This window comes from Pseudomonas sp. CFBP 8772 (assembly GCF_014841665.1).
Classification (GTDB): Bacteria; Pseudomonadota; Gammaproteobacteria; order Pseudomonadales; family Pseudomonadaceae; genus Aquipseudomonas; species Aquipseudomonas graminis_B.
In genome coordinates, this window is sequence record NZ_JACYUI010000017.1 from 1 (window position 1) to 89,882 (window position 89,882).

The window sequence follows — 89,882 nt, forward strand, 5'->3', positions numbered from 1 at the left end:
GACGAAGTCGGGCCAAACCGAGAGCAAGCACCCTTGGTTACTTGGGGTGCTTTTCCAAGTAACTCGCCGAAGGCGAAATGTCTGCCGTTAGGCAGACGCCCTTGATCTAAACACAAACAATCAGGCCATCTCCGCCTTTGCCATGGCGATCCTGGTCTTCACCTCCCGCTCAGCGACCTGCTGATCCGTCTTCTGCTTCTGCAGCTCAGTCACCTGCTTGTCCACCGCCGCCTGCTCCTGCGGCGTCATGGCGTCGTATTCCGCCTTGCTGACGCCCGTCAACCGCTGCCGCACCTTCTCCGCGTCGGTCTGGTTCATGTAGGACAGAAACTGATCCTTCACCGAACCCACGTCATCAGAACCCGCCGCGCCATCACTGGCCGCCAGATCATCAGAGACCGTCTTGCTGACACTGTCAGACGACGCGACCTGCTTGTCAGCGCTGGACACAAACGCCGCAGCGGCGGCTGCCTTGTCATCGTCCGTCACCGACGACGCCGTGTTGGCCCCCGCTGCCTTCAGGTTCACCATCATCTTGGCAAACGACTCGTCGTAGCCCTGCTTGCCCTCGTTGCTGCTTTGCGCCGCGCCTTCGCCATTGCTCGCAATCGCCGCCACGGGTGTGGCGGCGCCGGCCATGGCGCTGGTGTAGGCGTCCGTGTCCGTCGTGGCGTAATGGGTGTGGCTCACGGCTTTTGACACGAACTGCTGGATAGCACTGTTGCCGATCAACATCTTTCACCTCCTGTTCAGGTTGTCCGATGTACCCCGACAGCAGCAAAACCGATGCCATCCAGCCTGTCCTCCCTGAAAGACCCGTCAACACGGGCCTGCGGACCCAGCGTCAAGCCATGAAGGGCCGCCATGATCGACAATGCTTGCCGTCTGCGGCAGATCCTCGCCGCCGGCTTGCCGTATCGGCCAGCGCGCTGCTGACAACCCGAGGCCGCCGCCCTATTTGAGAAACGCCTTCACCGCCTCATTCACCTGGCCCGCCTCACACGCCGGCGCCATGTGTCCGCAATCGCTGTTGAGTACCAGCAACTGCGCGCGCTTTTGGGCGGCCAGCGCCTTGGAAGGCGCCGGGTCGACCATGCGGTCCTGCTCGGAGGTGATGATCAACAGCCGCGCTTTGATTTTCCCGGCCAGTGCGGCCATGTCGCCGTGACGCAACAGATCGAACGACGTCATCGCCTGCAATTGCCGGTACCAGTCGACCGTGCTGAAGGACTGATTGCTCGCGGTGGCGGGCAACGTGCCGGCAGGTGAGGGACCGGTGCCGACGGTCTTGGCCGCCCTGTGTCCCGGCGTCCACAGATAACCGTTGTGTATCGCCGCGAGCTGTTTGAAAGCCGTGCCCGGCGCATAGTTGCCGTCGTTCCAGCCGGGCGCGCGTTCGATGGCGGCCAGTTCTGCATTCCAGGCCTGCAGGTCGCGTTCGGTCGGGTGAGGCGTGCCGACGATGGTCACCACCTTGCTGGCGAAGTCCGGGTACATCACCGCCCACTGCAACGCCTGCATGCCTCCCATGGAAATGCCGACGATGGCGTGGGCGTGATCGATGCCCAAGTACATGGCCAGCAACCGATGCTGCGCCTTGACCATATCGCGGATGCCGAACTGCGGAAACTTCAGGCGCGGCGCAATCGGGCTGTTGGACGGCGAGCACGACACGCCATTGCCGATGGCGTCCATCGCCACCACGTACCAGCGATTGGTGTCGACCAACTTGCCGGGGCCGATCATGTCGGCCTGGTCGGACGTCCGCCCGGCCAGCCAGGTAGTCACCAGCACGACGTTATTGCGATCTTCTGCCAGCGTGCCGTAGGTGCGATAAGCCAAGTCGCAACGCGAGATCTTGCCGCCGGTCATGTTCAACGAGCCAATGTTCACCCGTTGCTGCTCTGCCGCCTGGCAGATGCCCACACTCATCATGACCAGCAACGCACACAGCGTCCGGTCAGCGTAATGACGCAGTTTCATGGAATTCCTTAGTGATAAAGCCGGGCGTGATAGCGCCTGAAAGATTTGCGGCTCCGGAAAACCATGTACATCAACACCATGCCGTCGCGCTGCGCCATCAGCGTAGACGGTTATGCCGTATGAGCGAGGCCGCTTCACGACTATTTTTTCAGGCCATTCAATAGCCTGAGTCATTTACGGTTGTGCGCCGCTTTCACCCGTCAAGGCGACAGATATCAGCATGAGGACTCCCCCTGCTCCACCGGCGATGGTAGCGTGCGGTGGTTTCTGATCGAAGGATCAGACCTTTCTCTCAACATGCCTGCCAAGGAATGCCCCACCCAATGGACTTTTCGCTCAAGCACCTCACCGCCGCTACATTGATGTTCGCCGGCGTCTGCGCCTTCACACCCGCTGCCTTTGCCAACCTCACCGCGCAACAGAGCAGCACGATTGTCACCACCTTCAAGGAAAACGCCGTCACTGATTTCCGCCAGTTCCTCAAGACCGTCAGCACCACCGACGTGGTCAAGGCGGCGGGCATCGAGCCGGCGATCAGCGCCTTCCTCGCCAATAAAAAACTGTCCGCCGATGAGCAGAACGATATCCATCGCCTGTTGGGGGTTTATGCGCGGGTGAAATACGGCAGCGCCGCCACCGAAACCCTGCGCGAACTGGTCGCCATTCCCACGTTCCAGACCGCTGGCGTCGCGCAACACGACAACCCCGCGTTCATCAAGATTGCCGAGAAAATCAAAACCCTCGCCCAGTCGTTCAACCTGACCTTCCGCAATATCGACAACCGCGTGTACGAGGTTTCCCTTGAGGGTTCAAGCCCTGAAGTGGTGGGGATTCATGCCCACGCCGACGTCGTTCCGGTCACCCTGGAAAACTGGGTGCTGGCTGACGGCACCCGCCTCGATCCGTTCAAAGTGACCCTGATCGGCGACCGCATGTACGGGCGCGGCACCGAGGATGACAAGAACGGTATCGTCGTCGCGCTGTACGCCATGAAGGTGATCAAGGAAGAGAAGCTGCCCCTGGCGCGCAATTTCAAGCTGCTGATCGACACCACCGAAGAAACCTCCGGCGACGCCATTCCCTACTACTTCGAGCGCAACCCGACGCCGGCCTACAACCTGGCACTCGATGGCAGCTACCCGGTGGTGATCGCGGAAAAGGGCTACGGCACGGTCATGGCCAGCTTCCCCCGTCGCACCGCCGAAGGCGCGGGCGCGGAAATCACTTCGATGACCGGCGGCATGGCGACCAACCAGATCCCGTCAAAATCAGTCGTCACGCTGGTGAGCGAGCAGCCCGCTGAACTCGCCGCCGAGCTGCAGAAAGCCGGCGCTGAGTACGCCCAGCGCAACGGCGGCAACTTCAAGGTCGACGCAGAAGTCGCCGGCAAGGAGGTCAAGCTGACGGTCACCGGCGTCTCGGCGCACTCCTCCGAGCCCGAATCGGGGGTCAACCCGGTGGCGCGGATGCTCGATTTCATCAACGGTCTGGATGGCAAGGTCGCGCTCAAGCACAACGCGATCACCGACGCCGCGCGCTATGCCGCTGACAACTGGGGCCTTGATTACTTGGGCAGCAAACTGGGCGTCGGCTTCAGCGACGAGTTCATGGGCCCGCTGACGGCCTCACTGACCTACGTGGCGATGGACGACAAGGCCTTCAAGCTGGCGGTCAATCTGCGCGTGCCAAGGGGCAAATCGCCGGAAGCACTGAAAGCGGAAATCGCCCAGAAGCTGACCGCCTGGACCCAGCAGAGCCACATCACGCCGGGCTTCGATTACTCGATCGCCGAGCCGATGTACCGCAACCCTGAGGGCGAGTGGGTCAAGGCGCTGTTGGCCGTGGCCACCGAGAATCTGGGCATGGAGCACAAGTTCGGCACGTCCGCCGGCGCCACGTCAGTGCATGAGCTGCCCAACGGCGTGCAGTTCGGCCTGGCCAAACCCGACGTCAAATACACCGGTCACACCGACGCCGAGTTCAAGACCACCGAGCAGTTCCTGCTGGACTTGCAGATCGTCACCGAGATGATGGGCCGCATCGGTCAACTGCCGAAACTCTGACCACCCTGCCCCGGGGCCCGCTGCGGTGGCGGGCCTGATTCGCGCGACTGAAGATACGTACATCAGGGGCTCAGTGCTGAAGTTTCGAGCCAGTCCGACGCACGATCTTGATCGAGTGTTTGAGGTTGGGCTTGCGGGTCACGCTGATCGCCCGTTGGGTGACCGTGTCCAGGGTGATGTTCCAGAAGCCGGTGCTGGGCACCACGATTTTCGCCGGGAAGCGGTCGAAGGCGCCGCCGTGATAGGTGTGCCGACCGCCGTTCTTGAAACTGCGGAAGTTGGCATCACTCATGAGGCGGATATTGCAGGCGTTCGAGGACTCGATCACCACAATGTCGCCTTCATTCAGGTGTTCGCGTTGGTGGATGAATTTCACGGGGATCCCACGGCAGAGTTGAAAACGGCCGCGAGAATATCACGCAGGCCTGGCCCGGAAGGCGGTGCACACATGACCGCCTGAGCTACAGCCCAAAAAAAACCTCATGATCGCTCATGAGGTTTTTTTTCTGGCCCTTGGTTCAGAGGTATGGCAACCGACGCCTTCCCGGCTGAAGCCGGTCCTACGACACCGCATGAGCCAGCAGGACCAGTTTTAGCGAGGTATCACGCCGGGGCGCTGGTGCGGATCAGGTGGTCGAAGGCGCTGAGGGAGGCTTTGGCGCCCTCGCCGACCGCGATCACGATCTGCTTGTACGGCACGGTGGTCACGTCACCGGCAGCGAAGATGCCCGGGATCGACGTCTCACCGCGTGGGTCGATGATGATCTCGCCCCGTGGCGACAGCTCGATGGTGCCCTTCAGCCATTCGGTGTTCGGGAGCAGGCCGATCTGCACAAAGATACCTTCCAGCTCGATGGTGATGTCTTCACCGGTAAGGCGGTTCTTGTAGCGCAGGCCGTTGACCTTCTGGCCGTCGCCGGTGACTTCGCTGGTCAACGCGCTGGTCAGCACCGTCACGTTGGGCAGGCTGTGCAGCTTGCGTTGCAGGACCGCATCGGCGCGCAGATTGGCGTCGAATTCCAGCAAGGTGACGTGGGACACGATACCCGCCAGGTCGATGGCCGCTTCCACACCGGAGTTGCCGCCGCCAATCACCGCCACGCGCTTGCCCTTGAACAACGGACCGTCGCAGTGCGGGCAGTACGCCACGCCTTTGTTGCGGTACTGCTGCTCACCCGGCACATTCATTTCGCGCCAGCGTGCGCCGGTCGCCAGGATCACGGTCTTGCTTTTGAGCACGCCGCCGCTGGCGAACTTCACCTGATGCAGCTCACCGTTCTTGCCCGGAATCAGTTGCTCGCCGCGCTGCAGGTTGATGACGTCGACTTCGTACTGTTTGACGTGTTCTTCGAGGGCGACCACCAGCTTCGGCCCTTCGGTGTGCTGCATCGAGATGAAGTTCTCGATCGCCATGGTGTCCAGCACCTGGCCGCCGAAACGCTCGGCCGCCACAGCGGTGCGGATGCCTTTACGGGCAGCGTAGATCGCTGCGGAGGAACCGGCCGGGCCACCGCCGACGACGAGCACGTCGAACGCTTCTTTGCCATTGAGCTTGTCGGCCTGACGATCGCCGGCGCTGGTGTCGATCTTCGCCAGAATCTCTTCCAGGTTCATGCGGCCCTGACCAAACAGCGCGCCGTTCAGGTAGATGCTTGGGACGGACATGATCTGGCGGTCGGTGACTTCCTGCTGAAACAGGCTGCCTTCGATGGCGACGTGTTCCACGTTAGGGTTAAGAACAGCCAGCAGGTTCAGCGCCTGGACCACGTCCGGGCAGTTCTGGCAGGTCAGCGAGAAGTAGGTTTCAAACTTGAACTCACCGGTCAGGCCGCGGGCCTGTTCAATGGTGTCCTCGGAGGATTTGGACGGGTAGCCGCCGACTTGCAGCAGCGCCAGCACCAGCGAGGTGAATTCGTGACCCATTGGCAGACCGGCGAAACGCAGCTTGATGTCCTGGCCCGGGCTGTTCAGGGCGAAGGACGGCGTGCGTGCATCGCTGCCATTGGTGTCCAGGGTGATCTTGTCGGAGCTGCTGACGATGTCATTGAGCAGGGCCAGCATTTCCTGGGATTTTGCGCCGTCATCAAGGGACGCAACGATCTCGATCGGGCGAGTGATCCGCTCCAGGTAAGATTTCAACTGAGCTTTAAGATTGGCGTCCAACATGGTTCGGCTTCCTTCTTCACTTTCAGGTCTGGATACGTTCAAGATCTAGCGGGTTCTACAAAAAAAAACGCCCAGGCGATGACCGCCCGGGCGTTTTTTGGGGGCGATGCGGTTTACGTGCTCATGGGCTCATCGCCCCCGATCCGGTCATGACGACTTAGATCTTGCCAACCAGGTCCAGCGAAGGAGCCAGGGTGGCCTCGCCTTCTTTCCACTTGGCTGGGCAGACTTCGCCCGGGTGAGCAGCAACATACTGAGCCGCCTTGATTTTGCGCAGCAGCTCGGAAGCGTCACGGCCAACACCGCCGTCGTTCAATTCGACGATTTTGATTTCGCCTTCCGGGTTGATCACGAAAGTACCGCGGTCAGCCAGACCTGCTTCTTCGATCAGGACGTCGAAGTTGCGGGAGATTTTCAGGGTCGGGTCACCGATCATGGTGTACTGGATTTTGCCGATGGCTGGCGAAGTGTTGTGCCAGGCAGCGTGGGCAAAATGGGTATCGGTGGAAACGCTGTAGATTTCGACGCCCAGTTTCTGGAACTCGGCGTAGTTGTCCGCCAGGTCTTCCAGCTCGGTTGGGCAAACGAAGGTGAAGTCAGCCGGGTAGAAGAACACCACAGACCATTTGCCTTTCAGGTCGGCGTCCGACACTTCTACGAAGTTGCCGTTCTTGAAAGCAGTTGCCGTGAACGGTTTGACTTGGCTGTTGATGATAGGCATCAGTGAATCTCCTGAGGGTTGTGAAAATGGGGTGTTACAAATTCGATGGGGAGGATACTACGCAAAATCGTCAGCAGGGACTCATTGGCAAAGCTCATGCTTATGATTGGTTTTGACTATAAGGATGCTTTATTAATAGAAGACGTTGTTGGGCGGGTGCGGTTGGGTCACCCGCACTGTCGACCGGAAAGCTTCCCGGCTAAAGCCGGTCCTACGGATCCAGCCAGTCCTGGTGATCCAGCCAGTCCTAGGCTGCTGATTCGATCAGGCTTCGCACCCGCACGGCAAGTTCGTCGATGCTGAAGGGTTTGGTGAGTAAATCCATGCCATCGTCGAGGAAGTCACCACGCACTTCGGCCTCCCGCGCATAACCGGTCATGAACAAAACCTTCAGCCCCGGGCGATGCTGGCGTGCCACTTCTGCCAACTGGCGACCATTCAGCCCCGGCAGTCCCACATCCGTGACCAGCAGATCAACGGGCTCGGCTCCCTGCAAAGCCACCAGTGCCTCATGGCTGTCGCAGGCGACGTTCACGCGATAACCCAGCTCCTTCAACACATCCACCACCAGCATGCGCACCTCAGCCTCGTCCTCCACCACCAGCACGCGCTCGCCCAGGCCGGCGCGAGGCGGCTCGAAGCTGCGAGGGACGGCGGGGGGAAGCTCGGCAACCTCGTGGTGACACGGCAACAACAAGTCGATGCGCGTACCACGCCCTTCTTCGCTGGAAATGCTGACCCGGCCGCCGGTCTGGTTGATGAAGCCGTAGACCATCGACAGGCCCAGGCCAGTGCCCTGCCCGATCGGCTTGGTGGTGAAGAACGGATCAAAGGCCCGTGCGATAACCTCGCTGGACATGCCCAGCCCGGTGTCCTGCACACGAAGGCGCACGTAGTCGCCCGGCGCCAGCGCGTCCTGCAGCAGGGCAATGTGGGTCAGTTCGGTCTGGATCAATAACCGACCGCCATCGGGCATCGCGTCGCGGGCGTTGATGACCAGATTAAGCAACGCATTCTCGAGCTGATGCTCATCGGTGTTGGTCAGGCACGAGATCGTGTGCAGGTCGACTTCCAGCTCGATGCTTTCACCAATGGTCCGGCGCAGCAGTTCTTCCATCGACGTCACCATGTGGTTGACGTCCACCGGCCGCTGGTTCAGTGACTGGCGACGGGCGAACGCAAGCAGGCGATGGGTGAGCGACGCAGCGCGGTTGGCCGAGCCCATGGCGGCCTCGATGTAACGATCGATCTCCGACACGCGTCCTGCGGCGACCCGACGCTGAATCAGGTCCAGTGCGCCGAGCACGCCGGTGAGCATGTTGTTGAAGTCGTGGGCGATGCCGCCAGTCAGCTGGCCGATGGCGTCCATTTTCTGCGCGTGGCGCAAGGCCTCTTCAGCCTGGGCACGCTCACTGATTTCGACCTGCAGGCGCTCGTTGCTTTCGGCCAGTTCGCGGGTGCGCTCGGCGACGCGCTGTTCGAGGCTCTCGTTCAGCTCGCGCAGCGCGTCTTCGGCACTGACTTGGGCGGTGATGTCCGTGCTCGTGCTCAACCAGTGGATGATGCTGCCGCGCTCATCGCGGATCGGCAATGCGCGGGAGAGGAACCAGCGGTACTGGCCGTCCTTGCCGCGCAGCGGGAAGGTGTCCTCCCACAACGAGCCGGTGGCGAAGCAGCGCTGCAGACGTGATTCGACCCGCTGCCCATGGTCAGGGTGATGCAACGATCGCCAGCCCAGCGCCATCATCGCTTCGTATGAGGTGCCGGTGTAGCTGTACCAGCGTTCGTTGTACCAATGGATGTGACCGGCGGGGTCAGCGATCCAGGCCAACTGACTCATGTTGTCGGCGAGGCTGCGAAACTGCCGCTCACTCTCATCAAGCGCTTCGGTTCTGGAAAGCGCCTGGTCATCAGGTCCTGCTGGATTCAAGGGCATGGCTGCCGAAAAACTCGTGCTGGTCAAAGAGTGGGTCCGTCCCTAAAAACAATGGCTGGCCCGGCTCCCTCCATGGAGGCCGGACCGTTCACGTGTGCCGCGCGAGGCTTAACAACACGTGCCGGGTGATGCTTAGCGTGTCGGTGTGCGCATGGTGACGAATTCTTCCGCCGCCGTCGGGTGCACACCGATGGTGTCGTCGAAAATCTGCTTGGTGGCGCCGGCCTTGAGGGCGATCGCCAGGCTCTGAATGATCTCGCCGGCGTCCGGGCCGACCATGTGGCAACCCAGCACGCGATCGGTTTTGGCATCGACCACCAGTTTCATCAGGGTGCGCTCCTGATTATCGGTCAGCGACAGCTTCATCGGCCGGAACGTGCTTTCGAACACCTGCACCTCATACCCGTCCTTCATGGCTTCGGCCTCGGTGAGACCGACCGTGCCGATGTTCGGCAGGCTGAACACGGCAGTGGGAATGTGGCGGTAATCCACAGGGCGGTACTGCTCGGGCTTGAACAGGCGCCGCGCGACGGCCATGCCCTCGGCCAGCGCCACCGGCGTCAACTGCACGCGGCCGATGATGTCGCCGACGGCGATGATCGACGGCTCGGTGGTCTGGTAGTCACCGTTGACCTTGATGAAGCCCTTGTCATCCAGCTCGACGTTGACGGTGTCCATGCCCAGGTTGTCCAGCATCGGGCGGCGCCCGGTGGCGTAGAACACGCAGTCGGTGTTGAAACGGCTGCCGTCGTTCAGGCTCAGTTGCAAGGTGCCGTCGGCCAGCTTCTCGATGCTGTTGATCTCGGTTTTGAAACGAATGTCCATCTCGCGCTTGGCGAGTTCTTCGTGCAGATGGGTGCGCACGCTCTCATCGAAGCCGCGCAGGAACAACTCGCCGCGGTACATCAGCGAAACGTCAGCGCCCAGGCCGTTGAAGATCGAGGCGAACTCCACCGCGATGTAGCCGCCGCCGACCACGACGACGCGCTTGGGCATCTGCTCGAGGAAGAACACTTCGTTGGAGGTGATGGCGTGCTCGCGGCCCGGAATGTCCGGCACCTGTGGCCAGCCACCGGTGGCAATCATGATGTGCTCGGCCGTGTGAACCTGGCCGTTGATTTCGACTTCGTGGGGGCCGCGCAGGCGTGCATGACCTTCCATCAGTGACACGCCGCTGCTGTCCAGCAGCTTGCGGTAAACGCCATTGAGGCGGCTGATCTCGCGGTTCTTGTTGGCGATCAGGGTGGGCCAGTCGAAATGCGCCTCGCCACTGCTCCAGCCATAGCCTTTCGCCTGTTCGAAGTCTTCGGAATAGTGCGCGCCATAGACCATCAGCTTCTTCGGTACGCAACCGACGTTGACGCACGTGCCGCCCAGATAACGGCTCTCGGCCACGGCCACGCGCGCACCGAAGCCGGCGGAAAACCGCGCCGCCCGGACGCCCGCCGAGCCTGCGCCGATTACAAAAAGGTCAAAGTCGTAGCTCATCTGTCTCTCCTAAGCGATGCGCTAGCATAACCGCTTGAGCGCGCTCGGCAAGTTCCGCAGGGCAGAAACGACAAAGCCACCCGAAGGTGGCTTTGTCATACATACAGCGGCGTGGCAAAAGCCAGTACAACTGCTGTCATGTGCAGATTACAGTTCTTTGTAGAAATGCTCGAAGCAGAAGTTGGTGGCTTCGACGTAGCCGGCCGCACCACCACAATCGAAACGCGTGCCTTTGAATTTGTAGGCCAGTACGTTGCCTTCAGCAGCTTGCTTCATCAAAGCGTCAGTGATCTGAATTTCACCGCCTTTGCCCGGCTCGGTCTGCTCGATTTTCTCGAAAATGTCCGGGGTGAGGATGTAACGACCAATGATCGCCAGATTCGAAGGCGCATCTTCAGGCTTTGGCTTCTCGACCATGTCGGTCACGCGGAACAGGCCAGGCTTGATCTCTTCACCCGCGATCACGCCGTATTTGTGAGTCTGATCGGCAGGCACTTCCTGAATGGCGACGATCGAGCATTTGTACTGCTTGTGCAGCTTGACCATCTGCTCCAGGACACCGTCACCGCCGGGATTGACACACAAGTCATCTGCCAGAACCACGGCAAATGCTTCGTTGCCAATCAGAGGCCGGCCGCTGAGAATTGCGTGGCCCAGACCTTTCATTTCGGTTTGACGGGTGTAGGAGAAGCTGCATTCGTCGATCAGTTTGCGGATGCCGACCAGGTATTTCTCTTTGTCGGTGCCTTTGATCTGGTGTTCGAGCTCGTAGCTGATGTCGAAGTGGTCTTCCAGCGCGCGCTTGCCGCGGCCAGTAACGATGGAGATTTCGGTCAAACCGGCCTCCAAGGCCTCTTCTACGCCGTATTGGATCAGTGGCTTGTTAACAACTGCCAGCATCTCTTTGGGCATGGCCTTGGTCGCTGGCAAAAAGCGAGTGCCGTATCCGGCTGCAGGGAACAAGCATTTCTTGATCATATAAATCCTTGATGAGCTGGGGGTGTTGCGGCGCAGTCTAATGAGGCGGCGATAACCTTACAATGCCGCTACTGGCCGTTCGCTGCCTAGGTAGAGGAACGCTGACGCAGATAGTTCCGCAAATAGCTCAGCAACCCGCTGCCTCGCCACGCTTCACCCACTGATTATTGGAATTCCATGCTGTCCGTCATACGAGGGCATCCAGCGCCGCGTAACCGCCGTTCGGTGACCTTCGCAAGCGTAGCCCTGTTGGCCATCGCCCGTGGGAAATTGTGCGATTGCCCTTTGGCATTTGCCGATTATCATGGGCGCCTGAATCACTAATCGAGACAAGTCGATGTCTGAAGTCAAAAGCGTGAACGGGTACCAGATCAAGAAGCTCCAGGACGGCCAATGGTGGCTGGTCGGCCACGACGGTGAAGCCGTGGCAGGCCCGTTCTCCAGCGAAAGCAGCGCCATTGAAGTCGCCGCCGTATTCGAAGACACGCCAGCCCCGCGTCGTCGGGCTGACAAGAAAGACTGATCCCCTGGCCCGGCCAGCCCCGCAATGGGGCATGGCCCGGGCGCAGGTCGGGTCCAGCGGTGCTCATGCTCGGTTAACTCAGCGCGCGCACCCTGCAAAAAATGTCGGGTGATGCCGGAACGATGGCACCCACCCCAAGTCTGAGACTAGCAATCCCAAAGCAGCACACCCCACACCGGCCCTCACCGCGAAGCATTCCACCATGATCAAGATCTTATCCGTCATTGCTGTACTGGCCTTGACCGGTTGCGCGACTGCGCAGAACACCTACCTCAAAGACGGCAAACAGGCGTTGAGCATCGACTGCTCCGGCGAAGCCATGTCCTGGGCCGCTTGCTACGAAAAGGCTGACGCTTCCTGCGCGGGCACCGGTTATAACATCGTCAGCACCAACGGCACGCCGCAACCCAAGGAAGATGACAAGACCCTGGGTGTCGATGTCGGCAACTATAAAAACCGCACGGTGCTGGTGGTCTGCAAATAACGTTGCTGGCCGTTTACCGCTGTACCCACGTCACTTCCTGATGCTGTCTCAACCGCGTCATTCGCCCGAGATACAGGCCGTCACGGCGTGCTGCACGTCTTTGGGTCGCAGCGGGTTGTTCGACATGCGCTCGAACAGCTTGATCGAGCTGCCGCCGGAGCGGGTCTCGATGTCGACGATGGCAGCAGGATCACTGCTCAGCAGCTTCTGTGGAACGATGATGCGCAGGCCCTCCTTGTGCGGCTCAATCTGCGGCGGCTTGCGGCTGTCGGAGATGCGTCCGACAAAACACGCGGCATAATCCTTCGGCGACTTGCCGGACATCACACTCATGGTCGCCGGGGTGTGTTCAATGTCTGTGACTGTGGCGCAGCCGGTCATCGCCAGGGCCAGAATAACAACCGCCAATTTCATACAATCCCTCCAGTAAAGGTCCTTACGACAAGCCTGACCCGGATTAAATCCCGCACGCCTGCTTTTTTAACTGCCAGCGTTGGTGTCAGCGCTGCGCTGATTCGGGCTGAGGGCAGCGCAATAAAACCCGCCGGGATGATCAATGCCCAGGCTCGCCGTGCTATCGTTTCGGGTTTTCGAGAACGCTGTCTCCGGAGACACCCATGAAATTCGTTCACCAGCGCGAGCACCTTAACGAAGACGACATGGTCGTCATCGAGTGCTCCCAGCTTTGCAACATACGCCTGATGAGTGATGCCAACTTCCGCAGCTTCAAGAACGGCGGCCGTCACACCTACCACGGCGGCGCATTCGACCGTTTCCCTGCCAAGATCGCGGTGCCCAGCACCGGCTTCTGGAACATCACCATCGACACCGCTGGCCGCAAACTGGACAGCCATGGCGGGCGCAAAACCGCTTTCACCCATTCCATCAAGATCGTCCGCCGCTCGTCCTCGCGTCTGAGCTGATGGGCCATTGAACACCGGACGACGTGAAATCTTTGTGGTTTTTTTGCGAACATCCGGTCAGCGTTTCCAAGGAGTCAAATGTGAGCACCCCTGCCCCCGTCGTCAAATACGCGATCAGCTACAAGCTCAACGGCGAGCGTCGTTTCGAGTTTGCCCTGTTGCAGTCGCCTTCCGCCGATGAGGCCATGGCCGCCCTGCAGAAGATGCACGGCGACAGCACCGATGTCATCAGCGATGTGAAGGTCAGCAAAGCCCTGTAGCCGAAATCTGGATCGGGGAAAGCCCATGGTGATGCAGCGCAAAGGCACGACGCCGGCGACGTTTGATCTGTTCGCGGAGGATACGCCGCAGTTGCCTTCCCGGGAGCAGATCGGGCCGGAGTCGTTTGTGTTCCGTGGCTTCGCCCTGCCCTTTATCGAGCCATTGCTGCATGCGCTGGAGTCGGTTCTTGCGCAGGCGCCGTTCCGCAACATGGTCACGCCCGGTGGTTACACGATGTCGGTGGCGCTGAGCAGTTGCGGGGAGTTCGGCTGGACGACAGACCGAAGTGGCTATGCCTATTCTCCGGTCGATCCCATGACGGGTCAGCCGTGGCCGGCGATGCCCGAGGTTCTGATGGAGCTGGCGGTGGCGGCGGCCTCGGCGGCGGGGTTTGAGGGGTTTGTGCCGGATGCGTGCCTGATCAATCGTTATATTCCCGGGGCGAAGATGTCGCTTCATCAGGATAAGGATGAGCGCGGTTTGGAGTGGCCGGTGGTGTCGGTGTCGCTGGGGTTGCCGGCGATGTTTTTGTTCGGTGGTCATGGGCGCGGTGATCCGACTCAGCGGGTGCCGTTGTTTCATGGGGATGTGGTGGTGTGGGGCGGGGTTGATCGGTTGCGCTTTCATGGGGTGCTGCCGATTCGGCAGGCGGAGCATCCGGAGCTGGGGGAGCAGCGGATCAATTTTACGTTCCGTAAGGCGCGGTGAGGGGACTGGTGAGGGGACTGATTTATTTACAGCGCTTCATCGTAAATTAATCTGTCCCCGAGTGCGCTTGTCCCCGAGTGCGCGGTGCGGCTGAGAGGGGTCTGCCTAACGGCAGACATTTCGCCTCCGGCGAGTTACTTGATAAAGCCCCAAGTAACCGGGGGTGTCAGAAATTTTGTGTTCGGGCATAACATGAGTAAGAGGTGCATGTATGCCAACCAAAAAGAAACCTGCGTTACGCGAGCTACCAAAAATCCCTAAAGAGCTGCTCGAGCAGTTCGGCGGCGGATTGATGACCGCTGAAGCCATCGAGGACGCCTCCGCGGCGTTCAAGAAGGCGTTGATCGAGCGAGCCCTGAGTGCCGAACTCGGCCATCACCTGGGCTATCCGTCGGGCGCGCAGCGCCCGGAGGATGAAACTAACCAGCGTAACGGCAAAAGCGGCAAGACGGTTCTGACCGGGGATGGCCCGATCCGGCTGGATATTCCTCGCGACCGAGACGGTAGCTTTTCGCCCATTTTGATCCCCAAGCACGAGCGCCGTTACACCGGTTTTGACGACAAAATAATCGCCATGTACGCCCGAGGAATGACGGTCAGGGAAATCCGCGCTTTCCTCTCCGAGCAGTACGGTACGGACGTTTCGCCTGACTTCATCAGCTCTGTCACCGACGAGGTCATGGCTGAGATCGGTGCGTGGCAACAGCGGCCTCTGGAGCCGATGTATCCGGTTATTTTCTTCGATGCCCTGCGTGTCAAAATTCGCGAAGAAGGACTGGTGCGCAACAAGGCGATCTACTTGGCGCTTGGTGTTTTGCCTGGCGGCACACGCGACATCCTGGGCATCTGGATCGAAAATACCGAGGGCGCGAAGTTCTGGATGAAAGTATTCAACGACCTCAAAACACGCGGCGTTGAAGATGTGCTGATCGCCGTAACTGATGGGCTCAAAGGCATGCCAGAGGCCCTTGGCGCTGTCTTTCCAGCTACAACACTGCAAACCTGCATCGTCCATTTGATCCGTAATAGCCTTGATTACGTGGCTTGGGATAAGCGCCGCGAATTGGCCAAGGCGCTCAAGCCGATCTACCAGGCGGTCACCGCAGAAGCGGCCGAACAGGCGCTGGATGCGTTCGAAGCCGGGCCATGGGGCAAACAATATCCAACGGTAGTAGCTTCATGGCGGCGTGCGTGGGATCGCGTCATTCCATTTTTCGTTTTCCCGCCAGCAATCCGAAAGGTGATCTACACCACCAATGCCATCGAGAGCATCAACGCTCAGCTACGAAAGATCATCAAGACTCGCGGCCACTTCCCGACCGACGATGCAGCAACCAAACTGATCTGGCTGGGGCTGCGCAATATCACTGCAAACTGGGGCTCTGCGGCCCATGACTGGAAGAGTGCAATGAATCAATTTGCGATTCTGTACGGAGATCGATTTATCAGGCCGGCCTGGTAAGAGCACGGCCTGCCTAACGGCAGGCCGTAACCGGCCCGCACACAAAAAATCTGACAGTCCCATTTACGGTGAAGCGCTGTAAATAAATCAGTCCCCTACAGCTTGCCGGCCAACTCACACGCCTCCCGATCCGCCTTCGCATTCAACCCAAACTCCTCCGCCAGCAAATCCACCAACCCCCGCACCGACGGCAACAACCCCCGGCGAGACGGAAACACCGCATGAATCAACCCGCTTGGCGGCCGAAACCCCGGCAACAACTCAACCAGCCGCCCCTCATGCAACGAATGCCGAACCATAATCTCCGGCATCTGCACCACCCCCACCCCCTCCACCGCCGCCCGGTGCAACGCATCCAGATCCGACGACACAAAGCGTGGCTGATGAGCAACCTCAATCCGCTCACCACCCGGCCCGATCAACGCCCAACGGTGCTCACGGTTTGCCGGCGCCAGATCCATACTCGGCAGCCCCACCAACTCCTGCGGCGTTCGAACCACCTTACCCTCCAGCAGCGACGGACGAACCACCAACCGCTGATGGCTTTCGCCCAACACCTTCATCACCAGATTCTCGTCCTCCAGCGGCGGAAAACGCACCCTCAGCGCGATGTCATAGCCCTCCCCCAACACATCCACCCGTCGGTTCGTGCTCTCCACCTGAACCTGCACTTTCGGGTGCAGCACCATAAACTTGACGATCGTGTCGCTCACCCCCATCGCACCCAGCGCCGGTGGGCAACTGATGCGCACGATGCCCTGGGGTTCGGACCTCGACTGCTCGACCACCTTCTCCGCCGCATCGGCCTCCACCAGCATCGCCACGCAATGACGGTAGTAATCCAGCCCCACCTCGGTCACCGTGAACTTGCGCGTGGTGCGCTGGATCAGACGTACCCCGAGCCGATCTTCCAGTTGAGCGATGCGGCGGCTGAGCTTGGTCTTCGGTACGTCGATCTTGCGCGCGGCGGCGGCGAACCCCTTGTTCTCGACCACCTGCACGAAGTAGTACAAATCGTTGAAGTCGTACACGGTATGCCGCTCGCCTGGCCGAAAGGGTCCGCGATTGTCGCAGGTTGCAAATGGGCTGTCCTGCGCGGCGGCGGACAAACGATCCGGCCAGAAAAACATCCGTTACGCACCTTGACCTTGCCAGAAGGGCAAGGTTGATCCTTACTGGCAATCGACTTACCGGAGTGTCCACGATGCCCAGTCCCGCAACATTCGATCTGCCTATCGCCGGCATGACCTGCGCCAGTTGCGCAGGCCGGGTCGAGCGCGCGTTGCGCAAAGTGCCCGGCGTCCAGGTCGCCACGGTCAACCTCGCCAACGAACGCGCCTACGTCGAAGTCAGCGGGCAGATCGACCCCGCCGTGCTGGTGGCGGCCGTCGACAAGGCTGGCTACAGCGCCAGCCTCGAACAGGATTCAGCCGTTCAGCAGGCCGACCAGCGCCAACGCCACAACACCGAGCGCTGGCAACTGATACTCGCCATTGTCCTGGCGCTGCCGCTGGTGGTGCCAATGCTGCTGCAGCCGTTCGGCGGCCACGGGATGCTGCCGGCGTGGTTGCAGTTTGCCCTGGCCACCCCCGTACAATTCCTCCTCGGCGCGCGCTTTTACGTCGCCGCCTGGAAAGCCGTGCGCGCCGGTTCCGGCAACATGGACTTGCTGGTCGCGCTGGGCACCAGTGCCGGATATGGGCTGAGCATCTACCAATGGCTGAGCGCTGCGCCCGGGACGATGCCGCACCTGTATTTCGAGGCGTCGGCGGTGGTGATCGCACTGGTCCTCCTCGGCAAATACCTCGAAAGCAGCGCCAAGCGCCAGACCGCCAGCGCAATTCGGGCGCTGGAGGGGTTACGCCCTGAACGCGCGATCAAGCGGGTGGACGGCCAGGAAATGGAGGTCGCCATCAGCACACTGAGCATCGGCGATCAGGTGGTAGTAAAACCCGGCGAGCGCTTCCCGGTGGATGGCGAGGTGATCGAAGGCCAGAGCCACGCCGACGAAGCCCTGATCAGCGGCGAGAGCCTGCCGGTCCCCAAGCAACCCGGCGACAGGGTCACCGGTGGCGCGATCAATGGCGAGGGCCGCCTGCTGATCAGCACTCAGGCGCTGGGCGCAGAAACCGTGCTGGCGCGCATCATCCGTCTGGTGGAAGACGCGCAGTCAGCCAAGGCGCCGATCCAGAAACTGGTCGACAAGGTCAGCCAGGTGTTCGTGCCGGTGGTCCTGCTGATTGCCCTGGCGACGCTGGTCGGCTGGCTGATGGCCAGCGCGTCGCTGGAGGCCGCGGTGATCAACGCCGCCACCGTGCTGGTCATCGCCTGCCCCTGTGCCCTCGGGCTGGCCACGCCGACTGCGATCATGGCCGGCACCGGCGTGGCCGCCCGCCACGGCATTTTGATCAAGGACGCCGAAGCCCTTGAACGCGCCCATGAAGTCACCACGGTGGTCTTCGACAAGACCGGCACGCTGACCTCCGGCGCGCCGCGCATTGCCCACATGGCCGCCCTCGACGGTGATGAAAACGGCCTGCTGCAACTGGCCGGTGCGCTGCAGCGTGGCAGCGAACACCCGTTGGCCAAAGCGGTGCTGGACGTGACCACAGAACGCGGCCTGAACCTGGGGGACGTCAGCAACAGCCGCGCGCTGGCCGGACGCGGTATCGCCGGCACCCTGGACAGCCGCGAACTGGCGCTGGGCAATCAGCGCCTGCTGCAAGAAAGCGGCTTGCTGCAAGAAAGCAACTTGACCGGGGTCGACCTGTACGGGCGGGCTCAGGCCTGGGAAGCCGAAGGCCGCACGCTGTCCTGGCTGATCGAACTGAGCCCGCAGCGTCAGGTGCTCGGCTTGTTTGCCTTCGGCGACACGCTCAAGACCGGCGCCGTTGAGGCCATCGCGCAACTGACCGCCCGGCACATCAGCAGTCACCTGCTGACGGGAGACAATCTTGGCAGCGCCAGGGTCGTCGCGCAGGCGCTGGGCATCAACGACGTGCACGCCGAAATACTGCCCGCCGACAAAGCCGCCACCGTCGTGGCCCTGAAAAAAACCGGCGTGGTGGCGATGGTCGGTGACGGCATCAACGACGCCCCTGCCCTGGCCGCTGCCGACATCGGCATCGCCATGGGCGGCGGCACGGACGTGGCCATGCACGCCGCCGGCATCACCCTGATGCGCGGCGACCCGCGGTTGATCCCGGCCGCGCTGGACATCAGCCGCAAGACCTACGCAAAGATCCGGCAAAACCTCTTCTGGGCCTTCGTCTATAACCTGATCGGCATTCCGCTGGCCGCGTTCGGTCTACTCAATCCGGTCCTGGCAGGTGCAGCCATGGCCTTGTCCAGCGTCAGCGTGGTGAGCAACGCCCTGCTGTTGAAAACCTGGACACCCAAAGACCAAGCCAACGACGAACCTATAGACGCCCCCAACTACAAGCCCAACGACACGGGAGACGCTTCATGAACATCGGACAAGCCGCCAAACGCAGCGGCCTCAGCGCCAAGATGATTCGCTACTACGAATCCATCGGCCTGCTCCCTGCCGCTGCCCGCACCGACAGCGGCTATCGCTTGTACGGCCCGGACGAGCTGCACACCCTGGCGTTCATCAAACGCTCGCGGGATCTGGGGTTTTCCCTGGAAGCGGTCGGCAAACTGCTGACCCTGTGGCAAGACCGCGGCCGTGCCAGTGCCGACGTCAAGGCGCTGGCCCACCAGCACATCGCCGAACTCAATCAGAAAATCGAGGAATTGGCCGGGCTGCGTGACACCCTGCAGAACCTGGTCAGCCACTGCCAGGGCGATCGCCGCCCGGACTGTCCGATTCTGGCGGACCTGGCGTCGAATGGAGGTCGCGCCCATGGGTAACCCACGCACTCGTATACCCCTAACCGCCCTTCAGGAACATGCCGATGCAGATTGAAGACGTCGCCGCGTTCTGCCTGAATCTTCCCGGCGCGCGGGAGGATTACAAATGGGGCGGCGTCAGGGTCTTCTCCATCGCCGACACCAAGATGTTCGCGGTGATGGGCCTGGCCGGGAACGACCTGTCGTTCAAGGTCGGCGCCGAGCTGTTCCTCGGCTACGTCGACCGTCCGGGCGTGCGCCCTGCGCCTTACCTGGCCCGCGCCCACTGGATCACCCTGACCTACCCGTTCGCCATGGGCGAAGACGAGCTAAAGGAAGCGCTGATCCGCTCCCACCAGTTAGTAGTCGGCAAGCTGTCGAAGCGCCGCCAGGTGGCGTTGAAACTGTAAACGGGTCCATCCAGCGTTTCTGCAAGCCATTCAATACAAGTGGCGCGAAATCAGGCGACCGCCGAACAGCAGCCGGTCGATCCAGAACAATTCGTGCAGCAGCACAATCAACCAGAACACCAGCTGGTACGAAAACTTGCGGGTCTTGTGGCGGAACACTTGCTGGGCCAGCAGCGCACCCGGCCACCCGCCCAGCAGTTCGCTCACGTGCAGCAGCTTTTCCGGCGTCCGCTGGCTGCCGCGCTGGGCCTGCTTCTTGTCCCAGCCGTAAAACCCAAAGGCGACAACGCTCATCAGCCCGTAGATCGCCGCCGGCAGCCAGCTGCCACCGCGGGTCCAGTAGGTGACGACGCCGTAGACCGGCAAGCCGCACAGCAACAGCATCGCCAGCAGCTTGAGTTTCAGAAAGCGCACGGCGACAGGCTTCGCTGCGGCCGAGCGCCCCGGGTGTTGCGATTCGGAACGTTGAGTCATCGGAAGATCAGCCCTGCACACTGGACCAGTCGACCCAGCCGAATTGCCAGGTCGCGAGAATCAGCAGACCGAAGGCGATGCGGTACCAGGCGAACACGTCGTAGCTGTGGGTGGCAATGAACTTGAGCAGGCCGCGAACGGCGATCATGGCGAAGATGAACGCGGCGATGAAGCCAATGGCGAACACCGGCAGATCATCGGGCTGGAACAGGTGGCGGTATTTGTACCCCGAGTACACCGAAGCCGCGATCATGGTTGGCATCGCCAGAAAGAACGAAAACTCGGTGGCGGTCTTGCGTGACAGGCCGAACAGCAGCCCGCCGATGATGGTCGAGCCCGATCGCGAAGTACCCGGAATCATCGCCAGGCATTGCGCGAAGCCGACCTTCAACGCATCCACCCAGGTCATCTCATCCACGGTTTCGGCGTGAATCACATGCCCGCGGCGCTCGGCCCAGAGCATGATGAAGCCGCCGACCACCAGTGCAACGGCCACTGTGATCGGGTTGAACAGGTATTCGTGGATCAGATCGGAAAACAGCACCCCTAGGACCATGGCCGGCAGCACGCCGACGATGAGGTTGGCGGTGAAACGCCGGGCTTCGGGCCGGGTCGGCAGCCCGGTGACCACGTCGAGAATCTTGCGACGAAACTCCCACATCACCGCCAGGATTGCCCCCAACTGAATAATGATATTGAACGCCATCGCCCGCTCGCCGCCAAAACGGATCAGGTCCGCAACGATGATCTGATGACCCGTGCTGGAAATCGGCAAAAACTCCGTCAGCCCTTCTACAACCCCAAGTATCAGCGCCTGTGCAGCGGTCCAAAGATCCATCATTCCCCCGGCTGGAACCTGCTCATGGCACGGCTCTCTTGATATGTATTACAAACTGTTGCGCGAACGATAAACGGTCAAACGTAAAAAAAGCATGAACGTTACAGCGCTCTGCCTCGGGCATGAGCGCGGCGATGCTAGCAGACCTTTCTGACGAACGCGCTAGCATGAATACTGGCGCGAAGGCTTTGACGTTTACCCCATCGTCGTTACATTGCCTCTATGAACCCGACGTGCTGCCCGGGCTGTTTTTCTACTGCCTTTTCAGACGCTTCCGACGCATCATCGCGTCCCACCTCGGGCGATAAAGCGCCTACAATCGCCGACCCGTTTTTCCACCGTATTTTCAGGAGTTGCCATGTCAGGGCTTGAGCTGTTCGCCGCTGCACTCGGTGTCATTGCCGTCTGGCTGACAGTCAAACAGAACCCGTTGTGCTGGCCGATCGGTCTGGTCATGGTGTTGCTCTACACCTGGATCTTCTTCGACGTGAAGCTCTACTCCGACATGCTGTTGCAGGTGGTGTACGCCGTGCTGCAGCTGTATGGCTGGTGGCAGTGGACCCGCCGTGGCGCGGCGGACAACGGCCGCATCGTCACCTCGCTGGGCAGCGGCAGCCTGTTGCTCAGCCTGGTCGCCGGCGCCGTGGTCAGCGTTGTCCTTGGCGCGGCCATGGCCCATTTCACCGACGCCGCGCAACCCTGGCTCGACGCCACACTGACCGGTTACAGCCTGGTCGCGCAGGTCTGGATGGCGCAAAAGCGGGTGCAGTGCTGGCCGCTGTGGATCCTGCTCGACGTGATCTTCGTGGGCCTGTTTCTCTATAAAGCGCTGTACCTCACCGCGGGTCTGTACGCGCTGTTCACCCTGCTCGCCGTGCAGGGCTGGCGCGACTGGCGCGCCGACCCCGCGCTGGCGCGTTGACCGGGATGAAAGTGCTGGTACTCACAGGGCCCGAATCCAGCGGCAAGAGCTGGCTGGCGGAAGAGATTCAGCGGCAGTTCGGCGGCGTACGGGTGGGCGAATACGTGCGGCAGTTCATTGATGAGGTACAGCGGGACACCTGCTACGCCGACATCGACGTCATTGCCCGGGAACAACTGGCCCGTGAGGACGCCGCGCGGTCGCTTAAACCGTCACTGCTGATCCTCGACACCCATTTGCTCAGCAACGTCCTCTGGAGCCGTGCGCTGTTCAACGACTGCCCGGCGTGGATCGAAACCGCCCTCGCCGAGCGCCACTACGATCTGCACCTGCTGCTGTCCCCGGAGGGGGTCGAATGGGTCGGCGACGGTCAGCGTTGCCAGCCAGACCTGGCCGAGCGCCAGGCATTCTTCGAGGCCAGCCGGCAATGGCTGGTGGCCCACGGGCAGCCTTTCGAGGTGATTGGCGAGAGCTGGAGCCACCGCAGTGAGCAAGCACTGCAGCGGGTCAGCCAACTGATCAATGACTGAGAGCCTGCACGCCGGAGGTGAACGCCGGCGGCTGCATCGCGCAAGGCCTGATCAACGAATCTGATGCTTGTGCAGCAGGCGATAGAACGTTGGCCGAGAAATACCGAGCACTTTGGCGGCCACGCTGAGGTTGTCGCTGTGACGGGTCAACACATCACACAGCGCTTGCCGTTCCGCCCGGGACTTGTACTCATCCAGAGTGGCCATGCTGGTGCTGATCTCTTCTTCGCCCAGCAGCCCCAGGTCGAACGCTTCGATCTGCCGCCCTTCCGCCAGCACCAGCCCGCGACGCACCCGGTTCTCCAACTCCCGCACGTTGCCGGGCCAGTCGTGCTTGCCCATGGCAACCAGCGCGTCCTGACTGAAGTTGCGTGCCCGCCGGCCGGTTTCCCGGCTGTAGAACTGGGCGAAGTGATTGGCCAGCAACGCCAGATCACCGTGCCGCTCGCGCAACGGCGCAGTGCCGACCTGCAACACGTTGAGCCGGTAATACAGGTCTTCGCGAAACCGCTTCATGCGAATCGCCGCTTCCAGATCGACATGGGTCGCCGCCAGCACGCGCACATCCACCGGGACACGCTCCCCCGCCACTTCAATGTGCCGATCCTGCAGGAACCGCAGCACATTCGCCTGGACCTCCAGGGGCAAATCGCCGACCTCGTCGAGAAACAGGGTGCCGCCATTGGCCTCTTCAATGCGCCCCGTCCTGCGCTGGCGTGTTGCGTCTCCCGCGTCAGCGGTGCCGAACAACTCTTCCTGCAGCCATTGCTCCGACATCGCCCCGCAGTTGACCGAAATGAAGGGTTGATCGCGGCGCTGGGACTGAGCATGCAGCGTGCGTGCGATCAACTCCTTGCCCGTCCCGCCTTCGCCACGGATCAGCACCGGTGATTCGGTGGGCGCCAGCTTGCTCAGCAATCGGCGCAACTCGCGCATCGGCCGGCTTTCCCCCAGCAATTGCTGGCCAGGGTTCTCTCCAAAGGGGGCGCCTTTGCCATAACCGCCACCGCCGGCAACGCTGGCGCCTTTGGCACGCAGCCGCGCCATGCCGTAGGCGCGCCCCAGCGTGATCTGCACGCGGGCGACGTCGAAGGGCAAGGTATGGAAATCGAAGAACCACTCACAGACAAAATCACCGATGTGCTCGCGGCGCAGGTCCTCGCTGGTCAGCACGGCGATCCATTCGGTGTTGCTTCGAGAGATAAGGGACTTGACCACTTCAGGGTGTTCGAAATGCTCGGGCAGCAGGCGGATGAGGCCAACGTCACAGGGACGCAACGCGGCCTCTTCAAGGGTGCAGCTGTCAACATCCCACCCGGCAATGCGCAGGCCGGGGACCAGTTGCAGACATTCCTCGCACGGTTCGACGATCAGCAGGCGGCGTATGGAGGCCAGATCATGCATGTGAGTTTCCTTGGCGCCGGGGTCGCGTAGTGATCCATGGAGAAAACATTCTTATAAACAGTGCCTTGTGAAGGCCGATTGACACCATAGCAAGGTTTCTGACGCCCCCTTGGATCGATTCTGTATAAGCCTAAGATCGAAACGTGCTTAGCGTTTACGTACACCATCAAGCGCGCTTGGCAGTGAAGAACCTGGCCTCGCAGGAGTTTGGCTCAGGCGCGGCAAGGAAGCGCGGCAAAAGTGCCGCTTAAAATAAATCAAGAAATTTCAAAATGGGTGTGACTCAGCCCTGGGGGACGGTCATCAGTACAAGTAGCAACACCAGACGCCACCGAGCGAAACGCCCGCCGCCGGTGCACAACGTACACGGGCACTTTGAGGACAGTCCATGAACGCCCCCTTGCGCTTCAACGATGCTTTGCTGATTGCCGGTCACGCCTTTGAACCCTTCCAGTGCGTGGCCTGGGCCCCACAGGATGGCAACGGCGAACTGAGCCTCACCGTCATCGATCGCACCAGCACCCGCATTGGCCGCAAGCAGATCCCCAGCAGCGCCTATTCCGATCCGAAGCAACTGGCGCAGTTTCTCGAACAGGCCCGGGCTGAAATCAGCGGCGAAGGCTACAGCCTCGAGCCGTGGACCATGCCCGCCTGAGACCCGAACGACGACGTGCGCTCAGCACTCGTCGATGTGGCGGTAGTCAGCGTTGAGTTGCACGGCGATGTCCCGGGCGCGGCCCAGCCGTATGGGCCCACGCTCGATGTCGATCAGCAGCACGGGGCCGCTGAACACGGGAAGCGGCTGCGCCGGTCGTGTTGATAGCGCCGGTATGTCCTTGACCCGCCCGTCCGTGAGAATCAGCACCCGTTGCTGTTCCGCCGGGCAGCGCTTGTGCCGTTTTGCGGACCAGTCAGCCGCCTGATTGATCGCATCCCACAGCGGCGTGCCGCCTCCAGCGCCCAATGCATCGAGCCACGGCTGCAACCCGGCGCTGGCTTTCAGGCCCTGATGCTGCCAGCGCGCGCCGGTGCCGCTGGCGGTGAGCAAGGCCAGTCTGGCGCGCTGCCGATACGCATCATCGAACAACCCCGCCAACAAACCCTTTGCCTGACTCAACGCGTGATTGCGCCGGGTCGATGCCGACGCGTCGACGATCACCAGCCAGAGCTGCTCCGGCCGGCGACTGCGGGGCTGATGCACCAGATCGCTGCGAACCCGGGGGCGCCCACGGAGCAAGGTGGGCAGCCAGGCAATCGCGCCTTCTGCACCCGCGCGGGCCGCGCCGTTTCGGCCGCCGCCCAGTGCACCCGGTCGAGGGCTGGCATTCGCCCCCTTCGACAACCGGGGGCGAATGCCTAGGGCTTTTTTGGCCAGTGGGGCACTTCTTTGCGGTGACCCGTCTGCACGGTGCGGGCAGGCAACTCACCCCAACTGCCCTCGCCTGTTTCCGGCGATTCAGGTTGCCGCGGAGCACCGTCATCGGGTTTCGGCGGGGTTTGTTGTGATGGCGCAGGCGGCTGGGATTGCGGTTGTTGGGGCGGTTGCGGTTCGCGACGACGGTGACGCAGTGCAAAGTCGGCGACGGCGTCGATGTCCGCCTCGGCGATATGCGCAGCGCCACGCCAGGCAGCATGGGCACGGGCCGCGCGCAACCAGACCAGGTCCGCCCGCATACCGTCGACCCCGGCGGCAAAGCAGCGCTCGGTGATCAGGCCCAGACTGGCATCATCCAGTTCAATGCTCGGCAACAGCCCCCGCGCGCTTTCACAACGGGTCTGCAACGCCAGCTGTTGCGGGGCCCATTGCTGACAGAAGGCTTCGGGCGCGGCGTCGAAATCCAGCCGACGGCGAATGATCTGCCCGCGCTGTTGCGGCATTGTCTGCCCGCTCAACGCCACGTTCAGGCCGAAACGGTCAAGCAACTGCGGGCGCAGTTCGCCTTCTTCCGGGTTCATGGTGCCGATCAGCACAAAGCGCGCCGCGTGGCGATGGGAAATGCCATCGCGCTCCACCAGATTGACCCCGCTGGCGGCGACGTCCAGCAGCAAGTCGACCAAGTGGTCCGGAAGCAGGTTGACTTCATCGACGTACAGCACGCCGCCGTCCGCCTTGGCCAGGACCCCCGGGGAGAACGCCGCGCGGCCCTCGCCCAACGCGGCGTCAAGGTCCAGCGTGCCGACCAGGCGTTCTTCCGTAGCGCCCAGGGGCAGTGTGACGAACTGACCGCTGGCCAGTAAATCCGCGAGCCCTCGGGCCAGGGTCGATTTGGCCATGCCCCGCGGGCCCTCGATCAGCACGCCACCGATTTTCGGGTCGATGGCGGTCAGGCACAGGGCGAGCTTCAGGTCATCGGCACCGACGACGGCGGCCAGGGGGAAATGAGGGGTGTCGGTCATGTTCGATTCTCGTCAAGCCGCGGGGCAGTCATGTGGTTCAAGCCGGTCACGCGCCTTTGCAGACTGCCCGGCAGGCGCTCTTCCAGGGTCATGACTCTTCGATGTCCAGCAACAGGTTCTCCAGCGCTTCGCGGTACTCGCCCGGTTCCTGCCACAAGCCGCGCTGCTGCGCTTCGAGCATGCGCTCGGTCATGTCCCGCAACGCGTCAGGGTTGTGCTGCTGGATGAAATCGCGGGTCGAGGCGTCCAGCAGATAGGCATCGGCCAGCAGCGCATATTGGTGATCGTCGATCAGCTCGGTGGTGGCGTCGAAGGCGAACAGGAAATCCACCGTCGCCGCCATCTCGAACGCGCCCTTGTAGCCGTGGCGTTTGACCCCTTCGATCCACTTTGGATTGGCCGCCCGCGAGCGCACCACCCGGTTGAGTTCTTCCTTGAGCGTGCGGATCTTCGGCAGATCGGGCTGGCTGTGGTCGCCGTGGTAACTGGCGACTTTTGCGCCGGACAGGCTTTCCACCGCCGCCAGCATGCCACCCTGGAACTGGTAGTAATCGTTGGAATCGAGCAGGTCGTGTTCGCGGTTGTCCTGATTCTGCAGCACCGCCTGGACCTGGCTGAGCCGCTTGGCAAAACCGTCACGGGCGGGCGTGCCTTCGTCGCTGCCGCCGTAGGCGTAGCCGCCCCAGTTCAGGTAAACCTCGGCAAGGTCTTCGCGGCTCTGCCACAAGCGTCCGTCGATAGCGTTCTGCACCCCCGCGCCATACGCTCCCGGCTTGGCGCCGAAGACGCGCCAGCCGGCCTGCTTCGCCGCTTGCTCGGCATCCAGGCCGTCGCGCAGCAATTGCTCGCGCTCCTGGCGCACGCGGGCGGCCAGCGGGTTCATGTCATCGGGCTCGTCCAGTGCTGCAACGGCCTGCACCGCCGCATCGAACAAGCGGATGAGGTTGGCGAACGCATCACGAAAGAACCCGGAAACCCGCAGGGTCACGTCAACCCGAGGCCGATCAAGCAGGCTCAGGGGCAGGATTTCGAAATCATCGACGCGCTGACTGCCCGTCGCCCACACCGGCCGCACGCCCATCAGGGCCATGGCCTGGGCGATGTCGTCACCGCCAGTGCGCATGGTTGCCGTGCCCCAGACCGACAGCCCAAGCTGACGTAAATAATCACCATGGTCCTGTAAGTGCCTCTCCAGCAACAGATTGGCTGACTGGAAGCCAATGCGCCAGGCGGTCATGGTCGGCAGGTTACGGACGTCGACAGAGAAGAAATTGCGCCCGGTGGGCAGCACGTCCAGCCGGCCACGACTGGGGGCGCCGCTCGGGCCGGCGGGGACAAAGCGTCCGCTCAGCGCGCCAAGGAGGTTGGCCATCTCGGCCGGACCGCACGCGTCAAGGCGCGGAATCACTACCTCATGCAAAGACTCAACAACCTGCGACAAGCCTTTGTTTTCAAAGCTATTGATCACCTCGACTCCAGCGGCAACCTGCTCAATCATCTGCGCAGCCAGCAGCTCCAGTCGCTCGCGGGTGTCACCCGTGGTACGCCAGGGTTCAGCGCTGACCTCATGTAATACCTGAGGTTTATCGCCGGTCCACGGCGCGCCGAGGTCACAGTCCAGCGGGTCGAAATCCAGCCCCAGCGCCTGACTCAAGGCGCGCAACAGGCTCGCCTGACCGCCGCGACCATCACCGCGAGGCACGCGCACCATCGCCAGCAGCGTGTCGATGCGCAGCCGGCCCGTGGGCGACTCGCCAAACACGTGCAGCCCATCGCGGATCTGCGATTCCTTCAGGTCACACAGATAGGTGTCCAGACGCGGCAGCCACACGGCGGCGTCTTCGTCGCTATTGGCATCCCCGTCCATCGACAGTTCGCGGTCGATATGGGTCTCGCGCACCAGCCTGAGAATATCTTTCTGCAGCTCACGGGCACGGCGCGGATCGAGCAGTTGCGCTTCGTAATATTCGTCTGCCAGCAGTTCAAGGTCGCGCAACGGACCGTAGGTTTCGGCGCGGGTCAGCGGCGGCATCAAGTGATCGATGATCACCGCCTGGGTGCGGCGCTTGGCCTGGGCGCCCTCGCCCGGATCGTTGACGATGAACGGGTAGATATTTGGCATCGGGCCGAGGATCGCATCCGGCCAGCAGTGCTCGGACAGACCGACGCCTTTGCCCGGCAGCCACTCCAGATTGCCGTGCTTGCCGACATGGATGACGGCGTGGGCGCCATAGCGTTTGCGCAGCCAGAAGTAGAACGCCAGGTAACCGTGGGGCGGCACCAGGTCGGGGTCGTGATACACCGCGCTGTGGTCCACGTTGTAGCCCCGCGCCGGTTGAATCCCGACGAAGGTCATGCCGAAACGCAAGCCGGCAATCATCATCCGCCCGTCGCGGCACATGGGATCGGTGTCAGGAGCGCCCCATCGCGCGATGACCGCATCGCGATTGGCCTCGGGCAATGCCTGAAACGCGGCCAGGTACTCGTCCATGGCCATGCTCTGGTGGCAAGGCCGCTGATCGAGGCTGTCCGGGTCATTGGTGACGCCGCCGAGCAAGGCATGAATCAGCGCTGTGCCCGATTCAGGCAGACCCTCGACCGGGTAACCCTCGGCCTGCATGGCGTTGAGGATGTTCAGCGCGGCGGCCGGCGTGTCGAGGCCGACGCCATTGCCAATGCGCCCGTCGCGTGTCGGGTAGTTGGCGAGAATCAGCGCCACACGCTTGTCAGTGTTGGCCGTACGGGCCAGCAGCACCCAGCGCCGGGCCAGTTCGGCGACGAAATCCATGCGTCCCGGCTGGGCGCGGTAGCAAACCACGTCGGACTGGCTGCGCTCGCTGTGCCAGGCCAGGTCCTTGAAGCTGATCGGCCGGCTGATGATGCGCCCGTCCAGTTCCGGCAACGCGATGTGCATGGCCAGATCCCGGGAGCCCAAGCCCTGTGCGCTGGCCTGCCAGGTCGGTTCGTTGTCCTGGGCGCAAATGGCCTGAATGACCGGGATATCCCGGCGAAACGGCCGCACGTCCGGCGCTTCCGGACTGGATTGAGCAAAGCCGGTGGTGTTGAGAATGACCTCGCAATCCACCTCATCGAGCCAGTCCTGCAGCGCGGTCATGCAACCGGCTTCCTTGAGGCTGGCGACCGCAATCGGCAACGGGTTCAAGCCCTGGGCCGACAAGCGCTCGCAGAACACATCAATGAAACCGGTGTTCGCCGCTTGCAGGTGGGAGCGATAGAACAGCACCGCAGCCACCGGCTGATCCGCGCGCCAGTCGGCCTGCCAGCGGGCCAGGTCGGCGTTGGGGTTCTGCGGGTGATAAATCACGGTGCGCGGCAGGGTTTGCGGCTCGGCCCAGGGATAGTCACCGCCCAGCCAGCGCGTGGCGATGAAGCTGAACAGCGATAGAGCGTTGTGCTTGCCGCCCTGGCGCAGGTAGTGCCAGAGCCGCTCGCGGTCTTCGGCGGATTCGGTGCTCAGGCCGCTCAGCTCGGGGTCCGGCCGATCACAGCCGGGCACCAGAATCAGCTTGACGCCTTTGGCCGCCAGTTCCACCAGCCGCTCGACGCCGTAACGCCAATAGCCGATGCCGCCGTGCAGGGAAATCAGGATGACTTTGGCGTGGCGAAGCACTTCGTCGACGTACAAATCCACCGAGGCATGGTTCTGCACCTGCATCGGATTGGCCAGGCGCAGGCTCGGGTAATCGTCCGGCAGTTGCTGCGCGACTTCAGCCAGCAACGCCAGGTTTGAGTCGGCGCTGCACAGGATCACCAGCTCGGCGGGCGTCTGGCCCAGGTCAGCGATGCTGTCGTCGGGAACGAAGCCGCCGGGCTGTGTACGCAGCAGGTGCATGGTTAGCCTTTGATCGCGGAAACGGCAGCGCGCAATTGCGCTTCAAGAACGCCCGCGTCCAGTTCCTGGCCGATCAGCACCAAGTGGGTTTCGCGGGTTTCGTCTGACTTCCAGGCGCGGTCGAAATGCTTGTCGAACCGGGTGCCGACGCCTTGCACCAGCAGGCGCATGGGTTTGCCGGGAATGGCGGCGAAGCCTTTGACCCGCAAGATGCCGTGCTGGACGACGGCCTGGGTCAGCGCGTCGAGCAACAGCGATTCATCGGCCTGGGGCAGCGTGATGGAGATCGAGTCGAAGGCGTCGTGGTCGTGATCATCCGGATCGTCGCCTTCGTGGTGATCGTGGTGGGTCTTGCGGCCATCGATGTGCAGCTCGGACTCAGCGCCCAGGCCCAGCAGCACACTGATCGGCAGCTGGCCCCGGTTCGCTTCGACGATCTTCACCGCTGGCGGCAGTTCTTCGGCGACTTCAGCGCGGACGGCGGCCAGTGCGTCCGCGTCGAGCATGTCGGCCTTGTTCAGCACGACGAGGTCGGCGCTTGCCAGTTGGTCGGCGAACAGCTCATGCAACGGCGATTCGTGGTCCAGGTTCGGGTCGAGTTTGCGCTGGGCGTCGACCTGATCCGGGAACGCAGCAAAGGTGCCGGCGACCACGGCTGGGCTGTCGACCACGGTGATCACGGCGTCGACGGTGCAGGCGTTGCGGATTTCCGGCCACTGGAAGGCTTGCACCAGCGGCTTCGGCAGGGCCAGGCCCGAGGTTTCGATGAGGATGTGATCGAGGTCGCCGCGACGGGCGACCAGTTCCTGCATCACCGGGAAGAACTCTTCTTGAACGGTGCAGCACAGGCAGCCGTTGGCCAGTTCGTACACGCGACCGACGGCTTCTTCTTCCGAGCAGCCGATGGTGCATTGCTTGAGGATGTCGCCGTCGATGCCCAGCTCGCCGAACTCATTGACGATGACGGCAATGCGTCGGCCTTCGGCGTTGTCGAGCATGTGCCGCAGCAAGGTGGTTTTGCCCGAGCCGAGAAAGCCGGTGACGATGGTGACGGGGAGTTTGGCCAGTGTTTTCATCGGTTGCCCTCAGGCATGCGGCGGGGCAACGAGGACGAAAACAGCGCAGGCCGGCAGAAACAGGCGCGCGGTTCGATTCGCCACCGGATCACCCCGCCCGGTTGTAGTGGAATTCCTCGGCCGCTCGCAGGCGGTCCGATTCGAGGCAGGTCTCCTGGCTCACGGCGGCCGGTCGCTGACAGGCATCGTCAGGCGACTGGCATTCATTGCGCCTTCCCGCTCGCGCAGTGGCTGTGCAATGAAGCGGTCCGTTTACAGTTGCGGGGGCAGCTGCGGCGTGAAACCGCATTCCCTTCTTAGCGCCGGTGGCTTTCATAAAAGCGGCCAGCGAACCTCAAGTGCGCAAGGCTACGCAGTGACCGCAGGCCGGTCAATCGCGCCGTTGCAATGATTGCCGCGCCAATTGACGCACCGATCACTGCATCGATTGACTTGCCGACTGACGGGTCGATTGACGCGCCAAACAGCCCGTGGTCTCCTACACACCTTGTTACGGGTGCCCTTCACAGGGTGAAACGGGAAACCGGTGCGTGCAGACCTTCGGGTGTGCATCAGTCCGGTGCTGCCCCCGCAACGGTAAGCGAGTGAAGAGTCAGATCCACTGTGTCCACAGCGATATGGGAAGGCGATTCTTGAAGGCGCGACGGCTGTGAAGGCTGTTACATGTGCCCCTCGTGAGCCCGGAGACCGGCCCGACAACGTTACATAACAACCCGCGGTGGGCGGGCGCTGTTGAGCACTGCCGGAATTGGCCTGCGGTGTCTTCGCGCCTTTCCGTCCGCTGAATCCACATCAGAGGGAAGCGCCATGTCCACCAGCACACCCCGCCAGACGTCCGGCACCACCACACACACCACGACGGCCGTTGCGAGCACGCAAAGCCAGCGCCTTGTCGCCGCCGTCAGCGCGATGTTTCTCGGTGTGTTTCTGGTGTACTTCGCCGGCTTCTCCCACATCGATGCGGTGCATAACGCGGCACACGACACCCGTCACAGCTCCGCCTTCCCTTGCCATTGAGACCCGCCGCCATGTTCAAGCGAATCGCGCAAACGGCCGGGTTCACCGGACTGCTGGCCGCCCTGTTGTTGACGTTGCTGCAGAGCTTCTCGGTGGCGCCGCTTATTCTGCAGGCGGAGACCTACGAGAAGGCGCCCGCCGTCGAGATGCATGAGCACGCCGACGACGCCATGGCGGCTCATGTCCATAACGAAGAAGCCTGGGAGCCGGAAGATGGCTGGCAGCGCGTGCTGTCCACCACCGGCGGCAATCTGGTGGTCGCGGTCGGTTTCGCCTTGATGCTGGCGGCGCTGTACACCCTGCGCACGCCGGCAAGTACGCGCGAAGGGGTGCTGTGGGGATTGGCCGGTTATGCGGTGTTTGTGCTGGCGCCGACCCTCGGTCTGCCGCCCGAGCTGCCCGGCACCGTCGCGGCGGACCTGACCCAACGACAGATCTGGTGGGTCGGCACCGCTGCGTCCACGGCTGCGGGCCTGGCGCTGATGGTATTTGCCAGACACTGGCTGCTGAAGGTCATGGGCGCGGTGATTCTGGTGGTGCCGCACATGGTCGGCGCGCCGCAACCGGCGGTCCATTCGGCACTGGCGCCGGAAGCCCTTGAAGCGCAGTTCAAGATTGCGTCGCTGCTGACCAATGCCGCGTTCTGGATCGCCCTGGGCTGGATCAGCGCCTGGCTGTTTCGTCGCAGTGAAACGCCTGCGGCGCACACGGGTTTGAACCCCGCGCTTTGACCGTGAATGACTCGTGCGACCGACCGCTGTGGGTGGTCGGCCTGGGCTGCCAGCGCGGATGCTCGGCGCTGGAGCTTCGGCAACTGATAGAGGATGGTTTGCGGGAGTGTCAGCTGGCCCCGGCGGACATTGCTGCCCTGGCGTCGATTGATGGCAAAGCCGATGAAGCGGGGTTGCTGGAACTGGGTCATGGGCTGGGCCTGACGGTCGGGTTCTTCAGCGCAGGTGACCTGGCGGCTTACGAGGATCAGCTCAGCCATCGATCCGAGATCGCTTTTGAACGCACGGGCTGCTACGGCGTGGCGGAAAGCGCCGCGTTGGCCATGGTGACGCGGTTGACCGGCTCGCCAGCGACATTGGTCATCCCCCGCCGAAAAAGCCCCCACGCGACATTTGCATTGGCAACCGCAACCGGCAGGGCGAGCGCAACCTCTTAGGACCGGCTCAAATTGTAGGACCGGCTTCAGCCGAGAAAGCGTCAAGCGTCACACTGCAAATATGAGGGTGTACATGCAGGCCCCTTTCCGGCTGAAGCCGGTCCCACGGACACACCGCGTACCCTCGTAGGACCGGCTTCAGCCGGGAAAGCGTCAAGCGTCACACTGCAAATATGAGGGTGTACATGCAGGCCCCTTCCCGGCTAAAGCCGGTCCCACGGACACACCGCGTACCCTCGTAGGACCGGCTTCAGCCGGGAAAGCGTCAAGCGTCACACTGCAAATATGAGGGTGTACATGCAGGCCCCTTCCCGGCTAAAGCCGGTCCCACGGACACACCGCGGACCCTCGTAGGACCGGCTTCAGCCGGGAAAGCGTCAAGCGTCACGCTGCAAATATGAGGGTGTACATGCAGGCCCCTTACCGGCTAAAGCCGGTCCTACAGAAGTAGGCCGCGTGCATTCAGCGACAAGCATCCGGCGAACCATCGTTCAAATGAATTCCAATCAGGACACCCCATGACCGTTTTTTTCATCGGCGCCGGCCCCGGCGATCCAGACCTGATCACTGTCAAAGGCCAGCGGCTGATCCGCTCCTGCCCGGTTATTATCTACGCCGGCTCGCTGGTGCCTGAGGCGGTGCTGGAGGGGCATCAGGCGATTCAGGTGACCAACAGCGCTTCACTGCACCTGGAGCAGATCATCGAGCTGATGAAATCCGCTCATGCACAAGGCCATGACGTAGCGCGGGTTCATTCCGGCGATCCGAGTCTCTATGGCGCGATCGGCGAGCAAATCCGTTGCCTGCGCGCGCTGCAGATCCCCTTCGAAATCATCCCCGGCGTCACCGCCACCGCTGCGTGCGCCGCGCTGTTGGGCACCGAGCTGACGCTGCCGGACATTTCCCAGAGCGTGATCCTGACCCGCTACGCCGACAAAACCGACATGCCCGAAGGCGAAAGTCTCGGCGATCTGGCGCGGCATCAAGCGACCATGGCGATTCATCTGGGGGTCAATAACCTGGGCAAGATCGTCGCCGAGCTGACACCGCACTATGGCGCGGACTGCCCCATTGCCGTGGTGCATCGCGCCAGTTGGCCGGACCAGGACTGGGTCACTGGCACACTGGCGAACATCGAGGAAAAGGTGCGGATCAAGGGATTCCGCCGCACCGCGCTGATTCTGGTAGGCAGAGTGCTGGGCAACGACGTGTTCAGCGAATCCTCGCTGTATCGCGCCGGCCACGCCCATGTGTTCAGGCCTTAGCCTGCGCCCGTCACGCTTACCGAGCGCCCATAAAAAAGCCCCGAACGCGTCGGGGCCTTGCCTGCAACACAATCACTTCTCAGTAATACGCGTTTTCTTTCTGGGTGTGGTCGGTCACGTCACGCACACCGGTCAGCTCGGGGATGCGCTCCAGCAGCGTGCGCTCGATGCCTTCCTTCAGCGTCACGTCCGCCTGACCACAACCCTGGCAACCACCGCCGAACTGAAGAATGGCGACGTTCGCCTCCTCCTCTTCAACAACCTCGATCAAGGTGACCTGCCCACCATGACTGGCGAGACCCGGGTTGATCTCGGTTTGCAGGTAGTAATTGATGCGTTCGTTGATCGGGCTGTCGGCGTTGACCATCGGCACTTTGGCGTTAGGCGCCTTGATGGTCAGCTGGCCGCCCATGCGATCGGTGGCGTAATCGACAACGGCGTCGTCCAGAAACGCTTCGCTGAACGCGTCGATCCAGGCGGTGAAGCTTTTCAGGCCGATGGCCGTGTCTTCGGGTTTTTCTTCGCCTGGCTTGCAGTAGGCAATGCAGGTTTCAGCGTATTGGGTGCCAGGCTGGGTAATAAACACGCGGATGCCGATGCCGGGCGTGTTCTGCTTTTCCAGCAGATCGGCCAGGTAATCGTGGGCGGCATCGGTAATCGTAATAGCGGTCATGAAAATTCCTCGCAGACGTGGGGCGCAGTTTACGCCAATCAACTGCGCCTGACAAAGCCCTAGTGTTTTAGTCGGGTAAGTGACCCGACCGCTACCCAGTGTCTGTCAGGACAGCGCCGCCTCCTTGCTTGCCCGTCTCTGGTCCAGCCAGCCTTTCATGCGGCGGTACAAGCCCTTCTCGATCCATTCATAACTGAGCCACGCGCCGAGCGCGATGACCGGTACGCACACCGCAAACACCAGATACGGGTTCAGGCCGTAACGCTCACTGACCAGCCATCCCGCATACAGCACCAGCACGTGGAGCAAGTACACCGAATACGAGCAGTCGCCCATGGTCTTGAGCAGGCGATAGTTGCGCAGATAGGGTTCGAGGGAGATGCAGGCGACCACGATCACCGCGCTCGGCAGACCCCAGTTGATGATGCGCGGCGCCGGTTGCAGATGGTCGATGGTGAACAGCGCAGCGCCAATGGCCAGCAACGGCAGCCACAACCGCTCACTGATCCAGCCCCGGCGATACATCACACCCACGAAAATGCCGAGCAGGAACTCATAGACGATGTCATTGGCGTAGAACCGGCTGACCAGCCCCGAACGACCCAGCACGTCGGTGATGGCAAACAGCGCCGCTGCGAGAATCAACGGGCGCAGACGCTGTTGGAACAGGAACACCATCGAGAACAGCACGTAGAACAGCATTTCGTAGTTAAGCGTCCAGCCCACGTTGAGGGTGGGATAGAGGCCGTAGCCGCCCGGGTTTTCCGAGGGGATGAACAACAGCGACAGCACAAAGCTTTGCCAGTCGACCACCTGGTGGGGCAGCAGCGGCTGAGCGACAACCACCAGCAGGCCCATCACCAGGGTGTACAGCCAATACGCCGGGACGATGCGAATGACACGGTTGAGCATGAAGCGGCCGGCGGGAATGTCCTTGTCTACGGTTGACAGGTAGATGACCAGACCGCTGATGACGAAAAAAATGTCGACGCCAACGGCGCCTTTTTCAGTGAAAAAACGGCCGACCGGCCCACTCGGATGGAAGTCGAAAAATATCTGCATGAAGTGGTGACACACAACAGCCCACGCGGCGAGTGCCCGCAGGGCCTGAACCGAAATCAACATCTGCAACCTCTTGCTTCGTCTGGATTGACCTTCGCTGCCACGCCCGAAAAGGCAAGGTGTCGAAGAGCGACTCCCAAGGTCGGACTTCATAAGTTGCGAAAAGGTTCGGCGTCACTGACGGGCTGCATAATGGCTGCGCGCCATGTATTACAAGGGTTTCTCTGTTTGAAGCAGCATCAGCGGGGCCAACGCTTAGTGTGAAGATTTTCTGCAGGGCGGCTCTCGGGCGGCTCAGAGATTCTCGTAGCGATTCATGTCCAAGACACCCGCCTCGCGCGGCTCGGTTTCCTGAAGGTAGCGGTCCAGGTCGTGGAAGTACGTCCAGAACAGCGGATGGCTGCGGCGCACGCCCCAGCGCTGGACGATAGCGTCGAACGCCTGCTTGTGATCGTGGGCCTGCTCCATTGCGTCAACGAACGCACCGACCTCGCTGGCCGGGACGTTGAACATGAAATTCGGGTAGCTGCTCAGCACACTCGGATAGATTGTCAGCGTGTCCAGACCGGGCTGGTAGCGGTAATCCTCGCCCATCAGAAAGGCGACGTTACTGTGGGCCCGGTTGCGCAGCATGCTGTAGACGATGCGTTTGCCGCTGCCATCCTGGATCCGCAGCATCGTCGCTTCCGGCAACTGGTGAATGACCTTTAGCCCCGCCGCCGGCCGCGACGTCAGCCGGCTCAATGTCTGCTCCACCTCGCTGAACACCGGGTCCAGTCCCTCACGCGAACAGTAGGCGCCGTCGCAGCGATTGATCGGGTCCGGCGTCACGTTCAAGGTGCCCGCACGCTCGATCAACTTGCGCTCGAAGTCACGCTTGGGGTTGTTCTCATCGAGTGTCAGGCCGCTCGGGGTGTCATCGTCGATGGCCTGGTAATCCAGCCACATCTTTAATTTGCCGCCGTTCTGGTACCAGTCGCCGAGGATGTCATCGCGCTTGTCGGCCGGCATCAGGCGCAAGAAGTTGACCTCGGCGCCGTTGCGGATCAGGTCGAAATACAAGCGCGTCTGCACCTGATGGGAGACGTTGCCGTAGACGTCGAAATTGACCGCCAACTGGTAATAGGTGCGCTCCAGCAAGGGGTAGTCGAACAGCCAGACGCTGTTGGGCAGCGCGCCAATCAGCCCTTTGTTCACCGAGGCGCTGTCGAAGTGGCGGAAGATGGTCAGCAGCGCGTTGTCGTTGCCCGCCCACAGCGTCGCCCAACCCGGCGGGGGCATGTGCGCGTAGGCATCGCTGCGCAGGTCTTCGTACTGATTGCGCTTGTCGCGGTAGTCGTGCCACAGGGTCAGCACGCTGCCGACGTCATCGTCCTGCCCCGGCATCGCCAGCAATGGCGTGGCCTTGGCCCGGTAGGCCGCGTCGGTGATGTAACGGTCGTGGTCGGGCGCTTGAAACAGCGCCCAGAAATGATCGCGAATCACATCCGTGGCGATCTCGCCCCGACACACCGGGCCGCGAATGAACGTGCGAACGAAGTATTCGGCATTGTCCAGCATGAACTGGTAGCGCGCGTCAGCGGGGATCTGCTTGAACGTTTCGAACGGATTGGCCCGATGCTGCGGGCCATAGCCGGGCAGCTCGGTGGCGTGCCAGGTGCCGCTGTAGAACAGTTGCTTGACCCGGGCCAGCTTCTGCGGGCCCATCGGGTAGGTGATGTGGGTCTTGTGGACGATGACGCCCTGCACCGGCATCAGGCGGTAATAGAAGGTGGTGCCAGGATCGTCGTCGGGACGGCGCGTGGCGATCAGGTCAACCGGCTGGCCGCTCGGCGTGCGCGAGCGCACCCACTGGAAGAAGTGCCCCGGCTCGCCGTCGCTGAAATACACGTGGGCCAGAAACAGGTGTTCGTACAGCCAACGGCCGACCAGCGCCTCGCTCGATCCGGGGCGATTGAGCAGGCGCTCCCATTCGGTGATCTGCGCCGCTTCGCCCGTACTCGGTTGCACCGGCGTCTGCTCCACGGGTGCCCCGGCTGCCAGCCAGCGTTGCAGCGTGCTGTATTGAGCGTCGGTGAGGCCGGTCACCGCCAGCGGCATGCCCTGCCCCGGACGCGCCGTGGCATAGGCGGCAAACTCGTTGGGCAACGGGCACATGTTCTGGCGGTTCAGGCCCAGCACGATGTCATCCGGCAGCCGCGCGTTGGGCACCAATGGCGCGCTGTGCCCGAACTCGAGCATCTTTGCCATCAGCGCCGCCTGGTTGCTCTGCCCGTCCAGCACTGAATAGAAGCCTTTCTTGCGCCAGGCGTCAGCGCCCTGCGCGTCGACGAAAATCCGGGTGGGGGCGACCGCCTTGCTGCGGTCGCCTTCGTAAACCGGCACCTTCGATGCACCGCGCAGCACACCTTCGCCGCTGCCCAGGTTCAGCTGACAGGCAGCGTCGTTGCAGGCGTGGCAGGCGACGCACTTCTCGGTGAAGATCGGCTGGATATCGCGGCTGTAGGAAATAGCCGGAGACTGAAGGGGTGACTGCGCGAACGCTGCACCGCAAAACAACAAGGCCAGGGAACTGGCGAGCACGCGATGCAACATGGAACGGGCGTCCTGAAAATGAATCGCCGGGATTCTACCGTTTGGCAGTGCCGCGTAACATGAACAGAATTCATGTAAATCCCGGAATGATTTAAATCCGTACAGGTTTGCTATTATTTCGCACCTTTCAGCGCCACCTTATTTCGTACTTCTTCATCCGGGTAACCTTCATGTCAGATCGCAGCGCGCGTCTTCAAGCACTCCAGCAGGCTCTTCAACAGCGAATCCTGATCCTCGATGGCGGCATGGGCACCATGATCCAGAGCTATCGGCTGGAGGAAGAAGACTACCGCGGCAAGCGTTTTGCCGACTGGCCGAGCGACATCAAGGGCAACAATGACCTGTTGATCCTGACCCGGCCTGACGTGATTGGTGCGATCGAGAAGGAATACCTCGACGCCGGTGCCGACATTCTCGAAACCAACACCTTCAACGCCACCCAAGTGTCCCAGGCTGACTACGGCATGGAAGCGCTGGTCTACGAACTGAACGTGGAAGGCGCGCGCCTGGCCCGCCAGGTCGCCGACGCCAAGACCCTGGAAACCCCCGACAAGCCTCGCTTCGTCGCCGGCGTGCTCGGCCCGACCAGCCGCACCTGCTCGCTGTCGCCGGACGTCAACAACCCCGGCTACCGCAACGTGACCTTCGACGAACTGGTGGAGAACTACACCGAAGCCACCAAAGGCCTGATCGAAGGCGGTGCGGACATGATCCTCATCGAAACCATCTTCGACACCCTCAACGCCAAAGCGGCGATCTTCGCGGTTCAGGGCGTGTTCGACGAGCTGGGCTTCGAGCTGCCGATCATGATTTCCGGCACCATCACCGACGCCTCCGGCCGCACCCTTTCCGGCCAGACCACCGAAGCGTTCTGGAACTCCGTGCGCCACGCCAAGCCGATTTCCGTTGGTCTCAACTGTGCGCTGGGGGCCAGCGAGCTGCGGCCGTACCTGGAAGAGCTGTCGAACAAGGCCGAGACCCACGTCTCGGCGCACCCCAACGCCGGCCTGCCCAACGAATTCGGTGAGTACGACGAAGCCCCGGCAGAAATGGCCAAAGTCGTCGAAGAGTTCGCCCAGAGCGGATTCCTCAACATCGTCGGCGGTTGCTGCGGCACCACCCCGGCGCACATCAAGGCCATCGCCAACGCCGTCGCGCCCTATGCGCCGCGGCCGATTCCTGAGATTCCCAAGGCCTGCCGCCTGTCCGGTCTGGAACCGTTCACCATCGATCGCAGCTCGCTGTTCGTCAACGTCGGCGAGCGCACCAACATCACCGGTTCTGCCCGTTTTGCCCGCCTGATCCGCGAAGACAACTACACCGAAGCCCTGGAAGTCGCCCTGCAGCAGGTCGAAGCCGGCGCCCAGGTGATCGACATCAACATGGACGAGGGCATGCTGGACTCGAAGAAGGCCATGGTGACCTTCCTCAACCTGATTGCCGGCGAGCCCGACATCTCCCGCGTGCCGATCATGATCGACTCCTCGAAATGGGAAGTCATCGAAGCCGGGCTCAAGTGCATCCAGGGCAAGGGCATCGTCAACTCGATCAGCATGAAAGAAGGCGTCGAGCAGTTCATCCATCACGCCAAGCTGTGCAAGCGCTACGGCGCGGCGGTGGTGGTGATGGCCTTCGACGAAGCCGGCCAGGCCGACACCGAGGCGCGCAAGAAGGAGATCTGCAAGCGCTCCTACGACATTCTGGTTAATGAAGTGGGCTTCCCCCCGGAAGACATCATTTTCGACCCGAACATCTTTGCCATCGCCACCGGCATCGAAGAGCACAACAACTACGCCGTCGACTTCATCAACGCCTGCGCCTACATCCGCGACGAACTGCCGTATGCGCTGACGTCGGGGGGCGTGTCCAACGTGTCGTTCTCGTTCCGGGGCAACAACCCCGTGCGTGAAGCGATTCACTCGGTGTTCCTGCTGTACGCGATCCGCAACGGCCTGACCATGGGCATCGTCAACGCCGGCCAGCTGGAGATCTACGACCAGATCCCGGCCCAGCTGCGCGACGCGGTGGAAGACGTGGTGCTCAACCGCACGCCGGAAGGCACCGACGCGCTGCTGGCCCTCGCCGACCAGTACAAAGGCGACGGCTCGGTAAAGGAAGCGGAAACCGAAGAGTGGCGCGGCTGGGAGGTCAACGAGCGCCTCAAGCACGCACTGGTCAAGGGCATCACCACGCACATCGTTGAAGACACCGAGTTGTCGCGCCAGTCCTTCAAGCGCCCGATCGAGGTCATCGAAGGCCCGTTGATGGCCGGCATGAACGTGGTCGGCGACCTGTTCGGCTCGGGCAAGATGTTCCTGCCGCAAGTGGTTAAGTCCGCCCGCGTGATGAAGCAGGCCGTGGCGCACCTGATCCCCTTCATTGAAGAAGAGAAAGGCGACAAGCCCGAGGCCAAGGGCAAGATTCTCATGGCGACGGTCAAGGGCGACGTCCATGACATCGGCAAGAACATCGTCGGTGTGGTGCTGGGCTGCAACGGCTACGACATCGTCGACCTCGGCGTGATGGTGCCGGCGGAGAAGATCCTGCAGGTCGCCCGCGAGCAGAAGTGCGACATCATCGGGCTGTCCGGCCTGATCACGCCCTCCCTGGACGAGATGGTTCACGTCGCCCGCGAGATGCAGCGTCAGGACTTCCACCTGCCGTTGATGATCGGCGGCGCGACCACCTCCAAAGCGCACACGGCGGTGAAGATCGAGCCCAAGTACAGCAACGACGCGGTGATTTACGTCACCGACGCCTCTCGCGCCGTGGGCGTGGCGACGCAGTTGCTGTCCAAGGAACTCAAAGCCGGCTTCATCGAGAAGACCCGCGCCGAATACGTGGAAGTGCGTGAGCGCACCTCCGCGCGCAGCGCCCGCACCGAGCGCCTGAGCTACGGCGCGGCCATCGCCAAGAAGCCGCAGTTCGACTGGGCCGCCTACCAGCCAGTGAAGCCGACGTTCACCGGGGTCAAGGTGCTGGAAGACATCGACCTGAACGTGCTGGTGGATTACATCGACTGGACGCCGTTCTTTATTTCCTGGGACCTGGCCGGCAAGTACCCGCGCATCCTCACCGACGAAGTGGTGGGCGAAGCGGCCACCTCGCTGTTCAAGGACGCCCAGGAGTTGCTGCGCAAACTGATCGACGAGAAGCTGATCCGCAGCCGCGCCGTATTCGGCTTCTGGCCGGCCAATCAGGTTGACCACGACGACATTCAACTGCTCGACGATAACGGCGCGCCACTGGCCAAGCTGCATCACCTGCGCCAGCAGATCATCAAGACCGACGGCAAGCCGAATTTCTCCCTGGCCGATTTCGTCGCCCCCCAGGGCAGCGGCGTCACCGATTACGTCGGTGGCTTCATCACCACCGCCGGCATCGGCGCCGAAGAGGTGTCGAAGGCGTATCAGGACAAGGGCGACGACTACAACGCGATCATGGTCAAGGCATTGGCGGATCGTCTGGCCGAGGCCTGCGCAGAATGGCTGCACCAGCAGGTGCGCAAAGAGTATTGGGGTTATGCCCGCGATGAGCAGCTGGGCAACGACGAGCTGATCAAGGAGCAATACACCGGCATCCGCCCTGCCCCCGGCTACCCGGCCTGCCCGGATCACACCGAGAAAGGCGTGCTGTTCGACCTCCTCGACCCGGCCCAGGGCGACGGCAAACCCGGCGTCAGCGGCGTGTTTCTCACCGAGCACTACGCGATGTTCCCGGCAGCGGCGGTCAGCGGCTGGTACTTCGCCCACCCGCAGGCGCAGTACTTTGCCGTGGGGAAAGTGGACAAGGATCAGGTGGAAAGCTACACCGCGCGCAAGGAGCAGGATCTGAGCGTGACCGAACGCTGGCTGGCGCCGAATCTGGGGTATGACGAGTAATCACGGCCCAGTCATTTTCGGCTGAACTGGATTCGGCCACTGCAGGACCTGTGGGAGCGAGCTTGCTCGCGAATACGGCATTCCAGATGCTGAAATAGTCGGCGGATTGCCGTCCTATATCGCGAGCAAGCTCGCTCCCACACCGCTATGTTTGCTCTGCGGCAGCGTAGCGTCTCAATGAAAGAAAATCTGCGACGGTGCCCGCCAATTAACGATTCACCCAGGCACTCGCTGGCTGTGATTTTCGCTCCACCGCAAATGTTTATCCTGCGGTTGCAGGATCAACGTCAGCTGGTTGAACAGATGAATGTCGGCGTACTGCGCAAAGAAGCGGTTGAGCAGTTCACCAAACAGGCAAATGTCCCCTTCCCCCGCGAAATGGCCTGCCTCCAGCGTGACTTCAATGTCCACACCGCGCAGCAGAAAACCGCCCTCAAAACGTTGGATCAGGTGATGACGAACCTCGATGATCGACTGTAACCGGCGCCGGTTCAGCGCACTGTCGGTCCAGTCGTAAAGCGCCAGCGTATTGCGCAAGACCTCGGCACTGTCGAGCAAGGGCAGAAAGCTTGAGCCCAGGTGACTGAGCACGCGCCAGTGAAAGCGGTCTTTGTCGGGTGCGTAACAAGGCATCGTCGGCGCACAGAGGTTGCGCACCGTCAATGTCCGCCGACTGGACTGCGCAGGCTGGTCCAGCACTGTTTCGGCCAGCGCCATTCGCGGCAGCTCGCCGTTGGTGCCCGTCAACTGCAGTGTCAGGCGGTGTGCCGGGTTCAAGCGGTCTTGTTCGAAACCGTCTCCTCCCAGGATCAGCCATGTGTCGTGGGACCCATCTGGCGCGGGTTTGAGCCGGGTATGGAAATAGCGCTCCGGAGCGTCGTCGCGCAGCATGCCGCCCCTGTGCTGAAAATGGCTGAAGGGCACATACTCGTGCCGCGCAGCACGCTTGCCCGCGATTACGCTGTCCACGGAATAGATGTCCGTGTCGGCATCCTCCACCTGCACTGGCCGCAGCCGGTAATCGGTCTGTAAGGGATCTAGGGCCAGAGGGTCCGCCTCCAGGGCAAACAGATTAATGACCGGCACGGCGTGAAGACGGACGTGCTCTGCACTGAGCGCGAACCCGCGGGGCCAGGGTTGACCGAGCACCACTTCAAGCTCTAACGCCTTGGTGTTGGCGTCCAGTTTCACCTGCTCCAGGCCCTTGAGCGTGAGGAACATGAATTTCTCGGGGAAGCTGAAATACTCCAGCAATAACGGGCAGCCGCTGAAACGGTCTTCGCCCTGAGGCCAGAGGCGATCCTCGTCGCCGAAGCCCTTGGGACTGAATTTGACAGCGACCTCCTCGCGCTCCGAACTCCCCCTGCGCAGGTAGACCTTGCGGGCATTGAGCGCCAGCGCCTGGTGCAAGGCGTTGGCCACGGGCGCGCTGGCATTCAGGTACAACGGCAGGTTGCGCAGGTCCATCGTTTCCCATTGCAACATCTTGCCCCGGGAGAACCGCAGCCTGATCACGGAGCGGCCATCCGCCTGCTGGCCGACCTTCACGGCATCGAGGGACAGCGCACGCAGCGTCAGGTCCTGTGTGGTGGTGTAACGGCAGCGAGTCCCCTGTGGGCCGACCGGTCGCGAGCGCACCTCGAAGCCTTTGCGGATCGTCTCGCTGGTCTTCATCTCATGGATGTCAGGCGAGAACTCGACGATCGACAGCGACGGAATCATGCGCAAATACTGCGGCCGCACCAGCCCGACCAATCCTTCCGTCAACTCCGGCAGGTCATCGTCGAGCTTTTCCCGCAGACGCCCCATCAGGAACGCAAAGCCCTGGAACAGCTGTTCGACAGCGGGGTCCTGCGCCCCGGGTCTGTCCAGATTCAACGCGGCGGCGCGGTCGGGGAATGCGGCGCCGTATTCTTTAGCCGCTTCGCGCAGGTAGCGCATCTCGGCGTCGAAGTACGCCAGCGTCGGGTTGTCCTTGCTCATGGCAGATGTCCTTGTCTTGGGTGTCTCGGGTGTTGATAAACATCCTGCCTGCTCAGCCGGCGCTGGCTTCCGGGAGGGAGGTGATCAATGCGCAGCCACACTCACAGAGGTCGTCGTGGAACGCGATGGGTACGCCGTCGTCGCTGTAGCCTGAGTTGCCCTGGGCAATGCGGGTGGTGCCATGGCCTGGCAACGGGCAAAGCACGATGTCGCCTACGCGCGCTGCGCCAATGCCTTCGAAGATCATTGCGTCCGAGCCGGTTTTGACGATGCCGCCGCCGGTGGTGGTGTCGCCGATGCGGATGATGCCTTTCATGGTTGATTCCTTTTGCTAAGAAATGTAAGTGATTCATGGCTTCAGCGAAGCCAGGCAAAGACTAAGACTGCTGTTACAAACGTAAGACTTATCCAAAGTGGGTAGGTCCGCTAAGTCCCCCATCCACTAATAAAATTCAGCGTTGGGAACTTACTATTTCTCAAGAGCCTATAGCTTGCGCCCCCTCTGATGAGATAGAAGACTCCGTCAACGTCTGCAATATGGAAGTCGGTAGAAGCGGCACCTATAAACTTGCTTACCCCATGACGATGAAAATAAAGAACGTCTTCACCTAGCTGGGCTACAACCCCTTTTACGTTGGCCGATGCCAAAACCTCACGAAATGACCAGCAAGAATGAATCACCCCGCTCGCAGAAACGTCGCACGGAAGTAAAATCTTTGGCTCTCTAAAATCAGCCGCTCCAATATTTATTTCATCTCGGAACGAAACACTACCACTTTTAGATATATAGAAAGTCTTCCATTGCGCATCTGTACCAAAAGGAAAAATAACCTTGAAAGTTCTGGGATCAGCACCATCCAAACGTTGACCTCTGAAGTAGACGCCATCGTTCGTGACGCTATATTGCTTGATCTGCGCGTTCTGCCAAGGAAGGTACGCTTCGGAGGACTGAGAAAGCGGCTTGTAGTCTGGGCGAAACCAGATCATATCATCCTTATAATCACTGGGAGATCCTATAAGTCTATCGCGGGCTACTGAGAGCTCATACAGAGTTCCCTGAGTGTATAGATACCGCTTAGCTTTGTGAGAAAACATATACATGCCAGGGGAAACTTTATTTTCAAAACGAACCAACTTGTAAGCCGACAAAAAAACCACATCGTTACCTAACGCGGCGAAAACCCCACCCTCTGCCTGAAGGAGCTGAGTTAGGTCATCCGTCTCGCAGACAGTGAAAGCCTCCGGACATTTAGAGGGTTCGAGCAAGCGAAACAGAGTGAGATCGACATCACCCAGGCTTTGCCCGCCAACAAAGGTCATATCCCCGGTACGAAAGACACTTACAAAGCTCCACAATTCATGGTCACCTAATGGAAAGATAACCGAGAAGTCTTTGGGGTCGGCCCCTTCCAACAACCGTCCTTCGAAATACACACCCTGTTCGCCCACGGCATATTTGTTGAATTGTTTTTTTTGCCAGTCCAACAGTCCGGATTCTGTGGCTTCTAAAACCCTGAACGCAGGCGACAGCTTTTCTACCTTGGTTAACTTTCGACGCTCTACTGTCCGAATGTAGCCCTTCATCTCCAGCAAACACTTAAAGCTAGTTAAGTTGGCAACTATCGAAAAATACCCAAACCCGCAGTTTTTTTCAGGTGAATACTCTCGCTCCTCCCAATACACCTGCCCTTTTCTGACCCTGTAATCACCTGCGAGTAACTGATCATAGGGCAGACAACTGTTCATCGCGCCCCGCCCGTTTTCCCGCTCTTCGCAGACTGGCATTTTGCTGTAGAGCTCAAACAACCCTGTGGTCAGCAGCATTGTTGCGGACAGCAGGAAGAACGCCTTCAGAACCCACTTCTTCATGCCAGCCTCCACCAGACCCGTACCGGGCCTTCGTGCTCGCTCTTGGCAAGCGGCCAGATTCGGTCGCGGTAGTAGCACATGCGCTCGACAGGGAAAACGTCTCCTTGCTCGAAGTGACGAACAATCGGCTGGCCGTCGGGGGTGTGCAGTTCCCGGTGCACGACCACCTGCCACCAACCACTGACCGGGCACTTGGTCCCGGCGACGCATTGGTCGGCCGACAGGTCTGCCTGGCTGAAGCCCTTGGCGCCCGGCATCGGTCTGCCGGTGACGGGGTCGATTTTCAGGTCCCGGGTCAGGCGCTGAATTAACTCCGGCGAAGGCTTTTCCGGCGGGACATTGGCTTCGCGGGCTTCCAGCCATTGCAGCTTGCCGTCCCACGGCGGCAGCTTGGCCGGGGGCAGCGGGAGGATTTCGTTGATTTCGGGGACTTTTGGGTGGGCGTAGGAGTAGTCGGCGAGGATGCTCCAGATTTTGTTGTAGCGCTCGGCGCGGTCGAGATCTTTGTCGAGAGCCAAGTAATGCAACTCATCGGTCGGCTCCGGACCTCGAAAACTGTCATCCAGCCATCCTGCGGAAGTTTCATCGCCTGCGGCGACGCCGAGCTGAAATGCCTCAAGCGCGTCTCGGTATTGCCGCCTACCTTGGAGATTGACTGCTAGCTCCAGCGCTGCATCTCCATGCCCTTGCTCAGCCGCACACCGACGCATCTGCCGCGCGACATCGGGCGCTCTGCTGCTCGGCGCCAGCGCATCGCCAATCTCGTATTGAGCTTGGGCACTTCCTTCGTCGGCCGCCTTGCGCAAAAAGCGCAACGACATCTCCATATCTGGTTTCAAATCGGCAATACCGTTTTTCAAAAATAGCGACACGAAGTAGTAACCCGTGGCTACGTTTGCATCGATCAGGTCTTGACTGAAGCGCAGGTGCTCGTAGCCCCGGAGTTTGTATTTCCCGCGCAGGCTGCCGTTCTGCAGGTTGATATTGGCCTTGGTATGACCATTCTCAGTGGCGATACGGTACAGCCGACTAATTTCAAGGTCGGTATCCGGGTCTTGTTTCAGCTGGTTGTTCTTCTCCAGCCAGCGGGCGTACTGGAACAGCACATCGCTGTCAGCACTCCCCGGAGTTAGCGTTTCGTGTTTGCAAGTAAAGGCCAGGTTGTCCTTAATTGCAGCGAGGGATTTCATCGGGATGTCCTTGTCCGGTAGTGGTCGTAACCCGTTGCCGTTGTCGCAGGCAGTCATGGCTAGGCAGGCAAGCAGCAGTAAGCGGCGCATCAGTCGAGGTTCGTCAGCGTGGCGGGGGAGTAATGAAATTCGACGAGGGGAGCGCAAGGTTGCTTACCCTTCTCGTCTGCGCGGAGGTCCTTATTTTTCTTGATGATTTCCTGCCAGGCCTTGAACGCAGCTTTCGGCTGATCCTGGATCCCCTTCCCCGCCGTATGCAGATCCCACAACGTCCGCCTCAACGCCTGAGTTTCACTCGCCCACTCATGGGCAATATTCAATTCGCTATCAACCTGCATGCTGCGGGTGTTGATGTTGGCGGAGCCATGGGTGGTAAACACGTCGTCGACGATCATCAACTTGGAATGGATGTACACCGGCATCCAGTTACCGGGAAGTGAGTCGGGCGCCACCAGCGAGCAGATATGCACTTTGAGGTTGGGGATGTCCTCGGGCTTGAGGACTTCCTGTTCGATGGCCTTGATCTGGCCTTCGAGCACGGCCCGCCGGAAGGCCGCCGCGCTTTCGGCGTCGCGCTGCTTTTGCAGGGCCTTTTCACTCATCTCGCTATTTGGCCCGGTCAGCAAATGGCTCACAAAGGTCATCGCCTGGTCCGCGATCAATTCGCTCAGGTCCTGCTCCTGCGCGGCGGCTTTTGCCTTTGCAGCCTCGATGCGCTGCAGTTGGGTGATTTTCGGCATGGTGTCAGCGCGCCCCAGGCTGTCGAGCATGCGGTGAGTGTTGACCGTGCCTTTGCCGATGCCGTCGTCGGTCACGTTGGTGATCACGAACAGGTGCAATGCGCCGTGCTTGCCGGGGTCGCGTCCGCCCTGGGTCTGGGCGATGGCGGCCTTCTTGATCATTTCGGCCAGGGGCGGCCAGCGAAAGTACTGGTTTTCGATGTAGATGAAGCCCGTGGCGTTGTTCACCGCTTGCAGATAAAGCGTCTCGATGTCGCGTCGGCCTTCCTGGGCCTGGGTGCGCAGGATCTGGGCGAAGTGCCGCTGCTCGTTCGGCGGGCATTTCAGACGTTTGCCCAGGGCCATGGCGTCGCGGGTGGTCATCAGGTCTTCGCCCGTCGCGTCGAACCAGGCCGTGGCGAAGTTGTGGTGCAGGTGCTCAAGTATCGGCCCGGCCACCTGGCTGGAAATGTCCTGACGCGGCGTGTCACCCCGAGGCCCGGCATTGGGCGCGGGTTTACTGGCTTTGTCGCGCTTGAGCGCCGAGTGCTGATCCGTGTCCCAATATTCGTCGAGGGTGTTGTGGCCCATGACGAAACCCACCGCGTGTTCGGGCGCTTCATAGTCCACCAGCACGGTTTTCTGATGGTGGGTGACGGCAATACCGAGGGCTGCGAACGTGATGGCGCTCAGGTTCGGATCGGCGCTGTGATACCGGGCCTGGTGAACGATCTCGGCGCGGTCGAACAGGCTGCGTAAGCCGGGTATTGTTCACTGATGCGCTTGGGTGCCTGGCCAGCGGCAATGGCACACTTGGCGAACCAATAACGGTCATAGCCGTATTCGACGTCGGCGGTGTGTTGCATTTTACGATCGTCGAGCGCAAGCAACCCCTTGCCTGGAAGGTTAGCTTCGCCCGCCATGCCTGCGGTATTGAACGGCGCCTCCCAGCCCAATACGCGTACCTTTACACCCTCCTTGGCCTTTTCCATGAGCAGCGCGCCGATGCTGGGGTGCTTCCCCCCGTTGCGAATGAAATACATCGACGGCTGAAATCCCCAGCAGATGATGTCCACCGAATGGGTCGCTTTTTCGATGGCCTCATGCACGGCACCAAAGGTCTCTTCGCCGTTCACCAGCGGCATGTACGTCGTCAAAGCTGGCGGGTACTCAGAGTCCTGCACGAACCAGGGGGGCGTCAGAGTCACGGTGTCGGTTTCTTGAAACGATACGGGCGCGACGATTTCGGGCTGCGTCATGGAGCCTCCTCTTCCTGATCGGCGGTGTTATTCAGCACGGCGGCGTACTGCGTGCGGTGGTCGGCGTGCGAGGCGGGCTGATTGACCGGGGTGTCGGGCGCAGAACGGTGGTTATGCAGGCCCTGATTGGCCAGCCTTCCCTGCTCGGGATGGCGGTAAGCGGTCACGGCGGGAATGCGGTAGCTGACGCCGTTGGCCATTTCCAGCCGGTATTCCTGCGTCGTCGGCTGATGATCAACCTCGACATGCCCGCTGCCGTCCATGACGCCCTCGGTGATCAGTCCGCCATCGGCATAAAGCTTGTAGGGCATGTGAGTCCAGCTGCCGCCAAGGTTGGGCGTTGCGGCCAACTTCAGGCGCAGGGGCTGACGGGTCAGCTGTTTCGGGGAATCGGGATGGTCGGCAGCCATGGTCGCGCCGCCCTTGAGGAACTGAAAAGTCGCGGCCTTGAGGAGATGGTCGCCCGCCGTCCCCGACTCGATGAGGCCTTGTTCAAGGGTCAGATAGCTACCTGCGGCGTTCAGCACGATCTTCTTCTTGGCGACGATGTGGATCTCGTCTTCGGTGCTGGTGATGCTCAGGCCTTGCCGGGCCAGCAGCTCCAGCGTGTCGTTCTGCGCCTGCACGGTGATCGGGCCCTGATTGGCGATCAGCTTGATGCCCATCTGGCGCACGAACAGGCTCAAGCCTTTGCCGACGCCGATGAACATCCGCTTGACGACGCCGATGTCGGCTTCGCCGCCAGCGTTGAGCATCAGGTTGTCGTGTGCCGCCAGTTGCAGGTGCTTGCCGCTGGTGAGGGCAATGCCTTGTGGGGCGCTGAGCAACAGCACGGCGGATTTGAGCTGTTCGAGGTTCTGTTCAAGCAGGTCCATTTGCGCCTGAACCCCGGCGGGCTCCGCCCTGCTCGCCTGGGCATCCTGAGACAGCCCTTGCAGTTGCTCCACCGCATGCTGCAGGTGAGCAATCGCCGCTGCCATCTCAAGTTGCTGCCCCTGGGCGCCGGCCTGTTCATCGGCGCTGATGAACAGCCCTTTGCCGCTGCGGATTGCCCCCCAGCCATCGGTGCGCAGTTCGAAGCCTTCGCCGCGCTTTTGCTTGCTGGCGTCCACCAGATGCCCCAGATTCAGCTGACTCTTGCCACTGTGGTCGGTGCTGAGCTTGACGTGCTCCTTGCCGCGCTCGTCTTCCATGCGCAGTTTGTTGTTGGCCGGCGTGCGCAGCACGTTGCGGGTGAAGTCCCGGTCCGCCAGGGTCACCGGGTCCGGGTGCCGGTCGTCGTGCAAGGCATGGGCGATGTAGGGCCGGTCGGGGTCGCCATGCTCAAAGGCCACGGCCACTTCGGTGCCGGCAATCAGCGGCAGGTGCAGGCCGTGGGTGTCGCCGGCGTAGGCCCGGGCCAGACGCAGCCACGCGCTTTCTTCACCGGGCTCCCAGGGATCACGGTCGAACAGGAAGTTGACCTTGTAGCGACCTTCCTTGTCGATGTGGCTGTAGGGGTCGTTGGCGATGACGCTGGTGACACGGGCGGCAACGGTGCCGGCGAGCTGCGGCTTGCGCGGCACCGGGGGACGGAAGCAAACGGTCTCGCTGAAGGGAATGGCCACGAAGGCGACTTCGAAACTGCGGTCCCGGGCGGCGCGCAGGCTCAGGCCCGTAATCACGGCGCCGGGTTCAAACGCGTTGGGGGCGTCACCGGTGACGTCGAGGATTTGCCCCAGCGCCAGGGTCGCACTGCTGCTGACGCCGGTTAAACGCGTCTGGGCATTGAGATAACGTTCGTGGCGCAGCCGGCCATAGAAGAAACCGCTTTCGCTTATAAGGTCTTCGTCCTGATCCCGTGCGTCGCCCAGCACGGTATAGGGTTCGGCATAGTGATAGGCCTCGCCGTAGGTGGTGGTGGCGCGGCGGCTCTGGTCCACCTCGCCGTCGAGCCAGGCATTGGCATCCCGTGGGTCGTAGGCACGAAAGTGGATGCGCTTTTCCACCACGCAATGGTCGGATTGCAGCTGCCACACAGCGTCCTGGTCATGGCTGTCCAGCCCCGAGGGCGAGCGACACGGCACCGGGATTTGCGGCCATTGGTAATGGCGCTGATCGTCGTTGAATTCGATCACGTCGATATCAAGACGGGCGTCGTGGGCGAAACGAAACCAGATGCCCACCTCGGCCAGCAGCCGTGAGATGAATGCCAGATCGCTTTCGCCGAATTGCATCACTTGCTCGCGCCGGGGGTAGTCACGGACGAGCTTGAAGCGGAAATCATGGCCTTCCATGCCGTGGCGACTGCGCAGAATGCTGTCGACAATCTCCGGCACCGACCTGTGTTGGTAGATACGGTACTGATGCCCGCGGGACAGCAGCGCCAGCCGCGGTTCAAGGGTGACTTCGTAACGCGCCTCGTCCCTGGAGGCTGACAGGCATTTGAAACCGGTGACCACGCCACACAGGGTGCGCAGCGGGGGTACGGCGGGTAACGGCAAACCGCCCATGGCGCTGGGGAGCACGTGGGGAGCAGTGTGCAGCGTGAACTGCGCGGCTTTGCCGAGCATGTGACCGGCGCCAATATCCTGAACCGTCGAGGTGAACTCGATGACGTAGCTGAACGGCTGGCTGAGGTGTTCTTCGCCCGTGAACGTCAGCACGTCGAGGTCGGCATTCAAGTCGTCGAAGCGCAGGGTGTGACGGCTGTGGTCAAAAAAGGCCGGGAGTGAGTCCGTCATGGTCAGACGCCCCTCGCGACAAGCTCGTCGACCATGTTGGCGAGCGTACGATTCAGGAACCACCACAGGACTGCCAGCGCGAGTCCCGCGATTGCCAGGTGCAGGAGTGGAGAACGTAGCCACCAGGGGAATGTGCGGACAGGGCCTCTGGCGTCAATCCAGGTCGGCCGCACCGGGAACAGTTGCGGCCCTGCCAGTGCGTCCAGCTGGTTTTTCAGAACCATGCGCTCTTCGTCATCCAGCGATCGATAACCGCCCAGAAATCCCAACATCATCACCCGCTGGAATAGGGTCACGACGTGCATGTCCGGCGCAGGCTCGCGCAGCACTTCCCGCATTTGCTCATGCAGGATTTCACCCGCTCGATGGTGCCCGCAGAAGCGGGCCTGCAACGATTCGTTGATCCATATCTGTCGGACGCCGTCCCCGACGTTGGTCAACACGGCTTCATCAAGCAGCGCGCATTGCGCATGGATGATCAAGTCCATACTGGGCTGGCTCATGCCTGCTTCCTGCAATGCGCTGCGCGCGCCTTCAACTTGGGCAATACACGTCTCGCGCAATGTTTTGCTGTCGGTCATGGTGCGACCGTGACGCAGTTCAACCGCCAGCAAATAGGTATCCTGGAAGATAAGGTCTACATTAATCGGCACAATACCGGAGGGCTCATGACTTATTGAATTCATAGGTAACACCGAGAGCATTTTCAGGATTGAATGATTAATCGATCACTCAGGCGATAACGTGACCTCCGCCCACATCAATGAAGTGCGCGCAGGGAATAAAGAATATTGCGTCTACGGATTTGCCGTCCGTTTGGACACTCGATATTTTGATGAGGAAATTGGCGTGTGCGAGCATGGACAACGCGGCCCCGGCAGCCTGCCCTTCGGCCCCACAGCCTTGGGCCCGCAGCTACATCACCCAGATCCCACCCGACGTTGAGGAGCAAGGCTAATGACTGAAAAATTAAAATGCTACCCACGTTTTCACATCAAGAAACTTCTTACAAATATCAGGAGCGGTCCTACGGAAAGTTCTGACACGTTAAGTGAAAAGAATCTGAAGCCAGAATTTAAAGTCAGCTAAAGCCAGCACTGTGAACGCCAACACCAACAGCGAGGATTTATAGCCATCGGTGGGCTGCCCGAATATACATTCTGTTTAATCGAACGCTGACCCATCATTTAAATTTTACATGCAGGCCCTTTAGCCGATTCAGCCGGAAACACCTGAGTATCAAATCGTCAGGGCCGAAGTATGAAGACTGGAAATGGCAAAGCGATCGGCGGCTAACCGCGCTTACAAGGCGAGCAGCCTTATAAAGACCGGCATAGGGTGCCCTTCGGAGCCGACTTGATGGCGAACCCGATTTCGCAAAAGCCGTTGCAGTGACTGCATGAACGGGTTCGCCAGCAGCAGGCCTACAGATAGGTGGAGGTTATCGCTACTGGTGCGTCACCCAGAACACCACCGCCCCCACCACCAGCACGACAATGAACAGAATGGCCCATGCATCCACATGGCTCTCGGATTTGGCAACTTTCGGGTGATTTCGCATTGCATCGCCTTTTGTCTGTTTTATGGGTGATCGCAAAACTCGCGGACCAGCGACAGGGGTCGTCGGCCATTGCCAGAGTAAAGTCGAGCCATGCCCTTATCACAAGTGAGGTTATCCCGGACCGACGTACTGCTTAGCACTTTTGGTTCTGTGCATATACTCAAACATCACTTTTGCGCATATCTGCAAACTGGTAACCTCCCCCGGCTCCGCAAGGAGTGCGCGGCCGTGCGCGCAGATTTGTTCGGTAGCCTGAAAGCAGACGACAACGCATCGCCTTTCCGGCTGGCCCAGCAGCAGTGAACCGCCTGAGAACAGGACCACCATGTACGTATACGACGAGTACGATCAGCGGATCGTCGAGGACCGCGTCAAGCAGTTCCGCGACCAGACCCGCCGCTATCTGGCCGGCGAGCTCAGCGAAGAAGAGTTCCGCCCGCTTCGCCTGCAAAACGGCCTCTACATCCAACGCTTCGCCCCGATGCTGCGCGTCGCTGTGCCTTACGGCCAGCTGACCTCGCGCCAGGCCCGCATGCTGGCGAAGATCGCCCGTGATTACGACAAGGGCTACGCGCACATCAGTACCCGCCAGAACGTGCAGTTCAACTGGCCGGCACTCGAAGACATCCCCGACATTCTCGCCGAACTGGCCACCGTGCAGATGCACGCGATCCAGACCAGCGGCAACTGCCTGCGCAACGTCACCACGGACCAGTTTGCCGGCGTCTCTGCCGACGAGCTGGTGGACCCGCGCCCCTGGTGTGAAATCGTCCGTCAGTGGACGACGTTCCACCCGGAATTCGCCTACCTGCCGCGCAAGTTCAAGATTGCGATCAACGGCTCGGCCTCCGACCGCGCTGCTATCGAGGTCCACGACATCGGCCTGGAGCCGCTCAAGAATGCTGCCGGCGAGCTGGGCTTCCGCGTGCTGGTCGGCGGTGGCCTTGGCCGCACGCCGGTGGTCGGTGCGTTCATCAACGAGTTCCTGCCGTGGCAGGACCTGTTGAGCTACCTCGACGCCATCCTGCGCGTGTACAACCGCTACGGCCGTCGCGACAACAAGTACAAGGCGCGCATCAAGATTCTGGTCAAGGCGCTGACCCCTGAAGTGTTCGCCGAGAAGGTCGAGGCCGAAATGGCTCACCTGCGCGGCGGCCAGACCACGCTGACCGAGGCCGAAGTGCATCGCGTTGCCAAACACTTCGTCGATCCGGACTACAAGGCACTGACCGATTACAGCGCCGAACTGGCTCAGCTGGATCAACAGCACCCCGGTTTCGCCCGCTGGCGCTCGCGCAACGTCCTGGCCCACAAAAAGCCGGGCTACGCGGCCGTGACCCTGTCGCTGAAACCGACCGGCGTCGCGCCGGGCGATCTCACCGACAAGCAACTGGACGGCATCGCCGACCTTGCCGATCGCTACAGCTTCGGTGAACTGCGCACGTCCCACGAGCAAAACGTGATTCTGGCCGACGTCGAGCAGAGCCAGCTGTTCGCGATGTGGGGAGAACTGCGCGAGCAAGGCTTCGCAACGCCGAACATCGGCCTGCTGACGGACATCATCTGCTGCCCGGGCGGCGACTTCTGCTCCCTGGCCAACGCCAAGTCGATCCCGATTGCCGAATCGATCCAGCGTCGTTTTGACGATCTCGATTACCTGTTCGACATCGGCGAGCTGGACCTGAACATTTCAGGCTGCATGAACGCCTGCGGCCACCACCACGTGGGCCACATCGGCATTCTCGGCGTGGACAAGAAAGGCGAAGAGTTCTACCAGGTGTCTCTGGGCGGCAGCGCCAGCCGCGACGCCAGCCTGGGCAAGATCCTTGGCCCATCGTTCGCTCAGGACGTCATGCCGGATGTGATCGAGAAGCTGATAGACGTCTACGTTGAGAAACGCAACGAAGACGAGCGCTTCATCGACACCTACCAGCGTATTGGCATCGACCCTTTCAAGGAGCGCGTCTATGCAGCGAATCATTAAGAACAACGAGGTCATCGACGAGACCTGGCACCTGCTGCCCAAGGACACGACGTTCGACAGCCTGTCCAACTGCGATGACCTGATCGTGCCGCTTAACCTGTGGCGCGAGCATGCCCATGCGCTGAAGGCCCGCGACGGCGGCCTGGGTGTCTGGCTGGACAGCGACGAGGAGGCCGAGGAAATCGGCGACGACGCGGATCAGTTCCAGGTCATCGCCCTGAACTTCCCGGCATTCACCGACGGTCGCAGCTACTCCAATGCGCGCCTGCTGCGTGACCGCTACGGTTACAAGGGCGAACTGCGGGCCATCGGCGATGTGCTGCGCGATCAGCTGTTCTACCTGCACCGCTGCGGGTTCGATGCGTTCGCCATTCGTGCCGACAAGGACCCGTACGAGGCGCTGGAAGGTCTGAAGGACTTTTCCGTGACCTATCAGGCTGCCACGGACGAGCCGCTGCCGCTGTTTCGGCGGCGTTGAGTCGCTGCTGCTGATTCCGCGTTTAAACACGCTTGATATAAAGCCCCGGCTTCGTAAGAAGTCGGGGCTTTTTAATTCAGCTGGCTCAAGGTGCAAACACCGTCAATCTTGCGGTGTGGCGTCCGACGCCTTCCCGGCTAAAGCCGGTCCTACATTCGTGTTCACTGTAAATCTCAATAGCTGCACGGGCTGCATTTAGTGGGACCGGCTTCAGCCGGGAAGAGATCAGTGTGAGCGCTATCAATGTCGCGCCTGTTCGGGCCCCTTCCCGGCTAAAGCCGGTCTACAACCGGTTCATGCAGCCTTCACGCGATGCGCTCAAGGGCTCAGTCACCAGAATCGCTGCTGCGTCAGCTTGCCCCACCACCCTGTCACCAGGTGGTCAACCGACGTGCTCGCGGCGATGCCAACCCGCTGTTGCAGGCTCTTGCGTTCGGCGTAGTGCAGGTGGAACACCTCGGCGGTCTTGGCTTTCTCCGACAGGTATTCGTCGCTGGTCTTCAGCTCATCCACCAGCAGTTTGTGCTTGGCGGCAATGCCCAGCCAGATCTCGCCGGTGGCGACTTCGTCGATCTGCAACTGCGGGCGGTAGCTGGCGACAAAGTTCTTGAACAGCTCGTGGGTGATGTCCAGATCTTCCTGGAATTTCTCACGGCCCTTCTCGGTGTTTTCGCCAAACACCGTCAGCGTGCGCTTGTACTCGCCGGCGGTCAGCACTTCAAAATCGATGTCGTGCTTCTTCAGCAGACGATTGACGTTGGGCAGTTGAGCCACCACGCCGATCGACCCGAGGATTGCGAACGGTGCACTGATAATACGAGTGCCGATGCAGGCCATCATGTAGCCGCCGCTGGCCGCGACCTTGTCGATGCAGACGGTCAGCGGAATGCCCGCCTGACGAATCCGCGCCAGCTGCGATGACGCCAGACCGTAGCTGTGGACCATGCCGCCGCCGCTCTCCAGGCGCAGCACCACTTCATCCTTGGGGGTGGCGAGGGCCAGCAGCGCGGTGATCTCGTTGCGCATGTTCTCGGTGGCCGAAGCCTTGATGTCACCGTCAAAGTCGAGCACGTAGACCCGCGACTTGACCTCGGTGGACTTCTTGTCCTTCTTCAGCTCCTTGGCCTGGGACTTGCGCAGCGCCTTGAGCCGCGCCTTGTCCAGCAGCGAACCTTCGAGGCGATCACGCAGCCCTTTGTAGAAGTCATTGAGTTTGGTGACGTGCAACTGACCGCCTGCGCCACGGCGCCCGCGACCGCGCATCGACGCGATGACCACCAGCACCACAATGATCGCGATCACGATGGTGACGGTCTTTGCCAGGAAGCTGGCGTAATCGAAAATGAACTCCACAGAAACTCCTTACCGGTACAGCAGACCCTCGGCAGAGGATCGCGAATGGGGCCAAGCATACCGGCGCGCCGGTGGCCGAGCCAGTGACGCGACGGCGAATACGGGACAGATCGGCCAATTCAAACGAGCGTATGTTTTTTCATTGACAGACCGCGGGCCGTCCTCATAACCTCCCAGCACTTTCAACGTGCCAGGGTGAAGCGGTCGTGGGCAGCATCTATCTCATACGACATGGCCAGGCCTCGTTTGGTGCGGACGATTACGACGTCCTGTCGCCTACCGGTTTTCGTCAATCGGAAATCCTCGGCGCACACCTCGCCCAGCTGGGTCTGAACTTCGACCGCTGCATCAGTGGCGCCTTGTTCCGCCAGCGCCACACGGCCGAAACGGTGATCGCCCAGCTCAACGCCGCCGGCCTTGTCACCCCCGAACTTGAAACCGACATCGCCTTCAACGAATTCAACGCAGAAGGCGTGATCCGCGCGCTGCTCCCGGCGATGCTGGATGAAGAACCGGACGCCTTCGAGATCATGCGCGACGCGGCCAACAACCGCGCCGAGTTCCAGCGCCTGTTCGCCGCGATCATTCGCCGCTGGCTGGTGGGCGATCACGACGCCGCCGCCCTGCAGAGCTGGCAGGCCTTCGTCGAGCAGGTCGAAGCCGGCCTGAGCAGCATCCTCGACAGCGCCGGGCCGAGCGACCGCATCGCCGTGTTCACCTCCGGTGGCACCATCACCGCCCTGCTTCACCTGATCACACAGATGCCGGCCACCCAGGCTTTTGAACTGAACTGGCACATCGTCAACACCTCGCTCAATCACGTGAAGTTCCGTGAGCGCGAGGTGTCCCTGGCTTCCTTCAACAGTTACGCGCACTTGCAACTGATGAAGGCGCCGGAGCTCATCACCTATCGATGAGCCCGGCCAATCGCACTCGCAAAGTGCTCATCACCACTCATATAAAAGGATCACACCATGAGCTCCGTAGAAAACGCCGTCCACGCCATGAAAGCCAAGTTCAACCCAGCCGCTGCTGCGGGCCTGGACCTGGTGTTCGGTTTCCGCATCGACGAAACCAAGAACTTCTCCCTGATCGTCAAGGACGGCACCTGCGAATTGCAGGAAGGCGAGAACCCGGACGCGCAGGTCACCCTGGTGATGGACGGCGAAACCCTGGAAGGCATCGTCAGCGGCGAGACCGACGGCATGCAGGCGTTCATGGGCGGCAAACTGCGCGCTGAAGGCGACATGATGCTGGCGATGAAACTGAGCGAGCTGTTTCCTTCCTGAGGACGCACCGCCGTTGCGAAAGGACCGAAGCTGCCCGGCTTCGGTTTTTTTTCGTCCGGGCGACGTGCAAGACGGCGCCTCCCGCCTGTGAATCAGGGCGGCTGATTGCGGCGTAACACCCGCGCCAATAGCCCTTGTTCGCCGGCGCCGGAGCGCATTAGATTAGCCAATGATCCTGGCCCACCAAAATAATCTGCAGGGATACGCATGGCGCTCACCGACCAGTCCACCCCGGTTCGATCCGGCGAAGAACTCGACGCTGCATTGATCGACCCGTACCTGAAAGCCCACGTCCCCGGCCTGAGCGGTAGCGTGCAGATCAGCCAGTTTCCCGGTGGCGCGTCGAACCTGACGTACCTGCTGAAGTACCCCGAGCAGGAATTGGTTCTGCGCCGCCCGCCGTTCGGTCACAAGGCGAAAAGCGCCCACGACATGGGCCGCGAATTCCGCATCCTCAATCAACTGCGCGACGCATTCCCCTATTGCCCCAGGGCGTACCTGCATTGCACTGACGACAGCGTGATCGGTGCCGAGTTTTACGTGATGGAGCGGGTCAAGGGCATCATTCTGCGCGCGGAATTGCCCGCCGAGCTGAACCTCGATGCCGCGCAGACCGAAACCCTGTGCAAAAGCTTTATCGATCGGCTGGTGGAACTGCATCAGGTGGATTACACCGCCTGTGGCCTCAGCGATCTGGGCAAGCCCCAGGGTTACGTTGAGCGGCAGATTCGCGGCTGGACCGAGCGTTACGAGAAAGCCCGTACCGCCGATGCGCCGAGCTGGGAAAAGGTCGCCCGCTGGCTGGACGAAAAGCAGCCGGCGGACCACCCCGTCTCCAGCCTGGTGCACAACGACTACCGCTTCGACAACGTGATCCTCGGCCCGGACAACCCGATGCAAATCATCGGCGTGCTGGACTGGGAGCTGACCACGCTCGGTGATCCGCTGATGGACCTGGGCAACAGTCTGGCCTACTGGATTCAGGCGGACGACCCCGCGCCGGTGCAACTGATGCGGCGCCAGCCCAGCCATGCGCCGGGCATGCTCACCCGTGAGCAGTTCGTGGCGTACTACGCCGAGCGCTCGGGCATTGCCATCGACAATTTCGACTTTTACTACACCTACGGTCTGTTCCGTCTGGCGGGCATCGTCCAGCAAATCTACTTCCGCTTCTTCCACGGCCAGACCCAGGACAAGCGCTTCGCCCAGTTCATTCACATGAACGCCCTGCTCGAGCGCATGGCCCTGCAAGTGATTGAGCGTTCCAGCCTCTGATTGCGACACGACAAGGAAAACAACAATGTCCAAGACTCAACTGTTCGACCTCGATGGCAAGATCGCTTTCGTCTCGGGGGCCAGCCGTGGCATCGGCGAAGCGATCGCCAAACTGCTGGCCCAGCAAGGCGCCCATGTCATCGTCTCCAGCCGCAGGATCGACGGCTGCCAGCAGGTCGCGGAGGCGATCATTGCCGAAGGCGGCCAGGCCACCGCCATCGCCTGCCACATCGGTGAAATGGAACAGATCACAGCCGTGTTCGCGCAGATCCGCGAGCAGTTTGGCCGCCTGGACATTCTGGTGAACAACGCGGCGACCAACCCGCAGTTCTGCAACGTGCTGGACACCGACCTCGGTGCGTTCCAGAAGACCGTCGACGTGAACATCCGCGGCTACTTTTTCATGTCCGTGGAGGCCGGCAAGCTGATGCGCGAACACGGCGGCGGCAGCATCATCAACGTGGCGTCGATCAACGGCGTCTCGCCGGGGGTGTATCAGGGCATCTACTCGGTGACCAAAGCGGCGGTGATCAACATGACCAAAGTCTTCGCCAAGGAATGTGCACAGTTCGGCATCCGCTGCAACGCCCTGCTGCCGGGCCTGACCGACACCAAATTCGCCTCGGCGCTGGTGAGCAACGAGAAGATCCTCAACACCGCGTTGGCGCAGATTCCCCTCAAGCGCGTGGCGGCGCCGAGCGAGATGGCGGGGACGGTGCTGTACCTGGCGAGCGACGCGTCGAGCTACACGACGGGCGTGGCGTTGAATGTGGACGGCGGGTTTCTGTCCTGAGTCGTGGAGGCAAACCCACGCCGCTGAGGTGAAACTGAGGTGTTCCTGATGGAATAAAGATTCCATCGGGCGCCCCCAACCGCCTACATTTTCCGCACAACAACACGTCTTAAAGGACACGCTGTCATGCGCGGGAATTCTCTTCCAGAACTGGGCGTCGGCCTGATCGGCACGGGCTTCATGGGTCGGGCTCACGCCCTGGCGTTTCACAATGCACGCACTACGTTCGATCTGCCCTTCAACCTCACCCTTGTCGCGCTGGCCGATGCCGATGCTGCGCGTGCGCAACAGTGCGCAGCCAGTTGGGGGTTCCAGCGCAGCCATGACGACTGGCAACAGCTGATCAGCGATCCAGCGGTCAATCTGGTAGCGATCGCCACGCCAAACCAGCTGCATTTCCCCATGGCCATGGCGGCCCTTGAAGCGGGCAAGGCAGTGTATTGCGAGAAGCCGCTGGCGGTGAGTCTGGCGCAGGCGCGGGAGATGCAGGCGGCAGCGCGCAAGGCCGGCGTGGTGACAAGGGTCGGTTACAACTACCAGCACAACCCGATCATCGGGTTGGCAAAGCAGATGATCGAGCGTGGCGAGCTGGGCCGGATCGTCAGTTTTCAGGGGGAATTCAGCGAGGACTTCATGGGCGATGGGCTGTCGCCGTGGTCGTGGCGCTGCGAAGAGGCCCATGCCGGCGGGGCCCTGGCGGACCTCGGCAGCCATTTGCTGGCAATGGCGCGGTACCTGCTCGGCGATGTCGAGGCGGTGTGCGCAGACTCGCAAACCGTGTATCCGCAACGCCCGGCCACGCGCGGCAGCGAAGAGCAACGGGCGATCAGTATTGATGACCAGACCTACGCGCTGCTGCGCTTCGCCAACGGCGCGCGAGGTACGTTCGGCAGCAGTTGGCTGAAGCACGGCTACAAGAATCACCTGAGCTTCGAGATCGGTGGCACCGAAGGGACATTGTCGTTTGATCAGGAACGCTTGAACGAGCTGCGGCTGTACCGAACAGGATCCCGGGGACGCGACGGCTTTCAGCGGATTCTGGCGGGTCCTGCGCAACCCGGGTACGCGTCTTTCTGCCCGGCGCCGGGGCATCAGTTGGGGTACAACGAACTGAAGACACTGGAAGTGCACGACCTCATCCAGGCGCTGGGTGGGCAGGTTTCGAGCGGGACGGATTTTGCCGAAGCGATGGAGGTCGAGCGCCTGGCCACAGCGATTCGGATTGCGGCGAAGGAGATGCGCTGGGTGAGTGTGTCGGATATTTGAGTCAGGTCAGACCGAACGCCAAGGGTGTCCCCACCGGCCCCTTCCCGGCTGAAGCCGGTCCCACAATACGAGCGCGTCCCACCTGACACACCGCGTGCGGTATTAGTAGGACCGGCTTTAGCCGGGAAGGCGTCGGGCGCCCCACCGCGAGATTGAGGGTGTTCACGTTGGCCTCTTCCCGGCTGAAGCCGGTCCTACTACACCGCGCGCCTTGCAGGTAGAATGCTGCGCTTGCGGGCAGCCATTCTGCCCATCTGCCCGATAAGCGCCTTCCCATGCCGTTCGAACTCACCGTTGAACCCATTACCCTTCTGGTGCTGGCTGTCGTTGCCTTTGCCGCCGGTTTCATCGACGCCATCGCAGGCGGCGGCGGGCTGTTGACCACGCCCGCCCTGCTTACTGCCGGCCTGCCGCCGCATCTGGTGCTGGGCACCAACAAGCTCAGCTCGACCTTTGGCTCGGCCACCGCCAGCTACACCTTTTACCGGCGCAAGCTGTTCAATCCGGGGCAGTGGAAACGCGCCCTGATCGGCACGGCGGTGGGTGCGCTGATCGGTGCCGTAGTCGCGCATTATCTGCCGGCCGAACTGCTGAACCAGATGCTCCCGGTGATCGTGTTCGGCTGCGGCCTTTACCTTCTGTTCGGCGGCACGCCCAAGGCGCCGCTGGACAGCAATGCGCCGATCAAGACCAAATGGCAGCTGCCCCAAGGCCTCGGGCTGGGCTTTTACGACGGCGTGGCCGGGCCCGGCACCGGGGCGTTCTGGACGGTCAGCACGCTGTTGATGTACCCGGTCGATCTGGTGAAAGCCAGCGGCGTCGCGCGCAGCATGAACTTCGTCAGCAACGCCGCCGCGCTGATGATCTTCGCCATCAACGGCTCGGTGGACTGGGTCATTGGTCTGTCGATGGGCCTGGCGCTGATGGTCGGCGCCTTTCTCGGCGCCAGAACCGCGATCAAGGGCGGCGCGAAGTTCATCCGCCCTGTCTTCATTACCGTGGTGCTGGGCTTAACCGTCCGCCTGGCCTGGCAGCACTGGTTCAACTGAGCCTGCACGCTGGGCCAGATACAGATCGATCAGGTAGCGCGCAATCGAGCGACTGGCCGGCAACGGCGGCAGGTCATGGATGCTGAACCACTGGGCGTCTTCGATTTCGTCTGCCTGGGGCACGATCTCGCCGCTGTCGTATTCGGCGTGGAAGCCGAGCATCATCGAGTGCGGGAACGGCCAGCACTGGCTGCCCTTGTACTGGATATTCTTGACGGTGACCCGGACCTCTTCCATCACCTCGCGCCGTACACAGTCCTCTGCAGACTCGCCCGGTTCGGCGAACCCGGCCAGGGTGCTGTAGACCCCCGACACAAAACGCGGCGAGCGCGCCAGCAGCACTTCATCGCCGCGGGTGATCAGCACGATCATGCTCGGCGAAATCCTCGGATACGCGCGCAGATCGCAGTGCGGGCAATACATCGCCCGCTCCCCCGGCACTTGCTGCGCCGCCTGACCGCAACGCCCACAAAAACGATGTTCACGGGCCCAGGTGCTGATCTGCGCCGCGTAGCCAAGCATCTGGAACACATCGGCGTCGTCGGCGAGCATGAACTGACGGAGGGTCTGCCACTGCGAACCCTCAGCCTCCAACGCCAGATCCGACCCGGGCGAATGTTGAAGGGTCTGCACGTACACCGGCTCGCCGTCAAAATGGCCAATGCCATGCTCGTGCAGTAACGGGAGTTCCTGGCGCTTCAGCCATTCGCGGGGGAACAGCACGCCGTTGCTGTCTTTCAAAAAGCCCTGGTCACTCTGAACCACGGCCCAGCCGCCGGGTGCCTGAACATCAAGCACGGCGGTGGTCCAACGCTTCGGGGGCGTCATGCCTCAACTCCTCTGAGCACCGACGGGCCCGTCTGCAGCCCGGTAGAGAGACTCACAGGCAGCCGTCGGTGATGCATTCAAATAGGTCAGTCAATTGTCGAAGACCGGCTTCTGTTTGCTCATGTGAGCGACCATCGCCAGCTTCAGGTCGGCCGATTGCAACATGGCAGCGTTCCAGGTGGCAACGTATTCGAGACCGTCGTCCACGCTGTGATCGCGCATGTAGCCGATCATGCGCTTGCTGCCGCTGATGGCGATGGGTGATTTGCCCGCGATGTCCCGGGCGATGGCGAACACGCCTTCGAGCAACTGCGGCAGGTCAGTGAATGTGCGATTGACCAGGCCACTGCGCAGGGCTTCTTCGGCGCCGACGTTACGGCCGGTGTAGGCCATTTCGCGCATCATGCCGTCGCCGATCAAGCGCGGCAGTCGCTGCAGGGTGCCGACGTCCGCCGCCATGCCCATGTCGATTTCGCGAATGGAAAACAGCGCATCGTCCGCGGCATAACGCATGTCACAGGCGCTGATCAAATCGATGGCGCCGCCGATGCAATAGCCCTGAATGGCGGCGAGCACCGGCTTGCTGCATCGATCAACCACGCTGAAGGATTCCTGCATCTGCAGGATCTTGCGCCGCAGCAGGCGAGCGTTGCGGCCCACGTCCTTCCCCAGCTCGCTGGCCACCGAGGCGAGCAGCGTCAGGTCGATGCCCGAAGAGAAGTGTTTGCCGGCGCCACTGAGCACCACCACGCGGACGTCGTCGGTGTCCTCGACCCAACGGAAAATCTCGATGATTTCCTGCCAGAACGCAGCGTTCATCGCGTTGATTTTTTCCGGACGATTGATCTGGACGTGGGCAATGTGGTCGGCCAGTTCGACCTTGAACGCACTGTAGTCAGACACGGCTTTAGATCCTTTTAGGGCAGACGGGGTTTATTCCATGACGCCGGATCATAGCAAGTCGGTCGGTGCGCCCGCAGGCCACGGTTGCGCCATTTGCCGGACAGCGAACCCGTTGCGTTCCGGGGATGCCATCGGTCGGCCAGCAATAAACTGAACGGTCTCAGGCGGCAAAGGTCCAGAGTCATGGCTGCATGGAATCGGACCTTCCGAACATGTCTGCCGGGGGCGTTCGAACCTGTTTCGGCGCCCGACCTTTTCTCAGGTCGCAAGAGGGCGATTCTTGACTACATCAAAAGCGGCAACCGGTATCGTGGGCCTGGATGACATCCTTGCGGGTGGTCTTTCGCGCAGCCACGTGTTTCTCCTGGAAGGAGAGCCCGGCACCGGCAAGACCACCGTCGCGCTGCAGTTTCTGCTGGCAGGCTCGGCGGCGGGCGAGCGTGGTCTGTACATCACGCTGTCTGAAACCGAACGCGAATTGCGCGATGGCGCACGCTCCCATGGTTGGGAGCTGGACGAGAACATCTCGGTATTCGAGCTCACCCCCCCTGAAGATTTGTTGAATGCGGCCCATCAGCAGAGCTTGCTGTACTCCTCCGACCTTGAACTGGGCGAGGCCACCAAGCAGATTTTCGAAATTGTCGAGCAGGTCAAACCTTCGCGGGTGATCATCGACAGCCTCTCGGAAATCCGCCTGCTGGCGCAGAGTTCACTGCGCTATCGCCGGCAGATCCTGGCGATCAAGCATTACTTCGCGCGCTACGACACCACCGTCGTACTGCTCGACGACCTCACCACTGAATCCCTGGACAAAACCGTGCACAGCGTGGCCCACGGCGTGATCCGACTCGAAGGTCAGACGCCTACCTACGGCGCCGAACGCCGACGCCTTCGGGTGGTGAAGTACCGCGGCCAGAAGTACCGCGGCGGCTATCACGACTTCAACATCATGGACGACGGCATTCAGGTGTTCCCGCGTCTGGTAGCGGCCGAGCACCGGGCTGGCTACGTCAGCCGCCAGCTGAGCAGCGGCATCAAGGAAGTCGACGCCCTGCTCGGTGGCGGTCTGGACAGCGGTTCCAGCACGGTGATCCTGGGGCCTGCGGGCACCGGCAAATCGCTGATCGCGTTGAAATTCGCCGCCGCGGCGGTGGAGCGCGGCGAGAAGGCCGCGCTGTTTATCTTCGATGAAGAACTTGGCCTGCTGTACACCCGGATGAGCAAACTCGGCATTGATCTTCACGCACTTGAAGAAACCGGCAACCTGCTCATCGAGCAAGTCGACGCCGCTGAATTGTCGCCGGGCGAATTTGCCCACCGCGTTCGCCGCTGCGTCGACGAAATGGGCATTCAGACCGTGGTGATCGACAGCCTCAACGGTTACCAGGCCGCGATGCCTGAAGAGAACGCGCTGGTCCTGCACGTCCACGAGTTGCTGCTCTACCTCAACCGTCACGGCGCCTCGACGTTCATGACCGTCGCCCAGCACGGCCTGGTCGGCGACATGCAGACGCCAGTCGACATTACCTATCTCGCCGATTCGGTGATCCTGCTGCGTTATTTCGAAGCACTGGGTCAGGTCCGTCGGGCCATTTCCGTCATCAAAAAACGCACAGGCACCCATGAGTCAACCATTCGTGAATACCGCATCAGTGCGTCCGGCATGACCATCGGCGAACCGCTGGAAGCCTTTCAGGGCGTGTTGAGGGGTATCCCGCAATACCTCGGTGATCGCACCCCGCTGCTGCAGGACACCGACGCGTGAGCACTCCGGGACAGTTATCGGAGCGGGCCATTATTCTGGCCCCTCTCGGACGCGACAGCCAGATCGCGTTGACCATGCTCCAGGAAGCCGGCTATCCGGCGATCATCACCCATGACCTGACGCAGCTGTGCAGTGAGCTGATGTCCGGTGCCGGCCTGGCGATCATCGCCGATGAGGCGTTGCGCAGCGCGGACATCAATCCGCTGCTCAGCCTGCTGGCCAATCAACCGGCCTGGTCGGACTTCCCCATCGTGTTGCTGACCCACCACGGCGGCCCGAAACAGAACCCCTCGGCGCACCTGGGCAAGATGCTCGGCAACGTCACGTTCCTGGAGCGGCCGTTCCACCCTGCCACGCTGATCAGCCTGGTGAGCACCGCGGTCCGCGGGCGTCGACGACAATATGAAGCCCGCAGCCGCCTGGAAGAATTGCTGGAAAGCGAGCAGCGCCTGCAACATGCGCTGAAAGCCGGGCGACTGGGTTCCTGGCAGCTCGACACTGAATTCCTCGCGCTGGAATGCTCGGACATCACCAAAGCGCACTTTGGCTGGGACGAGCGCGACACGCTCTCCTATGAAGACTGGCTAAGCGCGGTGCACCCCGAAGATCAGCCGCGCATGCAGTCGGTGCTTCAGCACACCCTGGACAGCGGGGCCGATTTCATCATCGAGTTCCGCAACGTCTGGCCGGACGGCTCGGTCCACTGGATGGACATCAGGGCTCGGGCGATCCGCGCGCGCAATGGCCGCGTCAGCCTGCTGTCCGGGGTCACCTCGGACATCACCGAACGCAAGCTGGCCGAGCAGCAGCTGCGCCGGCTCAACGAAACCCTGGAGCAGCAGGTCGAGGAACGCACTTCACAGTTGCGCCACAACGAAGAAATCCTGCGTCAGTCGCAGAAAATGGAAGCAGTGGGCCAGCTTACCGGCGGTATCGCCCACGACTTCAACAACATGCTCACCGGCATCATCGGCAGCCTCGAACTGCTCAGGCGCCGTCTGGCACGGGGGCGCACCGACGACCTTGATGGCCTGATTGACCTGGGTGTGACCTCGGCCAATCGCGCCGCCGCCCTGACCCACCGCTTGCTGGCGTTCTCGCGCCGTCAGTCGCTGGACCCCAAGCCGGTCCTGATGAATGACCTGGTCAACTCCATGGGTGAACTGCTGAATCGCAGCGTCAACGAGAGCATCCGCCTGGACATGTGCCTGGACCCGGAACTGTGGACTGCCGAGGCCGACCCGAACCAGCTTGAAAGCGCCCTGCTCAACCTGGTGCTCAACGCCCGCGACGCCATGCCCGAGGGCGGCATGCTGATGATCGAGACCTTCAACCGCCGCCTCGACCGCGACTTCACCAACGCTTACGAGAACCTGCTGCCAGGTGACTACGTGGTGCTCAGTGTGCGCGACACGGGCTGCGGGATGCCGGAGAACGTCATCAGCCGGGCCTTCGATCCGTTTTTCACCACCAAGCCGATCGGCCAGGGCACCGGCCTCGGCCTGTCGATGATCTACGGCTTCAGCAAGCAGTCTCACGGCCACGTGGCGATAGAGAGCCAGGTCGGCGACGGCACCACGGTGCAGCTGTTCCTGCCGCGTTATCAGGGCGCGGCGCAGCAGGAGGGCCCCGCCCTGCCCAACGACACACCGCAGGCCCGTGAGGGCGAGACCATTCTGCTGGTTGAGGACGATCCGGCCGTGCGCGCGCTGGTCAGCCAGGTGCTGAGCGAACTGGGTTACGCGTACGTCGAAGCCGGTGATGCGGTCGGCGCGATTCCGATTCTGGAATCGAGCCAGCGCATTGACCTGATGATCAGCGACGTCGGCCTGCCGGGCATGAATGGACGGCAGTTGGCGGACATTGGCCGGCAGCTGCGCGCGGACCTGAAAGTACTGTTCATCACCGGTTATGCGGAAAACGCCAGTGCTCGCTCGGGGTTCCTGGAAGAAGGCATGCAGATGATCACCAAGCCTTTTGCCTTTGACCAACTGACGGCCAAGGTACGGGAAATGATCGAGGGTTGACGCGAGAGGGGTTGACACAAAAGCCGGCGATTGCCGGCTTTGTTGTTTGTATCTAAGGGGCAGCAGAATCAGTTGAGCAGGGTCTGAATCTTCGAGTGCAGCGTTTCCATGGTGAACGGCTTGGCGAGGATGGGCGCTTTTTTGGTGATCGGGCTGCCGCAATCAACGATCTCAGCCGGGTAGCCGCTGATGAAGATGACCTTGAGTTCCGGTCGCAGCTTGACGGCGGGCTCGGCGATCATGACGCCGGAAACGCCGCCGGGCAGGCGGTAATCGGTGATCATCAAATCGAGGTGGGGTTTGGTGGCAAGAATTTCGAACGCCTGCTCGCCGTTCTCCGCCTGCAACACCCGATAGCCTTCGCCCGACAGGTAGTCGGAGAGCAGCATCAGAATGAGCGGCTCGTCTTCGACGATGAGTACGACATTTTCTGCATCAGAGCTCATTTGAACGCCTTTGATCTTATAGATAGCTGCCATTACGACCATGGCCCGCGCTGGAGGTTGCGCAGGGTGTTCAGTTATTTGATTGAAGGCCAGATGGGTCGGCCTAACGGCCTCCTGTTTCGCCTTTGGCGAGTTACTTGGAAAAGCACCCCAAGTAACCAAGGGTGCTTGCTCTCGGTTGGGCCCTTCCTTCGTCAGGGTTCCTTCACTCCGGTCCCGTTCCGTGGGCCCGGAGTGAAGGTATTCCGACGAAGGAGGAACCCAACCAGGAGCAAGCACTTTTGGTTACTTTTAGTGCTTTTTAAAAGTAACTCGCCGAAGGCGAAACAGTCTGCCCCCAGGCAGACGCTTGTGATCTTGATCTTAGATATCTTGATCAGAGCGGCAATGAAACCCGAAACATCGACCCCGCCCCTTCCTCGCTCTCGACACTGATCCGCCCGCCATGGGCGCCCACTATCTGGTCGGAAATAAACAACCCAAGGCCAAGCCCCGCCACCGCATGACTGGCCGCGACCCGCTCGAACTGCTGAAAAATACGCTTCTGGTTTTCCGGACTGATCCCGATCCCGTGATCGCGCACCTCCACCCGCGCCTCACCGGCCTCGCTGTAAACGCGCAACTCAATCGGCTTATGCGCGCCGTAGCGCAACGCATTGGTCAACAGATTCGCCACCACCTGCTCGATGCGAAACTCATCCCACACCCCAATCACCGGCGTCGTCGCATGCAGCGTCACCGCGCTGCCGGCGGCGGCGATCTGCGCGGAATAGCTCTCCACCAGATTGACCACCAACTCCGACAAATCAAAAGGACTGGTCCGAATCGACAGCTTGCCCGTACGAATCCGCGACACATCGAGCATGTCCTCGATCAAGCGAATCAGGCTCTGGATCTGCCGCTCATCACGATCCACCATGGCCCGCAGTTTCTCCATGGTGAACGCCGACGCATTGTCCTTGGCCAAGTGCAGCTTGCGCAGCTGGGTCTCCAGAATCAGCCCGTTGAGCGGCGTGCGCACCTCGTGGGAGACGATCGACATGAAGTCATCGCGCATGCGGATCGCACGCTCCAGCTCGCTCTGGGTCGACTTCAGCTCCTGCATCAGGGCTTCCTGTTCCGCGCGGCTGCGTTCGAGCTCATCGAGTTGCTGCTTGAGGACCTTGCGCTGGCGATACAGGTCGACGAAGACGTTGACCTTGCTCTTCACCGCATGAATATCGAGGGGCTTGTGCAGGAAATCCACGGCACCGCTTTCATAACCCTTGAACGCGTAATTGAGCTCTCGCCCGGCGGCACTGACGAACACGATGGGGATGTTCTTGGTCTTCTCCGTGCCGCGCATCAGCTCGGCGAGTTCGAAGCCGTTCATCCCTGGCATCTGCACGTCGAGAATCGCCATCGCGAACTCGTGTTCGAGCAGCAACGACAACGCCTCATCAGCAGACAACGCCTTGAACACCTGACGGTCCTCACGCTTGATCAACGCTTCAAGCGCGAGCAGGTTCTCCGGCAGATCATCCACGATCAGCAGTTTGGCTTTGATTTCACTCAGCATGCAATTCGTTCCAGCTCGACAAGCAGGGACCCAATGTCGGGCAAAGGCAATAGAAAATCCGGCGTATGAAGGGCAAGCGCCGCCTCGGGCATGGTTCGCACGAGCGCTTGTGCCGGGTCCTGGACCACGGTGAGGCCACCGTACTCTTTGATTTTTGCGGTACCGCGCGCGCCGTCGCTGCTGGCGCCGGTCAGCAGCACCCCTGCCAGCCGCTTACCGTACGCGTCAGCAGCCGATTCGAACAGTACGTCGATGCTCGGGCGCGAATGATGTACCCGTTCTTCCTGACTCAATGACAGACTGAAATCATTCTCCACCGACAGGTGATACCCGGGCGCGGCGAAGTAAAGCGTGCCCGGCGCGATGGTTTCCTTGTCGTCGGCCTCCTTGACCGGCATGGCCACGCTCATGGCGAAGACCTCGGCCAGGTGGCTGCGGCGCTGGTCCGGCACGTGGAGCACCGCAACGATCGGCAACCGGTAGCCCTTGGGCAGCGTACGGAAAATCTTCAACAGCGCTTCGACACCGCCGGCGGATGCGCCGACCACAATCGCGTCCACCGCCGGCAGCGCGGGCTGGTCGGGGGACGGGCAAGGAAACGACTTTCTCATGATTTGCGGTAGATCCGCTCGAGTTTGACCAGAGGGTCGAACTGGTTTTTGTACCCGGAGAAATCCAGGGTTTCCTTGCTGCCCAGCACGAGGAATCCGCGGTGGCACAGGGACTCGTGAAACAGCCCGAAGGCGCGGTCCTGCAGCTTCTTGTTGAAGTAGATCAGCACATTGCGGCAGGAGATCAACTGTGTTTCGGAGAACACGCTGTCTGTCGCCAGGCTGTGATCGGCGAAGGTGACGTTCTCCCGCAGGGTCTTGTCGAAGATCGCGTAATCGTAGGCGGCCGTGTAGTACTCCGAAAACAGCCGCTTGCCGCCGGCCTTGATGTAGTTCTCGTTGTAGGCGCGCATGTTTTCCATGGAGAAAATGCCTTGCTTGGCCTTCTCCAGCGAATTGGGATTGATGTCGGTGGCGTAGATGATCGTGCGATCGAGCAGGCCTTCCTCGCGCAGCAGGATCGCCATCGAGTAAACCTCCTCCCCGGTGCTGCACCCGGCAATCCAGACTTTGACCGACGGATAGGTCTTGAGCAGCGGCACGACTTCTTCGCGGATCGCCAGGAAGTGCGTCGGGTCGCGGAACATCTCGCTGACCGGGATCGTCAGGAATTGCAGCAGCTGCATGAACGCCGAAGGGTCATGCAGCACCCGCTCCTGCAACGCGGAAATGGTCTTCAGTTCAAATTGACGCAACGCGTGGGCCACACGTCGTTTCACCGACGCACCCGAGTAATCGCGGAAATCGTAGCTGTACTTCAAGTAAATCGCTTCAATGAGCAAGCGTAACTCGATATCGGCGTCTCGTTCTTGGTGCATCGGCAACACTCTGGATCGGGCAAAAAGGCGGTCAATTGATCCGGTTCATTCAGATACGTTCCATCTTCGGCATCCACACGCGAATCAGCGAGAACAGCCGGTCCAGGTCAATCGGCTTGGCCAGGTAGTCGTTGGAACCGGCCTGCAGACAGCGATCCTGATCGTCCTTCATCGCTTTGGCCGTCACGGCAATGATCGGCAGCTTGCGCCAGCGCGGGTTCTTGCGGATCTCGATGGTGGCTTCGTAGCCGTCCATTTCCGGCATCATCACGTCCATCAGCACCAGATCGATGTCCTCGACGGTGTTGAGCTTCTCGATCGCCTCCAGCCCATTGCGCCCCACCTCGACGATGGCGCCTTTGTGCTCCAGCGCGCTGGTCAGGGCGAAGATGTTGCGTACGTCGTCGTCGACCACGAGGATCTTGCGCCCTTCGAACACACGGTCGCGACTGCGCGCGGTCTTCAGCATCTTCTGGCGCTCGTTCGACATCTGCGACTCGACCTTGTGCAGGAACAGCGTCACCTCGTCGAGCAACCGCTCCGGCGAGCGCGCGCCTTTGATGATGATGGTGCGCGAGTACTTCAGCAGCTCGGCTTCTTCGTCACGGGTCAGGTTGCGGCCGGTGTAGACGATGACCGGCGGGAACGCGCAGATCTCGTCGATGGACATGCGCTTGAGCAACTCGTTGCCGAGCATGTCCGGCAGCTTCAGGTCGATGATCATGCAGTCGTAGGCGTTGTCGCGCAGCAGATCAAGGGCGTCCTGAGCGAAGCCGACTGCCGTGATCTCGATGTCATCGTCGCCGATCAGGCGCGCGATGCTGTCACGCTGCAAGGCATCGTCTTCGACCAGCAGGATGCGTTTGACCTTCTGGGTGAGCTTGGCTTCGAGGCGGGCGAAGACATCCTTGAGCTCTTCGCGGGTGGTCGGTTTGACCGCGTAGCCGATGGCGCCCATTTGCAGCGCCGCTTCCTGACGGTCTTCGACGGAAATGACGTGCACCGGGATGTGGCGGGTGCTTGGCAGCTCTTTCAGACGTTGCAGGACCGTCAGACCGGAATGGTCCGGCAGGCGCATGTCCAGCAGCACAGCGTCCGGAATAAACGAAGAGGCCAGGTCGAAGCCTTCGTCGGCGGCATGGGCCACCAGGCAGTTGTAGCCCAGTTCATGGGCCAGATCGTAGAGGATGTGGGCAAAGCGCACTTCGTCTTCGATGACCAGGATGCAGCGATTGCTGAACGGCGCCTTCTCGCGGTCATCAGCGAAGCGCGGAATGGGTGTTGCCGCCGCCGCAGGCTTGGCAGCGACAGGCGCAGGCGGCGTGATGCGGGCTGGAACCGGCGCAGGCTGCACAGCCGCTGCTGGCCCCTCGACGTACTGTGAAGGCTCGACTTCGACGTACTCTTCCGGCATGACCAGGGTGAAAATACTGCCCTGCCCCGGCGCGCTGGTCACGCTGATCGAACCGCCCAGCAGGCGGGCCAGATCGCGGGAAATCGACAGCCCCAGACCCGTGCCGCCGTAACGGCGATTGGTGGTGCCGTCGGCCTGACGGAACGCTTCGAAAATGCTCTCCTGCTGCTCCTCGGCGATGCCGATCCCGGAGTCGCGAACGGTGAAGGCCACGCCCTCGCCCGGCTGACGGGACACGGTCAGGCTGACGGTGCCGCTTTCGGTGAACTTGACGGCGTTGGACAGCAGGTTCTTGAGGATCTGCTCCAGGCGCTGGCGATCGGTGTATAGCGAGACCGGCGTGCCTGACTGGATCTCCACCGAGAACTCCAGCTTCTTCTCGGCCGCCAACGGTTCGAAGGTCATGCGCAGGCCTTCGACCAAGCGGCTGACGCTGCTGTTTTCCGGCCGCATGTCGAGCTTGCCGGCTTCGACTTTGGAGATGTCCAGAATGTCGTTGATCAGGTTGAGCAAGTCATTGCCGGCGGAGTAGATCGATTCGGCAAACTTGACCTGCTCGGCGGTGAGGTTGTCCTGCGGGTTTTCCGCCAGCAGCTTGGCCAGAATCAACGAGCTGTTCAGCGGCGTGCGCAGCTCGTGGGACATGTTGGCCAGGAACTCGGACTTGTACTTGCTTGAGCGCTGCAACTCGTCGGCGCGGGCTTCCAGTTCAATCTGTGCGATGTGCAGTTCTTCGTTGTTGCGGTCCAGCGCATCACGCTGGTCGCCCAGCGCCTTGCTCTGCTCGGCCAACTGTTCGTTGGTCTGCTCAAGCTCTGCCTGCTGGATTTCCAGGTGCGCCTGGGACTCCTTGAGAATCCGCGACTGTTCTTCCAGCTCTTCATTGGCGGTGCGCAGTTCTTCCTGCTGCACTTGAAGCTCTTCGTTGAGCTGCTGGGTTTCGGCGAGCACTTCCTGCAAACGTTGACGGTAGCGGGCTGCCTCGATAGAGGTGCCCACGTTCTCGGCCACCAGCTCAAGGAACTCCAGGTCGCGCGGCGTCAGCTCGCGAAGAAAGCCCAGCTCGATCACCCCGTTGACGTGGTCATCGTTGCTGGTCGGCACCACCACGACGCTGCGCGGTGAGCCTTCGCCCAGGCCGGAGGTGACTTTGAAATAGTCCTGAGGGACGTTGTCCAGGGTGATGATCTGATCCTGCTCGGCCGCCTTGCCGACCACGCCTTCACCGCTGTAGATCGACTGCTCGTGCTGTTCCTGCTCGCGGGAGAAACCATAGGACGCCACGCGCACCAGACCGCCATGCTCCTGGCGTACGTACACCGCCGCCACGACCGCACCCAGGTACTGGGCGAAGAAATGCAGCACGTTGCGGCCCAGCAGGTTGAGGGTGAGCTGGCCGATGACCTGCTCGGCCAGTTCACTCTGACCGTTGCGCAGCCAGGCGACGTGGGACAAGCGCTCGGCGTCCAGCTGTTGGGCCTTGAGGTTGGCGGCGTAAGTGTCGGACAGCGTGGTCATGTCCCGACGCCCGACCCAGGCAAGGATCCCGCTGACGATCAGAATAAAGGCGATGTACAACGAGACCGACATCACGGTGGTGTGGGTAACGTCGGTGTTGCGTGTCAGCCGCAGCTGATGCTCGATGTCCGCCGCCTGCTCGTATTGATCACGCATCTCGTCGGACAGGCGCTTGCCGCGACGATTCTGGATCTGCGTCTGGTAGTCGCCGCCAGTGCGTCGAAGGGTAATCATCTCTTGGGCGAACTCGCCCCACGACGCTTGCAGCCCGGCCAGCCGCTTGAATCGATCGACCTGATCCGGGTTATCGGCGACCAGTTCTTCAAGCCCCTTGAGCTCGGTGCTGATGGCCGGCTTGGCCACCTCGTAGGGATCGAGAAAGCGCTCGTCGCCGGTCAGCAGGAAGCCGCGCATACCGGTTTCCATGTCCACCGACAGCTTGAGCGAGCGATTGATATTGTTGATCACCCGATCGGTGTGTTCGACCCACTGGATCGCCGACAACAGGTAGGAAATCAGAATGACGAAGAAGGCCGCACTCAGCACGCCGACGGCCAAAGGTAAACTGACGTTGCGGCTTAACAGTTTGCGGAAACGTTGCTCGTCGACTGCAGAGTTGGTGATCATCACAAGGGCTCAGGCGGACTCGTCTAAACGACGGAGTTTGCCGCAAACCTCGGCAAAAACTCCAGCGTACGACGTAGAAGATTGAATTTTCTGACATTAGATCGGGAACAATCAGGCCGGCACTGTACATTTGAGTGCAGCCAAAAAGCCATTACACTCAATTGAATCGTGTTGTTGCGGCTCAGAACTTGGCACAATTGCGCCCCCAGCGAAACGCTGTAAGCCCCGATGCCGTGCGATGCGCTCCCTGCCCAATTAAGGAACTTGCCATGTCCGATTCACCCCGCACGATTCTGGTGGTCGAAGATGACAACATCGTCAGGATGTTGATTGTCGACGTCCTCGAGGAGCTTGAGTACACCGTGCTGGAAGCCGCCGACGCCCGCGAGGCCCTCGCGGTTCTGCACAACGCCGACCGGACCATCGACCTGATGATGACCGACCTGGGCCTGCCCGACATGAACGGCAAAGATCTCGCCGTAAAGGCGCGTGAGATCCGCCAGGACATTCCGGTGCTGTTTGCCAGTGGCTACGCGGACTCCGTTGATGTGCCAGAGGGCATGCACAATATCGGCAAGCCGTTTTCCATCGACCAGCTGCGCGACAAGGTAAACAGCATTCTTGGCAACTGAGCACCCGGCGCAGCGATCCCCGATCCATGTGCTGATCATTGGCTACGTCTGGCCCGAGCCGCGTTCGTCTGCGGCCAGCGGGCATGTCATGCAACTGATCGACTGTTTTCTCGAACAGGGCTGGCGGATCACGTTCGCCAGCGCCGCCACGGAAGGCGAGCACAAGGCCGACCTGGCCGCGCTGGGCATCACGGAAGTCGCCATTGCCCTCAACCACAGCAGCTTTGATGCCTTCATCAGAGAACTGCAGCCCGACGTGGTGTTGTTCGACCAGTTTCTGATGGAAGAGCAGTTCGGCTGGCGGGTGGAAAAACACTGTCCGAACGCCCTTCGCCTGCTTGAGACGTCCGACCTGCAGAGCCTGCGCCATGCCCGTCATCAGGCGGTCAAGGACAGGCTTGACGGCAAACCCGATGCTGACCTGACCGAGTATTTCCAGACGCCTCGGGATCAGCTGTTCACCCGGATGGCGACCACTGACCTCGCCCAGCGCGAGATCGCCGCGATCCACCGCAGTGACCTGAGCCTGATGGTCTCCGACGTCGAAATCGACCTGCTGACCCAGGCGTTTTCGGTGCCCGCGGCTCAGCTCCATTGGGTCCCGCTGCTGGTAAGAGAGCCGCGCGAGGCGCCCCTTGGCCCGCGAAGCTTTGAAGACCGGGCGCATTTCATCACCATCGGCAATTTCCGCCACGCCCCGAACTGGGATGCCGTGCTGTGGCTGAAAAACACCGTCTGGCCGCTGATTCGCGCGCAACTGCCCACTGCTCAGGTTCATGTGTATGGCGCCTACACGCCGCCCAAGGCTGCGGCATTGCATAACGCCGCCCAGGGGTTTCACATCATGAACTGGGCCGAAGACGCGCTGGAAGTGATGGGCGCTGCGCGGGTGTCCCTGGCGCCGTTGCGATTCGGCGCGGGAATCAAGGGCAAGATCATCGATGCCATGGTCTGCGGCACACCCACCGTGACGACGCCCATCGGCGCCGAGGCCATGCACGGCGAGCTGGCATTTCCTGGCGCCGTGGCCTGTGATGCGCAAGGGCTGGCAGACGCGGCGGTCAGTCTTTACAGCGATCAGGCGCGCTGGCAACAGGCACAACTGGACGGCTGGCAATTGCTGCCGGCGCGCTTTGGCCATGACCGCCATTGCGCCGTGCTGATCGACCGTATCCTGGCGCTGAGGGACACGCTGCAGGCCCATCGCGCGGCCCACTTCACCGGCGCCATGCTTCGCCATCATCAGCACAAGAGCACGCAGTACATGTCTCAATGGATCGAGGCCAAGAACAAGAACGCCTGAAGCGTTTATCTAGCGGACGGCGCGGCGCAACAGGTAGGTGTCCATGATCCAGCCTTTCTCTGCCCGCGCAGTTTCACGCGCCTGACGTATCTGCGCACTGACCTCGTGCAGCGGGCCTGAAATGAGCATCTCGTCAGGGGTGCCGAGGTAGGCGCCCCAATAGATGTGTAAATCCTGATCGACGAACCGCTCGAAGGTGCAATAGGCGTCGAGCATCACCACACTGTTGCTGATGTACTCGCCCTGCTCCGCTGCAAGCTCCCGGCCGGTGGTGATGTGGATCGGCTCGCCGATGCGGTTCAGCCCGATGCGGTGCCCGGCGGCGAGCGCCTGCACGCTGGTGATGCCGGGAATGACGTCGTAGGCAAATGACTCACGGCCGCGGGCGAGCACCTGATCGAGAATCTTCAGGGTGCCGTCATACAGCGCCGGGTCGCCCCACACCAGAAACCCGCCGGTCTCGCCCGCCTTTACTTCATCGGCGATCAGTTGCTCGAACAACACGGCGCGCTGCTCGTGCCAGTGTTCGACCCCGCTGCGGTAAGACGGCGAATCGTCCTTGCGCCGGGGATCGCTCACCTGCACCAGACGATAGTCATGGCCATCGATGTAGCGCTCGCAAATCTCCCGGCGCAACGCCAGCAGGTCGTCATTGGCGTAGCCCTTGTCGAGGATGAAAAACACCTGGGTGCGGTTCAGCGCCTTGATCGCCTGAATGGTGATGTGCTCGGGATTGCCTGCGCCGATGCCGATCACGAGGATTTTTTTCATGGGGTGGCGGTTCTCTGAAGGCGTTCGCAGAAGGTGCATCAGCGTATCGGGTTGTTGATGGGTGTGGTTAGTCCACTGCGCAGATGAGCAGCACGCGCAGAATTGATGGCGCTCAGACTGGCCTCTTCCCGGCTGAAGCCGGTCCTACCAAAACCAACGCGTGTAGCCTGTAGGACTGGCTTTAGCCGGGAACGCGTCAGACGTCACACCGCAGGTTTGATGGTGCTCAAAACGGCGTTTTCCCGGCTGAAGCCGGTCCTACCAAAACCAACGCGTGTNAAGCCACGCGCCCATCTGCCTCTGTTTAACGCCTGTATCTGTATTCCGCCCGACAAATAGTGCACATTAACCTCACGCCATTCTCCAGACCGGCACACGCATGACCAAAACAACAAGAGTCACCGACCCCGCCTATGAGCTGATGGATGACCATAACGGTCTGTCGATCATCTACCGTGAGCATGGCTTTCCCTGTCCGCTGGTGCGCTGGCATTTCCACAAGGAATACGAGCTGCACCTGATCGTTGCGAGTTCCGGGAAGGTCTTCGTCGGCGATTACATCGGCAATTTCTACCCCGAGACGCTGTTCCTCACCGGCCCCAATCTGCCCCATAACTGGATCAGTCAGATCGCGGAAGACGAGGTCGTGCCCAAACGCGACATGCTGGTGAACTTCACCGAAGAGTTGCTCGAAAGCGGCAATCAGGTGTTTGCCGAACTCAAGGCCCTGGCGCCGTTGCTCGAGCGCGCCCGGTACGGCATTGAATTCCGCTGCAAGCGGACCGTCCGCCAGGCCACCAAGCTGATGCAGAAAATCGCCGACACCACGGGCATGACCCGGCTGGGGCACTTTTTCATTTTGCTGGAAGTGCTGGCGGCCAGTGATGATTTCCAGTTGCTGTCGGGCACCACCGCGTCCCAGCTGTCCGACGACCACGCCGTGGAGCGCACCAACAAAGCCGTGGAATACATCTTCACCCACTACGCCCGCGAACTGCCGCTGGAAGAAGTGGCCGAATACCTGGGCATGAAGCCGACTTATTTTTCCCGTGTGTTCAAGCAGGCCACCGGGCGCTGCTTTGTGGAATTCGTCAACCGGCTGCGGATCAGCAAGTCCTGTGAATTGCTCGCCGATGGCGACCGGCCGGTGACCGACGTCTGCTTCGAGTCAGGTTTCAATAACATCTCCAACTTCAATCGACGTTTCCAGAAACTCAAAGGCATGACCCCCTCGCACTACCGACGCCTCGCTGTACAGCGCCTGACCGAACAAAACCTGTACTGATTCGTTGCCCCGTCGCACCCATCAACTACGCTGGAACTGCCCCGCCCCACGCGCTGGCGCAGTTGTGCAGCGCGCCCGTCGGAAACCTCAGTGCAAAAAAGTATCAGTTCAAGTGCGCCGCAGGATTTGTCAACCAGCGCGCACAAGGCTGTAATCAGCTGACATTCTTCCTGGCCTCCGGAAGAAACAAAAACAATAACCAAGCTTCTGACGTCCGCCTGGGCGCAGAAGAGGAGTGATAAATGAAGACCTCTGCAAATGTTCTCCTCGCCGGTACCTGTCTGACCCTCCTGTCCCTCTGCACCACCGCCACGGCGGGTGATGTGACCATCGCCACGGTCAACAACAGCGACATGATCCGCATGCAGCGGCTGTCCAAGACCTTCGAAGAACAGCACAAAGACATCAAGCTCAAGTGGGTGGTGCTGGAAGAGAACGTGCTGCGTCAGCGCCTGACCACCGACATCGCCACCAAAGGCGGCCAGTTCGACGTGTTGACCATCGGCATGTACGAAGCCTCACTCTGGGGTGCCAAGGGCTGGCTCAAGGAAATGAATGACCTGCCGGCGTCCTACGCGCTGGACGACGTATTTCCTTCGGTACGCGACGGCTTGTCGGTCGACGGCAAACTCTTCGCCCTGCCGTTCTACGCAGAAAGCTCGATCACCTACTATCGCAAAGACCTGTTCAAGGCCGCCGGCCTGACCATGCCGGAGCGTCCGACCTGGACGCAGATCTCCGAATTCGCCGACAAACTCACCGACAAGTCCAAGGAACAGTACGGCATCTGCCTGCGCGGCAAGGCCGGCTGGGGCGAGAACATGGCGCTGATCACCACCATCGCCAACTCGTTTGGCGCCCGCTGGTTCGACGAACAGTGGAAGCCGCAATTCGACCAGCCTGAATGGAAGAACGCGCTGACCTTTTACACCAACGTCATGAAGAAGGACGGCCCACCCGGCGCCTCCAGCAACGGCTTCAACGAAAACCTCGCCCTGTTCAACAGCGGCAAGTGCGCAATCTGGGTCGATGCCAGCGTGGCCGGCTCGTTCGTCACCGACAAATCACAAAGTAAAGTCGCCGACAGCGTAGGCTTCACCTATGCGCCGCACGAAGTCACCGACAAAGGCTCGGCATGGCTGTATTCGTGGGCTCTGGCGATTCCGACCAGCGCCAAGAACGACAAGGACGCCCGCGCCTTCACCGAATGGGCCACGTCCAAAGAGTACGCCGCGCTGGTCGCCGAGAAAGACGGCGTGTCCAACGTGCCGCCAGGCACCCGCGCATCGACCTACACCGATGCCTACAAACAGGCTGCGCCGTTCGCCAACATCACCCTGGAATCCCTCAAGGCCGTGACGCCTAAAGCGCCGACCCTCAAGCCGGTGCCGTATGTGGGCATCCAGTTGGTGACCATCCCCGAGTTCCAGTCGATCGGCACCTCCGTCGGCCAACAGTTCTCGGCAGCACTGGTGGGCACCTCCAGCGTGGATCAGGCATTGACCAGCGCGCAAAGCGTGGCCGAGCGTGAAATGAAGCGCGCGGGTTACCCGAAAAAGGGCTGACACCCGCTGCTTCAAGGCGGCAGGCGCTGATTGCCTGCCGCCCACGTTCACGCTCACGCTTCTGCCCGGTCCGGAGTCAACATGAACACCTCAACCCTCACCCCGCGCACCGCCGCGGCTGACGATAAGTCGTCTGCCAAGGGCAGCGTCACCAAGCCCGGCTGGTTTCTGGTCAGCCCCTCGGTGCTGTTGCTGCTGGTCTGGATGATCGTGCCGCTGGGCATGACCATCTACTTTTCGCTGATCCGCTACAACCTGCTCAACCCCGGCGAAAACGAATTCGTCGGGCTGGAGAACTTCGAATTCTTCGTCACCGATGCCGGCTTTCTGCCCGGCGCCATGAACACGCTGTTGCTGGTCGGCAGTGTGCTGGCCATCAGCGTGATCCTCGGCGTGCTGATCTCGGCGTTGCTGGAAGCCAGTGAGTTTCTCGGTCGCGGCATCGTGCGCGTGCTGCTGATTTCGCCGTTCTTCATCATGCCGACGGTCAGCGCGCTGATCTGGAAGAACCTGATTTTCCACCCGGTGTCCGGGATTCTCGCCTGGGTCTGGAAGCTGTTCGGTGCCCAGCCGGTGGACTGGCTGGCGAATTACCCGATGCTGTCGATCATCATCATTGTGTCGTGGCAGTGGCTGCCCTTCGCGATCCTGATTCTGATGACCGCCATGCAGTCCCTGGATCAGGAACAGAAGGAAGCGGCGCGCCTGGACGGCGCCGGCCCGATCGCCATCTTCTGGCACCTGACCCTGCCGCACCTGGCGCGCCCGATCGCCGTGGTGGTGATGATCGAAACGATCTTCCTGCTCTCGGTGTTCGCCGAAATCTTCACCACCACCAACGGCGGCCCGGGCTTCGCTTCCACCAATCTGGCGTACCTGATCTACAACCAGGCACTGCTGCAATTCGACGTGGGCATGGCATCGGCGGGCGGCTTGATTGCCGTCGTGATCGCCAACATTGCGGCGATCATCCTGGTACGGATGATCGGCAAAAACCTCACCGACAAGTCTTGAGGGCAAGGCCATGATGACGCTCAAACAATCCCGTCGCCTGCAAAGTGCCCTGCTCGGCACCTTGTCGTGGCTGATCGCGGCGCTGATTTTCTTCCCGATCTTCTGGATGGTCCTGACCAGCTTCAAGACCGAGATCGACGCGTTCGCCACGCCGCCGCAGTTCATCTTCACACCGACCCTGGAAAACTACCTGCACATCCAGGAGCGCAGTGACTACTTCCACTTCGCCTGGAACTCGATCCTGATCTCTTTCAGCGCGACGATCCTGTGCCTGCTGATCGCGGTGCCGGCGGCCTACTCCATGGCGTTTTTCGAAACCAAACGGACCAAGGGCACGCTGCTGTGGATGCTCTCGACCAAGATGCTGCCGCCGGTGGGCGTGCTGATGCCGATCTACCTGCTGGCCAAGACCTTCGGCCTGCTGGATTCGCGCATTGCGCTGATCGTGATCTACACGCTGATCAACCTGCCGATCGTGGTCTGGATGATTTACACCTACTTCAAGGACATCCCCGGGGAGATTCTCGAAGCGTCGCGGCTGGACGGTGCCACCACGCGCCAGGAAATCTTTCGCGTGCTGATCCCGATCTGCAAGGGCGGGCTGGCATCGACGGCGCTGCTGTCGCTGATCCTGTGCTGGAACGAGGCGTTCTGGTCACTGAACCTGACCTCTTCGAATGCCGCCCCGCTGACCGCGTTGATCGCCTCGTATTCCAGCCCTGAAGGGTTGTTCTGGGCCAAATTGTCGGCGGTGTCGACCCTGGCCTGCGCGCCAATCCTGATCTTCGGCTGGATCAGCCAGAAACAATTGGTCCGCGGGCTGTCGTTTGGTGCGGTGAAATGATCGACACATGATGGTTTCCACGCTCTGCGTGGTAACGATCCCGCGCAGATTTTTAGCCTCTGAACTTTGAAGAATAAAACTGGAGCCCCTCATGGCTAACCTGACAATCAGAAATCTGCAAAAAGGCTTCGACGGCCACCAGATCATCAAAGGCATCGACCTGGACGTGAAAGACCGTGAATTCGTGGTCTTCGTCGGTCCGTCGGGCTGTGGCAAATCCACCCTGCTGCGCCTGATCGCGGGCCTTGAAGACGTTACCAGCGGCAGCATTGAACTGGATGGCCGCGAGATCACCCAAGTCACCCCGGCCAAGCGCGACCTGGCGATGGTGTTTCAAACCTACGCGCTGTACCCCCACATGACCGTCGGCAAAAACCTGTCGTTCGCCCTGGACCTGGCTGGCACGCCGAAGGCCGAGGTCAAGAAAAAGGTCGACGAAGCCGCGCGTATCCTCGAGCTGGGCCCGCTGCTGGAACGCAAGCCCAAGCAGCTGTCGGGTGGTCAACGCCAGCGCGTTGCAATCGGTCGCGCCATCGTGCGCAACCCGAAGATCTTCCTGTTCGACGAACCGCTGTCCAACCTCGACGCCGCCCTGCGGGTGCAGACCCGCCTGGAGCTGTCGCGCCTGCACAAAGAGCTGCAGGCAACGATGATCTACGTGACCCACGATCAGGTCGAAGCCATGACCCTGGCCGACAAAGTGGTCGTGCTCAACGGCGGTCGCGTCGAACAGGTCGGTTCGCCGCTGGAGCTGTACCACCACCCGGCCAACCTGTTCGTCGCAGGTTTTCTTGGCACGCCGAAGATGGGCTTCCTCAAGGGCATCATCAGCGGCGTCGAGGCCTCGGCCTGTGAAGTCACCCTGGACGCCGGGACAAAAGTCCTGCTGCCCTTCACCAACGCGCAACAGAGCGTCGGCGACTCGGTGACCTTGGGGATTCGCCCCGAGCACCTGGAGCTGGCCAACGAAGGCGATTGCCAGCTGACCGTCATCGCCGACGTCAGCGAACGCCTGGGCAGCGACACCTATTGCCACGTACGCACCATCTCCGGCGAGCCGCTGACCATGCGCATTCGCGGGGACCTGGCCAGCCAGTACGGCGAAACCCTGAAACTGCACCTCAACAGCGCCCATTGCCACCTGTTCGACGCCCAGGGCCAGGTCATCCGCCGCGCCCTGCAGGCCGCAGCCTGATCCCTCGCACTCCACAGCATTCGGGAACACCGTCATGAAACTGAACAAGCAGAACCTCTCCAACCTGGGCGCCGGCATCGCCATCCCGGCCTACGCCCTCGACGAGCGTCGTCAGGGTATCGCGCACATCGGCGTCGGTGGTTTTCACCGCGCCCACCAGGCGTTTTACACCGATGCGCTGATGTCCCTCGGGGCCAATGAAGGCAGCGGCGAAGGCCTGGACTGGGCCATTTGCGGGGTCAGCCTGCGCGAGGAAGACCGTGCCAATTTCGAGGCGCTGAAGGGCCAGGACTTTCTCTACACGCTGTTCGAGCTGGGCGACACCCCGGACACCGAAACCCGGGTGATCGGCGCCATGAGCCAGATGCTCATGTCCACCGATAGTGACCTGACGCTGATCGACAAACTCGCCAGCCCGGACATCCGCATCGTCTCGCTGACCATCACCGAAGGCGGCTACTGCATCGACGACAGCACCGGCGAATTCATGAGCCACCTGCCGCAGATCCAGTACGACCTCGAACACCCCGCCACGCCGAAAACCGTGTTCGGTTACCTGTGCGCCGCCTTGACCCGCCGCCGCGCGGAAGGCACCCCGGCGTTCACCCTGATGTCCTGCGATAACCTGCCGCACAACGGCGCGGTGACACGCAAAGCCCTGCTGGCCTTCGCCCAACTCCGCGACCCGGAACTGCATGACTGGATCGCTGAACACGTCAGCTTCCCCAACGCCATGGTCGATCGCATCACGCCGATGACCAGCACCGCCCACCGCCTGCAACTGCACGACCAGAAAGGCATCGACGACGCCTGGCCGGTGGTCTGCGAACCCTTCGTGCAGTGGGTGCTGGAAGACAAGTTCGTCAACGGCCGTCCGGCCTGGGAAAAGGTCGGCGTGCAGTTCACCGACGACGTAACCCCGTACGAAGAAATGAAGATCAAGCTGCTCAACGGCAGCCACCTGGCGCTGACCTACCTCGGCGCGCTGAAGGGCTATCGCTTCGTCCACGAAACCATGAACGACACGCTGTTCGTCGACTACATCCGCACCTACATGGACCTGGACGTCACCCCGCAACTGGCGCCGGTGCCGGGCATCGACCTGACCGAATACAAACAGACCCTGATCGATCGGTTCTCCAATCAGGCGATTGCCGACCAGCTGGAGCGGGTGTGCTCCGACGGCTCGTCAAAATTCCCGAAATTCACCGTGCCGACGATCAATCGTCTGATCCTGGACAGCGGCAACATGGACCGCGCTTCCCTGGTGGTTGCGGCCTGGGCGCTGTACCTGCAGGGCAACCGCACCGGCGATTTCACCGGCGAGAACGGCGTTCCGTACACCGTCGTCGACCCGCGCGCGGACTTTTGCAAGGCGCTGGTGGCCGATGACGTGCTGGTCACTCAGCGGCTGCTTGAAGTCGAAGAAATCTTCGGTGCGGCGATTCCACAGTCCGCCGAGTTCGTGGCATCGTTCGAACACAACCTGAACAGCCTGAAGCAATTGGGCGTCAGCAAAACCCTGGAAAACCTGTTAGCAAAAACCGCCTGAGCTTCATAGGGGAAGAGGTGAATATGTTTCTCGGCATCGATTGCGGTACCCAAGGCACCAAAGCGATTGTTCTGGATGCGGTCAGCGGCAAGGTTCTGGGCGAAGGCTCGGGTGCGCACCACATGATCAGTGGCGCCAACGGTCGCCGTGAGCAGGATGTGCAGGAATGGCTCGATGCGTTCGAACAAGCCACGGCCGCGGCCCTGCAGCAGGCCGGGGTGTCCGGCGCGGACATCCAGGCCATTGGCGTGTCCGGGCAGCAACATGGCCTGGTCATGCTTGACGAAACAGGCCAGGTGCTGCGCCCCGCCAAGCTGTGGTGCGACACGGAATCCGCGCCTGAAAATGATCGGCTGCTGACGTATCTGGGCGGTGAAGCCGGGTCGCTGGAGCGCCTGGGTATCGCCATCGCGCCGGGCTACACGGTCTCGAAACTGCTGTGGAGCAAAGAGCAGTTTCCCGAGCTGTTTGCCCGCATCGACAAAATTCTGCTGCCCCACGACTACCTCAATTACTGGCTCACCGGCCGCAGTTGCAGCGAGTTCGGCGATGCATCCGGCACCGGTTATTTCAACGTGCGCACCCGCGCATGGGACCTGGACATCCTTCAGCACATCGATCCCAGTGGCCGGCTGATCAAGGCGCTGCCGGAGCTGCTCGAGGCGCATCAGCCGGTCGGCACGATTCTCCCCGCGATCGCCGAGCGACTGGGCCTCAACCCGAAGGCCATCGTCTCCAGCGGCGGCGGCGACAACATGATGGGCGCCATCGGCACCGGCAATATCGCGCCGGGCTCGATCACCATGAGCCTGGGTTCGTCGGGCACGGTCTACGCCTTTGCCGAAGCAGGCAATGTCAGCGCGCAGCCGTCGGTGGCGACCTTCTGCTCCTCGTCGGGCGGCTGGCTGCCACTGATCTGCACCATGAACCTGACCAACGCCACCAGTGCCATCCGCGAGCTGTTTACGCTGGACATCGGCGCGTTCAACGCAGCCGTGGCGTCCTCGCCGACTGGCGCACAAGGCGTGCTCGTGCTGCCCTTCCTCAACGGCGAGCGGGTGCCTGCCCTGCCCCACGCCACCGGCAGCATTCTCGGGCTGGACAGCACCAATCTGACCCAGGCCAACTTGTGCCGGGCGGTGGTCGAGGGCACCACCTTCGGCCTGCGTTACGGCCTGGACCTGTTGCGCGACAGCGGCATTAAGAGCGATAACATCCGCCTGATCGGCGGCGGCGCGAAAAGCGCGGTCTGGCGGCAGATTGTGGCCGACATCATGGACACGCCGGTCATCTGCACCACCGGCACCGAAGCGGCCGCATTGGGCGCAGCGATTCAGGCGGCGTGGTGTCATTCACACGTCGATGCCGGTGGTGACGGCGACGGCGAATCGCTGCAGGCGCTGACCGAGCGTTGCGTCAGCCTCGACCCGGCCAGCGAAACCCGACCGGTTGCCGAACACGTTGCGGCGTACCAAGCGGTTTATCAGCACTATCGCACTCAATTGCAGGGCCTCTGACGGACAGCCCCGTCGGCCTTTATGGAGCAACTATGTATCTGGTCTGTGGCGAAGCACTGTTCGACTTTTTCTGTCAGCCGGACAGCGGACAACGCAACAAAGTGGGGTATCAGGCCATCGCCGGCGGTTCGCCGTTCAACGTCGCGGTCGGCCTGCGCAGGCTGGGCATCGATGCCGGTTTTTTTGCCGGGATTTCCAGCGATTACCTGGGCAAGCGCCTGCTGACAGTGCTGGCGGAAGAAGGCGTGCGCGATGACTTTCTGGTGCCTGTCGACGCACCCACCACCCTGTCGATGGTCGCCGTGGGCGCCGACGGCTCGCCGCAGTACAGTTTTCGCGGCGAAGGCTGCGCGGACCGGATGCTGAGCGTCGAGCATCTGCCGACGCTGGACGACAGCGTGCGTGGCTTGCATGTGGGTTCGTTCTCGCTGGTGGTGCAGCCGGTCGCCGACGCGCTGCTGACGCTGGTGCGGCGGGAAAGCGCCAAGCGCTTGATCACGTTCGATCCCAATGTGCGCCTGAACCCGGCGCCGAGCATCGAGCTGTGGCGCAGTCAGGTGGCGAAGTTCGCCGAGCACGCGCACATCATCAAGGTCAGTGATGAGGACCTGGAGCTGTTGTATCCGGACAAAGAGGCGGCAGCGGTGGCCGAGGGTTGGCTGAAGGACAATTGCCAGTGGGTGATCATGACCCGCGGCCGTCAGGGCGCCACGGTGTTTACGCGGGATTTGGGCACGTGGTCGGTGGCGGCGCGCAAGGTGGAGACGGTGGATACGGTGGGTGCCGGGGATACGTTTCAGGCGGCGTTGATTGCGTTTCTGACGGAGCGGGGTCTGGACGAACCCGCCGCGCTGGCGGGGGTGGATAAGCCAACGCTGACGAAGATGCTGGAGTTTGCGGTGGCTGCGGCGGCGGTGACCTGCACGCGCGAGGGGCCGGATTTGCCCTATCGGGCGGAGGTGGTCTAGGCGACTGGCCCTTCTCAGATCAAGATCAACAGCGTCTGCCTGGGGGCAGACTGTTTTGCCTTCGGCGAGTTACTTGGAAAAGCACCCCAAGTAACCAAGGGTGCTTGCTCCTGGTTAGGTTCCTCCTTCGTCGGAATACCCTCACTCCGACGACGCTCCGTGGGCCCGCGCCGAACGGACATCCATGTCCTGACGGCGCTCTCGCGGCATCCATGCCGCTCGGCCCACTCCGCGTCGTCTGCGTTCAGCCTGCACCCAAGTCGCGATTGGCGGCGTTTGGGCTTTTTGTGTACGAAGATCAAAAGCAGATCAAGAGCTTCCCGGCTGAAGCCGGTCCTACAGTCGGAGCTGGTTCCACTGACGGCACTCGGTGCCCTTGTAGGACCGGCTTTAGCCGGGAAGAGGCCACCTCAGGCGCCGGCATTTTTGCTGATAGCCCCCCTCCCTGTAGGAGTGAGCTTGCTCGCGAATGCTTTATCCAAAACACCCCATATCCGATGCATGTACCGGCCCCTTCGTGAGCAAGCTCACTCCCACAAGTCCTTAGCGCCTGACCCGCCCTCGATCTGCTTCTGATCTGCTTCTGATCTTGATCTTCAAACACATAACCCTCAGACGACACCTATCGCGACTTGGGTGCAGGCTGAACGCAGGTTTCGCGGAGTGGGCCGAGCCGCATGGATGCGGCGAGAGCGCCGTCAGGACATGGATGTCCGTTCGGCGCGGGCCCACGGAGCGGGACCGGAGTGAAGGAACCCGACGAAGTCGGGCCAAACCGAGAGCAAGCACCCTTGGTTACTTGGGGTGCTTTTCCAAG

The 89,882-nt window shown here is 61.4% G+C and carries 71 protein-coding genes, 4 pseudogenes and 2 riboswitches; of the genes and pseudogenes, 38 read left to right on the forward strand and 37 right to left on the reverse strand.

The genetic code is table 11. The features are described from left to right. Nucleotides 1–120: 120 nt before the first annotated feature. Complete coding sequence (locus IFT99_RS24140; protein ID WP_192135620.1) at nucleotides 121–735, reverse strand: hypothetical protein; 615 nt, start codon at nucleotides 733–735, stop codon at nucleotides 121–123. Between the two features lie 219 nt (nucleotides 736–954). Then, nucleotides 955–1,983, reverse strand: coding sequence for an alpha/beta fold hydrolase (locus IFT99_RS24145; protein WP_192135622.1), 1,029 nt, complete (start codon nucleotides 1,981–1,983; stop codon nucleotides 955–957). Nucleotides 1,984–2,306: 323 nt separating this feature from the next. On the opposite strand from IFT99_RS24145, the gene IFT99_RS24150 reads away from it, so the two are divergent. Beyond that, complete coding sequence (locus IFT99_RS24150) at nucleotides 2,307–4,046, forward strand: dipeptidase (RefSeq protein ID WP_192135623.1); 1,740 nt, start codon at nucleotides 2,307–2,309, stop codon at nucleotides 4,044–4,046. Nucleotides 4,047–4,116: 70 nt separating this feature from the next. Here IFT99_RS24150 and IFT99_RS24155 read toward each other — a convergent pair whose 3' ends face one another. The 6 genes and pseudogenes from IFT99_RS24155 to galU all read right to left on the reverse strand — a co-directional run bounded on the left by IFT99_RS24155 (nucleotide 4,117) and on the right by galU (nucleotide 11,335). Continuing rightward, nucleotides 4,117–4,422, reverse strand: coding sequence for a DUF1883 domain-containing protein (locus tag IFT99_RS24155; RefSeq protein ID WP_122624847.1), 306 nt, complete (start codon nucleotides 4,420–4,422; stop codon nucleotides 4,117–4,119). Between the two features lie 227 nt (nucleotides 4,423–4,649). After that, the gene (ahpF, locus tag IFT99_RS24160; RefSeq protein ID WP_192135626.1) at nucleotides 4,650–6,212 is read right to left on the reverse strand and encodes an alkyl hydroperoxide reductase subunit F; all 1,563 of its coding nucleotides are present in this window, start codon (nucleotides 6,210–6,212) and stop codon (nucleotides 4,650–4,652) included. 157 nt (nucleotides 6,213–6,369) lie between these two features. Continuing rightward, nucleotides 6,370–6,933 carry an alkyl hydroperoxide reductase subunit C gene (gene ahpC / locus IFT99_RS24165; RefSeq protein WP_065987199.1) on the reverse strand — a complete coding sequence of 188 codons (564 nt, stop codon included), beginning with the start codon at nucleotides 6,931–6,933 and terminating at the stop codon, nucleotides 6,370–6,372. 247 nt (nucleotides 6,934–7,180) lie between these two features. Continuing rightward, nucleotides 7,181–8,842, reverse strand: a pseudogene (locus IFT99_RS24170) (ATP-binding protein); the annotation flags it as partial. A gap of 159 nt (nucleotides 8,843–9,001) precedes the next feature. Beyond that, nucleotides 9,002–10,357 (reverse strand): glutathione-disulfide reductase, encoded by a 1,356-nt coding sequence (gene gorA / locus IFT99_RS24175; RefSeq protein WP_192135633.1) that lies wholly within the window; start codon nucleotides 10,355–10,357, stop codon nucleotides 9,002–9,004. A gap of 147 nt (nucleotides 10,358–10,504) precedes the next feature. Beyond that, nucleotides 10,505–11,335: a UTP--glucose-1-phosphate uridylyltransferase GalU gene (gene galU / locus IFT99_RS24180; RefSeq protein WP_065987196.1), complete on the reverse strand. Its 831-nt coding sequence runs from the start codon at nucleotides 11,333–11,335 to the stop codon at nucleotides 10,505–10,507. Nucleotides 11,336–11,672: 337 nt separating this feature from the next. Here galU and IFT99_RS24185 point away from each other — a divergent pair, with 337 nt between their 5' ends. Together IFT99_RS24185 and IFT99_RS24190 are read left to right on the forward strand one after the other, a co-directional pair. Next, nucleotides 11,673–11,858 carry a hypothetical protein gene (locus IFT99_RS24185; protein ID WP_065987194.1) on the forward strand — a complete coding sequence of 62 codons (186 nt, stop codon included), beginning with the start codon at nucleotides 11,673–11,675 and terminating at the stop codon, nucleotides 11,856–11,858. 202 nt (nucleotides 11,859–12,060) lie between these two features. Then, nucleotides 12,061–12,342, forward strand: a complete 282-nt coding sequence (locus IFT99_RS24190; RefSeq protein ID WP_065987192.1) for a hypothetical protein — start codon at nucleotides 12,061–12,063, stop codon at nucleotides 12,340–12,342. A gap of 57 nt (nucleotides 12,343–12,399) precedes the next feature. On the opposite strand, the gene IFT99_RS24195 is transcribed toward IFT99_RS24190, so the two are convergent. Next, nucleotides 12,400–12,756, reverse strand: coding sequence for a hypothetical protein (locus tag IFT99_RS24195; protein ID WP_065987190.1), 357 nt, complete (start codon nucleotides 12,754–12,756; stop codon nucleotides 12,400–12,402). A gap of 203 nt (nucleotides 12,757–12,959) precedes the next feature. On the opposite strand from IFT99_RS24195, the gene IFT99_RS24200 reads away from it, so the two are divergent. The 4 genes from IFT99_RS24200 to IFT99_RS24215 all read left to right on the forward strand — a co-directional run bounded on the left by IFT99_RS24200 (nucleotide 12,960) and on the right by IFT99_RS24215 (nucleotide 15,696). Beyond that, nucleotides 12,960–13,265: a DUF1883 domain-containing protein gene (locus IFT99_RS24200; RefSeq protein WP_037010615.1), complete on the forward strand. Its 306-nt coding sequence runs from the start codon at nucleotides 12,960–12,962 to the stop codon at nucleotides 13,263–13,265. An 80-nt stretch (nucleotides 13,266–13,345) separates the two neighbouring features. Then, a complete protein-coding gene (locus tag IFT99_RS24205) occupies nucleotides 13,346–13,525 on the forward strand; it encodes a hypothetical protein (protein WP_192135636.1) in 180 nt (59 codons plus the stop codon). Nucleotides 13,526–13,556: 31 nt separating this feature from the next. Beyond that, complete coding sequence (alkB, locus tag IFT99_RS24210) at nucleotides 13,557–14,234, forward strand: DNA oxidative demethylase AlkB (protein WP_446731154.1); 678 nt, start codon at nucleotides 13,557–13,559, stop codon at nucleotides 14,232–14,234. A 211-nt stretch (nucleotides 14,235–14,445) separates the two neighbouring features. Continuing rightward, nucleotides 14,446–15,696: an IS256 family transposase gene (locus IFT99_RS24215; RefSeq protein ID WP_192135643.1), complete on the forward strand. Its 1,251-nt coding sequence runs from the start codon at nucleotides 14,446–14,448 to the stop codon at nucleotides 15,694–15,696. Between the two features lie 95 nt (nucleotides 15,697–15,791). On the opposite strand, the gene IFT99_RS24220 is transcribed toward IFT99_RS24215, so the two are convergent. After that, nucleotides 15,792–16,727: a LysR substrate-binding domain-containing protein gene (locus tag IFT99_RS24220; protein WP_192135646.1), complete on the reverse strand. Its 936-nt coding sequence runs from the start codon at nucleotides 16,725–16,727 to the stop codon at nucleotides 15,792–15,794. A 173-nt stretch (nucleotides 16,728–16,900) separates the two neighbouring features. Here IFT99_RS24220 and IFT99_RS24225 point away from each other — a divergent pair, with 173 nt between their 5' ends. The 3 genes from IFT99_RS24225 to IFT99_RS24235 are packed head-to-tail and all read left to right on the forward strand — an operon-like array spanning nucleotide 16,901 to nucleotide 19,958. Continuing rightward, nucleotides 16,901–19,165, forward strand: a complete 2,265-nt coding sequence (locus tag IFT99_RS24225) for a heavy metal translocating P-type ATPase (protein WP_274605161.1) — start codon at nucleotides 16,901–16,903, stop codon at nucleotides 19,163–19,165. Next, nucleotides 19,162–19,569, forward strand: a complete 408-nt coding sequence (gene cueR / locus IFT99_RS24230; RefSeq protein WP_065991439.1) for a Cu(I)-responsive transcriptional regulator — start codon at nucleotides 19,162–19,164, stop codon at nucleotides 19,567–19,569. The genes IFT99_RS24225 and cueR overlap by 4 nt, the downstream gene beginning before the upstream one ends. A 44-nt stretch (nucleotides 19,570–19,613) precedes the next feature. Then, nucleotides 19,614–19,958, forward strand: a complete 345-nt coding sequence (locus tag IFT99_RS24235; protein WP_192135650.1) for an MmcQ/YjbR family DNA-binding protein — start codon at nucleotides 19,614–19,616, stop codon at nucleotides 19,956–19,958. A 30-nt stretch (nucleotides 19,959–19,988) separates the two neighbouring features. On the opposite strand, the gene IFT99_RS24240 is transcribed toward IFT99_RS24235, so the two are convergent. Both IFT99_RS24240 and IFT99_RS24245 read right to left on the reverse strand, forming a co-directional pair. Continuing rightward, nucleotides 19,989–20,432 carry a DUF1294 domain-containing protein gene (locus IFT99_RS24240; RefSeq protein WP_192135652.1) on the reverse strand — a complete coding sequence of 148 codons (444 nt, stop codon included), beginning with the start codon at nucleotides 20,430–20,432 and terminating at the stop codon, nucleotides 19,989–19,991. A gap of 7 nt (nucleotides 20,433–20,439) precedes the next feature. After that, complete coding sequence (locus tag IFT99_RS24245) at nucleotides 20,440–21,270, reverse strand: undecaprenyl-diphosphate phosphatase (RefSeq protein WP_192135736.1); 831 nt, start codon at nucleotides 21,268–21,270, stop codon at nucleotides 20,440–20,442. Between the two features lie 358 nt (nucleotides 21,271–21,628). Between IFT99_RS24245 and pnuC the strand changes: the two genes are divergently transcribed. Together pnuC and IFT99_RS24255 are read left to right on the forward strand one after the other, a co-directional pair. After that, the gene (gene pnuC, locus IFT99_RS24250) at nucleotides 21,629–22,192 is read left to right on the forward strand and encodes a nicotinamide riboside transporter PnuC (RefSeq protein ID WP_192135654.1); all 564 of its coding nucleotides are present in this window, start codon (nucleotides 21,629–21,631) and stop codon (nucleotides 22,190–22,192) included. 5 nt (nucleotides 22,193–22,197) lie between these two features. Next, nucleotides 22,198–22,722 carry an AAA family ATPase gene (locus IFT99_RS24255; protein WP_192135656.1) on the forward strand — a complete coding sequence of 175 codons (525 nt, stop codon included), beginning with the start codon at nucleotides 22,198–22,200 and terminating at the stop codon, nucleotides 22,720–22,722. Nucleotides 22,723–22,773: 51 nt separating this feature from the next. Here the strand turns inward: IFT99_RS24255 and IFT99_RS24260 are convergent. Further along, nucleotides 22,774–23,685, reverse strand: a pseudogene (locus IFT99_RS24260) (sigma 54-interacting transcriptional regulator); the annotation flags it as partial. A gap of 69 nt (nucleotides 23,686–23,754) precedes the next feature. Continuing rightward, nucleotides 23,755–24,126: pseudogene (locus IFT99_RS26990) on the reverse strand (VpsR-related response regulator); the annotation flags it as partial. A gap of 388 nt (nucleotides 24,127–24,514) precedes the next feature. On the opposite strand from IFT99_RS26990, the gene IFT99_RS24265 reads away from it, so the two are divergent. Beyond that, complete coding sequence (locus tag IFT99_RS24265) at nucleotides 24,515–24,781, forward strand: hypothetical protein (RefSeq protein ID WP_065991433.1); 267 nt, start codon at nucleotides 24,515–24,517, stop codon at nucleotides 24,779–24,781. Between the two features lie 21 nt (nucleotides 24,782–24,802). On the opposite strand, the gene IFT99_RS24270 is transcribed toward IFT99_RS24265, so the two are convergent. The 4 genes from IFT99_RS24270 to cobW form a co-directional block, all read right to left on the reverse strand. Then, nucleotides 24,803–25,429: a vWA domain-containing protein gene (locus IFT99_RS24270; protein ID WP_192135738.1), complete on the reverse strand. Its 627-nt coding sequence runs from the start codon at nucleotides 25,427–25,429 to the stop codon at nucleotides 24,803–24,805. A 53-nt stretch (nucleotides 25,430–25,482) separates the two neighbouring features. After that, the gene (locus IFT99_RS24275) at nucleotides 25,483–26,523 is read right to left on the reverse strand and encodes an ATP-binding protein (RefSeq protein WP_192135661.1); all 1,041 of its coding nucleotides are present in this window, start codon (nucleotides 26,521–26,523) and stop codon (nucleotides 25,483–25,485) included. A gap of 88 nt (nucleotides 26,524–26,611) precedes the next feature. After that, on the reverse strand, nucleotides 26,612–30,376 hold the full coding sequence (cobN, locus tag IFT99_RS24280) for a cobaltochelatase subunit CobN (RefSeq protein ID WP_192135663.1): 3,765 nt from the start codon (nucleotides 30,374–30,376) through the stop codon (nucleotides 26,612–26,614). A gap of 2 nt (nucleotides 30,377–30,378) precedes the next feature. Beyond that, complete coding sequence (cobW, locus tag IFT99_RS24285; RefSeq protein WP_065991429.1) at nucleotides 30,379–31,452, reverse strand: cobalamin biosynthesis protein CobW; 1,074 nt, start codon at nucleotides 31,450–31,452, stop codon at nucleotides 30,379–30,381. A 127-nt stretch (nucleotides 31,453–31,579) separates the two neighbouring features. Next, nucleotides 31,580–31,804, reverse strand: a riboswitch (cobalamin riboswitch). Between the two features lie 125 nt (nucleotides 31,805–31,929). Continuing rightward, nucleotides 31,930–32,162: riboswitch (cobalamin riboswitch) on the forward strand. Nucleotides 32,163–32,259: 97 nt separating this feature from the next. On the opposite strand from cobW, the gene IFT99_RS24290 reads away from it, so the two are divergent. The 4 genes from IFT99_RS24290 to cobM all read left to right on the forward strand — a co-directional run bounded on the left by IFT99_RS24290 (nucleotide 32,260) and on the right by cobM (nucleotide 34,902). Continuing rightward, nucleotides 32,260–32,469: a CbtB domain-containing protein gene (locus IFT99_RS24290; RefSeq protein WP_192135665.1), complete on the forward strand. Its 210-nt coding sequence runs from the start codon at nucleotides 32,260–32,262 to the stop codon at nucleotides 32,467–32,469. An 11-nt stretch (nucleotides 32,470–32,480) separates the two neighbouring features. After that, entirely contained in the window at nucleotides 32,481–33,200 is a 720-nt protein-coding gene (locus tag IFT99_RS24295; protein ID WP_192135666.1) for a CbtA family protein, read from the forward strand. A 2-nt stretch (nucleotides 33,201–33,202) separates the two neighbouring features. Next, a complete protein-coding gene (locus IFT99_RS24300; RefSeq protein ID WP_065991729.1) occupies nucleotides 33,203–33,637 on the forward strand; it encodes a cobalamin biosynthesis protein in 435 nt (144 codons plus the stop codon). Between the two features lie 518 nt (nucleotides 33,638–34,155). Next, nucleotides 34,156–34,902: a precorrin-4 C(11)-methyltransferase gene (gene cobM / locus IFT99_RS24305; RefSeq protein WP_192135668.1), complete on the forward strand. Its 747-nt coding sequence runs from the start codon at nucleotides 34,156–34,158 to the stop codon at nucleotides 34,900–34,902. Between the two features lie 79 nt (nucleotides 34,903–34,981). Here cobM and nfuA read toward each other — a convergent pair whose 3' ends face one another. The 3 genes from nfuA to IFT99_RS24320 form a co-directional block, all read right to left on the reverse strand. Next, on the reverse strand, nucleotides 34,982–35,575 hold the full coding sequence (gene nfuA, locus IFT99_RS24310; RefSeq protein WP_065991425.1) for a Fe-S biogenesis protein NfuA: 594 nt from the start codon (nucleotides 35,573–35,575) through the stop codon (nucleotides 34,982–34,984). 105 nt (nucleotides 35,576–35,680) lie between these two features. Next, nucleotides 35,681–36,700, reverse strand: coding sequence for an acyltransferase family protein (locus IFT99_RS24315; protein ID WP_065991424.1), 1,020 nt, complete (start codon nucleotides 36,698–36,700; stop codon nucleotides 35,681–35,683). Between the two features lie 231 nt (nucleotides 36,701–36,931). Next, the gene (locus tag IFT99_RS24320) at nucleotides 36,932–39,232 is read right to left on the reverse strand and encodes a fatty acid cis/trans isomerase (RefSeq protein WP_192135670.1); all 2,301 of its coding nucleotides are present in this window, start codon (nucleotides 39,230–39,232) and stop codon (nucleotides 36,932–36,934) included. Between the two features lie 170 nt (nucleotides 39,233–39,402). Here IFT99_RS24320 and metH point away from each other — a divergent pair, with 170 nt between their 5' ends. Then, complete coding sequence (gene metH, locus IFT99_RS24325) at nucleotides 39,403–43,113, forward strand: methionine synthase (RefSeq protein WP_192135681.1); 3,711 nt, start codon at nucleotides 39,403–39,405, stop codon at nucleotides 43,111–43,113. A gap of 216 nt (nucleotides 43,114–43,329) precedes the next feature. On the opposite strand, the gene tssF is transcribed toward metH, so the two are convergent. The 7 genes and pseudogenes from tssF to tssL form a co-directional block, all read right to left on the reverse strand. Continuing rightward, nucleotides 43,330–45,096, reverse strand: a complete 1,767-nt coding sequence (tssF, locus tag IFT99_RS24330; protein ID WP_192135690.1) for a type VI secretion system baseplate subunit TssF — start codon at nucleotides 45,094–45,096, stop codon at nucleotides 43,330–43,332. A 52-nt stretch (nucleotides 45,097–45,148) separates the two neighbouring features. Further along, entirely contained in the window at nucleotides 45,149–45,412 is a 264-nt protein-coding gene (locus IFT99_RS24335) for a PAAR domain-containing protein (protein ID WP_192135692.1), read from the reverse strand. Between the two features lie 110 nt (nucleotides 45,413–45,522). Next, on the reverse strand, nucleotides 45,523–46,965 hold the full coding sequence (locus tag IFT99_RS24340) for a DKNYY domain-containing protein (protein ID WP_192135694.1): 1,443 nt from the start codon (nucleotides 46,963–46,965) through the stop codon (nucleotides 45,523–45,525). Then, nucleotides 46,962–48,245, reverse strand: coding sequence for an SEL1-like repeat protein (locus IFT99_RS24345; protein ID WP_192135696.1), 1,284 nt, complete (start codon nucleotides 48,243–48,245; stop codon nucleotides 46,962–46,964). Before IFT99_RS24345 ends, IFT99_RS24340 begins: the two co-directional genes overlap by 4 nt. Then, nucleotides 48,245–50,133 (reverse strand): annotated as a pseudogene (locus IFT99_RS24350) (phospholipase D-like domain-containing protein). The gene IFT99_RS24345 and the pseudogene IFT99_RS24350 overlap by 1 nt, the downstream one beginning before the upstream one ends. Continuing rightward, nucleotides 50,130–52,856, reverse strand: coding sequence for a type VI secretion system Vgr family protein (locus tag IFT99_RS24355; RefSeq protein WP_192135698.1), 2,727 nt, complete (start codon nucleotides 52,854–52,856; stop codon nucleotides 50,130–50,132). Before IFT99_RS24355 ends, IFT99_RS24350 begins: the two are co-directional and overlap by 4 nt. Before the next feature lie 2 nt (nucleotides 52,857–52,858). Then, on the reverse strand, nucleotides 52,859–53,560 hold the full coding sequence (tssL, locus tag IFT99_RS24360; protein WP_342214642.1) for a type VI secretion system protein TssL, short form: 702 nt from the start codon (nucleotides 53,558–53,560) through the stop codon (nucleotides 52,859–52,861). A 1,182-nt stretch (nucleotides 53,561–54,742) separates the two neighbouring features. Between tssL and IFT99_RS24365 the strand changes: the two genes are divergently transcribed. Together IFT99_RS24365 and IFT99_RS24370 are read left to right on the forward strand one after the other, a co-directional pair. Further along, on the forward strand, nucleotides 54,743–56,401 hold the full coding sequence (locus IFT99_RS24365; protein ID WP_065991414.1) for a nitrite/sulfite reductase: 1,659 nt from the start codon (nucleotides 54,743–54,745) through the stop codon (nucleotides 56,399–56,401). Then, entirely contained in the window at nucleotides 56,385–56,879 is a 495-nt protein-coding gene (locus IFT99_RS24370) for a DUF934 domain-containing protein (RefSeq protein ID WP_192135702.1), read from the forward strand. The genes IFT99_RS24365 and IFT99_RS24370 overlap by 17 nt, the downstream gene beginning before the upstream one ends. Before the next feature lie 330 nt (nucleotides 56,880–57,209). On the opposite strand, the gene sohB is transcribed toward IFT99_RS24370, so the two are convergent. Continuing rightward, a complete protein-coding gene (gene sohB / locus IFT99_RS24375) occupies nucleotides 57,210–58,232 on the reverse strand; it encodes a protease SohB (protein ID WP_192135704.1) in 1,023 nt (340 codons plus the stop codon). Nucleotides 58,233–58,438: 206 nt separating this feature from the next. Between sohB and IFT99_RS24380 the strand changes: the two genes are divergently transcribed. The 6 genes from IFT99_RS24380 to IFT99_RS24405 all read left to right on the forward strand — a co-directional run bounded on the left by IFT99_RS24380 (nucleotide 58,439) and on the right by IFT99_RS24405 (nucleotide 63,904). Next, nucleotides 58,439–59,149 carry a histidine phosphatase family protein gene (locus IFT99_RS24380; protein ID WP_065991411.1) on the forward strand — a complete coding sequence of 237 codons (711 nt, stop codon included), beginning with the start codon at nucleotides 58,439–58,441 and terminating at the stop codon, nucleotides 59,147–59,149. Between the two features lie 57 nt (nucleotides 59,150–59,206). Next, nucleotides 59,207–59,521, forward strand: a complete 315-nt coding sequence (locus IFT99_RS24385; protein WP_065991410.1) for an SCP2 sterol-binding domain-containing protein — start codon at nucleotides 59,207–59,209, stop codon at nucleotides 59,519–59,521. A 207-nt stretch (nucleotides 59,522–59,728) separates the two neighbouring features. After that, nucleotides 59,729–60,796, forward strand: coding sequence for a phosphotransferase family protein (locus tag IFT99_RS24390; RefSeq protein ID WP_192135706.1), 1,068 nt, complete (start codon nucleotides 59,729–59,731; stop codon nucleotides 60,794–60,796). Between the two features lie 25 nt (nucleotides 60,797–60,821). After that, the gene (locus tag IFT99_RS24395; RefSeq protein WP_192135707.1) at nucleotides 60,822–61,589 is read left to right on the forward strand and encodes an SDR family oxidoreductase; all 768 of its coding nucleotides are present in this window, start codon (nucleotides 60,822–60,824) and stop codon (nucleotides 61,587–61,589) included. Nucleotides 61,590–61,715: 126 nt separating this feature from the next. Next, nucleotides 61,716–62,855, forward strand: coding sequence for a Gfo/Idh/MocA family protein (locus IFT99_RS24400; RefSeq protein ID WP_192135709.1), 1,140 nt, complete (start codon nucleotides 61,716–61,718; stop codon nucleotides 62,853–62,855). A 275-nt stretch (nucleotides 62,856–63,130) separates the two neighbouring features. Next, nucleotides 63,131–63,904, forward strand: coding sequence for a TSUP family transporter (locus tag IFT99_RS24405; RefSeq protein WP_065991406.1), 774 nt, complete (start codon nucleotides 63,131–63,133; stop codon nucleotides 63,902–63,904). Here the strand turns inward: IFT99_RS24405 and nudC are convergent. Together nudC and IFT99_RS24415 are read right to left on the reverse strand one after the other, a co-directional pair. Further along, a complete protein-coding gene (gene nudC / locus IFT99_RS24410) occupies nucleotides 63,866–64,732 on the reverse strand; it encodes an NAD(+) diphosphatase (protein WP_192135711.1) in 867 nt (288 codons plus the stop codon). The two genes, IFT99_RS24405 and nudC, sit on opposite strands and share 39 nt — an antisense overlap. A 90-nt stretch (nucleotides 64,733–64,822) precedes the next feature. Then, nucleotides 64,823–65,635 carry a crotonase/enoyl-CoA hydratase family protein gene (locus IFT99_RS24415; protein ID WP_192135712.1) on the reverse strand — a complete coding sequence of 271 codons (813 nt, stop codon included), beginning with the start codon at nucleotides 65,633–65,635 and terminating at the stop codon, nucleotides 64,823–64,825. Between the two features lie 280 nt (nucleotides 65,636–65,915). Here IFT99_RS24415 and IFT99_RS24420 point away from each other — a divergent pair, with 280 nt between their 5' ends. Both IFT99_RS24420 and IFT99_RS24425 read left to right on the forward strand, forming a co-directional pair. Continuing rightward, the gene (locus IFT99_RS24420) at nucleotides 65,916–67,400 is read left to right on the forward strand and encodes an ATPase domain-containing protein (protein ID WP_192135714.1); all 1,485 of its coding nucleotides are present in this window, start codon (nucleotides 65,916–65,918) and stop codon (nucleotides 67,398–67,400) included. Then, a complete protein-coding gene (locus IFT99_RS24425) occupies nucleotides 67,397–69,427 on the forward strand; it encodes a response regulator (protein WP_192135716.1) in 2,031 nt (676 codons plus the stop codon). The genes IFT99_RS24420 and IFT99_RS24425 overlap by 4 nt, the downstream gene beginning before the upstream one ends. A 68-nt stretch (nucleotides 69,428–69,495) precedes the next feature. Here the strand turns inward: IFT99_RS24425 and IFT99_RS24430 are convergent, their stop codons facing one another. From IFT99_RS24430 to IFT99_RS24450, 5 genes are all read right to left on the reverse strand, one after another. Next, nucleotides 69,496–69,873: a response regulator gene (locus tag IFT99_RS24430; protein WP_065991401.1), complete on the reverse strand. Its 378-nt coding sequence runs from the start codon at nucleotides 69,871–69,873 to the stop codon at nucleotides 69,496–69,498. 376 nt (nucleotides 69,874–70,249) lie between these two features. Then, nucleotides 70,250–71,431 (reverse strand): hybrid sensor histidine kinase/response regulator, encoded by a 1,182-nt coding sequence (locus IFT99_RS24435; protein ID WP_192135718.1) that lies wholly within the window; start codon nucleotides 71,429–71,431, stop codon nucleotides 70,250–70,252. Beyond that, nucleotides 71,425–72,042, reverse strand: a complete 618-nt coding sequence (locus IFT99_RS24440) for a chemotaxis protein CheB (protein WP_192135720.1) — start codon at nucleotides 72,040–72,042, stop codon at nucleotides 71,425–71,427. The genes IFT99_RS24435 and IFT99_RS24440 overlap by 7 nt, the downstream gene beginning before the upstream one ends. Next, nucleotides 72,039–72,860 carry a CheR family methyltransferase gene (locus IFT99_RS24445; protein WP_065991398.1) on the reverse strand — a complete coding sequence of 274 codons (822 nt, stop codon included), beginning with the start codon at nucleotides 72,858–72,860 and terminating at the stop codon, nucleotides 72,039–72,041. Before IFT99_RS24445 ends, IFT99_RS24440 begins: the two co-directional genes overlap by 4 nt. 49 nt (nucleotides 72,861–72,909) lie before the next feature. Further along, complete coding sequence (locus IFT99_RS24450) at nucleotides 72,910–76,419, reverse strand: response regulator (RefSeq protein ID WP_192135722.1); 3,510 nt, start codon at nucleotides 76,417–76,419, stop codon at nucleotides 72,910–72,912. A 269-nt stretch (nucleotides 76,420–76,688) separates the two neighbouring features. Between IFT99_RS24450 and IFT99_RS24455 the strand changes: the two genes are divergently transcribed. Together IFT99_RS24455 and IFT99_RS24460 are read left to right on the forward strand one after the other, a co-directional pair. Then, the gene (locus IFT99_RS24455; protein ID WP_192135724.1) at nucleotides 76,689–77,051 is read left to right on the forward strand and encodes a response regulator; all 363 of its coding nucleotides are present in this window, start codon (nucleotides 76,689–76,691) and stop codon (nucleotides 77,049–77,051) included. Next, a complete protein-coding gene (locus IFT99_RS24460) occupies nucleotides 77,041–78,354 on the forward strand; it encodes a glycosyltransferase (RefSeq protein ID WP_244657066.1) in 1,314 nt (437 codons plus the stop codon). The genes IFT99_RS24455 and IFT99_RS24460 overlap by 11 nt, the downstream gene beginning before the upstream one ends. 9 nt (nucleotides 78,355–78,363) lie before the next feature. Here the strand turns inward: IFT99_RS24460 and cobF are convergent, their stop codons facing one another. Next, complete coding sequence (gene cobF, locus IFT99_RS24465) at nucleotides 78,364–79,125, reverse strand: precorrin-6A synthase (deacetylating) (protein WP_192135726.1); 762 nt, start codon at nucleotides 79,123–79,125, stop codon at nucleotides 78,364–78,366. A gap of 379 nt (nucleotides 79,126–79,504) precedes the next feature. Between cobF and IFT99_RS24470 the strand changes: the two genes are divergently transcribed. The 8 genes from IFT99_RS24470 (at nucleotide 79,505) to IFT99_RS24505 (ending at nucleotide 89,065) form a co-directional block, all read left to right on the forward strand. After that, nucleotides 79,505–80,410, forward strand: a complete 906-nt coding sequence (locus tag IFT99_RS24470; RefSeq protein ID WP_065991394.1) for an AraC family transcriptional regulator — start codon at nucleotides 79,505–79,507, stop codon at nucleotides 80,408–80,410. A gap of 242 nt (nucleotides 80,411–80,652) precedes the next feature. After that, nucleotides 80,653–81,975: an ABC transporter substrate-binding protein gene (locus IFT99_RS24475; RefSeq protein ID WP_192135728.1), complete on the forward strand. Its 1,323-nt coding sequence runs from the start codon at nucleotides 80,653–80,655 to the stop codon at nucleotides 81,973–81,975. A gap of 81 nt (nucleotides 81,976–82,056) precedes the next feature. Further along, nucleotides 82,057–82,989 (forward strand): carbohydrate ABC transporter permease, encoded by a 933-nt coding sequence (locus IFT99_RS24480; RefSeq protein ID WP_065991392.1) that lies wholly within the window; start codon nucleotides 82,057–82,059, stop codon nucleotides 82,987–82,989. 10 nt (nucleotides 82,990–82,999) lie between these two features. Next, nucleotides 83,000–83,833: a carbohydrate ABC transporter permease gene (locus tag IFT99_RS24485; protein WP_065991391.1), complete on the forward strand. Its 834-nt coding sequence runs from the start codon at nucleotides 83,000–83,002 to the stop codon at nucleotides 83,831–83,833. Nucleotides 83,834–83,924: 91 nt separating this feature from the next. Continuing rightward, nucleotides 83,925–85,028 carry an ABC transporter ATP-binding protein gene (locus tag IFT99_RS24490; protein WP_065991390.1) on the forward strand — a complete coding sequence of 368 codons (1,104 nt, stop codon included), beginning with the start codon at nucleotides 83,925–83,927 and terminating at the stop codon, nucleotides 85,026–85,028. A gap of 34 nt (nucleotides 85,029–85,062) precedes the next feature. Further along, nucleotides 85,063–86,580 (forward strand): mannitol dehydrogenase family protein, encoded by a 1,518-nt coding sequence (locus IFT99_RS24495; protein ID WP_192135730.1) that lies wholly within the window; start codon nucleotides 85,063–85,065, stop codon nucleotides 86,578–86,580. A gap of 23 nt (nucleotides 86,581–86,603) precedes the next feature. Continuing rightward, entirely contained in the window at nucleotides 86,604–88,097 is a 1,494-nt protein-coding gene (xylB, locus tag IFT99_RS24500; RefSeq protein WP_192135732.1) for a xylulokinase, read from the forward strand. Nucleotides 88,098–88,129: 32 nt separating this feature from the next. Further along, nucleotides 88,130–89,065, forward strand: a complete 936-nt coding sequence (locus IFT99_RS24505; protein WP_192135734.1) for a carbohydrate kinase family protein — start codon at nucleotides 88,130–88,132, stop codon at nucleotides 89,063–89,065. Nucleotides 89,066–89,882 lie beyond the last annotated feature (817 nt).

Excerpts from the sequence above, each read along its gene's own strand:
- tssL (WP_342214642.1), bottom strand. The coding sequence starts at position 53,560 with ATGCTCTCGGTGTTACCTATGAATTCAATAAGTCATGAGCCCTCCGGT.
- IFT99_RS24470 (WP_065991394.1), top strand. The coding sequence starts at position 79,505 with ATGACCAAAACAACAAGAGTCACCGACCCCGCCTATGAGCTGATGGAT.
- IFT99_RS24365 (WP_065991414.1), top strand. The coding sequence starts at position 54,743 with ATGTACGTATACGACGAGTACGATCAGCGGATCGTCGAGGACCGCGTC.
- IFT99_RS24390 (WP_192135706.1), top strand. The coding sequence starts at position 59,729 with ATGGCGCTCACCGACCAGTCCACCCCGGTTCGATCCGGCGAAGAACTC.
- tssF (WP_192135690.1), bottom strand. The coding sequence starts at position 45,096 with ATGAGCAAGGACAACCCGACGCTGGCGTACTTCGACGCCGAGATGCGC.
- IFT99_RS24190 (WP_065987192.1), top strand. The coding sequence starts at position 12,061 with ATGATCAAGATCTTATCCGTCATTGCTGTACTGGCCTTGACCGGTTGC.
- IFT99_RS24315 (WP_065991424.1), bottom strand. The coding sequence starts at position 36,700 with ATGTTGATTTCGGTTCAGGCCCTGCGGGCACTCGCCGCGTGGGCTGTT.
- metH (WP_192135681.1), top strand. The coding sequence starts at position 39,403 with ATGTCAGATCGCAGCGCGCGTCTTCAAGCACTCCAGCAGGCTCTTCAA.
- cobM (WP_192135668.1), top strand. The coding sequence starts at position 34,156 with ATGACCGTTTTTTTCATCGGCGCCGGCCCCGGCGATCCAGACCTGATC.
- ahpF (WP_192135626.1), bottom strand. The coding sequence starts at position 6,212 with ATGTTGGACGCCAATCTTAAAGCTCAGTTGAAATCTTACCTGGAGCGG.
- cobF (WP_192135726.1), bottom strand. The coding sequence starts at position 79,125 with ATGAAAAAAATCCTCGTGATCGGCATCGGCGCAGGCAATCCCGAGCAC.
- IFT99_RS24490 (WP_065991390.1), top strand. The coding sequence starts at position 83,925 with ATGGCTAACCTGACAATCAGAAATCTGCAAAAAGGCTTCGACGGCCAC.
- IFT99_RS24200 (WP_037010615.1), top strand. The coding sequence starts at position 12,960 with ATGAAATTCGTTCACCAGCGCGAGCACCTTAACGAAGACGACATGGTC.
- IFT99_RS24140 (WP_192135620.1), bottom strand. The coding sequence starts at position 735 with ATGTTGATCGGCAACAGTGCTATCCAGCAGTTCGTGTCAAAAGCCGTG.
- IFT99_RS24355 (WP_192135698.1), bottom strand. The coding sequence starts at position 52,856 with ATGACGGACTCACTCCCGGCCTTTTTTGACCACAGCCGTCACACCCTG.
- IFT99_RS24400 (WP_192135709.1), top strand. The coding sequence starts at position 61,716 with ATGCGCGGGAATTCTCTTCCAGAACTGGGCGTCGGCCTGATCGGCACG.
- IFT99_RS24215 (WP_192135643.1), top strand. The coding sequence starts at position 14,446 with ATGCCAACCAAAAAGAAACCTGCGTTACGCGAGCTACCAAAAATCCCT.
- nudC (WP_192135711.1), bottom strand. The coding sequence starts at position 64,732 with ATGACGCCCCCGAAGCGTTGGACCACCGCCGTGCTTGATGTTCAGGCA.
- cobN (WP_192135663.1), bottom strand. The coding sequence starts at position 30,376 with ATGCACCTGCTGCGTACACAGCCCGGCGGCTTCGTTCCCGACGACAGC.
- alkB (WP_446731154.1), top strand. The coding sequence starts at position 13,557 with ATGCAGCGCAAAGGCACGACGCCGGCGACGTTTGATCTGTTCGCGGAG.
- gorA (WP_192135633.1), bottom strand. The coding sequence starts at position 10,357 with ATGAGCTACGACTTTGACCTTTTTGTAATCGGCGCAGGCTCGGCGGGC.
- IFT99_RS24235 (WP_192135650.1), top strand. The coding sequence starts at position 19,614 with ATGCAGATTGAAGACGTCGCCGCGTTCTGCCTGAATCTTCCCGGCGCG.
- IFT99_RS24435 (WP_192135718.1), bottom strand. The coding sequence starts at position 71,431 with ATGCTGAGTGAAATCAAAGCCAAACTGCTGATCGTGGATGATCTGCCG.
- IFT99_RS24295 (WP_192135666.1), top strand. The coding sequence starts at position 32,481 with ATGTTCAAGCGAATCGCGCAAACGGCCGGGTTCACCGGACTGCTGGCC.
- IFT99_RS24245 (WP_192135736.1), bottom strand. The coding sequence starts at position 21,270 with ATGGATCTTTGGACCGCTGCACAGGCGCTGATACTTGGGGTTGTAGAA.
- nfuA (WP_065991425.1), bottom strand. The coding sequence starts at position 35,575 with ATGACCGCTATTACGATTACCGATGCCGCCCACGATTACCTGGCCGAT.
- cobW (WP_065991429.1), bottom strand. The coding sequence starts at position 31,452 with ATGAAAACACTGGCCAAACTCCCCGTCACCATCGTCACCGGCTTTCTC.
- IFT99_RS24275 (WP_192135661.1), bottom strand. The coding sequence starts at position 26,523 with ATGACCGACACCCCTCATTTCCCCCTGGCCGCCGTCGTCGGTGCCGAT.
- pnuC (WP_192135654.1), top strand. The coding sequence starts at position 21,629 with ATGTCAGGGCTTGAGCTGTTCGCCGCTGCACTCGGTGTCATTGCCGTC.
- IFT99_RS24395 (WP_192135707.1), top strand. The coding sequence starts at position 60,822 with ATGTCCAAGACTCAACTGTTCGACCTCGATGGCAAGATCGCTTTCGTC.
- IFT99_RS24225 (WP_274605161.1), top strand. The coding sequence starts at position 16,901 with ATGCCCAGTCCCGCAACATTCGATCTGCCTATCGCCGGCATGACCTGC.
- IFT99_RS24185 (WP_065987194.1), top strand. The coding sequence starts at position 11,673 with ATGTCTGAAGTCAAAAGCGTGAACGGGTACCAGATCAAGAAGCTCCAG.
- IFT99_RS24385 (WP_065991410.1), top strand. The coding sequence starts at position 59,207 with ATGAGCTCCGTAGAAAACGCCGTCCACGCCATGAAAGCCAAGTTCAAC.
- xylB (WP_192135732.1), top strand. The coding sequence starts at position 86,604 with ATGTTTCTCGGCATCGATTGCGGTACCCAAGGCACCAAAGCGATTGTT.
- cueR (WP_065991439.1), top strand. The coding sequence starts at position 19,162 with ATGAACATCGGACAAGCCGCCAAACGCAGCGGCCTCAGCGCCAAGATG.
- IFT99_RS24495 (WP_192135730.1), top strand. The coding sequence starts at position 85,063 with ATGAAACTGAACAAGCAGAACCTCTCCAACCTGGGCGCCGGCATCGCC.
- IFT99_RS24195 (WP_065987190.1), bottom strand. The coding sequence starts at position 12,756 with ATGAAATTGGCGGTTGTTATTCTGGCCCTGGCGATGACCGGCTGCGCC.
- IFT99_RS24320 (WP_192135670.1), bottom strand. The coding sequence starts at position 39,232 with ATGTTGCATCGCGTGCTCGCCAGTTCCCTGGCCTTGTTGTTTTGCGGT.
- IFT99_RS24265 (WP_065991433.1), top strand. The coding sequence starts at position 24,515 with ATGAACGCCCCCTTGCGCTTCAACGATGCTTTGCTGATTGCCGGTCAC.
- IFT99_RS24150 (WP_192135623.1), top strand. The coding sequence starts at position 2,307 with ATGGACTTTTCGCTCAAGCACCTCACCGCCGCTACATTGATGTTCGCC.
- galU (WP_065987196.1), bottom strand. The coding sequence starts at position 11,335 with ATGATCAAGAAATGCTTGTTCCCTGCAGCCGGATACGGCACTCGCTTT.
- IFT99_RS24445 (WP_065991398.1), bottom strand. The coding sequence starts at position 72,860 with ATGCACCAAGAACGAGACGCCGATATCGAGTTACGCTTGCTCATTGAA.
- IFT99_RS24345 (WP_192135696.1), bottom strand. The coding sequence starts at position 48,245 with ATGCGCCGCTTACTGCTGCTTGCCTGCCTAGCCATGACTGCCTGCGAC.
- IFT99_RS24440 (WP_192135720.1), bottom strand. The coding sequence starts at position 72,042 with ATGAGAAAGTCGTTTCCTTGCCCGTCCCCCGACCAGCCCGCGCTGCCG.
- IFT99_RS24340 (WP_192135694.1), bottom strand. The coding sequence starts at position 46,965 with ATGAAGAAGTGGGTTCTGAAGGCGTTCTTCCTGCTGTCCGCAACAATG.
- IFT99_RS24505 (WP_192135734.1), top strand. The coding sequence starts at position 88,130 with ATGTATCTGGTCTGTGGCGAAGCACTGTTCGACTTTTTCTGTCAGCCG.
- IFT99_RS24455 (WP_192135724.1), top strand. The coding sequence starts at position 76,689 with ATGTCCGATTCACCCCGCACGATTCTGGTGGTCGAAGATGACAACATC.
- IFT99_RS24450 (WP_192135722.1), bottom strand. The coding sequence starts at position 76,419 with ATGATCACCAACTCTGCAGTCGACGAGCAACGTTTCCGCAAACTGTTA.
- IFT99_RS24405 (WP_065991406.1), top strand. The coding sequence starts at position 63,131 with ATGCCGTTCGAACTCACCGTTGAACCCATTACCCTTCTGGTGCTGGCT.
- IFT99_RS24480 (WP_065991392.1), top strand. The coding sequence starts at position 82,057 with ATGAACACCTCAACCCTCACCCCGCGCACCGCCGCGGCTGACGATAAG.
- IFT99_RS24255 (WP_192135656.1), top strand. The coding sequence starts at position 22,198 with ATGAAAGTGCTGGTACTCACAGGGCCCGAATCCAGCGGCAAGAGCTGG.
- IFT99_RS24335 (WP_192135692.1), bottom strand. The coding sequence starts at position 45,412 with ATGAAAGGCATCATCCGCATCGGCGACACCACCACCGGCGGCGGCATC.
- IFT99_RS24475 (WP_192135728.1), top strand. The coding sequence starts at position 80,653 with ATGAAGACCTCTGCAAATGTTCTCCTCGCCGGTACCTGTCTGACCCTC.
- IFT99_RS24240 (WP_192135652.1), bottom strand. The coding sequence starts at position 20,432 with ATGACTCAACGTTCCGAATCGCAACACCCGGGGCGCTCGGCCGCAGCG.
- IFT99_RS24430 (WP_065991401.1), bottom strand. The coding sequence starts at position 69,873 with ATGAGCTCTGATGCAGAAAATGTCGTACTCATCGTCGAAGACGAGCCG.
- ahpC (WP_065987199.1), bottom strand. The coding sequence starts at position 6,933 with ATGCCTATCATCAACAGCCAAGTCAAACCGTTCACGGCAACTGCTTTC.
- IFT99_RS24370 (WP_192135702.1), top strand. The coding sequence starts at position 56,385 with ATGCAGCGAATCATTAAGAACAACGAGGTCATCGACGAGACCTGGCAC.
- IFT99_RS24485 (WP_065991391.1), top strand. The coding sequence starts at position 83,000 with ATGATGACGCTCAAACAATCCCGTCGCCTGCAAAGTGCCCTGCTCGGC.
- IFT99_RS24290 (WP_192135665.1), top strand. The coding sequence starts at position 32,260 with ATGTCCACCAGCACACCCCGCCAGACGTCCGGCACCACCACACACACC.
- IFT99_RS24145 (WP_192135622.1), bottom strand. The coding sequence starts at position 1,983 with ATGAAACTGCGTCATTACGCTGACCGGACGCTGTGTGCGTTGCTGGTC.